At 55.5% G+C, this 110859-nt stretch carries 119 protein-coding genes, 2 tRNA genes and 13 pseudogenes (2 of these 134 cut by a window edge); 59 read left to right on the plus strand and 75 right to left on the minus strand.

Annotated elements, in window-relative coordinates; translation table 11 throughout:
• From xylB to FDY98_RS06325, 3 genes and pseudogenes are all read left to right on the plus strand, one after another.
• Positions 1-246, plus strand: the final stretch of a protein-coding gene (xylB, locus tag FDY98_RS06315; RefSeq protein WP_027959772.1) for a xylulokinase. 1242 nt of this gene lie to the left of the window's left edge; the window shows 246 of its 1488 coding nt (coding positions 1243-1488); its start codon lies off the left edge, out of view; it ends in the stop codon at positions 244-246.
• Between the two features lie 20 nt (positions 247-266).
• Positions 267-1219 (plus strand): annotated as a pseudogene (tal, locus tag FDY98_RS06320) (transaldolase).
• Between the two features lie 90 nt (positions 1220-1309).
• Positions 1310-2151, plus strand: a pseudogene (locus FDY98_RS06325) (fructosamine kinase family protein).
• 53 nt (positions 2152-2204) lie between these two features.
• Here FDY98_RS06325 and cynS read toward each other — a convergent pair.
• Both cynS and FDY98_RS06335 read right to left on the minus strand, forming a co-directional pair.
• Positions 2205-2645 carry a cyanase gene (cynS, locus tag FDY98_RS06330; RefSeq protein ID WP_027959771.1) on the minus strand — a complete coding sequence of 147 codons (441 nt, stop codon included), beginning with the start codon at positions 2643-2645 and terminating at the stop codon, positions 2205-2207.
• 44 nt (positions 2646-2689) lie between these two features.
• Positions 2690-3503 (minus strand): annotated as a pseudogene (locus FDY98_RS06335) (formate/nitrite transporter family protein).
• 612 nt (positions 3504-4115) lie between these two features.
• On the opposite strand from FDY98_RS06335, the pseudogene FDY98_RS27240 reads away from it, so the two are divergent.
• From FDY98_RS27240 to FDY98_RS06360, 6 genes and pseudogenes are all read left to right on the plus strand, one after another.
• Positions 4116-4406: pseudogene (locus tag FDY98_RS27240) on the plus strand (Fis family transcriptional regulator); the annotation flags it as partial.
• Between the two features lie 203 nt (positions 4407-4609).
• Positions 4610-5734, plus strand: a complete 1125-nt coding sequence (locus FDY98_RS27245) for a sigma-54 interaction domain-containing protein (protein ID WP_340146792.1) — start codon at positions 4610-4612, stop codon at positions 5732-5734.
• Between the two features lie 275 nt (positions 5735-6009).
• Positions 6010-7472: pseudogene (locus tag FDY98_RS06345) on the plus strand (TolC family outer membrane protein).
• Positions 7473-7549: 77 nt separating this feature from the next.
• A complete protein-coding gene (locus FDY98_RS06350; protein WP_027959769.1) occupies positions 7550-8821 on the plus strand; it encodes an efflux RND transporter periplasmic adaptor subunit in 1272 nt (423 codons plus the stop codon).
• Complete coding sequence (locus FDY98_RS06355; RefSeq protein WP_027959768.1) at positions 8821-12009, plus strand: efflux RND transporter permease subunit; 3189 nt, start codon at positions 8821-8823, stop codon at positions 12007-12009. Before FDY98_RS06350 ends, FDY98_RS06355 begins: the two co-directional genes overlap by 1 nt.
• 186 nt (positions 12010-12195) lie before the next feature.
• Positions 12196-12882, plus strand: coding sequence for a hypothetical protein (locus FDY98_RS06360; RefSeq protein ID WP_027959767.1), 687 nt, complete (start codon positions 12196-12198; stop codon positions 12880-12882).
• Positions 12883-12937: 55 nt separating this feature from the next.
• On the opposite strand, the gene FDY98_RS06365 is transcribed toward FDY98_RS06360, so the two are convergent.
• A complete protein-coding gene (locus tag FDY98_RS06365; RefSeq protein ID WP_027959766.1) occupies positions 12938-13867 on the minus strand; it encodes an alpha/beta fold hydrolase in 930 nt (309 codons plus the stop codon).
• 76 nt (positions 13868-13943) lie between these two features.
• On the minus strand, positions 13944-14555 hold the full coding sequence (locus tag FDY98_RS06370; RefSeq protein WP_027959765.1) for a TetR family transcriptional regulator: 612 nt from the start codon (positions 14553-14555) through the stop codon (positions 13944-13946).
• 205 nt (positions 14556-14760) lie between these two features.
• Between FDY98_RS06370 and FDY98_RS06375 the strand changes: the two genes are divergently transcribed.
• Positions 14761-15792, plus strand: a complete 1032-nt coding sequence (locus tag FDY98_RS06375; RefSeq protein WP_009287287.1) for a succinylglutamate desuccinylase/aspartoacylase family protein — start codon at positions 14761-14763, stop codon at positions 15790-15792.
• A 208-nt stretch (positions 15793-16000) separates the two neighbouring features.
• Positions 16001-17454, plus strand: a pseudogene (locus FDY98_RS06380) (catalase).
• A 46-nt stretch (positions 17455-17500) separates the two neighbouring features.
• On the opposite strand, the gene dusA reads toward FDY98_RS06380, so the two are convergent.
• Entirely contained in the window at positions 17501-18574 is a 1074-nt protein-coding gene (dusA, locus tag FDY98_RS06385) for a tRNA dihydrouridine(20/20a) synthase DusA (protein WP_027959764.1), read from the minus strand.
• A 219-nt stretch (positions 18575-18793) separates the two neighbouring features.
• Here dusA and FDY98_RS06390 point away from each other — a divergent pair, with 219 nt between their 5' ends.
• The gene (locus FDY98_RS06390) at positions 18794-19729 is read left to right on the plus strand and encodes a tyrosine-type recombinase/integrase (RefSeq protein ID WP_051430555.1); all 936 of its coding nucleotides are present in this window, start codon (positions 18794-18796) and stop codon (positions 19727-19729) included.
• A 51-nt stretch (positions 19730-19780) separates the two neighbouring features.
• Here the strand turns inward: FDY98_RS06390 and FDY98_RS06395 are convergent, their stop codons facing one another.
• From FDY98_RS06395 to FDY98_RS06455, 16 genes are all read right to left on the minus strand, one after another.
• A complete protein-coding gene (locus FDY98_RS06395) occupies positions 19781-19996 on the minus strand; it encodes a hypothetical protein (protein ID WP_027959763.1) in 216 nt (71 codons plus the stop codon).
• 1 nt (position 19997) lies between these two features.
• Positions 19998-20711, minus strand: coding sequence for an antA/AntB antirepressor family protein (locus FDY98_RS06400; protein WP_051430554.1), 714 nt, complete (start codon positions 20709-20711; stop codon positions 19998-20000).
• Positions 20704-20829, minus strand: coding sequence for a hypothetical protein (locus tag FDY98_RS27250; RefSeq protein WP_269318617.1), 126 nt, complete (start codon positions 20827-20829; stop codon positions 20704-20706). Before FDY98_RS27250 ends, FDY98_RS06400 begins: the two co-directional genes overlap by 8 nt.
• Positions 20822-21079 (minus strand): pyocin activator PrtN family protein, encoded by a 258-nt coding sequence (locus FDY98_RS06405; RefSeq protein ID WP_027959762.1) that lies wholly within the window; start codon positions 21077-21079, stop codon positions 20822-20824. The genes FDY98_RS27250 and FDY98_RS06405 overlap by 8 nt, the downstream gene beginning before the upstream one ends.
• Complete coding sequence (locus FDY98_RS06410; protein ID WP_027959761.1) at positions 21076-21369, minus strand: hypothetical protein; 294 nt, start codon at positions 21367-21369, stop codon at positions 21076-21078. Before FDY98_RS06410 ends, FDY98_RS06405 begins: the two co-directional genes overlap by 4 nt.
• Positions 21359-21574, minus strand: coding sequence for a TraR/DksA family transcriptional regulator (locus FDY98_RS06415; protein ID WP_027959760.1), 216 nt, complete (start codon positions 21572-21574; stop codon positions 21359-21361). The genes FDY98_RS06410 and FDY98_RS06415 overlap by 11 nt, the downstream gene beginning before the upstream one ends.
• Positions 21575-21576: 2 nt before the next feature.
• A complete protein-coding gene (locus FDY98_RS06420) occupies positions 21577-21972 on the minus strand; it encodes a DUF7673 family protein (protein WP_027959759.1) in 396 nt (131 codons plus the stop codon).
• Positions 21973-21983: 11 nt separating this feature from the next.
• Positions 21984-22205, minus strand: coding sequence for a hypothetical protein (locus FDY98_RS26045; protein ID WP_196518172.1), 222 nt, complete (start codon positions 22203-22205; stop codon positions 21984-21986).
• Positions 22199-23959, minus strand: coding sequence for a toprim domain-containing protein (locus FDY98_RS06425; RefSeq protein WP_196518173.1), 1761 nt, complete (start codon positions 23957-23959; stop codon positions 22199-22201). Before FDY98_RS06425 ends, FDY98_RS26045 begins: the two co-directional genes overlap by 7 nt.
• A complete protein-coding gene (locus FDY98_RS26050) occupies positions 23905-24648 on the minus strand; it encodes a toprim domain-containing protein (RefSeq protein ID WP_196518175.1) in 744 nt (247 codons plus the stop codon). The genes FDY98_RS06425 and FDY98_RS26050 overlap by 55 nt, the downstream gene beginning before the upstream one ends.
• Before the next feature lie 149 nt (positions 24649-24797).
• Complete coding sequence (locus FDY98_RS06430; RefSeq protein WP_051430553.1) at positions 24798-25094, minus strand: ogr/Delta-like zinc finger family protein; 297 nt, start codon at positions 25092-25094, stop codon at positions 24798-24800.
• Entirely contained in the window at positions 25094-25279 is a 186-nt protein-coding gene (locus FDY98_RS06435; protein ID WP_027959757.1) for a hypothetical protein, read from the minus strand. Before FDY98_RS06435 ends, FDY98_RS06430 begins: the two co-directional genes overlap by 1 nt.
• 36 nt (positions 25280-25315) lie before the next feature.
• A complete protein-coding gene (locus FDY98_RS06440; protein WP_027959756.1) occupies positions 25316-25522 on the minus strand; it encodes a ribbon-helix-helix protein, CopG family in 207 nt (68 codons plus the stop codon).
• 35 nt (positions 25523-25557) lie between these two features.
• The gene (locus FDY98_RS06445; RefSeq protein WP_051430552.1) at positions 25558-26103 is read right to left on the minus strand and encodes a BRO-N domain-containing protein; all 546 of its coding nucleotides are present in this window, start codon (positions 26101-26103) and stop codon (positions 25558-25560) included.
• Positions 26104-26113: 10 nt separating this feature from the next.
• Entirely contained in the window at positions 26114-26320 is a 207-nt protein-coding gene (locus FDY98_RS06450; protein ID WP_027959755.1) for a hypothetical protein, read from the minus strand.
• Between the two features lie 57 nt (positions 26321-26377).
• Positions 26378-26704 (minus strand): hypothetical protein, encoded by a 327-nt coding sequence (locus tag FDY98_RS06455; protein ID WP_027959754.1) that lies wholly within the window; start codon positions 26702-26704, stop codon positions 26378-26380.
• A 229-nt stretch (positions 26705-26933) separates the two neighbouring features.
• Here FDY98_RS06455 and FDY98_RS06460 point away from each other — a divergent pair, with 229 nt between their 5' ends.
• The 4 genes from FDY98_RS06460 to FDY98_RS06475 are packed head-to-tail and all read left to right on the plus strand — an operon-like array spanning position 26934 to position 29192.
• Entirely contained in the window at positions 26934-27461 is a 528-nt protein-coding gene (locus tag FDY98_RS06460; protein ID WP_155705718.1) for a S24 family peptidase, read from the plus strand.
• 33 nt (positions 27462-27494) lie between these two features.
• Positions 27495-28136: a hypothetical protein gene (locus FDY98_RS06465; protein ID WP_155705719.1), complete on the plus strand. Its 642-nt coding sequence runs from the start codon at positions 27495-27497 to the stop codon at positions 28134-28136.
• Entirely contained in the window at positions 28133-28333 is a 201-nt protein-coding gene (locus tag FDY98_RS06470) for a hypothetical protein (RefSeq protein WP_155705720.1), read from the plus strand. Before FDY98_RS06465 ends, FDY98_RS06470 begins: the two co-directional genes overlap by 4 nt.
• Before the next feature lies 1 nt (position 28334).
• Complete coding sequence (locus FDY98_RS06475) at positions 28335-29192, plus strand: hypothetical protein (RefSeq protein ID WP_035538558.1); 858 nt, start codon at positions 28335-28337, stop codon at positions 29190-29192.
• Here the strand turns inward: FDY98_RS06475 and FDY98_RS27255 are convergent.
• Complete coding sequence (locus FDY98_RS27255) at positions 29182-29373, minus strand: DUF4113 domain-containing protein (protein ID WP_340146862.1); 192 nt, start codon at positions 29371-29373, stop codon at positions 29182-29184. The two genes, FDY98_RS06475 and FDY98_RS27255, sit on opposite strands and share 11 nt — an antisense overlap.
• Positions 29289-30548, minus strand: coding sequence for a Y-family DNA polymerase (locus FDY98_RS06480; protein WP_340146793.1), 1260 nt, complete (start codon positions 30546-30548; stop codon positions 29289-29291). The genes FDY98_RS27255 and FDY98_RS06480 overlap by 85 nt, the downstream gene beginning before the upstream one ends.
• Positions 30549-30694: 146 nt before the next feature.
• Between FDY98_RS06480 and FDY98_RS29360 the strand changes: the two genes are divergently transcribed.
• Positions 30695-31072, plus strand: a complete 378-nt coding sequence (locus tag FDY98_RS29360; protein WP_442907946.1) for a S24 family peptidase — start codon at positions 30695-30697, stop codon at positions 31070-31072.
• Between the two features lie 108 nt (positions 31073-31180).
• Here the strand turns inward: FDY98_RS29360 and FDY98_RS06485 are convergent, their stop codons facing one another.
• Entirely contained in the window at positions 31181-31600 is a 420-nt protein-coding gene (locus FDY98_RS06485) for a type II toxin-antitoxin system HicB family antitoxin (protein ID WP_027959750.1), read from the minus strand.
• 37 nt (positions 31601-31637) lie between these two features.
• The gene (locus tag FDY98_RS06490; RefSeq protein ID WP_081742621.1) at positions 31638-31820 is read right to left on the minus strand and encodes a type II toxin-antitoxin system HicA family toxin; all 183 of its coding nucleotides are present in this window, start codon (positions 31818-31820) and stop codon (positions 31638-31640) included.
• Positions 31821-32681: 861 nt separating this feature from the next.
• On the opposite strand from FDY98_RS06490, the gene FDY98_RS06495 reads away from it, so the two are divergent.
• On the plus strand, positions 32682-33026 hold the full coding sequence (locus FDY98_RS06495; protein ID WP_155705721.1) for a hypothetical protein: 345 nt from the start codon (positions 32682-32684) through the stop codon (positions 33024-33026).
• Entirely contained in the window at positions 33005-33676 is a 672-nt protein-coding gene (locus FDY98_RS06500) for a hypothetical protein (RefSeq protein ID WP_155705722.1), read from the plus strand. The genes FDY98_RS06495 and FDY98_RS06500 overlap by 22 nt, the downstream gene beginning before the upstream one ends.
• 64 nt (positions 33677-33740) lie before the next feature.
• On the opposite strand, the gene FDY98_RS06505 is transcribed toward FDY98_RS06500, so the two are convergent.
• Both FDY98_RS06505 and FDY98_RS06510 read right to left on the minus strand, forming a co-directional pair.
• A complete protein-coding gene (locus FDY98_RS06505) occupies positions 33741-34685 on the minus strand; it encodes a contractile injection system protein, VgrG/Pvc8 family (RefSeq protein WP_196518177.1) in 945 nt (314 codons plus the stop codon).
• Positions 34682-35125: a phage tail protein gene (locus FDY98_RS06510; protein ID WP_027959746.1), complete on the minus strand. Its 444-nt coding sequence runs from the start codon at positions 35123-35125 to the stop codon at positions 34682-34684. Before FDY98_RS06510 ends, FDY98_RS06505 begins: the two co-directional genes overlap by 4 nt.
• Between FDY98_RS06510 and FDY98_RS06515 the strand changes: the two genes are divergently transcribed.
• Positions 35124-35609: a hypothetical protein gene (locus FDY98_RS06515; RefSeq protein ID WP_155705723.1), complete on the plus strand. Its 486-nt coding sequence runs from the start codon at positions 35124-35126 to the stop codon at positions 35607-35609. The genes FDY98_RS06510 and FDY98_RS06515 overlap by 2 nt on opposite strands.
• Here FDY98_RS06515 and FDY98_RS06520 read toward each other — a convergent pair.
• The 5 genes from FDY98_RS06520 to FDY98_RS06540 are packed head-to-tail and all read right to left on the minus strand — an operon-like array spanning position 35606 to position 40558.
• Entirely contained in the window at positions 35606-38335 is a 2730-nt protein-coding gene (locus FDY98_RS06520) for a phage tail tape measure protein (RefSeq protein ID WP_051430551.1), read from the minus strand. The two genes, FDY98_RS06515 and FDY98_RS06520, sit on opposite strands and share 4 nt — an antisense overlap.
• Positions 38325-38462 carry a GpE family phage tail protein gene (locus FDY98_RS06525; RefSeq protein WP_081742620.1) on the minus strand — a complete coding sequence of 46 codons (138 nt, stop codon included), beginning with the start codon at positions 38460-38462 and terminating at the stop codon, positions 38325-38327. Before FDY98_RS06525 ends, FDY98_RS06520 begins: the two co-directional genes overlap by 11 nt.
• 26 nt (positions 38463-38488) lie before the next feature.
• Positions 38489-38794: a phage tail assembly protein gene (locus tag FDY98_RS06530; protein WP_051430550.1), complete on the minus strand. Its 306-nt coding sequence runs from the start codon at positions 38792-38794 to the stop codon at positions 38489-38491.
• Between the two features lie 45 nt (positions 38795-38839).
• Positions 38840-39352 carry a phage major tail tube protein gene (locus FDY98_RS06535; RefSeq protein ID WP_027959743.1) on the minus strand — a complete coding sequence of 171 codons (513 nt, stop codon included), beginning with the start codon at positions 39350-39352 and terminating at the stop codon, positions 38840-38842.
• A gap of 21 nt (positions 39353-39373) precedes the next feature.
• Complete coding sequence (locus FDY98_RS06540) at positions 39374-40558, minus strand: phage tail sheath protein (protein ID WP_027959742.1); 1185 nt, start codon at positions 40556-40558, stop codon at positions 39374-39376.
• 206 nt (positions 40559-40764) lie between these two features.
• Between FDY98_RS06540 and FDY98_RS06545 the strand changes: the two genes are divergently transcribed.
• Together FDY98_RS06545 and FDY98_RS06550 are read left to right on the plus strand one after the other, a co-directional pair.
• Positions 40765-41043 (plus strand): type II toxin-antitoxin system RelE/ParE family toxin, encoded by a 279-nt coding sequence (locus tag FDY98_RS06545; protein ID WP_027959741.1) that lies wholly within the window; start codon positions 40765-40767, stop codon positions 41041-41043.
• Positions 41044-41211: 168 nt separating this feature from the next.
• A complete protein-coding gene (locus FDY98_RS06550; protein ID WP_196518179.1) occupies positions 41212-41502 on the plus strand; it encodes a HigA family addiction module antitoxin in 291 nt (96 codons plus the stop codon).
• Between the two features lie 270 nt (positions 41503-41772).
• Here the strand turns inward: FDY98_RS06550 and FDY98_RS06555 are convergent, their stop codons facing one another.
• The 11 genes from FDY98_RS06555 to FDY98_RS06605 form a co-directional block, all read right to left on the minus strand.
• Entirely contained in the window at positions 41773-42114 is a 342-nt protein-coding gene (locus tag FDY98_RS06555; protein WP_081798507.1) for a DUF4376 domain-containing protein, read from the minus strand.
• Entirely contained in the window at positions 42045-42422 is a 378-nt protein-coding gene (locus FDY98_RS06560; RefSeq protein ID WP_155705724.1) for a hypothetical protein, read from the minus strand. The genes FDY98_RS06555 and FDY98_RS06560 overlap by 70 nt, the downstream gene beginning before the upstream one ends.
• A gap of 64 nt (positions 42423-42486) precedes the next feature.
• Positions 42487-43773: a gp53-like domain-containing protein gene (locus FDY98_RS06565; RefSeq protein WP_196518181.1), complete on the minus strand. Its 1287-nt coding sequence runs from the start codon at positions 43771-43773 to the stop codon at positions 42487-42489.
• A complete protein-coding gene (locus tag FDY98_RS06570; protein WP_196518183.1) occupies positions 43709-44476 on the minus strand; it encodes a phage tail-collar fiber domain-containing protein in 768 nt (255 codons plus the stop codon). The genes FDY98_RS06565 and FDY98_RS06570 overlap by 65 nt, the downstream gene beginning before the upstream one ends.
• On the minus strand, positions 44469-45101 hold the full coding sequence (locus FDY98_RS06575) for a phage tail protein I (protein WP_035538552.1): 633 nt from the start codon (positions 45099-45101) through the stop codon (positions 44469-44471). The genes FDY98_RS06570 and FDY98_RS06575 overlap by 8 nt, the downstream gene beginning before the upstream one ends.
• The gene (locus FDY98_RS06580; RefSeq protein WP_027959738.1) at positions 45088-46023 is read right to left on the minus strand and encodes a baseplate J/gp47 family protein; all 936 of its coding nucleotides are present in this window, start codon (positions 46021-46023) and stop codon (positions 45088-45090) included. Before FDY98_RS06580 ends, FDY98_RS06575 begins: the two co-directional genes overlap by 14 nt.
• Positions 46020-46370: a GPW/gp25 family protein gene (locus FDY98_RS06585; protein WP_027959737.1), complete on the minus strand. Its 351-nt coding sequence runs from the start codon at positions 46368-46370 to the stop codon at positions 46020-46022. The genes FDY98_RS06580 and FDY98_RS06585 overlap by 4 nt, the downstream gene beginning before the upstream one ends.
• Entirely contained in the window at positions 46370-46921 is a 552-nt protein-coding gene (locus FDY98_RS06590; protein WP_051430548.1) for a phage baseplate assembly protein V, read from the minus strand. The genes FDY98_RS06585 and FDY98_RS06590 overlap by 1 nt, the downstream gene beginning before the upstream one ends.
• Positions 46922-47026: 105 nt before the next feature.
• Positions 47027-47653: an ORF6C domain-containing protein gene (locus FDY98_RS06595; RefSeq protein ID WP_155705977.1), complete on the minus strand. Its 627-nt coding sequence runs from the start codon at positions 47651-47653 to the stop codon at positions 47027-47029.
• Positions 47653-47877: a BRO-N domain-containing protein gene (locus FDY98_RS06600; protein ID WP_155705727.1), complete on the minus strand. Its 225-nt coding sequence runs from the start codon at positions 47875-47877 to the stop codon at positions 47653-47655. Before FDY98_RS06600 ends, FDY98_RS06595 begins: the two co-directional genes overlap by 1 nt.
• Positions 47878-47949: 72 nt before the next feature.
• On the minus strand, positions 47950-48162 hold the full coding sequence (locus FDY98_RS06605) for a hypothetical protein (protein ID WP_027959735.1): 213 nt from the start codon (positions 48160-48162) through the stop codon (positions 47950-47952).
• 78 nt (positions 48163-48240) lie between these two features.
• On the opposite strand from FDY98_RS06605, the gene FDY98_RS06610 reads away from it, so the two are divergent.
• Positions 48241-48561 carry an Arc family DNA-binding protein gene (locus FDY98_RS06610; protein ID WP_035538550.1) on the plus strand — a complete coding sequence of 107 codons (321 nt, stop codon included), beginning with the start codon at positions 48241-48243 and terminating at the stop codon, positions 48559-48561.
• An 80-nt stretch (positions 48562-48641) separates the two neighbouring features.
• Here the strand turns inward: FDY98_RS06610 and FDY98_RS06615 are convergent, their stop codons facing one another.
• From FDY98_RS06615 to FDY98_RS06670, 13 genes and pseudogenes are all read right to left on the minus strand, one after another.
• The gene (locus tag FDY98_RS06615) at positions 48642-48977 is read right to left on the minus strand and encodes a type II toxin-antitoxin system HicB family antitoxin (RefSeq protein WP_027959734.1); all 336 of its coding nucleotides are present in this window, start codon (positions 48975-48977) and stop codon (positions 48642-48644) included.
• Positions 48974-49132, minus strand: coding sequence for a type II toxin-antitoxin system HicA family toxin (locus FDY98_RS26055; RefSeq protein ID WP_196518185.1), 159 nt, complete (start codon positions 49130-49132; stop codon positions 48974-48976). The genes FDY98_RS06615 and FDY98_RS26055 overlap by 4 nt, the downstream gene beginning before the upstream one ends.
• 136 nt (positions 49133-49268) lie before the next feature.
• Positions 49269-49733, minus strand: coding sequence for a phage virion morphogenesis protein (locus FDY98_RS06625; protein ID WP_027959733.1), 465 nt, complete (start codon positions 49731-49733; stop codon positions 49269-49271).
• Positions 49723-50217 carry a phage tail protein gene (locus FDY98_RS06630; RefSeq protein ID WP_051430546.1) on the minus strand — a complete coding sequence of 165 codons (495 nt, stop codon included), beginning with the start codon at positions 50215-50217 and terminating at the stop codon, positions 49723-49725. Before FDY98_RS06630 ends, FDY98_RS06625 begins: the two co-directional genes overlap by 11 nt.
• Positions 50180-50425 carry an Rz1-like lysis system protein LysC gene (gene lysC / locus FDY98_RS29365; protein ID WP_442905396.1) on the minus strand — a complete coding sequence of 82 codons (246 nt, stop codon included), beginning with the start codon at positions 50423-50425 and terminating at the stop codon, positions 50180-50182. The genes FDY98_RS06630 and lysC overlap by 38 nt, the downstream gene beginning before the upstream one ends.
• Entirely contained in the window at positions 50325-50747 is a 423-nt protein-coding gene (gene lysB, locus FDY98_RS06635) for an Rz-like lysis system protein LysB (protein ID WP_035538548.1), read from the minus strand. Before lysB ends, lysC begins: the two co-directional genes overlap by 101 nt.
• A complete protein-coding gene (locus tag FDY98_RS06640) occupies positions 50744-51229 on the minus strand; it encodes a lysozyme (RefSeq protein ID WP_027959731.1) in 486 nt (161 codons plus the stop codon). The genes lysB and FDY98_RS06640 overlap by 4 nt, the downstream gene beginning before the upstream one ends.
• Positions 51219-51422, minus strand: a complete 204-nt coding sequence (locus tag FDY98_RS06645; RefSeq protein WP_035538546.1) for a hypothetical protein — start codon at positions 51420-51422, stop codon at positions 51219-51221. Before FDY98_RS06645 ends, FDY98_RS06640 begins: the two co-directional genes overlap by 11 nt.
• Before the next feature lie 23 nt (positions 51423-51445).
• Positions 51446-51655, minus strand: coding sequence for a tail protein X (locus FDY98_RS06650; protein ID WP_027959730.1), 210 nt, complete (start codon positions 51653-51655; stop codon positions 51446-51448).
• Positions 51652-52125, minus strand: a complete 474-nt coding sequence (locus FDY98_RS06655; RefSeq protein WP_035538543.1) for a head completion/stabilization protein — start codon at positions 52123-52125, stop codon at positions 51652-51654. The genes FDY98_RS06650 and FDY98_RS06655 overlap by 4 nt, the downstream gene beginning before the upstream one ends.
• 108 nt (positions 52126-52233) lie before the next feature.
• A complete protein-coding gene (gene gpM, locus FDY98_RS06660; protein WP_027959728.1) occupies positions 52234-52914 on the minus strand; it encodes a phage terminase small subunit in 681 nt (226 codons plus the stop codon).
• Positions 52911-53971 (minus strand): annotated as a pseudogene (locus FDY98_RS06665) (phage major capsid protein, P2 family). The gene gpM and the pseudogene FDY98_RS06665 overlap by 4 nt, the downstream one beginning before the upstream one ends.
• Positions 53972-53986: 15 nt before the next feature.
• On the minus strand, positions 53987-54805 hold the full coding sequence (locus tag FDY98_RS06670) for a GPO family capsid scaffolding protein (protein WP_027959726.1): 819 nt from the start codon (positions 54803-54805) through the stop codon (positions 53987-53989).
• Between the two features lie 147 nt (positions 54806-54952).
• On the opposite strand from FDY98_RS06670, the gene FDY98_RS06675 reads away from it, so the two are divergent.
• The 3 genes from FDY98_RS06675 to FDY98_RS06685 all read left to right on the plus strand — a co-directional run bounded on the left by FDY98_RS06675 (position 54953) and on the right by FDY98_RS06685 (position 58660).
• Entirely contained in the window at positions 54953-56731 is a 1779-nt protein-coding gene (locus tag FDY98_RS06675; protein WP_027959725.1) for a terminase large subunit domain-containing protein, read from the plus strand.
• Positions 56728-57771, plus strand: a complete 1044-nt coding sequence (locus FDY98_RS06680) for a phage portal protein (protein ID WP_035538539.1) — start codon at positions 56728-56730, stop codon at positions 57769-57771. Before FDY98_RS06675 ends, FDY98_RS06680 begins: the two co-directional genes overlap by 4 nt.
• Positions 57772-57898: 127 nt before the next feature.
• Positions 57899-58660: a DNA adenine methylase gene (locus FDY98_RS06685; RefSeq protein ID WP_027959723.1), complete on the plus strand. Its 762-nt coding sequence runs from the start codon at positions 57899-57901 to the stop codon at positions 58658-58660.
• A gap of 48 nt (positions 58661-58708) precedes the next feature.
• On the opposite strand, the gene FDY98_RS06690 is transcribed toward FDY98_RS06685, so the two are convergent.
• Together FDY98_RS06690 and FDY98_RS06695 are read right to left on the minus strand one after the other, a co-directional pair.
• Positions 58709-58933 (minus strand): DUF2188 domain-containing protein, encoded by a 225-nt coding sequence (locus FDY98_RS06690; protein ID WP_027959722.1) that lies wholly within the window; start codon positions 58931-58933, stop codon positions 58709-58711.
• 1017 nt (positions 58934-59950) lie between these two features.
• On the minus strand, positions 59951-60757 hold the full coding sequence (locus FDY98_RS06695; protein WP_027959721.1) for a sulfite exporter TauE/SafE family protein: 807 nt from the start codon (positions 60755-60757) through the stop codon (positions 59951-59953).
• 221 nt (positions 60758-60978) lie between these two features.
• On the opposite strand from FDY98_RS06695, the gene FDY98_RS06700 reads away from it, so the two are divergent.
• Positions 60979-61575, plus strand: coding sequence for a hypothetical protein (locus FDY98_RS06700; RefSeq protein ID WP_027959720.1), 597 nt, complete (start codon positions 60979-60981; stop codon positions 61573-61575).
• Between the two features lie 5 nt (positions 61576-61580).
• On the opposite strand, the gene FDY98_RS06705 is transcribed toward FDY98_RS06700, so the two are convergent.
• The gene (locus FDY98_RS06705; RefSeq protein WP_027959719.1) at positions 61581-62105 is read right to left on the minus strand and encodes a helix-turn-helix domain-containing protein; all 525 of its coding nucleotides are present in this window, start codon (positions 62103-62105) and stop codon (positions 61581-61583) included.
• A 309-nt stretch (positions 62106-62414) separates the two neighbouring features.
• Here FDY98_RS06705 and gltX point away from each other — a divergent pair, with 309 nt between their 5' ends.
• The 3 genes from gltX to FDY98_RS06720 all read left to right on the plus strand — a co-directional run bounded on the left by gltX (position 62415) and on the right by FDY98_RS06720 (position 64234).
• Entirely contained in the window at positions 62415-63899 is a 1485-nt protein-coding gene (gene gltX / locus FDY98_RS06710) for a glutamate--tRNA ligase (RefSeq protein ID WP_027959718.1), read from the plus strand.
• 134 nt (positions 63900-64033) lie between these two features.
• Positions 64034-64109, plus strand: a tRNA-Ala gene (locus FDY98_RS06715).
• A 49-nt stretch (positions 64110-64158) separates the two neighbouring features.
• Positions 64159-64234 (plus strand) — tRNA-Glu (locus FDY98_RS06720).
• A gap of 616 nt (positions 64235-64850) precedes the next feature.
• Here the strand turns inward: FDY98_RS06720 and gltA are convergent.
• Positions 64851-66137 carry a citrate synthase gene (gltA, locus tag FDY98_RS06725; protein WP_027959717.1) on the minus strand — a complete coding sequence of 429 codons (1287 nt, stop codon included), beginning with the start codon at positions 66135-66137 and terminating at the stop codon, positions 64851-64853.
• Between the two features lie 501 nt (positions 66138-66638).
• On the opposite strand from gltA, the gene sdhC reads away from it, so the two are divergent.
• From sdhC to sucD, 9 genes and pseudogenes are all read left to right on the plus strand, one after another.
• Positions 66639-67016: a succinate dehydrogenase, cytochrome b556 subunit gene (sdhC, locus tag FDY98_RS06730; RefSeq protein WP_196518187.1), complete on the plus strand. Its 378-nt coding sequence runs from the start codon at positions 66639-66641 to the stop codon at positions 67014-67016.
• A complete protein-coding gene (gene sdhD / locus FDY98_RS06735) occupies positions 67010-67357 on the plus strand; it encodes a succinate dehydrogenase, hydrophobic membrane anchor protein (RefSeq protein ID WP_022520469.1) in 348 nt (115 codons plus the stop codon). Before sdhC ends, sdhD begins: the two co-directional genes overlap by 7 nt.
• A 4-nt stretch (positions 67358-67361) precedes the next feature.
• Positions 67362-69134 (plus strand): succinate dehydrogenase flavoprotein subunit, encoded by a 1773-nt coding sequence (gene sdhA / locus FDY98_RS06740; protein WP_022520468.1) that lies wholly within the window; start codon positions 67362-67364, stop codon positions 69132-69134.
• A gap of 27 nt (positions 69135-69161) precedes the next feature.
• Positions 69162-69872 (plus strand): succinate dehydrogenase iron-sulfur subunit, encoded by a 711-nt coding sequence (locus FDY98_RS06745; protein ID WP_009287296.1) that lies wholly within the window; start codon positions 69162-69164, stop codon positions 69870-69872.
• Positions 69873-70260: 388 nt separating this feature from the next.
• A pseudogene (locus FDY98_RS06750) lies at positions 70261-73096 on the plus strand (2-oxoglutarate dehydrogenase E1 component).
• Between the two features lie 38 nt (positions 73097-73134).
• Complete coding sequence (gene odhB, locus FDY98_RS06755) at positions 73135-74709, plus strand: 2-oxoglutarate dehydrogenase complex dihydrolipoyllysine-residue succinyltransferase (protein WP_027959715.1); 1575 nt, start codon at positions 73135-73137, stop codon at positions 74707-74709.
• 126 nt (positions 74710-74835) lie between these two features.
• Entirely contained in the window at positions 74836-76275 is a 1440-nt protein-coding gene (gene lpdA, locus FDY98_RS06760) for a dihydrolipoyl dehydrogenase (protein ID WP_022520465.1), read from the plus strand.
• 146 nt (positions 76276-76421) lie between these two features.
• A complete protein-coding gene (gene sucC / locus FDY98_RS06765) occupies positions 76422-77588 on the plus strand; it encodes an ADP-forming succinate--CoA ligase subunit beta (RefSeq protein ID WP_009287299.1) in 1167 nt (388 codons plus the stop codon).
• Positions 77588-78456, plus strand: a pseudogene (gene sucD, locus FDY98_RS06770) (succinate--CoA ligase subunit alpha). Before sucC ends, sucD begins: the two are co-directional and overlap by 1 nt.
• A 90-nt stretch (positions 78457-78546) precedes the next feature.
• Here sucD and FDY98_RS27265 read toward each other — a convergent pair.
• The 5 genes from FDY98_RS27265 to FDY98_RS27285 form a co-directional block, all read right to left on the minus strand.
• Entirely contained in the window at positions 78547-78681 is a 135-nt protein-coding gene (locus FDY98_RS27265) for a hypothetical protein (RefSeq protein ID WP_340146795.1), read from the minus strand.
• Entirely contained in the window at positions 78678-78845 is a 168-nt protein-coding gene (locus FDY98_RS27270) for a hypothetical protein (protein WP_340146796.1), read from the minus strand. Before FDY98_RS27270 ends, FDY98_RS27265 begins: the two co-directional genes overlap by 4 nt.
• Before the next feature lie 327 nt (positions 78846-79172).
• Positions 79173-79568, minus strand: coding sequence for a hypothetical protein (locus tag FDY98_RS27275; protein WP_340146797.1), 396 nt, complete (start codon positions 79566-79568; stop codon positions 79173-79175).
• Positions 79569-79646: 78 nt separating this feature from the next.
• Positions 79647-80057 (minus strand): glycosyltransferase, encoded by a 411-nt coding sequence (locus FDY98_RS27280; RefSeq protein ID WP_340146798.1) that lies wholly within the window; start codon positions 80055-80057, stop codon positions 79647-79649.
• A 128-nt stretch (positions 80058-80185) separates the two neighbouring features.
• Positions 80186-80596: a glycosyltransferase gene (locus FDY98_RS27285; protein WP_340146799.1), complete on the minus strand. Its 411-nt coding sequence runs from the start codon at positions 80594-80596 to the stop codon at positions 80186-80188.
• A 52-nt stretch (positions 80597-80648) separates the two neighbouring features.
• Here FDY98_RS27285 and FDY98_RS06785 point away from each other — a divergent pair, with 52 nt between their 5' ends.
• The 9 genes and pseudogenes from FDY98_RS06785 (at position 80649) to rfbC (ending at position 87660) form a co-directional block, all read left to right on the plus strand.
• Positions 80649-81101: a PHB depolymerase family esterase gene (locus tag FDY98_RS06785; protein ID WP_155705728.1), complete on the plus strand. Its 453-nt coding sequence runs from the start codon at positions 80649-80651 to the stop codon at positions 81099-81101.
• 429 nt (positions 81102-81530) lie between these two features.
• The gene (locus FDY98_RS27290) at positions 81531-81854 is read left to right on the plus strand and encodes a hypothetical protein (protein ID WP_340146801.1); all 324 of its coding nucleotides are present in this window, start codon (positions 81531-81533) and stop codon (positions 81852-81854) included.
• A gap of 74 nt (positions 81855-81928) precedes the next feature.
• Positions 81929-82108: a hypothetical protein gene (locus FDY98_RS27295; protein ID WP_340146802.1), complete on the plus strand. Its 180-nt coding sequence runs from the start codon at positions 81929-81931 to the stop codon at positions 82106-82108.
• A 326-nt stretch (positions 82109-82434) separates the two neighbouring features.
• Positions 82435-82745 (plus strand): annotated as a pseudogene (locus FDY98_RS27300) (methyl-accepting chemotaxis protein); the annotation flags it as partial.
• A 116-nt stretch (positions 82746-82861) separates the two neighbouring features.
• On the plus strand, positions 82862-83056 hold the full coding sequence (locus FDY98_RS27305; protein ID WP_340146908.1) for a hypothetical protein: 195 nt from the start codon (positions 82862-82864) through the stop codon (positions 83054-83056).
• 1060 nt (positions 83057-84116) lie between these two features.
• Positions 84117-84962 carry an NAD-dependent epimerase/dehydratase family protein gene (locus FDY98_RS06795; RefSeq protein ID WP_196518190.1) on the plus strand — a complete coding sequence of 282 codons (846 nt, stop codon included), beginning with the start codon at positions 84117-84119 and terminating at the stop codon, positions 84960-84962.
• Positions 84963-84977: 15 nt separating this feature from the next.
• A complete protein-coding gene (gene rfbF, locus FDY98_RS06800) occupies positions 84978-85754 on the plus strand; it encodes a glucose-1-phosphate cytidylyltransferase (protein WP_009287302.1) in 777 nt (258 codons plus the stop codon).
• 7 nt (positions 85755-85761) lie between these two features.
• Positions 85762-87108, plus strand: coding sequence for an NAD(P)H-dependent oxidoreductase (locus tag FDY98_RS06805; protein ID WP_027959710.1), 1347 nt, complete (start codon positions 85762-85764; stop codon positions 87106-87108).
• A 3-nt stretch (positions 87109-87111) separates the two neighbouring features.
• The gene (gene rfbC / locus FDY98_RS06810) at positions 87112-87660 is read left to right on the plus strand and encodes a dTDP-4-dehydrorhamnose 3,5-epimerase (RefSeq protein WP_027959709.1); all 549 of its coding nucleotides are present in this window, start codon (positions 87112-87114) and stop codon (positions 87658-87660) included.
• 102 nt (positions 87661-87762) lie between these two features.
• On the opposite strand, the gene FDY98_RS06815 is transcribed toward rfbC, so the two are convergent.
• Complete coding sequence (locus FDY98_RS06815; protein ID WP_027959708.1) at positions 87763-89703, minus strand: exoribonuclease II; 1941 nt, start codon at positions 89701-89703, stop codon at positions 87763-87765.
• A 173-nt stretch (positions 89704-89876) separates the two neighbouring features.
• On the opposite strand from FDY98_RS06815, the gene FDY98_RS06820 reads away from it, so the two are divergent.
• Positions 89877-90674, plus strand: a complete 798-nt coding sequence (locus tag FDY98_RS06820; protein WP_027959707.1) for a Cof-type HAD-IIB family hydrolase — start codon at positions 89877-89879, stop codon at positions 90672-90674.
• 211 nt (positions 90675-90885) lie between these two features.
• Here the strand turns inward: FDY98_RS06820 and FDY98_RS06825 are convergent, their stop codons facing one another.
• The gene (locus FDY98_RS06825) at positions 90886-91026 is read right to left on the minus strand and encodes a hypothetical protein (protein ID WP_155705729.1); all 141 of its coding nucleotides are present in this window, start codon (positions 91024-91026) and stop codon (positions 90886-90888) included.
• A gap of 64 nt (positions 91027-91090) precedes the next feature.
• The gene (locus FDY98_RS06830; protein WP_027959705.1) at positions 91091-91876 is read right to left on the minus strand and encodes a hypothetical protein; all 786 of its coding nucleotides are present in this window, start codon (positions 91874-91876) and stop codon (positions 91091-91093) included.
• Between the two features lie 280 nt (positions 91877-92156).
• On the opposite strand from FDY98_RS06830, the gene FDY98_RS06835 reads away from it, so the two are divergent.
• The 6 genes from FDY98_RS06835 (at position 92157) to FDY98_RS06860 (ending at position 98955) form a co-directional block, all read left to right on the plus strand.
• The gene (locus tag FDY98_RS06835) at positions 92157-92882 is read left to right on the plus strand and encodes a response regulator (RefSeq protein WP_027959704.1); all 726 of its coding nucleotides are present in this window, start codon (positions 92157-92159) and stop codon (positions 92880-92882) included.
• Positions 92879-94390, plus strand: coding sequence for an ATP-binding protein (locus tag FDY98_RS06840; RefSeq protein WP_027959703.1), 1512 nt, complete (start codon positions 92879-92881; stop codon positions 94388-94390). The genes FDY98_RS06835 and FDY98_RS06840 overlap by 4 nt, the downstream gene beginning before the upstream one ends.
• Positions 94391-94501: 111 nt before the next feature.
• The gene (locus FDY98_RS06845) at positions 94502-95761 is read left to right on the plus strand and encodes an ABC transporter substrate-binding protein (protein ID WP_027959702.1); all 1260 of its coding nucleotides are present in this window, start codon (positions 94502-94504) and stop codon (positions 95759-95761) included.
• A gap of 93 nt (positions 95762-95854) precedes the next feature.
• Positions 95855-96781, plus strand: coding sequence for a carbohydrate ABC transporter permease (locus FDY98_RS06850; RefSeq protein WP_027959701.1), 927 nt, complete (start codon positions 95855-95857; stop codon positions 96779-96781).
• Positions 96774-97652, plus strand: a complete 879-nt coding sequence (locus FDY98_RS06855; RefSeq protein WP_009287309.1) for a carbohydrate ABC transporter permease — start codon at positions 96774-96776, stop codon at positions 97650-97652. Before FDY98_RS06850 ends, FDY98_RS06855 begins: the two co-directional genes overlap by 8 nt.
• A 181-nt stretch (positions 97653-97833) precedes the next feature.
• Positions 97834-98955, plus strand: coding sequence for an ABC transporter ATP-binding protein (locus FDY98_RS06860; protein WP_022520449.1), 1122 nt, complete (start codon positions 97834-97836; stop codon positions 98953-98955).
• A 96-nt stretch (positions 98956-99051) separates the two neighbouring features.
• Here FDY98_RS06860 and FDY98_RS06865 read toward each other — a convergent pair.
• From FDY98_RS06865 to FDY98_RS06885, 5 genes and pseudogenes are all read right to left on the minus strand, one after another.
• A pseudogene (locus FDY98_RS06865) lies at positions 99052-100691 on the minus strand (BCCT family transporter).
• 108 nt (positions 100692-100799) lie between these two features.
• Complete coding sequence (locus tag FDY98_RS06870; RefSeq protein WP_027959699.1) at positions 100800-101837, minus strand: YcjF family protein; 1038 nt, start codon at positions 101835-101837, stop codon at positions 100800-100802.
• Positions 101834-103236, minus strand: a pseudogene (locus FDY98_RS06875) (YcjX family protein). Before FDY98_RS06875 ends, FDY98_RS06870 begins: the two are co-directional and overlap by 4 nt.
• A 186-nt stretch (positions 103237-103422) precedes the next feature.
• Positions 103423-103602: a hypothetical protein gene (locus FDY98_RS06880; protein WP_027959697.1), complete on the minus strand. Its 180-nt coding sequence runs from the start codon at positions 103600-103602 to the stop codon at positions 103423-103425.
• Positions 103603-103663: 61 nt separating this feature from the next.
• The gene (locus FDY98_RS06885) at positions 103664-104533 is read right to left on the minus strand and encodes a D-hexose-6-phosphate mutarotase (protein WP_027959696.1); all 870 of its coding nucleotides are present in this window, start codon (positions 104531-104533) and stop codon (positions 103664-103666) included.
• 138 nt (positions 104534-104671) lie between these two features.
• Between FDY98_RS06885 and FDY98_RS06890 the strand changes: the two genes are divergently transcribed.
• The 4 genes and pseudogenes from FDY98_RS06890 (at position 104672) to FDY98_RS06905 (ending at position 109509) form a co-directional block, all read left to right on the plus strand.
• Positions 104672-104914 (plus strand): GlsB/YeaQ/YmgE family stress response membrane protein, encoded by a 243-nt coding sequence (locus tag FDY98_RS06890; RefSeq protein ID WP_008958536.1) that lies wholly within the window; start codon positions 104672-104674, stop codon positions 104912-104914.
• Positions 104915-105079: 165 nt separating this feature from the next.
• Positions 105080-107557: a DUF1266 domain-containing protein gene (locus FDY98_RS06895; RefSeq protein WP_009287314.1), complete on the plus strand. Its 2478-nt coding sequence runs from the start codon at positions 105080-105082 to the stop codon at positions 107555-107557.
• 95 nt (positions 107558-107652) lie between these two features.
• Positions 107653-108285: a C40 family peptidase gene (locus tag FDY98_RS06900; protein ID WP_009287315.1), complete on the plus strand. Its 633-nt coding sequence runs from the start codon at positions 107653-107655 to the stop codon at positions 108283-108285.
• A 27-nt stretch (positions 108286-108312) separates the two neighbouring features.
• A pseudogene (locus FDY98_RS06905) lies at positions 108313-109509 on the plus strand (MFS transporter).
• A gap of 195 nt (positions 109510-109704) precedes the next feature.
• On the opposite strand, the gene FDY98_RS06910 reads toward FDY98_RS06905, so the two are convergent.
• Together FDY98_RS06910 and FDY98_RS06915 are read right to left on the minus strand one after the other, a co-directional pair.
• Positions 109705-110328, minus strand: a complete 624-nt coding sequence (locus tag FDY98_RS06910) for an ABC transporter ATP-binding protein (protein ID WP_027959694.1) — start codon at positions 110326-110328, stop codon at positions 109705-109707.
• Positions 110321-110859 carry the 3' portion of an ATP-binding cassette domain-containing protein gene (locus tag FDY98_RS06915; protein ID WP_027959693.1) on the minus strand. 286 nt of this gene lie beyond the right edge of the window, so only the last 539 of its 825 coding nucleotides appear in the window; the start codon falls outside the window, past its right edge — the gene reads right to left on this strand; it ends in the stop codon at positions 110321-110323. The genes FDY98_RS06910 and FDY98_RS06915 overlap by 8 nt, the downstream gene beginning before the upstream one ends.

Genomic DNA, 110859 nt, shown 5'->3' on the forward strand with positions numbered 1-110859 from the left:
GCGGACATTACCGGTACCCAGGTGATTTGTCCTGAGATTACCGATGCGGCCGCGCTTGGCGCCGCAATACAGGCGGCCTGGTGCGACCAGCGTTCAGAGGGCGTAACCCTGGAAACGTTGTGTGAAAGATTAGTCCACTTGGATGCGCAGTCACTTGCTGACCCCCATCCTGAGCGAGTGGCCGCGTACCAACCGATTTATATGCGCTACTGCGCAGCACTTGAACAACGCCATGGCGGCGCTTAAACGCATACCAAGGAGATTTTATGACCAGCCAGCTGCAACAGTTAAAGCAACATTCGCTTGTCGTCGCCGACACCGGTGATCTTGAGGCTATTCGCCGCTATCAGCCGCAGGATGCCACCACTAACCCGTCACTGCTGCTCAAGGCGTTTAGTCTGCCCGGTTATCAAGCGCTGATCGACGAAGAGCTGAGCAATGTAAAAGCCTCGGTTGGCAGCCGTGAAGAGCAGGTCAAGCATGCCGTTGACCGCTTGGCGGTGGCCATGGGCAGTGAAATTTCCGCCGTTGTACCGGGGCGTGTTTCCACCGAAGTGGCGGCCCGTTTGTCGTTTGATACCCAGGCCAGCATTGCCAAGGCCCACGAGTTAATCGAGCTGTACGATGCCCGTGGCGTGTCACGTGACCGCGTGCTGATCAAGCTGGCGTCTACCTGGGAAGGCATTCGCGCCGCCGAGGTGCTCGAACGCGAAGGTATTCAGTGCAACCTGACGCTGCTGTTCAGCGATGCCCAGGCCCAGGCCTGTTTCGATGCCGGGTGTTTCTGATTTCACCCTTCGTAGGCCGCGTGACCGATTGGTACAAAAAAGAGACCGGCAACGACTACACGTCGGAAAACGACCCGGGCGTTAAGTTTGTTCAAGGCGTTTGCCAGCGTGCCAACCAGGGCGGCTACGACACCGTGGTAATGGGCGCAAGCTTCCGTAATACCGGGCAGGTACTTGCATTGGCAGGCTGCCCACGGCTGACCATTTCGCCTGCATTACTGGAAGAGCTGGATGCCACCGAAGGCAGCGTTGCTGCGCAAATCCAAGCGAGTGAGGGCAGTGGCAAGCCTACCGAGCCATTGAACGAAGCCGCTTTCCGCTGGGGCCACAATCAAGATGCCATGGCCAACGACAAGCTGGCCGATGGCATCCGCCGCTTCCACGACGACCAGCTTGAGTTAGAGAGCCTGATCGATAAGCGGTTAGGCTGAAATATAAGCTAGCCCATAGCTTAAGCGCGTCGGGGTTAGGGGCCCCTAACCCCGACGCCGTTATACATTCGGGTACAGGGAGAAAGCCTTATGGATGCCACCCTGAGCCAACTGTTGGAATCTATCGAATTAACCCCCGCTGGCGATTTGCAGTCGCTCAGTGGGGGTGACATTGCTGCTGTATACCGCCTGGAGACCGTCAGGGGCAGGTGGTGATTAAACACGACGATACGGCGCGGCTGCGTGGCGAAGCCGAAGGGCTGCGTGCGTTGCGTGGCGCCTGTTCATCGCTGGTAGTGCCAGAGGTGTTAGGTTTGGCAGAAGGCTGGCTGATCATGGAGTCATTGGACACCGTGCCCGCTGGGCAGAAGAGCGAAGCAGCGCTTGGTGAAGGGCTGCGCGGTTTGCACAGCGTGATTGGCGATGCCCACGGCTGGCATCAGGATAACGCTTGTGGGCGCACACCCCAGCCGAATGCCCCGCTCAGCGACGGTCGAGCTTTCCAGCGCGAGCGCCGCTTGCTCCCTCTGTGTGAGGCGTGCCACCAGCGTGGGCTATTGGACAGCGAGCTGCGTGGCCGTATCGAACGCTTGGCCCACGATTTGGAGCGCTGGCTGCCCGATGCGCCGCCCAGCTTGCTGCACGGTGATTTGTGGTCAGGGAATGTACTCTTCACTACAAAAGGGCCGGCGATCATCGATCCGGCAGTGTATCGCCACTACCCGGCAGTGGACGTGGCGATGCTGACGCTATTTGGCTCGCCGGGAGAGGCATTTTTTGACGCCTACTGGAACGGCGACGCCCCGACCAGCTGGCCGAGGCGTGAAGCTCTGTTTCAGCTTTACCCACTGTTGAATCACCTGGTGCTGTTCGGTGCCGGCTATCGTTCTGCGGTTGAACGCTGCGTGGCGAGGCTTGAGTCCTTCGCCTGACTTACCAGGGCTTATGTTTTTACCAGGACCTATGTGTTACCAGGATTTAGGTTTTACCAAGATTTATAGGGCAAAAACTTACCATTCAAGGTTAATAGTACCCGGTCGCCTTTGGGATCTTCGATTTTGTCGACCTCCATGGTGAAATCGATGGCGCTCATAATGCCGTCGCCAAATTTCTCCTGCACCACGTCTTTTAGGGTCTCACCGTACACACCAACGACTTCATAGAGGCGGTAGATAAATGGATCCTGGGGGATCGCTTCATCCCAGGCTTTAGTGGGAAAGGCCACTAAGGCTTCTGCCGCATCGCTCTCCACGCCAAGGGTGTCACACAGCTTAGCGGCAACCTCTTGGCTGGCGCTGTTCATGCCGTAACAGGCGGAAGCCACCCATACCGGCGACATGCCGACCGCTTTGCCAATATCTTCCCAGCTCATTTTTTTACGCGCTTTGGCGGCGAGCAGGGTGTGACGCATTTCGAGTTTATCCATTAGGGTTTCTCCTATAAAGGGGGCTTTGGCCTATTAGGCTGTGATCAAGACAGCACCTTTTTGGGCTGAGTACGGACGTGGGTGGTATAGAGAACCAAGCCAACCAGGGTTAGGCCGCCTACCAGGTTACCCAGTACCGTGGGGATTTCGTTCCACATAATGTATTGATACAGCGTGAAGTCAGCGCCCAGCATGAGGCCAATTGGGAACAGAAACATGTTGACCACTGAGTGCTCAAAACCAAGGTAGAAGAAGACAATAATCGGCATCCACATGGCCATGATTTTGCCGGAAACCGTTGTGGAGATGGCGGCACCTACCACGCCCATGGATACCATCCAGTTGCAGAACATGCCTCTCAGAAAAAGCACAATCCAACCGGCAAGCCCCGCCTCCTGATAACCCACCGTGCGGCTTTCACCAACGGCCATCATCGTTTGGCCGACAGCGTTGATCTCCTCTGTGCCGCCCATGGTGAAATTCAGGTAGCCGAAGGTGGCGATAAATAGGGCGCCCCCAAGGTTGCCAAGCCCTACCAGAGCCCAGCAGCTTCAGCATGCGCGGCAGTGTCACTCCGGGTCTTTTGTCGAGCCATGCAATTGGCACCAGCATAAAAACCCCGGTGAGCAGGTCATAGCCCATCAGGTAGAGCATCACAAAGCCCACGGGGAAGAGTAGTGCCCCAATCAAAAAGTGGCCTGTTTGCGTCGCGATGGTGATGGCAAAAATAACCGCCAACGCCAGAGTCGCTCCTGCCATAAAGGCGCGGATAAGCGTATCCCGGGTGCCCATATAGACTTTTGACTCACCCTGATCCACCAACTTGGTGACAAATTCACTGGGCATTAGATAAGACATAAATATGTCTCCTGTGTCATTTCGGTTAATTAACGCCTAACCCAAGAGTTTTAGTGTTTCCTGATAGGAGCAATAAAACCGATGGCTGCGCCGTCCTGGTGCAAAAGAGATTAAGCGTGTGGCGCTATCGCACTATCCACCCATCCAGTGCTATTTGTGTGCCAACTCGCGCATATGATTTCTAATATTTTGTTTTGAATGGATTAATTTATTTTTTAGAGGATGTTTTTGGAGCGTTTAAGGTGTTACGAAATATCGTAAACTACGATATTTCGTTGTTTTAGTGACGAAATGTCGTAACTGGCGCGGTAATTGAATGGTGATGGGACAACTCATTTGAGACCGACACTAATGGATGAGCCTGAACGTCATCACGCTTTTGCGTTGATGGGTGGCTTTTCGCCTCTGGCGATGATTTTGGTCGATCCGTTTGCCGACCAACTGCTCGCTGCGAATTATGCCGCTTGCGCGCTGCTCAATATTGATGAAGCAATGCCTTTGGAGGCACCGTTTAGCCATCGCTTGGGTGCTTCGCTGCCACTATGGGTGAGCTTCACCGATGAAGCGCTAACACACAAAGCGGCCTGGTCGGATGACCTAGTGATGTTAGATATGCTGCGCCAGCCGTATCGAGTTGAGGTTTATGCTCGGCGTATCGACGACTCTTCACAGCTGTTACTGACGCTGATAGACCGCAATAAAGCTGAGCAGCGGCGAGCAAAAGCGGAATTAGGCCGCCAGCACCGCCAGGGTGAGGTGGGTTGGCAGCGGGTCGAGCAGGTATTCGAGCGGATTGAAAAGCAGAACCAACTGATTCTTGGCGCAGCGGGCGAGGGGATTTACGGGCTGGATGCCGAAGGCAAAACAACCTTCGTTAATCCTGCCGCCGAACGAATTCTGGGTTGGAGTACCGAGGATATGGTGGGCCACGACGCTCACCTGATGTTCCACCACACCCACGCCGATGGCAGTCACTTCCCGGTGCAGCAGTGCCCTATTCACGCCTCGTTTAGCGATGGTCAGGTGCATCATGTCGATAACGAGGTTTCTGGCACAAAAATGGTGAGGCAATTCCCGTTGAGTACACGAGTACACCGATTTTTGAAATGGGGCGTTTGGTCGGCGCGGTGGTGCTGTTTCGTGATATTCGTGAGCGCAAGCGCGCTGAGCAGCAGTTGCGTGATGCCCTTGCTGAGGTGGAGTCACTCAAGCAGCGCCTCGAACTGGAAAATGAGTACCTCCAGGAAGAGATAAAAGCGGAGCTAAACCATCGCGATATTGTCGGCAATAGTCCGGCAGTGGCCAAGCTGATTCAGCAGATTGAGCTGGTTGCGCCCACCAGCGCCAACGTGTTGATTAGCGGCGAGTCGGGCACCGGTAAAGAGCTGATTGCCCGCGCCATCCATGCGGGGAGTACACGCAGTGATCGACCGCTGATCCGCGTGAACTGTGCGGCTATTCCCCGCGATCTGTTTGAGAGCGAGTTTTTTGGCCATGTAAAAGGGGCCTTTACCGGCGCGGTGCAGGATCGCCCAGGGCGTTTTGAGCTTGCCCACGGCGGCACGTTATTTTTGGATGAAGTCGGTGAAATCCCCCTGGAGCTGCAGAGTAAGCTGTTGCGGGTGCTACAGGATCAGCAGTTTGAGCGCGTAGGCGATAACCGTACCCGCGAAGTGGATGTGCGGGTGATTGCCGCCACCAATCGCGAACTGCGCGACATGATCGATGCGGGCCACTTTCGTGAAGATCTCTATTTTCGACTCAATGTGTTTCCTATTGATTCGGTACCGCTGCGCAAGCGGATTGAGGATGTGCCGCTACTGGCGCGGCACTTTTTACAGCGTGCCTGCCTGAAATTTAATAAGCCGGGAGTGCGCATTCCCCCCGCCCAGTTGGAGATTCTGCAGCGCTACCCATGGCCAGGCAACATTCGTGAACTGGAAAACATCATCGAGCGCCAAGTCATCGTGACCCAGGATCGACGCTTAATGTTTGATGACCTGCTATCGGGAGAGCCGTCGCGCTCGATGGGGCGTGCTCAACCAATGCCGACGTTGCGCCACACCGGCGGAGAGCAAAGTAAAGCAACGCTGCTGACTGAGCAGGCGCTGAGCCAACGTCGGCGGGCGAGCACGATTGCCGCTCTGGAACAGGCGAGAGGTAAAATTTCTGGGACCGGGGCGCGGCAGAACTGCTTGGTATTAAACCCACTACGCTGGCCTCGCGGCTAACTAAATGGGGTATCGATGCGCGGGAATTTCGTAAAAGAGCGCCGCATTAATCGCCAAACCACCATGCTTTGGACTAAGGTAAGTTGGATGCGACTTGACAACAGGCTGCACACATATTTATAGATTGTTCAAGGCTAGCATACATACATGAATGTAACTATAATGCTCATCTTTCTGAATGGCTTAACGTGCGAGTGGCTTAATTTTCTGCAGGACAAGCAGGTTGAGAGACTAAGCGCGTTTACCATCTGACGCTGATACCTAGAGGCAATCCCATGCGACTGGCACACTGGGCAGTCAATGCCCCTTTACGACCCCTACTGTTAGCGGTATTTACTGCTTCTTTTGTATTGCCTGCTCAAGCCGCCGACCTCATCACGATTACCCGTGATGCGTTGGATAATAACGCTGAGCTTGCTTCGGCGCGCTCGGAGTATTTGGGTGTTGAAGCAGGCAGAGACGTTGCCCGCGGTGGGTTACTCCCCCAAATTAACGCCTCGGGCACCGTGGCGCATAACGAGCAATATGAAAGTCAGGGTTCATCCCGAGCGGGAACAGGGGCTGGAACGGGTAATGTGAGCGCTGGTGATGACCGTTACAACACCGTAGCGCTCACCCTCGAAGCCACCCAAGCGCTTTATGATGAGGTCACGCGCCGCCAAGTCACTCAGGCCGAGCGGCAGATTGACCAGCAGGTATACCTGCTGGCAGCTACCGAACAGCAGCTATTAATTGACGTGGCCAGCGCCTATTTTGATATTTTGCGGGCTTATGAAGTCCTCGAAGCGCGTTTTGCCCAAGAGCGAGCCATTGGCCGTCAGCTTGAACAGGCAGGCGAACAGTTTGAGGTCGGTTTGATTGCGATTACCGAAGTCGAAGAGGCCCGGGCTACCTTTGACCAGTCCCGTGCTGATCGCATTGCCGCAGAGAGTAATCTGCAGGTGGCATTTGAGGCACTAGAGCAGCTGACCGGCCAGCGCTACGCCAGTATTGAAGCGTTGGGCGACAGTATGCCAATCGCCCTCCCGGAACCCAGCAACCGCGACTACTGGGTAGAGCAAGCCATTGAGCGCAATCCTCAGGTATTGGCGCAACAGGCGGGGATTGAGGTATCACGCAGCGGTGTGGAAATTGCCCGTGCGGGTCGTTTGCCCACCCTTTCAGCCTTTGGCAACTATCAGTATGGCGACAGTGATATTGATAACACCACTGGAAATGACTCCTCTAGCCAAGTAGGCATACGCGCTAATTTACCCGTCTACACCGGCGGCAGTACCAGCGCCAGCATCCGCCAGGGGACTTATCAACTTGAAAGCAGCCAGTATGATTTCGAGTCCCAGCGTCGTTCGTCAATTCAACAGGTTCGCTCTCTGTACACTCAAGTCAGCAACGATGTGGAAACTGTCGAGGCCCGCGAGCAGGCCATTGTATCCAACCAAAGTGCGCTGGAAGCGACGCGCGCCGGTTACGAAGTCGGCACCCGTAACATCGTGGACGTTTGAACGCTGAGCAGAATTTGTATAACGCCATCGCCAACTACGCCGAGGCTCGCTACGACTATGTCGTTAACCTGCTCTCACTGCGTCAGCAGGCCGGGCGCCTGGATGTAGACGCCATTGAAGAAGTCAATGCGTGGTTAACCGGCGATGAGGTGAATTTCACCTTGCCCGAAAGCGGTGGCAACGACCGCTATGAGTCCGCGCTCAACATCGGTGCACCGCCCCAACCTGGCACGTAATGGCTTGTCGGTTGGAAGTGATTCAGGTGCGCATGTGCTATCGGTCACCTTAAAAAAGATATATGGGAATGCAACGTATGAAGAAGATGATTCACTCACGCCGAGCGAGTCTGGTGACGCTAGTAGCTGCGCTGGCACTTTCAGCCTGCGGTCAAGAACAAGCCGAGGCGCCTCAACAGGGTGCCCAGCAAGAAGCTCCACCTCATAAGGTCGAAGTGGCCGAAATGGTGCGTCAAGATATACCGTTGGATAAGTCGTACCCCTCACTGCTACGCAGTGATGATGAAGTCACTTTGGTGGCCCGAGTCAATGGGTTTCTGGAGGAACGCCACTTTGAACCCGGCCAGTTGGTGGAGGAGGGGGATCGTCTTTACACCATCGAGCCCGATCTTTACCAGGCCACGGTCAATCAGCGTGAAGCCGATTTACAGAGCGCTCGTGCCGAGCTTGCCCGCGCCCAGCGTGATGCCCAGCGTTTCGAGCAGTTATTAAGCCAAAACTCAGTGAGTCGCCAGCAGTATGATCAGGCGTTGGCCGACCAACGAGTAGCTCAGGCGAGCGTCGCCCAAGCAGAAGCCGCTTTGACCAGTGCCAACCTGGATTTAGGCTATTCCCAGGTGACGGCTCCTGTCTCAGGCATGATCGGTTTGAGCCAAGTTAACGTGGGCAATTTGGTGACTTCGGGTACGGAGCTGGCTACGATCACCCCGCTGGATCCGCTGGAAGTTCGTTTCCAACTGCCTCAGCGGGATGCCTTTGAGCTGCGTCGTCAGTTGAGTGACGGCGGTGATACGTCGGATATTCGTGCGCGGTTGAGCATTCCTGGCGTGAGTGGCGGCAGCGATTCCGAATTAGAAGGGCATTTGGACTTCCTGGGCTCACGAGTCGATAGCGGCACCAGTACCGTGCAGGCATCCGCAACCTTCGAAAACCCTGAGGCGACCGTACTGCCCGGCCAATTTGTACGTGTACGCATCGAGGGCCTGAAGCGTTTTGATGTGATGGCAGTCCCGGAAATTGCCGTTACCCAAGGGCTAATGGGCCCGCAAGTGTTTGTCCTGGATGACGAGGACAAAGCCCGCGAAAGGACTGTTTCATTGGGCGAAGTGGCTGGCCCATGGCAGTTGATTCGTGAGGGGCTTGAGCCGGGGGAGCGTGTAGTGGTCGGCGACCCCGCTGGTTTAGAGCCGGGTATGGTGATTGATCCTCAGCCGTTTGCTGGTAACGCTGAGGACATCGTTGAAGATGTGGAGCAAGAAGAGGCCCAACAGCAGTCTGAAGCGGCAGAGACAATGGAAGAGGGGGCAGGTGATGACCAGCCCGCTGAAGGAGAAGAGGGTGCGCAATAATGAACTTCTCTAACTTCTTCATCAGCCGCCCGATATTTGCCACGGTATTGGCGATTATCGTGACGTTGGTGGGCGTGATGTCCATGCGTATTCTACCGATTGAGCAGTACCCCAGCGTGGTGCCGCCGACGGTATCGGTGCAAGCGCAGTTCCCTGGGGCGGACGCTGAAACCGTTGCGCAAACGGTGGCGGCTCCCATCGCCGAAGCCATTAACGGCGTTGAGAACATGCTTTATATGACCTCCAACAGCGCCGATAACGGCCTCATGAGCTTAAGCGTGGCGTTTGACATCGGCACCGACGGCGACATTAACACCATCAACGTCAACAACCGGGTTCAGGGAGCGCTTTCGCAGTTACCTGAGGCCGTGCAGTCACAAGGTGTCACCGTTGAGCTGCGCTCTGACTCGATTTTGATGTTTATCGCGTTGACCTCGCCTGATGGCGACTACGACAACATCTATATGCAGAACTACGCGACCCTTAACGTGCTTGATGAACTGCGCCAGGTGCCGGGTGTGGGTAATGCCGAGGTGTTGGGCGGCGGCGAGTTTGCCATGCGTATCTGGATGGATCCGGATAAGTTGGCCCAGTACGACCTGACGCCCAGTGAAGTGGCCAGCGCGATTAGGGCACAAAATACTGAAGTGCCTGCGGGCAATTTGGCATCGACGCCGCAAAGTGAGCCGCGTGCGTACACCTATACGATTACCGCTGGCGGCCGCCTTAATAATGTCGACGACTTCCGTAATATTTACCTACGCACCAATAACGACGGCTCTTCGCTACACTTGGAAGACGTCGCGCGTATTGAACTTGGGGCATCTTTTTACGGGGTTGATGCGCGTTTGAACGGCTCAACCATGACGCCGATTATTATTAACCAGCAGCCCGGTGCTAACGCGCTGGAAACTGCGCAGGGTGTGCGGGATACCATGGAGGAACTGGCCGGTCGCTTCCCGCCCGGGCTTGAGTATGTTGCCCCTTATGATACCACCCTGTTTATTGATGCCTCCGTGGAAACGGTGCTCCACACCTTTATTGAAGCCTTTCTGATCGTTATCGTCATTCTGTTTATTTTCCTGCAGAACTGGCGTTTCACCGTGATTGCCATGTCGGTGGTGCCGGTTGCGGTCGTAGGTACCTTCGCAGGCTTCTACATGTTTGGTTTTTCAATCAACTTGCTGACGCTATTTGCCTTGGTGCTATCGATAGGGATAGTGGTCGACGATGCCATTCTTGTAGTGGAAAACGTCGAGCGCGTGCTGAGTGAAGAGGACGATATCAGTGTACGCGACGCGACTATTCGGGCGATGAAAGAAGTCGGCGGGCCGGTGATTGCGACCTCGTTGATCATGGCAGCCGTGTTTGTACCCGTGGCTTTCCTGGGCGGCTTTACCGGGCAGATTTACCAGCAGTTTGCAATTACCGTGGCGATCTCGGTGGCCATTTCGGCGTTAATGGCGCTGACCTTTACCCCTGCTCTGTCAGCGATTTTTATCAAGCACAAAATCGCCGGTGCCGGGCAGTCCAAATTCAAACGCGCCCTAAATACACCGCTACGCCTGTTTGACCGACTGTTTGCGGGGATCACCGCTGCCTATATGTGGGTCGTAAAAGGCTTGGTACGGTTTTGGGTGTTAGCATTAGCGCTCACGGTAGCGACAGGGGTTGGTTCCTACTGGCTCTACGCCAATACGCCTTCAACGCTGGTGCCGGAAACCGACCAGGGGGTTGTGCTGGTCAGCGTGTCGCTTCCTGACGCCGCGTCGCTGGATCGCACCCAGCGCTATATGTCAAAACTCAGTGCAGCGATTGAAGATATTCCCGGTGTGGAATACTCCTCCGCGGTGGCGGGCTATGACATTTTGTCGAGTTCCGTGAATACCGCTCGGGGGGTAATGTTTATCAATCTAAGCCCTTGGTCTGAGCGTGATTTGACTGCCACAGAACTTGTAGGGCGCATTATGGGGTTGGGCGCAAGTATTGATGGTGGTTCCGCGATGGCCTTTAACTTGCCACCTATCATGGGGCTTTCGACCACCGGTGGGTTTACCGGCTACTTGCAGTCCTTTGATGGTGCATCGGCACGTGAGCTGTATGAAGCATCGCTGCAAATCATGCAGAAAGCTAACCAGCATCCTGCCTTGAACCGGGTATTTACAACGTTCAACGTTAATGTCCCGTCTTATCGTGCCAACATTGATCAGCAAAAAGCATTAAGTTACGGCGTGGCGCTGGAGAACATTAACTCGGCTCTGGGTAATACCTTTGGTAACGGCTTTGTGAACTACTTCAGCTATCAAAACCGTAATTTTCAGGTCTATCTACAAAACGAAGATGAATTCCGGAAGACGCCGGAAGACGTCAGCAGCGTTTACGTGCGTGGCGGAAATGGCGAACGTATTCCGCTCTCTGAATTTGTCGAGCTTGAGCGCCAAACCGGTCCGTCGGTAGTGTCCCGTTTCGGCGTTTATGCCGGTGCAATGTTCCAGGGTGAGCCAGCTGCTGGTTATAGCTCAGCTCAGGCGATCGAAGCAATGAACGAAGTCGTGGAGGAAGCGCTGGGCAGCAACTGGGGCATGGGCTGGACGGGGACCGCATACCAAGAGTCCAATATGGGCAGCGCCGCGACGCTAGCGATTGTCTTCGGCCTATTGATGGTCTTCCTGATCCTGGCGGCTCAGTATGAGAGTTGGTCTTTACCGCTAGCGGTATTGACTGCAACGCCTTTTGCTTTCCTGGGGGGTATTGGGGGTATCGCGTTGCGCGGGCTGGACACCAGTGTGTATGTGCAGATCGGCATGTTGGTGGTGGTCGGGCTTGCGGCGAAGAATGCCATCCTGATTGTTGAATTCGCCGAACTGCAGCGTAAGGAGCAGGGAAAATCAATCCGTGAAGCGGCGATTACAGCAGCAGAGCTGCGCTTTCGCCCCATCGTGATGACCTCCCTGGCATTTATCTTTGGTACCTTACCGCTCGCATTGGCGACCGGTGCCAGCGATGTGAGCAGTCATCACATTGGTACCACGGTCGCCATGGGTATGTTCTCAGTTGCCACTTTGGGCAGCCTGTTTATTCCCAGCTTCTACGCCATGATTGCAACCGTTTCTGATTGGCTAGGTCGCAAGATGAAAGGGAATAGGCATGATAGCTCACAGTCGGCACTTGAGCATGACAAAGCCTAGTCCTTAGCGATTAACCACCATCAAGAACAGGCGGGTGCTATCTTCGGATGGCACCCGCTTTTTATTGCGGTCACGATAATCAAGCTAGCTGACTAAGATCAAGGTAGAGGTGGCGCCCAAAAGCTAATCTGGACTAAGCTGGAAGTAACAATACATCACCGGCTAAGTACCGGGGGAGGCGCCATCATGAACGATCTACTGCACGCTGCTACGCAGTTTCCGACCATCGTCTTTACGTTGCTACTCGGGTTGTTGGCTCTTTACTGGCTGTTAGTGATTATCCGTTTAGCCCCTCTGGAGCTGTTTGAACGCGATAGCCTCAAAGAAGACCATCTCGCCAGCACGCTGGTTTCTCTAGGCTTCGCTGGGGTTCCCGCGACGCTGGCCTTGACGGTGATTCTGACCATTGCAGCAGTGCTTACATTGGCGATCGAACTACTGGTATTGCGGTGGCTACCGCTTGGCTTGATACGTATACCGGTAGGGGTGCTGGTGCTATGGGCTACGCTGGTGGTTGCTTCGCCTTTGGCGGCGATGCTCTGCCAGGCCTTGCACCGTGGGCTGCACCGTTATCGCCCCTTCACGCGCCGCTGTTTACTGGGGCAAACGGTGGTGGTGACTGAGCGCGAAGGTACTGGTGGGCAGGCGTTCGCAGTCATTGATAATGAGCCCAATAGCAGGGTCAAACTGCTGAGCAAGCACGATGCCCTACCTGTACAGGGGGAGCGCCGAGTGCTGGTGAAGTACTTACCTGAAGAGGGCGCCTATCGCAGCGTCTCTGAGAAGGCGTATCTCGAAACGCGAGTTCGTTTGAATAGACTGCGGCTAAACCAGAAAAATCGCCACTCAACCCATTACTCCACCTCCCACTAATACGACGTTCTATCTGAAGGGCGTCACCGGGAAGCCTAAATGCTAGGCATCCCGGTTATTTCCAACGCCGCCACTGCTGTGTCAGCCACTGCACTGCACGCTGCCAGACAGTGGCGTTTTGCGTCTTATCAACGGAGGTAGGACGAGGTGCGGGGCGGTTTAAAAAGTCGTGAATGGGGTCTACCTGTGCTGGTTTATCCAGCATGGGCGCATGACCACAGTCAGGCACTGTAAGCGTCACAAGCTTAGGCTGTGCTTCGGTCATCCGCGGTAGTGTTTCCGGGTCTAAAAGTGTGGACTCCTCACCGCGTATCACCATCGTCGGGCAGCGAATGTTCGCCCAGTCTGCCCACATGTCGCGCGGCGTATCGTGTACAAACTGCTCGCCGATGCGCGGATCAAAGTGATACGTCCAACTACCATCCGGTAACCGACGGGCACTGTTGAGCGCTAGTTCGCGCCATGCGGATTCACCGGTAATACCGAAACTAGCGTAGTGCTGATTGAGCTCTTGTTGGAGTTCGCTGAAGTTAGAGAAGCGGTGGGTAACGCCGAAATAGCTGGAGAGACCAATAAGACCCTGCGTGTTCAGCTCGGGGCCCACATCGTTAAGAATCAGCCGGGAAATACGCCCACTGTGTTGTGGGTCAGCGGCGATCAACATACCTAGCAGGCCACCCATCGAGGTGCCCAGCCAATCGATGTAATCGAGTTCAAAGTGGTCAAGCAGTGCGATTGCTACTGTCACGTAATGGCTATAAAGGTAGTCGTGAGCAGGGAAAAGCGACCAGCTTGATAAGCCGCGGCCCGGGGTGTCTGGGGCGATAATCCGCCATTCACTGCCGAGTTCCCGCGCCAGCGCGCTAAAGTCGCCACCGTGACGAGCAAAGCCATGCCAGGCGATCAAAGTGCGGGGGGCAGTAGGGTTCCAAATGCGTACGGCGACTTCTAATTCGCGTATGCGAACAAACTCCAAGGCATCCATAGGGTACTCACACGGCTAGAACAGTGGGGCCAGTATAAGCATACTTGCTGCATTGCAGCGAGAGTGGGTGCAATGTTTAACGCTGCATCATGCGAATAGAGGTATCAATCAGCTCGCCACCGCGTTCCCGAATCGAAAAAGCTCCGGGGTTACGTAGCCAGTCGTGGAACAGGCCTCCCAGCATGGACTGCATCAAGCGCGTTGCAATTTCGGGGCTAAGGTCTTCGCGCAACAATTGTTGCTGCTCAGCGAGCACAAAGACATCCAGCATCTCTTCAAAACACTCGTTGCCGATCTGCTCCTGCATGTCGAGCGGGTTAATATCGCTGAAGAACTCGCAGCGATGCAGCAGGATGGAGAGTATTCGCTGATAAGAAGGTTGCTCAAGGCGCACTAAACCCGCATGGCAGGCTAGTCGTATAGACTCCAATGGTGATAATTCGGCGTCGGCTTTGTCGACCTCATCCATCAGCGATTGGAAGGGCATACGCACCTGTTCAACCAGCGCCATGAACAGGTCGCCTTTGTTTTTAAAGTGCCAATAAACGGCGCCGCGAGTAAGGCCTGCATGGCGAGCAATTTGCTCTAAGGAGGTGCGCGCCACGCCCTTGGCAAAAAATACCTCTTCAGCAGCTTCAAGCAGTGCTTCTCGTGTAGCAGCCGCTTCTGCTTTGGTCTTTCTTGCCATGGAAATGCAACCTCATTATCGACACAGTATGGTCATATTTTAACCTAAGAGGGAGAACATTTACATTCAAAACTGTATGGTTAAATGAGCCATCTCATAACGTGGGTTAACAAATTCGTCGTTTCACGACTGAAAGCGTATAAACAGGCAATGAAACAGGCCCTAATGTCGTGAGCAAAACGAATTAAAAAACAGGACAGAAAGCATGGCGCGAGCTCCTTTTCAGCTGGGCGAACATACCATTATGCCCGGCCAACGCTTACAAGTTGATGTGCCGGTGGCGCGCTTATATACCCATACGCCCCTGCATATTCCTGTCGAAGTCGTTCATGGCCGTAAGGATGGACCAGTGCTGTTGGTATGTGGTGGCATTCACGGCGATGAAATCAACGGCGTGGAGATTGTCCGCCGGGTACTGCGCGCGAAAGCGATTAGTAGTATCCGCGGTACCTTGATCGCTGTGCCGGTTGTAAACGTACTTGGTTTCTTGCAGCAAACCCGCTATTTGCCTGATCGGCGTGATCTAAATCGCTGTTTTCCAGGCAGCGAGTCGGGGTCACTTGGCGGCCGTATTGCAAATCTGTTTCGCGAACAAATCGTCGATCACGCTACCCATATTATTGACCTACATACCGGTGCAATCCACCGCACTAATCTGCCGCAAATTCGTGCCCAGCTCCGTCCTGGAAGCGAAACCGAGCGTATGGCCGATGCTTTCGGTGCGCCCGTAGTGCTAAATGCGGAACTGCGTGAAGGTAGCCTGCGCCACTACGCTCAGAACCGCGGGATTCCAGTGCTGACCTATGAAGCCGGCGAGGCGCTGCGTTTTGACGAGTGGGCGATTGCCCCAGGGGTCCGCGGTGTGCTGCGAGTCATGCGCCGACTAGGCATGCTGACCGGCGAACAACGCCGCCGCACGCCAGCACCTGCGGAGCTTGCCAAAGGGTCAAGCTGGGCTCGGGCACCTATCGACGGCATTTTGCGCCCCAAGGTGCGCCTAGGCGCCCGCGTTGCGAAAGGCGAGGTGCTGGGCAAAGTCGCTGACCCTTTTGGCAATGATGAAGGCGAAGTGCGCGCCGCTGCCGACGGTATTGTGATTGGCATGAGTCGCTTGCCGCTGGCCAATGAAGGAGAGGCGCTATTCCATATTGCCCGTTTTGATGAAATTGATGAGGCAGAAACGGCTATTGAGAGCTTTAACTCAAGCTTGGTGCCGCCACCTGATTCGTTTTATTAATCGTAGTTCATAACTCAACGCTATCGCTTCAATAGTTAAGGATTAGCTACTATAAATGGCAAGTCAGTAGCCATTTGACTATACCTAAGGACGGGCTTTGTTAGCGGCTACTCAAAATGATAACACCCAAAACAAATAGCTAAGCTTTCATCGGACTCGAACGAGTGGCGATCAAACGCCACGTCTACCGTGACATGGAGGAAAAGCGATGACGAGCGATAAACCTAATCACACCACGACAGATGCGGGTATACCGGTCACCAGTGACGAACACTCGCTTACCATAGGACCCAACGGCCCGATTCTGCTCAACGATCACTACTTGATTGAGCAGATGGCAAACTTTAACCGTGAACGTATTCCCGAGCGTCAGCCTCACGCCAAAGGTGGCGGCGGTTTTGGGCGCTTTGAAGTGACTCATGATGTCAGCAAGTACACCAAGGCAGCCGTGTTCCAGCCGGGCACGACCACTGAAACACTGATGCGTTTCTCAACCGTGGCCGGCGAACGGGGTAGCCCGGACACATGGCGTGACCCGCGCGGGTTCTCGATCAAGTTCTACACCACAGAAGGCAACTTCGACATGGTGGGGAATAATACGCCGGTGTTCTTTATTCGCGACCCGATGAAGTTTCAGCACTTTATCCGCTCGCAAAAGCGCCGCGCAGATACCAATCTTCGTGACCATGATATGCAGTGGGATTTCTGGACGCTGTCGCCTGAATCGGCTCACCAAGTGGCTTGGCTGATGGGGGATCGGGGTATCCCGAAAACCTGGCGTCATATGAACGGCTACTCCAGCCATACTTATATGTGGATCAACGCAGAGGGTGAGCGGTTTTGGGTCAAGTACCATTTTAAAACCGACCAGGGAATCGATTTCCTCACCCAGGAAGAAGCGGACAAAATGGCTGGCGCAGACGCTGACTACCATACCCGCGACCTCTATCAAGCCCTTAAAAATGGCGATCACCCCAGCTGGACGCTGAAAGTGCAGATCATGCCGTTTGAAGAGGCGAAGACCTACCGTTATAACCCTTCGATCTGACCAAAGTGTGGCCCCATGCGGACTACCCGATGATTGAAGTGGGTAAACTCATCTTGGATCGTAATCCCACGGATTATCACACCGAGATCGAGCAAGCGGCATTTGAGCCCAATAATATGGTACCAGGTACCGGTTTAAGCCCTGATAAAATGCTGCTGGCGCGTGGGTTCTCCTACGCCGATGCCCACCGCGCGCGGCTTGGCGTGAACTATAAGCAGATCCCGGTGAATTCGCCGAAGTCGCCGGTGCACAGCTACACTAAAGATGGCGCGATGCGGGTGCAAAATGTCACCGACCCGGTTTATGCACCCAACTCGAAAGGCGGCCCCTCTGCCGATGCTGAGCGCTACCCTATGGATAACACCTGGGAAGTGAGTGGTGACTTTGTGCGCACCGCCTACACCCTGCGCCGCGATGACGACGATTGGGGGCAGGCCCATACCCTGGTGCGTGAAGTGATGGATGACGCCCAGCGTGACCGTTTGGTGTCGAACGTTGTTGGTCATCTATCGGATGGTGTTACGGAGCCGGTGCTTCAGCGTGCGTTTGAGTATTGGCGCAATATTGACCAGGAAGTCGGCGACCGCATCGCTAAAGGCGTGAAAGGCGGCTAACGCGTGACTTTTTAAGCACACGGCGCGCCGTCCACACCTTCAACGCTTAAGCGGGAAGGGGGGCAGAAAGGGCGGCGGGCTGTGTGTCTTGAGCCTCTGGCTCACGCACTAAACTTAACGCTTCATCAAATAGGCGCAATCCTGCGCCTTCTTTATGGGCGTGTTCTGACAAATGACGCCGGAAGCGCCTGCCGCCGGGGCAACCCTGGAATAAACCCAGCAGGTGGCGGGTAATATGATTCAGCTTCGCGCCTTCATCCAAGCGCTGCTGAATATACGGCCGGAAAGCGTTCGCAGCATCCAAACGGCTCTCTGCCGGGCCTTGCTCACCAAACAACTGTTCATCGACACCAGCGAGCAGCCACGGGTTTTGATACGCCTCACGCCCCACCATCACGCTATCCACATGGGTAAGCTGCGCTTGGCACTCCGCCAGCGTTTTAATCCCGCCGTTAATGCCAATATGCAATTCAGGGCGGCTCTGCTTTAGACGATGAACACGGGGGTAGTTAAGCGGCGGCACATCGCGGTTCTGTTTAGGCGACAAACCCTGCAGCCACGCCTTACGGGCGTGAACGGTAAACACCTCGCAGCCTGCGTCAGCAACGATAGCGATAAACTGCTCAAGATCAGCGTCCTCATCCTGGTCATCAATACCAATACGGCACTTCACCGTGACCGGAATAGACACCGCAGCCTGCATTGCCCGCACTGCCTCTGCCACCTTTTCGGGGTAGCCCATCAAGCACGCGCCAATCAGGTTGTTCTGCACGCGGTCACTCGGGCAGCCGACGTTCAGGTTCACCTCGTCATAGCCCCAGGCTTCGGCAATCGCTGCGCACTCAGCCAGCTCACCGGCGTCGCTGCCGCCTAACTGCAGTGCAAGCGGATGCTCCACCTCGTTATAGCCCAAAAAGCGCTCACGGGGCGTCCCGTGCAAAATCGCACCGGTAGTGACCATCTCGGTATACAGCAGCGCACGCTTGGTTAAGGTGCGTGCTAGCGCTCTGTAATCGCGGGTTGTCCAATCCATCATGGGCGCGACGGAGAAAGTTCTATCCAGCTCCGGGCGGACAATGCCTGGTTTCATGCGGTTTTGCGCGGTTGTGTTATCATTCATAGCTGTTCATATTTACAGTGGTTGAGCCACGTTTTTAGCTAATTGGTGTCACAAATTTGGCACTTCGTGGCACTTTCATTTGTCACTTTTCGAGGCAGTGATGGCGACGATCGTGAAGCGTCCAAAAAGGGACGGCAGTTTCTCATATCTAGCGCGTATTCGCATTGCGCGTACTGGTCAACCTGACTACTCAGAGTCTAAAACATTCCTAAAAAGGCGATGGCTGCCGAATGGGCCAAACGTAGGGAGCTGGAGTTGGCCACACCGGGTGGGGTGCTTACTGCGAAATGGAAGGGCGTTACTTTACACGATGCGATTGAGCGCTACCTGCATGAATTTGCCGATGGAGCAGGTCGTAGTAAGAGAGCCACCATTGAGCAGCTCCGGCGCTTTCCGATCGCTCGCGTCAAAATTACTGAGCTCAGCAGTGAGCAGCTAATTGATCATGTGCAGATGCGTCGGCGTAGTGGCGTGAAAGCGTCTACGGCATCGCTCGATATGACCTGGTTAGGCATTATCTTAAAAACAGCCGTGGCTGCCTGGCGTATGCCTGTCAATTTGAATGAATTTGAATCGGCAAAGTTGCTTCTGAATAGCAAAGGGCTAACTAGCCGGCCTGCATCGCGGGATAGGCGGCCAACAGCCGACGAAATTGAGCGGTTACGGGCTTACTTTGTTCGCTCTCAAAAGATCCGGCCGAATGCGCTTATTCCCATGGAAGACATTATGGATTTTGCGATCGCCTCAGCGCGCCGGCAGGAAGAGATTACCCGGCTCACTTGGGATGATTTGGATACAGAGGCGATGACCTGCTGGGTGCGTGATGCCAAGCACCCACGGCAGAAGTGGGGCAACCATAAGCGCTTTAAGCTCACGCATGAAGCGATGGCCATCGTCCAGCGGCAGCCACGTAAAAAAGATGAGCCACGCATCTTCCCCTATTACGCGAGATCCATTGGCACCCGCTGGCGTGCAGCGACGGAGTCAAAAGGCGTTGAGGATCTGCGCTTTCACGATCTCCGTCATGAGGCTACGTCGCGGCTGTTTGAGGCGGGTTATGAAATCGTGGAGGTGCAGCAGTTCACGCTCCACGAGAGTTGGGATGTGTTGAAACGATACACGCATCTGAGGCCGGAAACACTGCAGCTGCGTTAGTCTTATACCGTTATTTTATGTCAGAGAAGGCCGCCCGAAAGGGCGGCGTGATTAATCGGGGCAGCCATTACGCTCACACTTTCTAACACGGGTATGACAATCCTCCAGTTTGCCTTCTAGTTCCTTGATTCGTTTCACCAGAACATCCTCCCGCGGCAAAGCGCGGCTTTCTAGTGCGCGTATGAAGGCAGCAAGCCGTTCAATTTCGATGCTGGAGAGCGCGCGCTTGCTGGCTGCAGTAAGGGTTCGCTCAATAATACTGTCCACGTTAGTTCTCCAAATTATGTGTGGAGGTAGCGCTACCTTTATGGGCACTGGCAAGCTTACCAACTTCATCCTGCTTCACCAGCGGTTGAGTGGGTATTCCAATCACGTTATTAATCTGACGTAGCTGGCAATGCAGGGTATAGCGCTCATGTGGTCCTTGCGCTTGATCTAACTGGCGAGCACATGAACGGCTTTGTTCCTGCAAAATCAACAGGTAGCGAAACTTGGGTGTATCGCCAATCTCTGCTCGCACCTCTTCCAGCGGGCGCACGCTATTGGCCTGTTGCTGTAATAACTCAATCGCTTGACGTTCGCGCTGGATAAAGTAGTGGCGCACACGACGGCCCATGGCGTTGTTTTCGATCATGGCCAGTTCTTTGGCCATACCTATTGTGAGATGGTAATCGACTCGATTGTGTCCACCACGTGGGTCTCTATTTTTTGCTCCCCCGTTTTGGGGAGCAAAGTTTGTAGGTGTTTGGTTCTCCAAATTGGAGGGATCAAAATCGGAATTCACTTTGCTCGCCGGATTTGGCGAGCAAAAAATTTGTACAGTGACGTAATCTTCAGCCTCAATGAATCCGTACTGCTCGATGCGGCCTCTTATCCAGTTCGAAAAGTCGCGTCCCACTTCCAAAAATTCATGCAGGTCGCGGGCGTTGCAGAGTAATTGCTTGCTTTCAGATTGAAAAACAGGGATCAAATGACTATTCATGATTATCTCCATGAGTGGTGGGCGAGTAGGCCGAGGGCGATAGAGTGGTGAGCGCGTAAATATCGAAGTAGGAGTCGGGCGCGCCGGCTACATGGAAGCCGGCGCATGTCTCACTCATTCACCATCTTCCACTGCTCCCTCGCCTCGGCACGTCTGGCATCGATGTATTGCGCCAGGTCGATCGCGCTGACCAGCCAAGGGCTTTTCTGGGAATCCCCTGCACGATAGGCGGGTACCGGTAAAGCCTGGGCGCCGGCGCGGAAGGCGGCGGTGCGGGGGCTAATGCCGAAGAAGCGCGGGGCGACTTCCTCAAGTGGAAGCTCTGTGCGGCCGTTGAATTCGGCGAGCAGTCCAAAGTATGTGTTCATTGCTGTCTCTCTGGGCGCTGCTTCCACTTCAGGAAGCGTTGGCGAATGCGGCGGAAAGTGGCCGCGGCGGTTGGGTTATGGTCTAACTCGACCCGGCTTTGGATCAGGCAGGCGGCGCAGAGCCAGTCCCGAGCGTCTTGTTCGTTGTGAGTGCCGTCGGGCAGAGTGCTTGCGTCGATCCCAAATTTGGCGCGCCGGCGGCGGTCTAGGTAGAGCTGAAATGCTCGATCCTGGCAGAGCATGGCGGCTTGCCTGGCGAGCTTGCCGCCCTTGGCCTGTTTAGCGCACATGCCGCCTCCGTTGTTCACGAATCCCTTGGCACTCAATGCACGTAGTGGCCCATGGGGCGGCGTTGCGGCGTGCCTGGGGAATCTCCTGGCCACAGTCTTCGCACTCCGGGTTTGGATTGGGAATGTACAGCGAAAGCCGGCTACTCAAGGCGGCCTCCATGCGGCGTTCCATGAGTTCGGTGGCGATGTCGGCGTTGTCTGCCATGGTTACTGTGCCTCTTGTTCAATAGCGGCATAGCGCTGCATCAGGCGACCACCGTTGCATACATAGGTGTGGGGCTCATCGGAGGCGCGGATGCTCCACTCAATTAGCGTTAGCGCAGCCTCCTGTAGTTCGCGATCAATCAAGCGCAGGCGGGTGGGGTCGAGTGGCCAGGCGGCTCCGTTGTAAACGGAGAGCAGCACGCGGCGGCAATGTTGGCTCTGGCCAGACGCCCCATCGGCGACCTTTATAAGACGTAGCAACGCTTCCGGGCCTTCTTCGTCGAGCTGTGCGCGCTTATGGTCGGCTTCGACTTCGGCGGCGATCATTGCCTCCTGAGCTTCACGGTTGCGTTCGCGTAGGCGCTGGGTCACCAGTGGCATTGAGTGGTTGGTCGTCATCACAGGCTCCTTCATGCTTGAAACACCCAGCACTTCACGCTTCCGCCGTTAAGGCGTACACGGGAGTTCACGGTGCGGTTGGAATCGATAAATTTGCGGGTCTTGCTGCTTTTCAGGTAACGCTTCAGCTCGCGCATCTCCGGGGTGCGCAGCTTGTATTCGGCGCAGGTGCGCTCGAAGTCTTTAAGATTGATGGCGATCAGGTCGCTGCCCTTGCCGTAGTGGTTCAGCATCGGTCGTCGCGCAGGCCCTCGATGTAGTCGAAGGCTTCCCAGAATTCAGCGACCAGCGGGTGGTCGGCGTTGATGGATTGCTGGCGTTCGCGGGCCATTTGCTTCACGTGGCCCAGGGCGATATCCAGGGTTTGCTGGTCGAAGAGATCCAAGCCTTCCGGCCCCAGGCACTCCACCAGGGCCATCAGTTGGCCGTGGCACTTGGCGATCCGCAGCACCTTGATATCCGGGTCATCGGCTAACTGGTCGGCGTAGTGGCGGGCGCGTTGGGTGATCAACGCCAGCAGCGCGGCCTCACGTTGGGCCACTGCCAGGGCGAATTGACTAACGTGTTCGATCTCGGTGCGTTCCAGCGCCTCGGCGAGTGCCTTGGTCTGTTTGTTCTGGCCTTCCCGGGTAAAGTGCAGGTGGCAGATACGGGTTTGGATAGCCTCGCCTGCCTGCACCGGGGCGTTCTGGCTGATCACGATGCTGCCGCGGAAGGGCGGCTCGTAGGTGTCGTTGCCGCTGTTCTTTACGCCACGGGCGCGGATCGAGCGGCCGTTGAAGGCGGTTTTGAGTTCATCCCAATCGAACTGCTTCTGTTTGGCGCCGCCTTCCTGCTCGCGGTCGGATTCGATCAATACCACCGGCAGGTTGCTCACCTGGGCGAAGTTGCGCGAGCGTGCCGGCATGGTGGCCTTGCTGGGGTCGAATCCTTCATAGTCGCGCCGGCCGCACAGCTTCCACAGAAACTCGATCAGCGTGGATTTACCCGCGCCGGCTTCGCCTACAATCTCCAGAAACGGGAAGCTGCCCATCTCCGCACGGATCTGCTCGGCCAGCAGGCTGCCCAGCCAGTAGCCCAGGGCGATGACGCCGCGGGTACCGAAGGCGCCCAGCAGCTGCTGTGTCCATTCGGTGTTGAACGCCTTGCGATCGGGGTTGATGTGCAGCGCGACGGATTGGCTGAGGGTTTTCAACTGGCGGCGGGGGCCTAGCTCAAAGAAGTCCTCGCTGTTGATCGGCACTACCTTGCCACCGGCCACGGCAATATCGCCGAACACATAGGCGCCGTGCTCCTTGCTGTAGCCAATGAAGTCGATGGTCTCGACGGTTTTGATGTTGCCGATCTGATCCTGCAGCAGGCTATCCAACTGCTGGCTAGTACCTGTCCATACCGCACCTGGCGCAACGCCCAGCAGGCGCTTTTTGTACTCCGAGGCGGATGCCAATTGGCCACCGCTAAAGGTGTTCTTGATCGGCGGGCGGCCGTCGGGAAACTCCACGCGGTAGTAGTACCAACTTTCATCAGTCACCGCGTTGGCCTGGTAGTAGAGCGCTGTGGGGTAACAGGAGCAGATCCGCTTTACGCTGCCGGATTGCTCCAGGGCAGCGTCGCGCAGGGCGGGGTCGATCTGCCGCTGGTCTTCACCGTCCAGCCCATCGGCGCGCAGGGCGCGGTCGAAGGCGTCCATATCCAGCTTCCACCACCACAGCTGGCGTTTAAACTCGAACCAGAACTCCCGCTGCTCGCGACGCTTGTAGATCAACAGCGCCTTGGCCATGGCCGTGGGGGCCAACAGCAGGTCGCCGTGGTAGCGGTAGGTTTCCAGGTGTTTCTCGGTGAGCTCGTTGCGCTGGTGGGCATCGTTCCAATCGTGGTCGGCGCTGGGGATCTGCGCGGCGTCGCAATCCCAGCCTGCAGCACGGGAGCGCCTTACATGCTTGTGAATGGCGTTGTGGCCAGCACGGTTGTTATCCAGCGCCCACACCAGGGTGGGGCGGCTGGTACCGACTTGGTGGGCGGCATCCGAAAGGGTTTTAAGGCTTCATCCGGGTAGTTGCCGCAGCTCATGGCAGAAACAGCGGCGATGCCGTGATGGTAGAGGGCGATGGCATCAAAGATGCCCTCTACAATCCACACCTCGCCAGCGGCGACCAGATCCGCCGCGGTGAGCGCAGGCGGGCACCACCACTGGCCTTTATAGCGGCCAACGAAATTGGCCTTCTGCTTGCCGAAGCGCTCCGGGTTATCTAGCAAGCGCTCCCAGTAAGCGCCGCCGGGCAGGGCGAAACGCACGGTGGCAGTACCGCCGATCTCCGGCTTCCAGTAGCTCTCCTGGGTGTACCAGCCCTGAATGCGGGCAGGCTCAAAGCCGCGGCCGTCGCGCAGGTAGCCATCCGCCACCGGCGTTGTTGAAGTGGGCTTTTCACCTGCCTTGGTGCTGTAGCGCTCGCTCCAGGAACGGAACAGATCCGGGAACAGCGCTTTCACGTGGATCTGTGCGCCACAGTTGTTTTCCCGCCCGCACTTCAGCATCCACGGCGCATCGGCGTTGATGTACGCCTCGCGCTTACCGCACTCCGGGCAGCGCACCCGTTGCAGGTAGGGGCCGCGCTCGATCGCCTCAAAATCGCTGATTAAGCGCGCAACAATGTCCTGGCGCAGCGATGAATTCACGCTCGCCTCCTTATTTAACAATGTGAAGGAGCTGGGTCGGGTTTTAGCTCACGACGCCTGCTGGGCCGTTATTGCTCCCTTTAGGCGGGGCACAAAACCTAGACCAGTAGCGGAGCTGGGGTCGTGGTGGAAGTGGGAGATGGGCTGCCTTATTCATCAGCTGATTCCTCGTAGTGTTCGTCGTTTGCGGCCAATCGATTAAGGTCAATTTTCATTAGTTGGAGTAAGCGAGGGGCGAAGGGCAGATCCACATTTGGATTCGGCATATCGCTGGGGGTTAAGGTGTTCAGCAACTGAAAACCCACCTTGCCTCGAAAGTTGCACTCGACGTTGCGGCACTCCATCACTCCTTCGCGGTACACCAGTGTTAGTGCCTCACTATTGCGGGTACGCATGTTGTGGCTGCAATGGGGGCAGGGCATACGGTGCTTGGAAGCGGTCGACATCAATGGTTTCTCCCTACGGGGTAAAGGGCGCGGCCACGGCCGGTGAGCCCTTGGGAACCTCGACGAATGCGGCGACGCAACAGCCACTCAGCCGCTTGTGCGCGTGTCTCTAAGCCTTGCTGTTTGCGAACGGCGTCAAGCACGGCGATGGTTTGCTGGTCGAGATCCATCGGTTGTTCCGGCATGGTTACCTCGGATGCGCGGTGGATATGTTCCTGGCCTCACATAGCCCGTTGGGCGATGCTCTCGGTAAGGCCAGCGAGATCGATGCCTAGCACGTCACTGGCTTCCTTCATCAGCATCTGGCGCATGATTTCGGCCTTGGGCACGCCGTTGTAATCGGCATGGGCCTGGATGATGGCAAGCTCATAGTCATCTAGGTAAACGGTGGCTTTATGGGAGCGAACTCGCTTTGGATCCTGGTACATGTTGGAGTCCTTATGCAGCAGGTAGACGAAATGGGTTACAGAAGCGGCATTTGGCTAGGTTTTAGACTGACAGCGCTAAAGTCGGACAGTGGCTTACCCACCATGCGATATAGGTCGCGCAGCTCATCCAGCAATATGTGTTGGTGGAAGGCATTGCGACAGCGCATCAACTCGCGGGTTACGGTGATAATTTGCCGGGAAAAGCCTAGTCGCTCTTTAACAGGCACTTGGCCAAAGAAGCCTTGCTTGCGCAGCGTGGGCAGAACTTCACCGCATACCCAGTTGGCAAATTCCACTGCCTGGGGCTTGTTAGAACGGAATAGCACCCTATACACAGCGGCTTCAGAGAGAAATAACACCTCGCCTGAGCCCCTTTGCCCCTTGAGATATAAGGGGCAAATCCACTCTTCAGGCACTCCTCTAAGGCTCCCTCGCTTGTTACTCCAGGTAATTTCCAAGGCGTCGAACACATCCTTGGCGCAAAACCACGCTTCGCCTTTTTCATCGGTGGCGGTGCGTACCTCAGCCTGCTGGAACAGAAACGGCGTGGCGAGCGGCTGCATATCGGTAGAGATGTTCATGGGTCGCTCCTTATTCGGCATTCAGCGTGTCTTGGTCGTACTCGGCGATGCCGCGCAGCATGAGCATCCGGCCGGTGGCCGACATCGTGCGCATTTCCAGCTCCTGAATGCGCTTCAGTTCCTCCCGCTCGCTTTTCGTGAGGTGAATCATGACGGGGCAGTTACACCCCTTGGGGGCATAAATTGGCTTTGGGGTAATGGTGTTAGTGGTGGCCATGGGTTAGGCTTCCTTAATAGAGTGAAAGACTTTGAACGAGACCTTGATCAAGGGGGCTTAGCGCTCGTAAAGGCGCACCAGCTTGCGCTGCAGGAAGTGTTCATCCATGTAGGTGCGCAGCTCGCAAAGCGCGTCTTCCACCTGCTCGATAGGGGCGTTTTGGGCCAGCATCGTGGCAGCGAGTTGGCCCACGGCTTGGGCGGTGGTGCGCTCTTCTAGCGCTTCTATATCCGCCAGCGGATTAGGCGTGTTAGTGCCGCGGTTCAGTGCGGTTTCGATATTGCGGCGAGTGTGTTCAGAGCAGCGGTCAAGCTCGACCTCGACCCCGCGGAACAGCGTGGTCTGAGTGGTAGGCATAACAATGGTGGCGAAAATGGTGACCATGGCATTGGTTCCCTTAGCTATCTGTAGTGATGTGAAAGACATGAATAGAATGGTTCAGAAAAATGAACCTGTCAATAAGGATGGTTCATAAATATGGTCATTGGTGAGCGCTTAAAAGAAGAACGTGAGCGACTTGGACTGAGCCAGACGGCTCTGGCCCTGATTGGTGGTGTCGGAAAACGACCCAGATCAAATACGAAAAGGCGCTAGTAACCCTGATTCTTCCTATTTGTCGGCGGTTTCTGATGAAGGCGTTGATATTTTTTATGTGCTCAAAGGCCACCGTTCAGGAACAGCAACGGCCCAACCTCTTGGGGTTCCGTTAAGTGAACCATCGCAGAATCTCTCGCCGGTGAAGATGTACGACATCGAAGCGGCAGCGGGCGCTGGCCGTAGCTTTGAAGGCGAGCCGGTAAAAACCACGCTGTATTTTTCCAGGGATGAACTGGCCGAGCAGGGGCTAGATCCTGCCCAGGTGGTGGGCATCAAAGTTCGCGGCGATTCGATGGATGACACCTTGGCCGATGGGGATTGGGTGCTAGTGGATCGCAGTAATCGTGACCCTAAACAGGAAGGTGTGTTTTTGCTGTTGGTGAGTGGGGAACGGCGGATTAAACGAGTGCAGCGCCTGGCGGGCGGCGCGCTGTACTTGATCAGCGACAACGAGCACTACCAGCCGGAAATGATCAAGCCGCAGGATATGCATGATGTGGAGATTCTGGGGCGGTGTGAGATTCGGATTGGGCGGGTGGTTTGATATTTTATTTCAAATAAATAAAAGGGTATAGGTATGGGGAATGTTGTTTCTTTTCATAAAGGTATTGATAGGCTAACAGCCGAAAATCTTATTCGCATTGATAAGCCGGTGGATGAAGGTATTAGGGCTTTGACACAACCTTGCTACCTTAGATGGTCAGACGGAACTGAAAGCCAAGCTTACCTAAAAATATTCGGCTCTAACCTAGGTACTTGTATTATTAATGAGATAACTGGGTTTTTGATAGGTAAAGCTTGTAATTTACCACTTCCTAACAAATTAGGTATGCTGCAACTTCCTGAAGATTTTGTAAAAGCTAATCAGTGTTGTGAATGGGCTATAGCAGTAAGCGAAGTGCCTGGTAAAACACTTAAAATGATTTATAAAGATGTAGGAGTAGATAGCTTTGCTCCTATCTTTGACCATCTTTTTGAATGGTCAAGAATTGAAGATGTCTTGGCATTTGATGACTGGATTGCTAACGGAGATAGGAATATTGGCAATGTGGTAATAGCTGGGTCAAGTTCTTATTATCTAATTGACCATAGTGATGCATTAGTTAAGTCTAATTGGAGTATAGGCGACCTAGATCCAAGTAGACAAGTTGATAGTGTTTTGGCAGAAGGTTATAGATATAATTCACGTGCATGTAGTGATAAGAAACGAAGCTTGTGATTGCTGCTTCCACACATTCTAAAGTATATTCTGATATTGCTAATGGTATTGAAGAAGTTTGGCAGGACTGTTTGCGCCTTATGTTTGGTGATGATTCTGATAAGGTTTTTAATGCGCTTAAAAACTTCATTCAGGAAAGGGCAAATGATGGAGCTGCACGAATACAAGAAAATCCAACGCTTTTAAAGGCGAGCTAAAATGATTAATTTAGAGTCGTTAATTAGTTCAAATTCTTCTAAAGATAGTGTTAATGGTGACTGGTATGTCATCCAGTGGAGCCCTGAGCCTCGAAATGGTGAGCGCTTTAATTTGGGCGTGGCTGTAAGTCATAGCGGTGGAGATGTTGATTTTAAAGTTCTCGATTTTTTTAATAGATTTGAATGTGTTTATGGTAAAAGTAGTGAAGCTGTGTTTCATGCACAATTAGCAGTAGAAGTTATTGAGCATTATCTTGACGAAAGGCGAGAGGATAACTTAGTAGTTATTAATCAAAACCCTCATTTCTTCATTGATAAAAGAGGTGTTGTAAGAGGGGAGGATGTGCATGTTTTAGTAAATCAACTTTTTGATGAAATGGTGCCAATGGGAAGGCCAGAGGAAAAGCTGTTAAGAGCTACCAGTGTAAGCAGAACAAGGGCTGTAAATGAGGTTAGAAGAATTTTAAGGTCAAGAATGGGTAGTCTTAAGAACTTTATGCCTTCGAATCCATATGTTACTCCAGAAGGTAGTAGTAGAATATACTTACCAGTGAGAACAAAAAATTCAACAGCTACCGTTGCAAGTGCCAGGGTGTCAGGTGAACATACTGCTAGGCTGAATATTTATGAAGCTCAAAAAGATATATCTTTATCAAAGGGTTTTATAAACAAGAAAAATAATTATATGCATATACTTTTGCCAGATAATAATCTTAGTGATAAAATTTTAAATAGTATTGAAAATCAAATAGATAACGTTTCATACATGTTAAAAAAGGAAGATATTTCTTTGGTTACACATAATGATGAAGAGGAGCTTGCTGTTTACATTCAAGAAGCATACCAAGCTACGGGTTAGTATGTTGCTTTTTAGATGTTTTATTGGCCCATTTACAATTTGGGAGTGGGGTTCTTTTATTCTTGTTTGCCGCTCCCTCATCCGTATACGCCACCATCAACTCATCCCAATTCGTCGTATAGCGCGGGCTTCGGTTCGCGCAGCGTAGGTGCCAGGGGGCGTTCTTTTCTGGCAGCCCCAGGCGTACCGTTCCTTTTCCATCTTCTCGTTTAGCGCGTCCATGGTGGCCATTAGCTTTTGGCTGCGCTGGCGTTCTTCTTCCGTTTGCGGTGTGTCCATTAGGCTGAGCTGTTGGCGGTTCTCGTCGGTCAGGTCGATCAGCATCACACCCGCTTTCTTATAGCCATACTTAGGGCGGTAGATCTTGCGTAGTGCTTCCTGGGCGGCGTGGAGTATGTCGCGGGTGTCCTGGCTTGGGCGTTCCATTTCTACCGCCAGGCTGGGGGAGTATTGGGGCAGGTCGGGCCTGAAACGGTCGGTTTTGAGAAACACCAGCACGGCGCGGGCGAGGCTCTTTTGCTCACGTAGCTTTTCGGCGCCGCGTTGGGCGTGTTGGCGAACAGCGCCTTGTAGGTCGCAGAGCTGTGAGGTGGGGCGGCCAAACGATCGGCTGGTCATGATGCGCTGGCGGGGTTCGTTAAAGTCGTTCATTTCCAGGCAGCTAATGCCGCGCAGCTCCAGCACCGTGCGCTCCATGTTGACCGAGAACTTACGCCGCAGGCGTTTGGCGTCTGCTTCGCGGAGATCCCAGGCGGTGTTGATGCCCAGGATCTGCAGGCGCTCGTTTAACCGGCGGCCAACGCCCCACACATCGCTGACCTCGATCTGCTTTAGCAGGTGTTTGGCTTCGTCGCTTTCCGCGTGAAGGATGCAAACGCCGGGGTAGCCGGGGTGTTTCTTGGCAATGCGGTTGGCCAGCTTGGCAAGGGTGTGTGTTGCGGCGACGCCTACACAGACGGGGATGCCGGTGCCGCGGCGAATCATCCGATGCAGTGATTTGGCGCGCTCTAACAGCGCTTCAGGCTCGAAGCCATCCATACGCACGAACATTTCATCAATGGAGTAGGGCTCTACCCCAGCGGTTTCACGCTCCAGGATGCCTTGCACCCGGTGGGACATATCGCCGTAAAGTTCATAGTTGGAGGAGTGCAACACGATCTCGCCGCGTTCGACTAGGTGACGCACCTGGTGGGCGGGGGTGCCCATCTCGATACCCAGCGCTTTCAGCTCTTCCGATCGGGCGATAATGCAGCCGTCGTTGTTGGACATAATGCCCACCGGGCGGCCGTTCAGCTTGTGGTTGAACACCCGCTCGCAGCTGACGTAGAAATTGTTGCAGTCCACCAAGCCAATCATGTTGTCACCATAACTCTTGTTAAATACTGTTTGTTTACACAGTATTTGCGGTAGGAAAAGCGACAGGCAAACGCTAATGTACGTCGCTTAATGTGGAGCAAGCACAGGGCCACAGCATGCGAGTAAATTAATTAGGGCCAGTGGTAATGGGCGTGGAGCACCCAGCGATAGCAGAATTAGATAAGCGAAAATTTCCACCTAGCTGTTTTCTGGTGGAAATAAGCGAGGACGCACGCCCCGGCGGGCTATGGACGGAGGGCGATGTGCTGGTGGTGGATGAGGCGCGTTCGTTTGGCCACGGGGATCTGGTGGTGGCTGAGGTGGAAGGGGAATTCCGATTGTTTAAATCCCACCGCGTGGGTAGCCGTTGCCGGTTGTTGCCCACCGCTGGTGGTCAGGGGTGTTTATTACCACTAAGCAGTATCGGGGGGTGGTGGTGCAAGCCAGGTGTTGGGCGGTGTAGGTTATTTCTTACAAACAGATGGCAAAATGCTTACATCATTTATTCTGCATGTTTGGCATAATGGTTAAGTCGCCTTGTAGCACGCGGGGCGGGAATCGCCTCGCCAGAATCATGCGGCAATAAAAACCCCCGGCTATTTGGAGTGGCCGGGGGTTTTGTTTTTCCTTAGTTATGCGCCTTTGCGTGCCCTGGCCAGTTCGGCCATGGCGACGCGGGAAAGAAAGCCCGAGCGGGTTTTATCGCCGGGATGGCTGGCGACAAAGTCATCAATCTGCTTAACCAGTAGATCAGGCAGAGTAACGTTGATTTTGTGGCTTTTTCCCAGGTAGGGGGTCAGGTCAATATCCACCACCGCCCAGATCCAGCCAGCGTAATCAGGATTGTCCATGTGGTGCTCAATGGACGTTGCTTCGGGAATGGGGTCGCCATACTCCACGGCTACTTCCAGCCATCCTTCGATCGCTTCCTTGGCGTTAATCATCGCCTCTTCAAACGTATCGCCTGCTGAGTAGCAGCCGGGCAAATCAGGTACCGCCACGCCATAGGCGTGTTGTTCGTCGCCACGTTCAATTGCAATGGGAAACAACATACGTTGATCTCCTGTAAGGGGGCAGCAGTGACCAGCCTCATAAGAGGCCGGCGCTTTTTCTGATTGCTCTTACCAATCCCGTTTTCAAATCCTTTTTGGGATGTGGCACGGTGACCGTGCCGGGCTTGGTAGGGTGCCTGAAGTGGTGGTGGCTGCCGTTGACCCTGACCAGCTCCCAACCGTCTTTCTTCAGTTCTTTTATCAGTGCTCTGCTATCCACCTCCTGCCCCTGTGCTGTTAACTATGGGGTTACTATAACCCTGAAACGAAAAATGGTCAATTTCTATAACCCTGATAACCCCGTTTGGTGAACGGGTGGGGGGCTTAGATGTTGTTCCAGCTTATGGCGTTGTAAGAGATCTCTTACAAATCTTGTCGACGATGGCTTACATAAACGGATCAATTTATCTGCCATGCTGCCAATGACGCTTGGATGCGCGAGCTGGAAGGAATCAGCTTTTCTGTAAGGAGACGGATGCCAAAAGCCCTCGGCCAACGGATGGCCGGGGTTGTCTGGTGTTGCTTGTTAAGGGCCCATCCCGATAATTCCCACCGACACATCTGCGTTAATATTCACTGCGTCTCCATCCTAATACTGCAGGTGTAACCCCGCTCCGTGAAATTGTGGGTGACTTCGTCAATGATCCAGGGCGTGGCGTTGATCTCTGGCTTGTAGCCTTGGGCTGTGACCGGGGTTTCGGGGGAGATGTCAGCCCTGCCCAGTGCCAGCGTTAGCTCAAATTCTGCCTGGCCGCGCTGAATGCGTTGCCATTCACTGCGAGCGGCGCCCAGGGCGTTGACTTCTGTGGCGTAGGAGGAAGGGGGGTACCGTTTGTTTAAATCCCACCGCGTGGGTAGCCGGTGCCGTTTAACACGGACGAAAACTTGAGAAGATAGGTTTGTCGCTTGGAAGCATGCGGGACGGAATCCGCCTCGACAGAAGGATGCGGCAACGAGATATGCCCCGGCCATGGATGGCTGAAGGGTTTCGTACCTTCACACTCAAATTTGTTTTGCATTCTATGCATGTGCTAAGTTCATTTGACTGTATCTGGACTGTGCACCTTGGCCAGGGGGTGGAATGAGCAAAATTTCAGAAATTAACTCTTACCAACGAGCTAGTGAAGTCTTGAACCTTGTAGGTGCTGATGAACCTATCGCGGTTAACGCAAATAATTTTGTTTCTTTAATAGGTGATTATCACTTAACTGATTCTGAGCCTCCTCTTCAGTGCTGTTGCGAAAAGAAACTGAAAAAACTTTGTGGCCAAAATCACAGAAATGGATATGTAGTTGAGCTAAAAGGCAACGCGAAATCTTTGCTAGGGAGTACTTGCGTTAATGACTTCGATCCAGAAGGTGAGCTGAAGAAATCAGTAAGTCATTATGATAACAAAAAAGGTATTTGGAAAGGGTTAGTTATATAAACCATTGCTTTTATGACAAACAAAAAATTTTAAATTCTCTAAGTAAGGAGAGTGATCGGTTAGGTGAAGTCAATGAATTTATTTCCAGTTTGATGAGGTCATTACCCTCCCGCGTTCTATCTACATTACAAGGCATGGCTAAAACAGAAAGAATAGCGGTAACAGTAGATGTTAGAAAAGTCGTTGAAGGTAAGAACAAAGAAACAGGTGAAATCGAAAGAGATGTGGATGTCTTTACTCATACTGTTGGGCATGCCTACGGTGTGAGCCTTTTTAGTCATGATTATAGATTTAAGTTAATGTCAGACCTGAGGCGAAAAATCGATCTATTAAATGATTTGGAATACTTCAAGCATGATACTGGGCCAAGAGTGGTTTCTAGAATTCATAAAGAGCTGTTAGAGATAGAAGTAATCTGTGATCAGGCTAGGGCTTTTTGTTCGGAGCAAGTTGTTTTTGAAAATTCAGACAGAAAATATTTTATTTATCTAACCTCAGATCGAAAAGAGCGAATCAATTTATACCGGATGTGGTACTTGGGGAAATTCAGTGAGCCAATATCAATATCAAAGGCAGAACGGGAAATATCGCTAAGCGACTCTGAGATAATTAACAAGTTTGGAGCAACAAATTTGATTATAGACGCTTAATAGATTCAGTTTTTCACCTCACACCTTACCTGCGTCCCGAAACCACCATCATTCAGCGAATGAGTCACCTCCGCCACCAGCCAGGCCGTGGCGTCAATTTGCGGCTTGTAACCGCTAAGCGTGAGCGGCGATTCCGGCAGAATATCCGCCCTCCCAGAGCCAGCGTTAGCTCAAATTCTGCCATGCCTCGTTGGATGCGTTGCCACTCGGCGCGTGCGGCGGCCAGGGCGTCGTCTTCCGTGGCGTAGGTGGGCCGCAGCTGTTTGGCATTTTCTTCGGTACCGGCCAGCACGGTTTTGCGCTCTGCGCCCCGCGTGTCGTTCCAGTAGGCTTTTACGCCGCTATAGGCGTCGCGATCTGTCACGCTGTAGCGGTGCTGGTCACCGTCGCGGCGGGTGAGGGTAATGGTGGGCATGGCTTGGCCGCTGGCGGTGAGCCCTTCGCCTGCAACGGTAAACAGCAGACGTCCAGCTTTAATGGCGGCAATGGCGTCGTATCGTTCGCCCAGGCGGGTGAGAAAGTTTAGATCCGACTCGTCGGTTTGGTCGATATGACCAATGCGAATGCCGTTGAGCTTGGTGGCCACCACTGGCTCTAATTTATTGCGGCTGGAGATAGTGGTGACGATCTCGCCCAGCGTCAGGTCGTGCCAGCTTTGGGTGCGCTTACCGGGTAGTTGGCCGCGCATATCCGCCGAGCGGGCGCGGATGGTGAGCTGGTCGGGCGTGCCGCTGTGCTGCACTTCATCTACCGTAAAGCGGCCCTTGTCGATCAACCCTTCATCCAGCCAGCCAAAGGCCACTTGCAGCTCGGCGCCGCGTGGGGGAATGGCGAGCTGGCCATCATGATCGGCCAGGGTGATATCCAATTGGTCGGCTTCCGGGCCGCGCTGCTCGCGTAGGGTCAAACTGATCAGCCGGCCGTTGATGCGCGGGGTGATGTCGGTGCCATCCAGCGTGATGCGATAGCTTACTTTTGGATATCTGGGGCGTGAGTAGCGGGTATTCATACGTAGCCCCCGGCCAGGCGCGCCACAGCGGGTACAACTAAGCGGCCAATCAGGTCTGTGCGTTCATCATCCACATGCTCAAGCGTGAGGTTGAACTCGATTTTCTCAGCAGCGCCGTCACGGAAAAAGTGGGTGCTGGTTTCTTCCACGCGGGTAACGACCCATAAGCCGTACTGGCGGCCGGTGCCTTCGACCAGCGGCCAGGCGTTGCCCTGGTTCGCCATCTCGCGGATCTCATCCAGGCTAAAGCGCCCGCCGGTGAAGGTGGGGAGCAGGGTGCCGCTAAGGGTGATGGTATCCGTCCCTGGGCCTGCGAACTGGTAGGCGGGCCGCTGTCCCACGCGAGATTGGCTGGGGTGTCGCCACTCGCTAATGCGTTTTAACTCTTGGTAAGGCACGCTACGGGTTTCAAACACGAACATGCCAAGGGCCATTAGCATGAAAAACATCCTCAATCGTTTTCTCAAGTGGCGAGAGGCGAATAGTAAAAAATCGTTTCCTAAAACAGAGTTAGCCTCAAGGTTCATGGGCCAGTTCATTATTGGATTGGGAATATTTGGAACGTGTGTCAGCTTTCTTGCTCAGCATTTTTCCCCAACTAATGAAGTGTTTATGGAAATGGTTAAAAGCTTTGACGCTTCTACATATGTGGCTATTGCTATGGTGATGATTGGCTATATCAAGATTCGTCATTCAAAGAGCCAATCATTAGCTTTGGCCGCGTTGTTTTGCCTGTTAATGGCGGTTTCTTCACAACTAGTTGCCCTAATGCCTACGGATATAACGTTTGATCCTGATAATTTTGCTCGTCAGACGGCGATTTATGGGCCTATTGCTCTGATGTTTATCTCTTTGTATGGCATTACATTCAATTTAGCGGTGATGGTATTTAAGTCGGTCGAGAGTGAGCCTATTCAGGTTTAATCGAGGTCTCGCAGGGACGAACGCTGCCGCGCCAGGGCATCGCGCTGGGCGTTGGCCAGGGCGCGTTGCACTTCCTGCGCCACGTACTGGGCGAGCTGCTGTTCGTTCATGCCGGGGGCTGGGGTGACGTTAATATTAATATCGCCCATGGTGAAACCGCCTGCCTGGGCATTGGGCGCGCTCAGCGGTGGCCGGGTATCAAACTGAATGGGCGTTGGTTGCTCAATGCTGGGCATCGCCGCTACTGGTAGGGTAGCGGCGCCCAGAGCCAGCCCGGCACCGGCGCGGGTGACGCGGCGGGCGATCTCTTGAATACGCTTGGCGGGTTCGTCTCGCTGGGCTTCCAGCCCTCTATTCAGGCCGTCTACCGTATCGCCGCCCAGTTGGGTAAACACGCGGGAGGGGCTGTTGATATCCAGTACGTTGGCGAACCAACTACGCACGCTGCCCGCCATATTCACTACACGGTCGCGCAGTTCGCCTAGCTTGCTACTAAGGCCGCTGATTAACCCATCCACCGTGAAGCCGCCTAGCTGGGCAAACACCCGTGAGGGGCTGTTGATCCCCAGCACGTTAGCGAACCAGTTACGCACGCTCCCCGCCATGCCCGTTATGCTATCGCGCAATTCGCCAAGCTTACCGGTTAGTCCGCCGATCATGCCGTCCACAATGGCGCTGCCAAGGGAGCTGAACTGCTCGGGGATCTGAACGCCCAGGGCGCTTAAAGCGTTAGTGATGCCCTGGTAAAGCAGGCCCAGCGGCGACAAGTTCATGAGCAGCTGCGCCACGCCGCTAGTACCGTTATTGAACACGTCTTCGACCTGCTGCCACAGCCCCTGGAAAAAGGCTTTGATCGGTTCCCAGTAGCGATAGATCAGGTAAGCAGCGGCGGCGATCGCGGCGATGGCGATACCAATCGGGTTGGCGAGCAGGAACATCGACACAGTACGTAACACGCCGCCCAGCCACAGGAATGCTTTGCCTGCCATAAGGATCTGCGGGCCTACTAACGCCATGCCGTAGCGCACCATGGCAATGGGGCCGAGGATGGAGGCGAGCATCATCGTTAGCGCGCCGCCCGCGGTGACCAGCACGGCCAGAATGGCGACCACTTTGGCGATGGTACCGGCGAGACGTGGGTTCTCATTGATCCAGCGGCCTCCGCTGCGGGTAATGGCAGTCACGTTCTGGATAAGATCGCGCAGTGGGCCGTTGTTGGTCTCGGTGAGGGAGATGCCCACTTCATCCCAGGCGCTGCTGAGCGATTTGAGGTCGCCGCCGATGTTATCCGCCATGGTTTTCGCCACGCGGGCGTTCTCACCGGCGGCGTTGGTAAGAATCTCTACAAACTGCTCAATGCCCGCGCTGCCTTGCTGGGCGATCAACTCCGCCATGCCTGCGCCCGGCTCTTCGCCGAAGATGTCCTTCAGGTAGGCGGCGCGGTCGGCGTTGCCCATAGCCTCAGTGGCTCTGGCCACATCGGTAAGGATGCGGGGGATATCGCGCAGGTTGCCTTGGGCATCTTTGGCGTTCACGCCCAGGGTTTCCAGCGCTCCGGCGGCTGCCCCGGTGGGGGCGGCCAGGCGGGTGACCATGGCGCGCAGGGTGGTGCCTGCCTGGCTGCCTTGAATACCCACGTTGCCTAGCAGCCCAGCCATAGCGGCGGACTGTTCCAGCGACATGTTCATGGCCCGCGCCTGGGGGGCGACGTACTTCATAGATTCGCCGAGCATTTCCAGATCGACGTTGGCCCGGGTGGTGGTGGCGGTGAGCACATCGCCCACGCGACCCATCTCGGCGGGGTCTAGCCCGAAGCCGGAGAGAATGTTGGAAGAGATATCCGCCGTGCGGGCCAGGTCGGTGCGGTTGGCCAGTGCTAGGTTGAGCATATCCGGCATGGCGGCCTGAATGGCCTCCGGATCGAAGCCTGCCATGGCGAGGTAGCCCTGGGCATCGGCGGATTGACCAGCACTGAATGCGGTGGTGGCTCCCAGTTCCCGTGCCTGGTGGCGGAGAGCCTGGAAGCGTTCATCGTCGGCCTCCAGGCGGGTCAGCGCCTGCACCCGAGACATGGATTCCCCATAGGCAACGCCAGGGGCCAGCAGCCGTGCCCCGGCGTACAGTGCGGCACCACCACTGGCTGCCATGCCCGCGCCGGTACCGGCCATGTTGCTGCGCATGCTCATGGCGCCGTCGTATCGGCCCCTTGCCTGGGCGGCATTGCGCTGCTGTTCTGCTAGCCGTTTTAATCGGTGCCGCTGCTCATCCACAGCGGTGTTGGCCTGCTGTATCTCGCTGGCTAGTCGTCGTTGATCGCGGGAGAGGTGTTCGGTGCTGACGCCGTTATTTTTCAGCGAGGTGCGCAGCCGCTGTAGCTGCTGGCGTTCTTCGTCGTAGCGCTGGGTCAGCTGGCGGGCCTGGGCAATGGCCTTTTGACGCTCGACGGCCAGGGCAGCGGTGTCGCCCTGGTTGGATTGCATCTGTTGAGAGAGGCGGCGGATGCGTTCCTGCTGTTCGCGCAGGGCGCTGGTGGTGTCGGTGGATTGCCGGGACAGGGTACGAAAGGAGCTGACGTCTTTCTGGGTGGCCTGCAGTTGCTTTAAGCGCTCGCGGTTTTCGCGTATGGCTTGAGACGCGACCTGGGAGGCGCGATCAATCGCCCGTAGCGGTCGGGTGGCCCGGTCGACGGCGTTGAGTATTACCTCAAGCTTTAGATTACGCGCCACGCTTGCTCCTGTTTTCCGTGGGTGTGCTGCGCTTTCGCGCCCGTTCGCGCCACTCCATTAGCTCCCGCAGGCTGAAGTCGGCGCAGTCTTCCGGCGACCAGTGGAAGACGATGGCGAGATCCGCCATCGCATCTTCTACTTGGCCAGGTAGGTTTATTCGGTTTCGCCCTTGGCCCGCTTCGTCAGCAAAAAACTGGCGATTTCACCGCCGCACTGCACCAGGTCGGCCGGATCCATCTGGCGTACTTCGGTCGCGGTGAGCGAAGGGTTGGAGAGGCGTGGGATCAGGGTGATCAGTGCATCGGTTTGCATCTGCAGCACATCGGCCAGTGAGATGCCGCGCAGCTCGCCGGATTTGGGCTTGCGCAGGGTGATGCTGTCGATGGCTTGCTCGCCGCGCTTGATGGGTTCGTCCAGCTTGATGGGATCGGTCACGATGGCAGTGTTGGCTTTGGTCATGGTGGTGTTCCTAGTGCGTGAGTGAGGTGTGGGGAAAGGAGCGGTTTAAATACCCAGCCGCTTACGGCGACCGGCTAGGCGGTCAACGCCGTTGACCTTGAACACGCCGTTCACCAGGTCGATCTCGATTTTCTCGGTACCGTCGATGGTGAGCTTGTAGTAGCTAAGCGTGCTGGTGACTTGATGCTCGGTGTTCTCGCCGGTTTGGGCATCGCCCATATCGATCTCGGTGTGGCGGCCGCGCATGACGACCTCGACGGCGGAGGCGTCTTCGATATCGTCGCGCTCGTAGCTGCCGGTCATGCGTAGCATGTCGGCATCGATGCGGGCGGTGCCGAAGTTGTCGAACAGGCTTTCGACCAGGCCGCCCACCGTCCACTGAACGGTGAGCAGGCCGTCTTGGCCCATATCGATACCCACGGCGCCGTCCATGCCGCCACCGCGCCACTCTTCGATCTTGCGGGTGAGGGTGGGCAAGGTGATCGACTGGACGATGCCCTGCCAGCTTTCGCCGTTGCTGAACAGGTTCAGGTCTTTGAGCTTTTTCGGGAGTGCCATGGGGTTCTCTCGCTATTCAATTCAGGCGGTAGCCGCGACGCGCTCGGCGAAGTCAGCCAGGTACGAATCGGTAATGCGTTGCTGGAAGCCGAGATCCTCCAGCGGCGGCACCGGTGTGTAGTCGTAGTCGATGCGCAGCTTGCCGGCCTTGAGGGAGGTCTGGGTGTTGAGCTCTTCATTCAGCCAGGCGCTGCCATCCACAATCAGCCCCAGGGTTTTCAGTTCGCGGAACTTGGCGTTCAGGCCTTCGATGATGTCGCGAGCCAGTGAGGTGTGCAGGGGCAGATCCACCGCCCACAGGTGCGCTTCCGCCACGGTGTCGGCGAGGATCTGGGCGGTGCGGGTGTAGTTCTCGAATGGGAAGAGGCTTTGCGGCCCGGCGCAGGTGCGCGAGCCCCAAAAGCGGTAGCCGCTTTGGTTGACTAAGGTGGTGACATCGGCAGCGTTGAGCAGCCCGGCATCGGTGGCGGGGTTTTGTAGATCCCAGAACACGTCTTTATTGATGCCGGTAACGCCGTTGACCACCACGTTACTCAGGGTTTTGTGCCAGCCGACGGTTTGATCCAGCTTGGCGCGCAGGCCCAGGGCGATAGCCACGGGGCTGATATCCACCGTGTCAGCGTCGTCGGTATCGAACGCTTGCCACTGAGGCCAGATGACCATCAGCTCGCGTGCACCGAATTCATCGCGGTAGGCGAGCACATCGGTAATGGTGTCGCAGCCGTGAGCATATACGTAGCCGAAGGCCCGAAGCTGCTCCAGCACTGAAACCATGGCGGTGGCCACCGGTTGGGTATCAAGGTAGGGCACGCCAATAATGCGTGGCGTGACGCTCAGCTTCTGATTGGCGGTGAGCAGCGCTTGCAGCCCGGTGCGCTGACCTAGCTCAGTGGTGGTGCCAATCACGTTGGCGGTGGTTTCTTCTTTTGTTTCGCCTTCCTCCACCCGCACCACGACGATGATGGGCTTGGCCTGCTGGCTGATGGCGGTGAGGGTGTCTTTCAGCGTGCCTAGGGTGCCCGCTTTGCCAATAGCGGTATCGACATTGGTGACCAGGGCGGGCTGGTTAAGGGGGAAGGTGGTGGCATCCGCATCGGAAGCGGTGCAGACCACGCCAATCACCGCCGTGGAGACGGTGCGAATGGTGCGCGTGCCGTCGTTGACTTCCGCAACGCGTACGCCGTGGTGGTGTTGATCGAGTGCCATGGTGGCTCCTGCGCAGGTTCACTGTATAAAGTTGTGAATTCACGCAGGTATCGTGCGGGGGCTTGGGGGAGGGTGGTAGCGGTTCTGGGTGTGAGTGGGGCGGTTTACACCTTGTACTCGATTTTTTTCAAAAACCGAGATTGTGCCGCGTAGCGTTACGCGCTACAATCAATGTAGTTTCACCATATGGGAGGCACTGCAATGCGATGATAAAGAAAATAAAACATAAGGGGCTGAAGCGACTTTTTGAAAAAGATCAGCCACAAGGAGTGCAACCGAATCATGTAGAGGATTTAAAAGATATACTTGCTGCATTGGATGCAGCCACCAAACCAAGCGATATGAATTTACCAGGTATGGATTTTCATGAGCTGAAAGGTGATAAAAAGGGCTTCTTTTCGGTGCATGTAAATGGTAATTGGGTAGTCATATTTATGTTTGATGGGGAAGATGCACACCTCGTTGACTATTTAGACTATCACTGATGGCGGCGTCTCTTGATAACCGAAGCGGTTCGGTTATCAAGGGTCACCGAGTAAGTTAGCTAGCTTTGATTGCTAGCTATATGAAACAAAGGCTTATCGTATTGGATAGCCTTTCAATCATACAAAGTGTGTTAACTAACATGCGTTGTGTATGGAGATAATCAAACTATGGCTATGATGAACCCGCCGCACCCAGGCCGCTTATTGCGCAACCGGGTCGTGCCAGCGTTGGGACTGAATGTCACTGAGTTTTCTAAGAAGCTAGGTATGTCACGTACAGCGGTATCCCGTGTGCTACATGAACATGCCAGCATTTCCCCTGATCTTGCGGTTCGGCTTGAGCATGGCGGTATTGGTAATGCTCGTCACTGGATGACGATGCAGGCTAATTACGATCTATGGCAAGCAGAAAGCAAGCAACAAAATCATATTGAAAAAATTGCTGCTGCGTGTAATTAATATCTTATTAATTAAAAGTTTAATAAGGTATTGATTAAGGAATAAAAAGCCTCACGTACCGCTACGTGAGGTTTTTTAGTTATTGCCACCTAATAGTAAAAAAACACGGTAATAAAGGCACAAGCCTATTTTATGCCCCTTATAAATAGTAGGTTAACAAAATAGGAGGCCTATTACCGTGACAATTCTATTCATCCTAATCGAGCTGTGTCATGTTTATTCACCATCAGCCCGACCGCTATGCCGCCCTTAAGGGCACCAATCCAACGACTACCAAAATACTTCTTTTAACTTTTCGTGCTCTCCAGCTTCAAGAGCGGCGTCAAGCCGGTCTTTCAACTGCCAACTTTTCTGATAAATCCCCTCAATATGCCCCAATGCTGCCAGCGTGAGCGCCTCGACTTCCGTGGCGGTTAGCTCGCGGTTGACGTTTTTCAAGCCCCGAAACGTAAGCGTTGCCTCTGGCTGGCCAGCGGCTATGAGGCGCTGTGCTTTGGCTTGCAGTCCCAGTAGATTGACCTGATCTTGCGGGCGAGTTTGTACTACATCGGTTTCGCCGTTGAAATCGTACTCCAGACCAGATGCAAAAGCTTCATCGCGGGCAGCGTCCAGCTCGCGGAGCTTGTGGGCGGTGAGTTCGTCGAGGGGTTCTGGGGGGGGCTAGCTAACACAGGATAGCCGCTTTCATCGGCGATGATCCGTAAGCCGCCTGCTTGTCCTGCCAATAGTTCGCTGTGTTCCTCTGCTGTGATTTCGACAACGTCATTAGGTAGCCTGCACCCTGGGTTGGGCACGTTGATCATGGGTGGATCAATTGATTCATCGCGCACTTTAATCACCGGCGCTACATCTTTGCCCAGGTAGTCAGGGTCGGGCACTTCGATCAGTGGCCATTCGAAGTCGGGGTCTATCATTCTCATGGTGGGGGCGCCGTGGACTGCGTCGCTATAGAATCCTTTTTTTTCAGCACTGTAATAAATCATCTTAATACCCTACTGCAATATAATTGATAGAAAGTTCACCTGACGTGATCCCATCAAGACGCGTTACCCTGCAATCAAACCCCGATGCATCCCGATCACCCACGATAACAACAACAGGGCCTGTGCCAATGTGGTTAGCCGTTACGCAAGCGCACGTTGAATTAAATGACATTGGGAAATTGACCCGTTGAGCCTTGCCCGACGCCGTTATGCTTGCGAACCCCCACTGAAAGCGGTTTTGACCTAAAATATCTTGCCCGCCTTGCGATCCGCCCGAACGATTAAATTGATTTGACCGGGCTACCGATGAGTCAACACTTAGCGTGCGGTTGCTAGATAGATTTCCTCCGCCGCTGAGGCCATCGCCTGCCGTGATCGTGCGGTCGGGCTGAACGGCGCTGTTGGCTCGGCTTAGGCTGGTGATAGTGGCCTTATCCAGCGATAGCGTGCGATTAGCGCTTAAGTTGCCGCCACCGCTGAGGCCAGTACCGGTATTAATGACACGGGATGTGCGCACCACTGAGCTATCGACACTGAGCGTTCTATTAGCTGATAAATTTCCTCCGCCGCTGAGGCCATCACCTGTCGTGATCGTGCGGGCTGGCTGAACGGCGCTGTCAGCTCGGCTTAGGCTGGCGATAGTGGCGTTATCCAGCGATAGCGTGCGGTTGGCGCTTAAGTTGCCGCCCCCGCTGAGGCCAGTGCCGGTATTAATGGCACGGGAGGTGCGCACCACTGAGCTATCGACGCTGAGTGTTCTATTGGCGGATAAACTTCCTCCGCCGCTGAGGCCATCGCCTGCCGTGATTGTTCGGGCTGGCTGAACGGCGCTGTCAGCTCGGCTTAGGCTGGTAATAGTGGCCTTATCTAGCGATAGCGTGCGGTTGGCACTTAAGTTGCCGCCTCCGCTGAGGCCATCACCTGCTGTGATCGTTCGGGCTGGCTGAACAGCGCTGTCAGCTCGGCTTAGGCTGGTGATAGTGGCCTTATCCAGCGATAGTGTGCGGTTGGCGCTTAAGTTGCCGCCCCCGCTGAGGCCAGTGCCGGTATTAATGGCACGGGAGGTGCGCACCACTGAGCTATCGACGCTGAGTGTTCTATTGGCTGATAAATTTCCTCCGCCGCTGAGGCCATCACCTGTCGTGATCGTGCGGGCTGGCTGAACGGCGCTGTCAGCTCGGCTTAGGCTGGTGATAGTGGCGTTATCCAGCGATAGCGTGCGGTTAGCGCTTAAGTTGCCGCCCCCTGAGGCCAGCACCGGTATTGATCTGACGGCTCTGCTGGACAAAACGGTCATCGTTCTGAGTGTTGGTGCGAAACGAGTTGCCACTGGTTCCTGTTGCACGGGTTGCCATCGTACCCAGGCCCAAATTACTCCGGGCGGTGCTTGAATTGGTTAGGTCGCTCAGATTCTGCCCGCGACGTGCATATCTCTCGTCGTGGTCGTCGCTCGAACGGTGCTTAGTTTGGGCCTGCACCACCGCAGTGATCGCGGTGTCGAGCTTTTTGACAAGAACCTCCACCCAGGAGCGAGAGGCCGTAACGATACTTGGATCGATCTTCAGCTCGATATGGTCAATATGCGAGGTGATTAGGCGCATCCGTACCGTCTGATCGCGCGTCGAGCCTTGCGGCAACTGTGGCTTGTAGGAGGGTGGGCAGTTCGCGACGGCCACGAAGTGACCGTCCTCATCCTCGGCGCCCAGCTCTCGGATCCACCAGCCACCGATTTCAGGCGGAATGATCATTTCGACGATCAACATGCCTGGATTGTCGGGATCCTGATAGAGATGATTTATGGGCGCACGGTATACCTCGTTAACCAAGCCGGTGGCGTGCGAGTCCGGCGTCGGCAGCTCGCCGCCGCCGTCTCCCAACAGCATATGGGTGATTCGCCAAGTACTGTTTTGCGCTACCGCGTTGTTGCGGCGGTTGATACCCATTTGAGTAAGAAAGCCACCAAATTGGGTGTTGGCATCCACGTCAGCCATGAATAGAAACCTCCATAATGTCATGGTCAGAAGAATGAATGGCGTGCCGGTTGGGCATGGCCACATCGATGTCGGAGGGTTGCCACGGCCACACATCGAGCAGGTCACCATCGTGGGTGATCACGCCGCCGAATAGCGCAAGATCGGTGCTTATTTCCACCGACAGCCCCGCTAGCGGCCTCGTCAGTGGTCGGGCGTCGTCTATCAGCCGCTCAAGCTCCCAATACGTCTGTTCATCGATGCCGCGATCTTCGACGCCGATACGCAGCGCGAACGTGCCGCGCGGCCCCGGCGGTTCTTCCTGCCACCACTCCACCACACCGATCACATAGCCGAACGGTTCTACTACCCGCTTGAGTGCGCCCAGCGTCCCCTTATGCGCATGGATGTAGAACGAATCAGCAATCACTTGGCGTTTTGTCCGTTCACTCCATGCCGCGTCCCAGCGGTCAATTGAGCAGCTCCAGGCAAGATGGGGCAGCAGGCGTGCAGGGCAACGCCACGGGTCGATCAAATCGCGCAGCGGGATTGGCACGCGCTGTATCTCGGCCAGCGCCTCAGCTGCGGCACGCTCCAAAAACGTTGCATTGGGCGGCAGCAGGGGGCGCCGATCATCCGTTGGCATAGCCACCTCCCAATGCGATCTTTACGCCTGTGCAGCGGGCGGCCTGGGTGGGCAAGGTCAGCACGTGCTCGGCGGGCTGGGTCAGCTCGACGTGCATTACGCCGGGTGCATGTATCGCGGCTTTGATCGCATCGCGGTAAACGGAAACGCCTAGCGGCCGCCCCAGGCGGTGATGCATTTGCACGAACTCGCCGATGCGGCGGCGGGCTTCGTCCAGTGTCAGCTCGGCGGTGGGGCCGGCATCGTCATAGAGGTGCAGCACAGCATCAATCTCATATTCAATGATCTCAGCCGACTGCACCGACAGCCGGTCGCCGATGATGCGGGGGCCGTCGTCGTCGAGCAGGCGCGTTTCGACGACACCGAGCAGCTCGGCGCTAGCCACGCCGTCTCCTTCATGGCTTAGTACCACCACCAGCGCTTCAGCAGGCGCGGGGCTTAGGGCGCGCACGTCGCGCACTCGGCCATCCGCGCTACGCGCTGCATGCTCGTAGCCCATGCGGGTACCCGATGACAGGCCTTCCCAAGCCGCCTGCGCGCGAATACGTAAAGCAGCATCGCTTTCCAGCGTCGGTGGCACAGGCGGCGTTGCCGTAGGGTCGCCGGGGTCAATTACCAAACGCCCGGTACTCATCAGCGCCGCCACGTTATCCAAATCTGCACCCATGGCGTAGGGCAGCATCACCGCGCGGGCCGCTTCGTTAATGCGTTGGCGTAGCAGCAGCTCCCGGTAGGCATTTTCTTGCAGCAGCTTGACTGTTGGCTCGGATTCCAGCGCCAATAGCTCGGTGATGGCTTCCCGCTCTTCTTCAGGGTAGAGAGCGACCAGCCGCGCTTTGCGCTCGGCCAGCAGGGTTTCATAGTCCAGCGGCTCAATGATGTTGGGCGCGGGTAGCTGGGAGAGATCAATCGCGTTGTTCATACATTCCCCCTGAGTGATACGGCCATGTTGACGCTTTCGCCGTTATCCACCCGGCGAGCGGTGATGATGAGATCGAAGCGGCCGGGGCGTTGGGTGGAGACTTGCCGGGTGACTTGCTGCACGCGTATACGCGGTTCCCACTTCATTAAGGCCACCACCGTGGCGGCGTAGGCGCGCAGCGCCGTGGGGCCGTTAAGGGGCTGGTCGATCAATTCAGGCAGCAGCGAGCCGTAGTCACGACGCATGATGCGAGAGCCAATCGGGGTGGTGAGAATGTCGTTTACCGATTGCTGGATATGAGCCAGCGAATCCAATCGGCGGCCGGTGTGTGCGTTCATGCCTGCCATTAGATCGGCCCCTGGGTGTTGGCGGGGCCGGACTTAATGCCGCCGTGGGCATGGTCATGGCCGATGTTCTTGCCGTTGTGGCTGAGCCCGCCGCCTTGCTGGCTATAGCTGCCTTCCCGGTTGAGTTCGCCGGTGTGTTGGATGTTGCCCTGCCAGGTGGTGCCACCGGGGGCGGTGATCTCGATGGCTCCAGGCAGGCGAATGCGCAGCACGCTGTTGGCGTGGTCGTACTCGAATAGCCCTTGATCGGGGAACAGCCTTCGCCACAGTGCGGCGGAATCTGCAGGCGCTGGGTGCGCATCGGAGAAAAGCCCAGTAAGCACCACGCCAGCGACGGGGTCGCCACCGGGTGAAAAGATAATGACCTGCTCGCCCTGAGTAGGCGGGTTCCAGTCTCGCGTGGTACCTGCGCGGCCTTCGACCCACGGCAGCCAATCGGTGAGCAGTTCCCCGGTTTTGACGCGCACGCGGGCAGCGAGGTGATCCACCTCGGCGATGGTGCCGAGGCGGATCAGATTGTGTAGCAGGCGGAGAAGTTCGGGAATGTTCATAGCCGCTATCCTGCGGCGGCAGTAGAGGAAGGCGAAGCGGCGGCGGGTGTGAGTGGGGCTATTTACACTGGAAAGAATTGCGCCCAGCCGAGCTGGGCGCGAAATCTATGGTGAAAGCTGGAATTCAAGTCTGGGTTGATAACGTTGAGCAATCGCTGCTCCATCTACCACATGACCATAGAGCCGCTTGCCTGCTGGTGAGCCAAGGTAGGTAAGTGCGTCATATAAATGATAGTGGCGGTAAAGGTCACGGATCTGCAGCATGTGGCCGCATAGCGACTGTAGGTTGAGTTGGTCATCCTTATCTAGCGTAGTGGGCAAGATGAGAGGGGTATCCACCGGGATGCATGGTGGGGCCGGTAGCCATTCGCCTTCCAGGACATACGCGGCAATGAACTGGCGAGCGGAATCCAGTTGGCTGGCGGGAATGTCTTCGCCGCGGCTGACACCAAAGGCTTTACGCACTTGCGACCATAGGTGTGAACGAGCACGTTGTCGAATGCCTTTGGGGTAGTGGCGCAAACGGCCATCGACAACCGCCGCTAAACAGTGGAACCCATCGGTGCCAATCGTCTGGCCAATCAAGCTACCCATCTTGCCTTCGGTATCGTGGTAGTGGCCGTGCTTGCGGATGGCGGGTAGGACGTCACCAGCTAGCCACATCTGGAATGGCAGTGCCTTTGGTTTATCAGAACGCCCCAGAAAGAAATACAGACCCTGCTCGGAAAGCATCAGAAGTTTCTGGGTGCCTCCGGGGTGTGAATCGGATTCACCCCCTTCCATTCAGAAGGTACGCGGTTAATCAGCTTGGCTGGGTTGCTCGATTTTGTATATTCCAGCGATACGATGATGTCTTTGACCACGAACCACGGTTGGTCATCAATCAGTAGGGTACGCACTTCGCGGGTTTCAAACCGGAAGGGCAGAATTTCGGCGGTTGCAGTGCTATCATTCATGTACAGTTCCTTTCATAGAGGTTGGGGGCTGTGTTTCCTGAAGCCCTTGGCGTTGCAGCGCCGAGGGCTTTATTATTTTAACTGCTCTGCCATACCCATTTGTAACCGCTCAGGCATCAAATCTGCCCTTTTTTGATCGTCTTTGTATGATTGCTGCATTTCCTTTCTAATCAGATCATTTACTAGCCATGTGCGGCTTAGCCGGGTAGTTTTAGCTTTAGTGTCTAACCAAGCTTTCAGCTCTGGCTCAAGACGAAGGTTGAATTGGGGTGATTGTTTGGCCATCACGTCTCCTATTGGTAAGTAAAGCTAAATGCTTTATTTGTAATTGAAGCAAAAAGCTTTATTGATGGCAAGAGCAAAATGCTTCATTTTTGCTTTATGGAAAATGACATCGAAGTTCAAGCTAATCTCAAAATCCCTAAGTCGCTGAAAGAAATGCTTAAAGCGGCTGCGAAAGAAAATCACCGCTCTATGACGGCGGAAGTAGTGGCACGCCTGGAAAAAAGTTTTAAGGATGAGGAGGCAGATGCGACGGTTGATGAGTTCCCGCCTGAGCAGATGCTGAAAATCTTTGATATTTTCAGGGAAGAGCTTGTAGATAGGATCCAGCGTGGAGAAACTGGCAAAGGCATCCCCAAACTTTCTCGCAAGCTATCCAGCAGTAATAAAAAGGATGAATGATTCCCCGAGCCCTGCCAATTGGCGGGGCTTTTTATACTTGGGGGAGTTGGTTTAGCACACCGTTAGCGGAGCGCTCACGCTCACACAGAAAGTTCGTGCTCGATAGCGTTGGCCACAAACTGATTAAGGCTTTGTCCTTTGGCCGTGGCGGCGTCGGCGGCGTGTTTGTGCAGGTCTTCCGGTAGGCGCACCTGGAACTTGCCAGAGTAGGACTTGGTGGGTTTAATGCCGCGCCTCTGGCATTCCTCCAGAAAAATACGCAGCGAGATTTTGCCTTCGTCGCGTAGTTTGGCAACGCTGTCGGCGTAGAAGTCGGCTCCGCCGCTTAACCCAATGAATTTGCCACGGAACATTTCAATGTCGGGGTCGTACTGGATGACGGCGCGATAGCCGTCAATGATCATGATGTTATTCATGGCGTCTCTCCGTTCTCTTCTAACCATTTGCGTATGCTGGCCACTGCGCCTTTATCGGTATCCGTTGATGGGTGTGGGCGATGAAAAACACGCACTTCATCAAACAATATAACAGCAATACGCGACCCTTCCCGCTCCTGGATCTCTGCCCCCATCGCCTTGAATAGCGATTTGATATCACTCCAGGCAATGGTGCCGGGGGCGGCTAAAAATAACAGCCAGTGTCTTGGCGTGTTTTCGTTTCATATTAAAATGATACTGAATTGTAGTACCGCATACAGGGAACGCAACCTAGCGATTGGGAAGCGTTAGGTGATCGATAAGACTATCGCGGATATGCTCGCGGTCGGCGGCAGTGAAGCCAAGTAGCTCCCGCTGGGCGTACTCGACGCGGGGGCCGTCGCGGCTGACGCGATCTTTTAGGCCTCGTTGGTGGGTGGTGGCGATGCGGGCGACGTTGCCGAAGAAACCTACCACGGCGGTGTCGCCCTGTGTGGTGGCCTTGAGCCACTTGGCGGTTGAGAGTTTGCTGAACATGACCCGGCGGCGAATGCTGCCCTGTTTGGCCCGAAAAGATTGCGGCTTACGCGGGGCAAAGGGTGTGCCATCCGGGTTGGTTTGGGCGCGGATGCGTTCGCGCTGTCGGCGGCGAAGATCCCGCGCTACGTTACGGGCCAATGCTCGGCGCTGTTTTACATCCAGCTTGGCTAGCAGCGGGCCGACCCACTCCTCTAACGCTTCCATATTATCCGCCATGCGTGCCTTCCCATTCGGCGACCAGGGTGTAGTCGGCGTCTGCCTCGCTATCACGAATCAACAGTTGCCAGCGTGTGGCGGGGCAGCCGGTGGCCTCGAAGCGAGGCAGGGCGTGATCTACTTTGATCTCACCTTTGTCGCAATCCATCTTGGCCAGTACCCGTTCGGTCAACTTCACCCGCAGGGCGACATCCACGGATTTGTGGCTGAGGATCTCGGCTTCGAAGCTGATGGCTTCCGTTGGATCGGCATCCGGCTGGTATACGGTCAGCCATTTCAGCAGTGGCACGATGATGGTGTCGAGATCCGCGCTGAAGTCGGTGAGCACCAGTTGGGCGGTGAACTGGTATTCGTGGGTGAGGTTGGGGCCCCGGCGAAATTCGATGCTGCCTTCCTCAACAAAGGTGAGCAGCCGTTCGGGATCGTTGGCCAGCGCCGGTACCGCGTTAATCAGGTGGGCGCGTAGCAGGTGGAGTTTTTTCATCGACGTTCTCGTGGCAGGCAATAATGGCATCGACCTCGGCGGCGCACTGTGCCCAGGCGGCTTCGGTGCGTTCCAGCTGCAGGTCTAGCTCGCCATTGGTGAGCGGGTTACTGGCGAGGAGCGTGCAGGGGCTCGGCGTCGCGCACTGATTGGTGATAAGCATCGGCGCCGGTGACGGCGGGGCGTTGGCGCATCCGACTAACAGCATCAGGCAGGCGAGTGGTAGCCCAAGCGCGAAGCGTTTCATTTTCACGGTGTAGCTCCTCAATGGTGGCAAGGCGGTCGGATGCGGTGCGGGCCAGCGACGCCTGCTGCTGTGCCAGGGCGCGGCGCTGATTGGCCTGGCGGCGGGCGTTGTCCCACAGGGCGTTGATGACCACCTTGTTTTGCGCTTCGCGCTGTAAAGATGCGGCCAACTGCTGTTCGGCAAGATCGGCACGGGCCTCTGCGGCGTTAGTGCGCTGCCAGAGCGCCCAGGTGACCAGTAGCACCAAGCCCAGAATGGCGAGGGCGGCGAGTAGGCGGGTCATGGTGTTGGTTCCTGTTCCAGCCCGGCCAGGCACAGCTCGCGTTCGGTGGTGCGGCGGCTGACCAGGCCGTTGAGTCTTCGCCCGCCGGCATACACCCAGCGGGAGAGCTCGTGGCAGGCACCACGCAGGTCGCCCTGATTCAGTTTGCGCAGCAGGGTAGAGCGGGCGAAGTTGCCTGCCCCCACGTTGTATACGAAGGAGGCGAGCGCAGCGCGGGTGGGTTCTGGCAGTTCGACCTGAGCACGGCGATCCACCACCGCGAAGGCTTCGCCCAGATCATGCTGCAGTAGGGCGGTACATTCAGCTTGGCTGAGGGTTTGCCCCAGACGGGCGGTTTCCGTGTGGCCGTAGCAGATGGTGGGAATACCCACGGGGTCGCGGTAGGCAGTAGGCTCGTACCCTTCATAAAACGACACCACAGCGGTGGCGATACTGATGGCACCGGCGGCCAGGCTGATGCCGAGTTTGGTTTTAAGACCCACGGCGTTTCTCCCAGTAGTCGCGCAGGCGGGTGAGGTAGCGGGGAACCAGGAGCCCGATCTGCAGCGCGAGATAAAGCAGCGTTAGCACCGTGACCCAGTCGGCGGGTGTCATGCCGCCGACATGCAGCAGCGAGACGACGGCCGGGGGCGCGGCCTTGGCGCTTTCGGTGGTGATTTCAAAGTGATGGCTCATTCGGGCCTCGGCGGTTTAAAACGTTAATCCCACAGGTTCACCGTGGGGGCGCGTTGGGTGGCCTGGGGAATTGCGGGCATCGTGACGGGCGTGCCGTGGGGTAGCACCGGCCCTAGATCCGCCAGCCACGGGTTGGCAGCCAGCACCTGTTCGGTGACGCCACGGGTGGTGCCATAGAAGCGGTAGCAAATGGCATCCAGGGTGTCGTGCTGTTCGGCATGTACCAGGGTCATATCAGCTCGACCGTGCTGTGTGGCCGGCCTTCGATCTCGCTGATCGCCCAGGCGGCATCGCGGCGGTAACCATCGGCGGGGTCTTGCAGACGTTCGCCGCGCTCCCGGCCGCTGTTGGTGGCGTCGTAATCCGCGTAGCGTTCCAGCAGGTTGGCGTGGGCAGTGGAGTAAACAGCGCGCAGGTAGAGCACGTTGAAGACTTCCGGCGTTTGCCAAACGGGAATGGGTAGCTCTTCCATGGTGGGGTAGCCCGCGTCGACCTTGGCCTGCTGCCAGTGCCGCAGTACACGGTTCACCGTGGCCATTGCGGCCTTCAGTGTGGTTTCGATGCGGGCGTTGGTAATGGTGCTATCCAGCCGGTGGGTTTCCCGGAAGTCACTGGGCTGGATAGCTGGCCAGAAACCGTTGTTTTCAATGGTGGTGGCTTCGGTTTCGTTACTTGTGGTGCCTGCCGAGATAAAGCTGCTCATCGGTTTACCTCAATTCAATAAAAGGGGGTGGGCGGCGTTCGAGCGTGAGCATTAGCGCTTGGCTCTTACGTCGCGCCCCCTGACGTCGGCGGTCGACTCGGTTGGCCGCTAGCCAGTAGGCTTCGTAGCAGTGTTCTGTCTCAGCTCGCGTTCCAGGCGTTCGAGGTCTTTCTTCACGCCTATGCGGTCGTTGAGCTCAAGCGCACGGGCGAGGCTGGTGTGAGCTTCAGGTAATTGGCCTGCTGCACGAAGCGCATACCCCAGGGCCTTGAACAGCTTGGCGCGGATCTGGTCGTGCATATCGGCGCCTTGGGTGAGCTGCTCTACCTCAATGAGGTGGGCGAGCAATGTAAGGAAATCAGCTTCTTCTAGATCCAGTTGCTTGAGTGCCTGCTCGGCTACTTCCTCGGCGATGATAGCGGCGGTACCGCGCTCGAACTGATCCGGCGGGGTGAGGCCGTGCTTAAGGGCATAGCGGGCGATCGCAATGGCGCCGCCCAGGTCACCGGCATCTATTCGCCAGAGCATGACGCGCATCAGTACGTCGTCTTGAGCGCCTTGGCCGGCTTCCAATACGCCGGCAACGTACTCGGAGTAGTTGGGCAGGATCTCGCGCTTGATCTCAATCTTGCGTTCGATGGATTGGGTGGCTTTTAGCCGGCGATAGTCTTCGAACAGAGCGGCTTGCATAAGCTCGAAGGCTTCGCCTTGCATGGGCTGGGTGCCCGCATCAGCGGCCGCTTGGGCGGCGCTGACGCGTTCATAGTGGCGGCGGGCTGGGCTGGTCATGACTTCTCCTTGAGGCCGTTTCGAGCGGCTTCAGAGAGTTCGATGTTTTCCACCAGGCAGCCCGCGCCAAACTCTTCCACCACATAGGCGTCATTGGAGGATTCGTAGTTCTCTACGCGGTTGCGCTTGGGGTTTTCGGTGACGAAGCGGCGGCGGGCACCGTTCTGCCAGTAGATCGAGAGGTTATCCAGGGTGGTGACCATGAGCGCGTTATCGGGGAAGAAGGGCAAGTCCATGCCTTGCAGGCCACCGATGCGCTTCTGGCTTATGACCAGGTCGGCCGCCAGTTGCTCTGTGGGGGTAGCTGGTTAAGCAGCGGGAAGTATTTATCCGACATCAGGTTGCGGCCGAGGATGACCACCAACCCTGGGAGCTTGCGGAACCAGGGGGCGATCAAGCTGTTCACGACGTCATAGACCAGCGCATCCAGCGTGGAGTAGTCGCCCACGATGCCAGGTTCGTTTTCGTTGGCCGTTGGATCGATCAGTACCTTGCCGTTGTTTTTGCCGTCCTTCATCACCCGCGCCGGGGCCTGGGTGCGGTAGTGCTGAAGCCAGCCGATGTTGACATCTTCCAGGTAGGGATTGGCCACCGGATCGGTTTGGGGAGCGGCGGAGGTGCCGTTGAAGCCGATCATCATGCGATCAAGCGCCTGCTGGCGAACGATTACATCACGCACCATTGCCTGGAAGTTGGGAAACTTGGCCCAGGCATCCAACTTGGCGTAGCCCAGGTGGGTGTCGAATTCGGTCATTCGGCACTCGTAGCCCTGGGCGTCCAGCGTGGTGAGGTCGCGGGTTTTGCGATCCTGGTTGTTGACGTTGGTGCGGGCGGCGATGGGGCCAGTAACACCCAGGGCGAGTTTTTCGCCTTTTAGTTCATCGACGCCGACCATGTTAATGCGCGAGAGGAAGTCGCTGGACTCCTGAATGCGTTTCTCCAGCCGCTGCTGGATGGTGGGGTCGACGGCAAATTTCTGGGTGGCATCCGGGACGCCGTTGAGCTTTGCCACCTGAGCGGCGAAGTTGTTGAAGTGCGTGCGGGTTTCGTTGCGCATGGGTGTGGGCGTCTCTTAGCAGTCGGTTTCGATGGTGCCGTCGTTGCCGGTGGCAGGCGTGCGCGACGGGTGGCTGGGGGTGTTGTCTAGCTGGGTGTAGAGCGCATCGAACTCTTCTTTCAGCGTGTCGTGGGCGCTTTTGAGCTCATTGAAGGCGGCCTGGGTGGGGCGCTTTTTAAGCGCTTCGCTGAGTGCCTGGTGTTTTTCCACGAACAGGCCAAGGGTCTCTTCCAGATCGGCGCGGAAGGCAGCGAAGCCGGCTTCTGTTTTGGCGTCCTGCTTTTTGAACAGCGCCTTGACGCGCTCGGCCAGTGACGGGCCTTTCTCTTCCTGTTCCTCCTCCTCGCTGAATGAGAGCTCGGTTTCGATAGCTTCGGAGAAGAGGTTTTCCGGACGCTGCTTGCGGGCGGCCAGCGGGGAGTTCTTGCCTTCCGACGCGCTGAACTTGAGCATGGAAGTGCCCAGCGACGCGGGGGAGTCGGTGACGGCCAAGCCGACCAGATACGCCTCACCGGAATCGGCAAAGTCGAGGTCGATCTCCATGGAGGTGTAGATCTTCTGGCGTTTTTCGACCATGGCCTTGAGCTCATCGGTCGGGTCGATCTCGGCGTATAGGCCGAGCTTGCCGTCGTCGTCCGCTTCGGTTTTGAGCGCGGTCACGTCGCCGTAGGCTTTGAAGGGGCCTTCCGGTAGCAGACCTTTGATGTGTTCCATATTGACCCGGCAGCCGTATTTGGCGGGGTCGAAGTTGGCGGCCATTTGGGTGAGCCATTCGGCGCTGATGGTACGGCCATCGGTGGTTGCGCCTTCTTTTGCAATGCGGTGCCAGGGCATGGGCGGGCCTCTGTGTGTGGGTTGGGCGTTTGGCTGCGGTCAGGTTCCCCGCACACGCGGCTTGGCTCAATGAGGGCTGAGTGTAAGTAGCGTTACTTACACCGGGCGGGGCAATCGTGGCTGCTCCAGCGCGGGTACGCTGGCGGCATGACGCCTCAAGCCAACATCGACGACGATCACTACCGCCTCTCTGCCCGCCATCTGTTTTGGATGGGGTGGCGGATTGCGCGCATTGCCGAGTTCCTGGATATCTCCAGGGCAACCATTGATTCGTGGAAAAAGCGCGATGCCTGGGACGACGCCACGCCGACCCAGCGGGTAGAGGGAGCCCTGGAAGCGCGCCTGGTACAGCTGATTTGGAAGGAACAGAAAGAAGGTAAGGATTTTAAGGAGATCGACCTGCTGGGCCGCCAGATCGAGCGGTTAGCGCGGGTGCATAAATACCAGGGCAGCGGGAAGGAGAGCGACCTTAATCCCAATATTGAGCTTCGCAACGCAGGGCCGAAGAAGAAGCCTGCCCGTAACGATGTGGGTGATGAAGGGGTCATTCAGATTGTCGAGGCATTCGAGGCCTCGCTGTTTGATTACCAGCGGGGCTGGTACCGAGCAGGGCAGCATGAGCGGATTCGTAACCTGCTCAAGTCAAGGCAGATCGGTGCCACTTGGTACTTCGCCCGCGAGGCGATCGCTGATGCCATGGAGACCGGCAAAAACAAGATATTCATGAGCGCGAGTAAGGCCCAGGCGCACATCTTCCGGCACTACATCGTGCAGTTCGTGAAGGAAGTCACCGGGGTGGAGCTGAAAGGCGACCCCATCATTCTCGCTAATGGTGCGGAGCTGCACTTCCTGGGCACCAACGCCAAAACGGCCCAGGGCTACCACGGCGATACCTACTTAGACGAATACTTCTGGATTCATGGCTTCGAGACGTTCCGCAAGGTGACGTCGGGCATGGCGATGCATAAGAAGTGGAAACAGACCTACTTCAGCACGCCCTCGTCCGTTGCTCATGAGGCGTACCCGTTCTGGACGGGTGACCGGTTCAACAAACGCCAGAAGAAAGCCGACCGGGTGAAGATTGATGTCAGCCACGCGGCCTTGAAGAACGGGGCACGCGGGCCGGATGGCCAATGGCGGCAGATTGTGACCATTGAGGATGCGATCGCTGGCGGCTGTGACCTGTTCGACATCGATCAGCTGCGCCTGGAATACAGCGACGATGAGTTTGCGAACCTGCTGATGTGCGAGTTTGTGGACGATACGCAAAGTGCCTTCCCACTGGCGATGATGCAGCGCTGCATGGTGGATAGCTGGGATGCCTGGCGAGATCTGAAACCCTTCGCACCGCGGCCCTATGGCGAGCATCCAGTGTGGATTGGCTACGATCCGGCCGGTGATGGTGAAGATGGTGATGGGGCGGGTCTGGTAGTGGTGGCACCGCCGAAAACGGCCGATAGCAAGCACCGGATTCTGGAACGCCACCGCTTGAAGGGCCGCGACTATGAGGCCCAATCAGAGTTTATTCGCAGCGTGACGCGCCGCTATAACGTGACCTTTATCGGCATCGATACCTCGGGCCTGGGTGAAGCCGTGGCCCAGCTGGTGGCGAAGTTCTTCCCCACAGTGACCCGCTACCGCTATACCCCAGAAATGAAGTCGCGCCTGGTGATGCAGGCGCAGCAGATCATCAATAAAGGGCGTCTTGAATTCGATGCTGGGTGGGTGGATCTCGCCCAGTCGTTTATGGCAATTCGCCGGGAACTGACCGCCTCCGGCCGCCAGATGACTTACACCGCTGGGCGCAATAACCAGACCGGCCACGCTGACTTGGCGTGGGCGACCATGCATGCCTTACACAATGAGCCACTTGATGGCCCGGTCGATCACGGCACGGGCCGTTCCCTAATGGAGATGTACGGATGAGCGAAGCGGCAGAAAAGCCGCGGGTACGCGTGCCCGCTTACGTTGTGAATAAAGCGGGCGAGACTTCAGCCCCTGCCAAGGCGGAGGCGTTCAGCTTTGGCGAGCCGACGCCGGTGATCGATGGCTATGATTTTTTCTATACCGGCTGCTGGATGCTGGGCAATGAGTGGTACGAGCCACCGGTGGATTTTCCGGCGCTGGCCCAGACCTATCGAGCCACGGCGCACCATGGCTCGGCTATTCAGGTGAAGCGTAATATCCTGGTGCGTTCCTTCATTCCCCATCCGCTGCTCAGCCGCCAGGCGTTTAGTGCGCTGGCCACCGATTACCTGGTGTTTGGCAACTGCTACCTGGAGAAGATCTATGGCCGATTGCACAGGCTGTTGGCACTGAAACCAGCGCGGGCGAAGTATGTTCGCCGCGGGGCAGATCTTAGCCGCTACTTCTGGGTGCCCAACTGGTCGGATCGCAGCGAGTTCGACGAGTGCAGCATCATCCACCTGCTGGAACCGGACATTAACCAGGAGGTGTACGGCGTGCCGGATTACCTGGGCGCGCTGCAGTCGATCTACCTGAACGAGAACGCCACGCTGTTCCGTCGCAAGTATTACCTGAATGGCTCCCACGCGGGCTTTGTGATGTACGTCTCCGATGCCGCCCACAACCAGGAGGACATCGACGCCATGCGTACGGCGCTAAAAGAGTCGAAGGGCGTGGGCAACTTCCGCAACCTGTTCCTGTACAGCCCCAACGGCAAGAAAGACGGCATCCAGATCATCCCGATCAGCGAGGTGGCCGCCAAGGATGACTTCGCCGCGATTAAAAACATCACCCGCGACGATCAGCTCGCTGGCCACCGCATCCCCCCACAACTTATGGGCATCATCCCCAACAACACCGGCGGCTTCGGCGACGTAGAAAAAGCCGCCAAGGTGTTTGTCACCAACGAGCTGGAACCGGTGCAGGCGGTGTTCAGTGAGATCAACGATGTGTTGGGGGAAGAGGTGATTCGGTTTAAGGAGTATTCGCTAGACCCCTAAAAAAAGCGCCTGGCATGACCAGGCGTACATCGCTCGTTTCCTCCATGAAACCAGTGGGAGCGTCCCGGCCCCGCAAGCGATACCAACTACTTTATATCAACACTGTATATTTTAACAGGTTTCATGGATGACGAATCGACCGATATTGCCCTGGATGGGCGGCAAGCGACGCTTGGCCAAACAGATCTTACCGCTATTCAAACCGCACACTGCCTACGTGGAACCTTTCTGCGGTGGGGCTGCGCTCTTCTTTATGAAAGCACCCAGCAAAGTGGAAGTGATCAACGACGCGCACGGGGAGTTGGTGAACCTCTACCGCATCGTGAAGCACCACCCTGATGAGCTGGTAAAGCAGTTCCGTTGGGGACTGATCAGCCGGGAAGAATACCTCACGCAAAGAGAGATCGACCCACGCCACCTAACCGATATCCAGCGGGCGGCACGTTTCTTCTACCTTCAAAAGCTAGCCTTTGGCGGCAAAGTGAGCGGCCAGACGTTTGGCACCTCTGCGGTTTCCCCACCACGAATGAACCTGTTGCGCATCGAGGAAGATCTCAGCGCCGCACACCTGCGCTTGGCTCGCACAGTGGTTGAGCATCTGGATTGGGCGGAGTGCATCAAACGCTACGGTCGGGCAGGGACGCTGTTCTATCTCGACCCACCTTACTGGGGAACCGCCGGCTACGGCTGTGACTTCCCACTTGAGGAGTACTACCGTATGGGGGAGCTAGCCCGAGAAGGGAAGGGGCAGTTCGTGATCAGCGTCAACGACACACCTGAAATGCGTGATGCTTTCCAAGGCCTGACCATTAAAACTACTGAAATTCGGTACACGGTCGGGCAGCAGGCCACAGAGCCACGGGAGGAACTCATCATTACCAATCGTTAAGCCAGCATGGCTCCAGCAAAGGCCGCCCAAACGAGGGCGGCCTTTGCATTAACCTTTGGAACTGCGAGGATCAGAGCTGCGTGGGTAGGTGCGCTCCTCCTGAAATTCTCCGTCCTCTTTATGGATTTTTACTGACCCTTCTTTGCCATCCATATAGCCTTTCATGTGCTCCATAGCATCAGCTTTCGTGTCAGACCTTTTTATGGCACGGTCGCTACCTTCCTTCTGTAACTTCCAGTCGTCGCCATCTTTTGTGAGGTGATAGTTATCCACTGTTCCTCCTTCATTTTTATTAAGTCTTACACTTAGTCACCCTAGACCAAAAAAACCAGCCTTGCCCACCCACGGCGCGCCGTCGACTCCCCGCCCCGCCTGCGCGCTAAACCTGTGTGTTTTTATGCACCCATGCACTAGCTACCAAGCCGTGCAGGTGCTGGGCTTTATGGCCCTTTTACAGGGAGGCTTTTTCATGCGGAATCTTGCGAATTTAATGGAGTCACCCCAGACAAGGAGGCCACGGGGGTAACTTCTCAGAAAGCATGGGGTTCTCGGAAAAAGGTAATCTGGGTAATTTGGCTGTTTTTAGTCTATAAGCTTTTGTTTTTATTTGTTTTTAAGGTTACCTCTAAAAGGTAATAAAAGGTGATCTAAAAGGTAATCTTTGAGTAAGTTGCTGAAAATATGAGGTTTTATAAAAGCAAGAATTTACCTATTTAAAAGGTAATGTGGTTACCTATTGATCACCTTTTTATTACCTTTTGAACGACTGTTTTAATTTGATGTATTTCAGTATGTTAGTGTATATTTTCGAGATTGGTTACCTTTATTACCTTTTCCGAGACCCCCAAACATTCTGGCGCCCCCTTACGCATGATGCGCACGCACACGCGTCACTCACGTACCTGTAAGCAAAAGGGAAACAGCGCAAAAGCGCTATTTTGTTGGCACAAATTTGGTACTTGTTCTTAACGAGAGGCTTAAAGGCGGGGTTTCGATCTAATCCATCATGGGCGCTACGGAGAAAGTTCTATCCAGCTCCGGGCGGAAAATGCCAGACTTCATGCGGGTTTGCGCGGTTGTGGTATCATTCATAGCTGTTCATATTTACAGTAGTTAAGCGGCGTTTTACATGGTTCGTTGGTACATATTTGGTACTTGAGCCGCTTTTGATTTGGTACATCTGAGAGGCAAGTATGGCAACGATTCGCAAGCGCCGTAAAAAGGACGGCAGTTTCTCATATACTGCCCATTTTAGCATTCCGAGAAAGGACCTTACGCTAAAGCCTGGGTTTAAGCAGTAAACACCGCATACACCATCTGCAGTGCCAGCCCCATCAGCATAAACGCGAATACTCGTTTGAGAAGTTTGACGGGCAGCCTATGCGCTAATTTTGCTCCGATGGGAGCCGTTAGGATACTGAAGGGCGCCATGAGCAGTAGCGCGGGCAGGTAAACGTAGCCGAGCGCTGCACTGGGCAGCCCTTGGGTAGACCATCCGTTGATTATGTAGCCAAGCGCCCCGGCAACCGCGATCGGCAGCCCTACGGCTGCTGAGGTGCCTATTGCGCGGGGTAGCTTGACGTTACACCAGGTGAGGAAGGGCACTGTTAGTGAGCCACCGCCAATGGCAACGAGCGCGGAAATGCCACCGATGCCCAGGCCCACACCGCTTACGCCGAGAGGGCCGGGTAAGCCGCGGCTCGGTTTGGGCTTGATGTTTGCCAGCATCTGGAGCGACATTAGCACCATAAAGCAGGCGAAAAAGATGGCAAGGCCGCGGGTGGGCAGCAGCGCAGCGATAAAGGTCGCCAAAAAGGTGCCGACTAATATGCCTGGGGTAATAAAGCGCACGATGTCCCAGCGAACGGCTCCGTGCCGGTGGTGGGAAAGCAGGCTAGCGGTAGAGGCGGGAATGATAGCCGCCATGGCGGTGCCTAAAGCCAAGTGGGCAAGGTGCTCGTGGGGCACGCCTTGGAGTACGAAAAGCGACGTCAGAATTGGCACCATAATGCCGCCGCCACCAATCCCCAATAAGCCCGCCATCAAGCCCACAAAACCGCCCAGTGCTATATAGGCCAACCACCAAATGATGTCCAAAGCCGCTGCTCCTAAAAGTGTCTTGTTAGCATGATAAGCATATTGTACCTGAAGCGGTGCCTGTCGCGGGGCCAATACAAGTATTCCACTGTGGTAGCGGCTATGCAGTGGTAAGCTGCTAGGAGTCTGTCAGACTGAATGCTGATCTACTGCAAATTCGTGTGCTTTTCGCGACGATCGGTCAAGCCTGACAGGCTCCGGGGCAATATTTTGGAGTGCGTATGCGCAATGTATTAAGCAGTGTTGGTGTGTTGATGATATCCGTTGCGCTACTGGCAGGCTGTGGCGAAACAGACGAGCCGAGTGAGTCGGTATCAACTGCAGAACAAACATCAGCCCCTGAGCCCACAGCTGCTGAGATAGACGTGGCTGTGGCAGAAGAGGTGGCGCCTCTTGTCGTCGAGATAATGGCGCATGTATCGCTGCGCAGTGATCGGCGTTTAATGGTGGAAGGTGAGAGCAACTTGCCCGATGAAACGCTGGTACAGATTATTGTCGAACGCGAGATCAGCAGCGTGCGTTGGCGTGAGCGGACGCGTATAGAGAATGGCGTGTTCGCAGCGGGACCATTTGGCCCTGGCAGTGGCTTACCCGATGGTGGCTATATAGTACAGGTTGAGGTTTCCGAAGGCAGTGTGCAGCCGGAAGCCGTTCAAGCGCGTATTGGCCACGAGGGCCAGCACCTGGCGGGAGAGCTGGTAAATCAATCCCGCCATGGGCTGGGCCAAGTGGCCACCTACTCACGACGCTTCTTGGTGGGGAGTGAGCCAAGGCAAACGCGTGACCAGGTGGAGGTGCTAGAGAGTCCGGGGAGGTAGACGCTTTAGGCAGGATGCCAATGGGCTAGCAGTACTGCATGAATCGATGTGTCGCTTGGGGCTTTGGCGAAGTGCTCAATGACGAAACGATCGTCGCGTTGCACTACATAGTGGCCCGCTTTGTGAAACACATGGGTCGGCCCGAGTAGCAGAAGGTCACCAGCATTAACGGGTGAAAAATCTGTACCTGGGCCGGGTGTTGCCATTACGCACGGTGCTTTCCAGTCGATGTTCAGCGGGAGGTGACTGGGCACTTTAATGGTCGTTGCCTGTACTTGTTCCCAGGGGAGGGGACCAGTATGGGTCAACGTTAATAGCTCGGGGGCGCTATCACCTTCCAATAGAGTTGCCAGGGAGCAGTCGAGTGCATCAGCGAGCGCCACAAGGCGTTCGTGACCGATCTGTTTGATCGCCCCAGATTCCCAATAAGAAATGGTGACATCTGACACGCCAACTTTGCGTGCGAGGGCAGCTTTGTTGAGCTTGGCCCTAAGCCGCAGTTGCTTGATACGTGAGCCTAGCGATTCCATTTCGTCTTCCTGATGATGAGCTAACAAGCTCGTTGAATGTCTTCCACTATAAATTTCTCTAATATAGCTAATATAGATAGTGGTGCTATGAACATACTTTATTGGTCTGTCTCAAGCTTGGGGTATGCACCCAAGATGTTGCTGCAGTGCCATACTAAGCGATTGTGCTTTAGCGCGCATTAGTGGACAAATAACGTTGAGTTAATTTCTCTGACGCTTTCTTGCGCTAGTCGTTCCCTGCGCGACGCTGTTGGTTGCGCCTAAGGTGCGTATAATATCGCCATGCATTTTTGCCAATAGGACGTTTTCATGACCGTACGTACTCGCATCGCACCTTCTCCCACAGGAGACCCCCACGTTGGTACGGCCTACATCGCGCTTTTTAACCTATGTTTTGCGCGTCAGCACGGTGGCCAATTCATTCTGCGTATTGAAGACACTGATCGGGTGCGCTCTACGCCTGAGTCGGAGCAGATGATTCTCGATTCACTGCGCTGGCTGGGTCTTGAATGGGATGAAGGCCCGGATGTTGGCGGCCCCCACGGCCCTTATCGGCAAAGCGAGCGTGGCGATATATATGCTCAATACGCCCAGCAGTTGTTGGATGCCGGGCATGCATTTAAGTGTTACCGCACCAGTGAAGAGCTTGATGAACTGCGTGAAACCCGCAAGGCTGCGGGCTTGCACCTGGCATTGAAGCCTGCTGATTTAGCATTGGATAGCCAGGAGCAAGCACGCCGTGAACAGGAAGGCTGGCCTTATGTAGTGCGTATGAATGTCCCCGCCGAAGGCGTTTGTGTGGTCAACGACATGCTGCGCGGAACGATTGAAGTGGAGTGGGCGCAGGTGGATGCGCAAATTCTGCTTAAATCAGACGGCATGCCCACTTATCACCTCGCCAATGTGGTCGACGATCATCTAATGGCGATTACCCATGTGTTGCGTGGAGAAGAGTGGATTAACTCCGCACCAAAGCACCAACTGCTGTATGAGTATTTTGGTTGGCAAATGCCGCAACTTTGTCACATGCCGCTGCTGCGCAACCCCGATAAATCCAAACTCTCTAAGCGCAAAAACCCGACCTCCATCAATTATTATCGTCGGATGGGCTTTTTACCCCAGGCCGTTACCAACTACTTGGGGCGGATGGGGTGGTCGATGCCCGATGAGCGCGAGAAATTCAGTCTACAAGAGATGATGGCGGAGTTTGACGTTCAGCGTGTCTCGTTAGGTGGCCCTGTATTTGATCTGGAGAAACTGACCTGGTTAAACGGTGTGTATATCCGTGAAGACCTGGATGATGATGCACTGTTGAGCGCGCTGCGCGACTGGGCCTTCAATGAAGCCTACGTTAAGCAGATACTGCCACAGGTGCGACCTCGGGTAGAGACGCTCTCCCAGGTAATGCCGTTGGCAGGGCACTTCTTCTCAGGCCTTCCGGTGCTAACAAAAGCGTCGTTTGATAGTGTGAAGCTTGAGGAAGAGGAACTGGTCAAACTGCTTCAGTTCCTTGTCTGGCGGTTCGAGGGTGTTTCGGCTTGGCATAAAGAGGCGCTGTTGAACGAGGTGAAAACGCTGGCTGAGCACTTTGACTTGAAAATGAAAGCCTTTCTGGCACCGGTGTTTATTGCCATTACCGGCAGCACGTCCAGCACCTCGGTTATGGATGCCATGGCGATTCTGGGTTCAGACGTTACCCGGGCACGCCTGCGTAGTGCGATAGAGGTATTGGGCGGCGTCTCGAAAAAGCAGGCAAAGCGCTTTGAAAAAGAATTTCGTGAGATCGCTTTGTGAAATAGTTTAGTAAAATCAGCGAACCGCGCTTGAGATAGCGTTAGCGCCAATTTCTTACCCTTAAGGAATTGGCGTTTTTGCTGTTGACGAAGGCCAGCGGAATCAGTATTATACGCTCCGTCTTCGCGACATGTGGGGCCTTAGCTCAGCTGGGAGAGCGCAACACTGGCAGTGTTGAGGTCAGCGGTTCGATCCCGCTAGGCTCCACCAATTAGTAGTACTTGTTATCAGTACGCTTTCGCGAAGCGGCTCGATATACGTCCCATTCGTCTAGTGGTCTAGGACACCGCCCTTTCACGGCGGTAACAGGGGTTCGAACCCCCTATGGGACGCCACTAATTCAGTATCCCTCCTAATCGTTTATTTCTCTGGCAATGAGTCTTCTCATTTGCTGGCTTTTTGTATTCCTGCCGTTCACAAAAGAGCTACAAATCGACAATTTTTGGACGATTTTGTGCTTGACTTGTCCACTTTTGCGATTCTAGTTTTAAGGTTGTGCACAACCCCTTGTTGTTGACGTAAAAAATCTTTAACAGAACTTAAATCGTTAAAAAACAGCAACTTATGTTAGGTTAAAAAATAACCAATTTAAGGCTGGCCCACTGCCCATGGCGATTTCGGGACGTTTTGAAGTGGTTGTGAACAGGGTTATCCACAGATAGTGTGGAAAACCTTGAGCAGGATCCAGAAGCAAAAAAGTCAAGCGATAATAGAGTCGAATTAGGCGTTTTTGAAGTCCTTCAATGTTGCATCCGGCTATCGCAGCGGCCTAGGCTCAGAAGGGGCGAGGGGGCTCTAAGGGGAGAGCTTGCTCAAGGCACCTGGTAGGTTAGTGAATGGTCGCGAGCGCATGTGGTGGTGCGTTGGGTCTATGCACCAGAGCGTTAATCAGCCCATACGCAAAAGGCCACCCGAAGGTGGCCTTTGATCGTACTGTCAAGCGGGGGTGGTTTATTTTTTCGGATAGTCACGCTGGTCGTGGCCAATATAGAGCTGGCGCGGACGACCGATTTTGTAGCTTTCGCTGAGCATTTCGTGCCAATGCGAGATCCAACCAATAGTGCGCGATACCGCGAAGATCACGGTGAACATATTGGTGGGGATACCCATGGCTTTCAAAATAATGCCTGAGTAGAAATCAACGTTCGGGTACAGCTTCCGCTCGATGAAGTACTCGTCTTCCAGGGCAATCTGCTCAAGACGCTTGGCGATTTTAAGCTGAGGGTCGTCGGCCATGCCGAGCTCTGCAAGTACTTCGTCGCAGGTCTCTTTCATTACCTTGGCGCGCGGGTCAAAGTTGCGATACACGCGGTGACCAAAGCCCATCAGCTTGAACGGGTCGTCCTTATCCTTGGCTTTATCAACAAAGCGCTGGATGTTCTCTTCGGAGTCTTCACCGATTTCGTCGAGCATCGCCAGCACGGCTTCGTTGGCGCCGCCGTGAGCGGGGCCCCAAAGTGCCGCGATACCTGCGCTAATACAAGCGAACGGGTTGGCGCCCGTGGAGCCTGCCAAGCGTACAGTCGAGGTAGAGGCGTTCTGCTCGTGATCCGCATGCAGCATGAAGATGCGATCCATGGCTTTCGCGTATACCGGGTTGATTTTGTACTCTTCGCAAGGATTGCTGAACATCATGTAGAGGAAGTTCTCTGCATAGGTCAGGTCGTTGCGTGGGTAGTTAAAGGGCTGACCCACATTATACTTATGGGACATTGCCGCCAGGGTAGGCATCTTGGCGATCAGGCGGATCGCGCTGATCACGCGATCTTCCTCTTGAGTGATGTCCATGTGGTCGTGGTAGAAGGCCGCTAAGCCGCCCACTACACCGCACAAAATAGACATCGGGTGGGCATCGCGGCGGAACCCTTTAAAGAAGTTGTTGATCTGATCGTGAACCATGGTGTGGTTACGAATGCGCGATTCAAAATCTGCGTACTGCTCGTCGCTGGGTAGTTCACCAAACAGCAGTGTGTAGCACACTTCTACGAAATTGGACTCTTTGGCCAGTTGATCAATCGGGTAGCCGCGGTGTAGCAGCACGCCCTTGCCGCCATCAATATAAGTGATGGCAGACTGGCAGGAAGAGGTGGCCATAAAGCCGGGGTCGTAGGTGAACAGGCCTTCAGCGCCTAAACCGCGTACGTCGATGACGTCGGGGCCAAGTGTGCCGGAATACATGGGTAGCTCGATCGGTTTATCCAGACCGTCTACCGTCAATGTCGCTTTCCTGTCAGCCATGCTGGCCTCCTTTCGAATTCGGGTTGGGACGTAAAGTCATTGCTGCGCATACCGCGCCGGCGAAAAGGCTTGCCCACTATAGAAGTGTGCGACATTTTGTCAATTAGCCTAAGCGCTAGCTGCAGGTTGTACAAATATTGTTGCTTTGAATAGTTTTTGTATGCGATGAAAAAGCCTACATTATGGCGAAGCGTCAGAAGATTGACGATAGGCTAACATGATATGTTAACAGGCTTATCAAATTGCTAATCTACTGTCACTATAACCATGCTGCAGCGCAAAATCGACTCAGGATGCGGACAATTTTCTTGCACCATAGTCGAGTTAGGGCTGAGTTCGGTTTGTAAGCGAGGGCGAAGGTTCTTATAATCCACGGCGCGCGACCGGCAGGTAGGTGGTCGTGCCCGACTTGGCAACGGCCGAGCCCCTTCCAGCAACCACCGCCCGCTCGGGCCATGCCCGACCTGTCGCAGAGCGGGCCAAGAGAGTGTGTACAAAGCCGTGAATAGCAAACGACCCGTAAACCTAGACCTTACTACGATACATTTCCCACTGCCGGCGCTGACGTCGATCACACACCGCATCACGGGTGTCATCCTGTTCGTTGGCCTGATTTTCGCTTTTTGGGCGCTGGGCAAGTCCTTGTCATCTCCTGCGGGTTTCGACGCCGTTAGCGATGCACTGGCCAATAATTTTTTGGCTAAGTTGATTGCTTGGGGGTTGTTATCCGCACTGGCATTCCACTTTGTAGCAGGTATCAAGCACCTGCTGATGGATGCCGATATTGGGGTAACCCTTGAGGGTGGCGTTAAAAAAGCGCAGATCACCGTCGTGGTCAGCGCTGTTCTGATTATTCTGGCAGGAGTTTGGGTATGGTAACTAACATTACAAGTTTTGGCCGTAGTGGGCTTTCTGACTGGCTGATGCAGCGCGTTTCTGCTGTTATTTTGGCCCTCTACACGGTCTTTATCGTTGCCTTTCTGCTGTTTAATCCGAACCTCGATTACTACACGTGGAGCGGTCTGTTCAGCCAGACGTGGATGCGGATTTTCTCGCTACTGGCGTTCGTCGCCTTAGCCGCACACGCCTGGATTGGTCTGTGGACCGTCACCACCGACTATCTCAAGTCCACTCGCCTGCGCGTGGGTGTCCAAGCTGTCATCATCTTGGGCATTTTCGTGTACTTGGTGTGGGGCATTCAAATTCTGTGGGGAGCTTGATTACATGTCTAATCTGCGTAGCCTGACGTTTGACGCCATTATTATTGGTGGCGGTGGCTCTGGCCTGCGAGCCGCTCTGGAGCTGGCGAAGTCCGGCAAAAAGACGGCCGTGTTATCGAAAGTTTTCCCGACCCGCTCTCACACCGTTTCTGCCCAGGGTGGTATTACCTGCGCGATTGCGTCCGATGACCCGAATGATGACTGGCGCTGGCATATGTACGACACCGTTAAAGGCGGCGATTATATCGCTGACCAGGACGCGGCGGAGTATATGTGTTCTGAAGGCCCGAAAGCGGTATTCGAGCTCGAGCATATGGGCTTGCCGTTCTCGCGTTTAGATAACGGTCGCATTTATCAGCGCCCGTTTGGCGGTCAGTCGAAGAACTTCGGTGAAGGTGGCCAGGCGGCTCGTACCTGTGCCGCTGCTGACCGTACCGGCCACGCGCTGTTGCACACCCTTTACCAGAATAATTTGAAGAACAATACCGTGTTCCTCAATGAGTGGTATGCGGTGGATTTAGTCAAAAATGCCAGCGGTGATGTGGTCGGCTGTATCGCCATGTGTATCGAGACGGGCGAAGTGGTTCACATTAAGTCCAAGGCCACAGTATTAGCTACTGGTGGTGCAGGCCGTATTTATGCTTCCACAACCAATGCGTTGATTAACACCGGTGACGGTATTGGCATGGCGCTGCGTGCGGGCTTCCCGATGCAAGACATGGAAATGTGGCAGTTCCACCCGACCGGTATTTACGGTGCGGGCACGCTGGTCACAGAAGGCTGCCGCGGTGAGGGTGGCTACCTGATCAACAAAGACGGCGAACGCTTTATGGAGCGTTATGCGCCGAATGCCAAAGATTTGGCGGGCCGTGACGTTGTCGCCCGTTCGATGGTCATGGAAATTCTGGAAGGTCGTGGCTGTGGCGAGAAGGGCGATCACGTCTTCTTGAAGCTTGATCACCTGGGTGAAGAAGTACTTGGTAAGCGCCTACCCGGTATCGTTGAGCTCTCCAAGACGTTTGCTCACATCGATCCGGCAAAAGACCCGATCCCGGTCGTACCGACCTGCCATTACATGATGGGCGGTATTCCGACCAATATTCATGGTCAGGCGATTACCATGGACGAAAGCGGTAACGATCATATCGTTAACGGCCTGTTTGCCTGTGGTGAAGCAGCGTGTGTTTCTGTTCACGGTGCTAACCGCTTGGGCGGTAACTCGCTACTTGATCTAGTGGTCTTCGGTCGTGCTGCAGGCATGTTTATTGAAGGCGCGCTGAACGAAGGCATTGAGTACCTGGACGCTTCCGAGTCTGACATTGAGTCGGCCATGAAGCGGATCACGCGCTGGAATGAGTCTGAGGGTGGTGAAAGCATTCCTGAGCTGAAAGCTGAGCTTCAGGAAATCATGCAGACCTCCTTCGGCGTATTCCGCGAAGAGAAAAACATGCTGGAAGGCGTCGACAAGCTAGCGCTGCTGCGCGAGCGCATCGCCAATGCCTACTTGCCTGACAAGTCCAATGCCTTCAACACTGCCCGTGTAGAAGCACTGGAACTTGATAACTTGATGGAAGTGGCTGAAGCGACGGCGATCGCTGCCCTAGAGCGTAAAGAGAGCCGCGGCGCCCACTCGCGTTACGACTATCCAGACCGTGATGACGTCAACTGGCTGAAGCACTCGCTCTTCTTCCCAGCGACGAAAGAGCTGAAAAAACGCGACGTTAACTTCAAGCCGAAAACCGTTGATACGTTCGAGCCTAAGGTTCGTACCTACTAAACGCCGCATAGACGAGAGGGAGTCACTATGTCCAATCTTCAGGTATCCGTATACCGCTACAATCCGGAAACCGACTCCGCACCTTACATGCAGGAGTTTCAGGTCGATACTAAAGGCCGCGATGTGATGGTGCTGGATGTTCTTCATATGATGAAGGAACAAGACAGCGGTTTGGCGTTTCGTCGCAGCTGCCGTGAAGGCGTCTGCGGTTCAGACGGCATGAACATGAACGGCAAAAACGGCTTGGCATGTATCACGCCGCTGTCAGACGTTGTCAAAAACAACAAGCTGACCCTGCGCCCGCTGCCGGGCCTGCCGGTTATTCGCGATATGGTCGTGGATATGGGGCTGTTCTATAAGCAGTACGAGCGTATTCAGCCGTACCTGCAGAACGATACGCCTGCACCGGCCATTGAGCGTCTGCAGTCGCCAGAAGAGCGCGACAAGCTAGATGGCTTGTATGAGTGTATTCTATGTGCATGCTGTTCAACGTCTTGCCCGTCGTTCTGGTGGAACCCCGAGAAGTTTGTCGGCCCGGCCGGTTTGCTGCAGTCTTACCGCTTCCTGGCCGATTCACGTGACACGGCTACCAGCGAACGGTTGAGCAACCTGGAAGATCCGTTCTCGGTGTTCCGTTGCCGTGGCATCATGAACTGTGTAGCGGTGTGCCCAAAAGGGCTCAACCCTACCCGGGCAATTGGTAAAATTCGCGAAATGTTACTCGCTGATGCTACCTAAGCCTATGACATCTTAGTAAAAAAGCGCCTGCCACTTAAGTTGGGTGATAATGCCACTTAAATCATGGCGCTTCGCTTGTTATCATAGGGTTTGTCAGGCGGTGCGGCGTCACGTCGCACCGCTGATCAGACAAGTTTGAAAGCCGGTGCCTGGGGTACCGGCTTTCGAGCATGAACTGAAGACGAAACATCGTATGACCGCTAGAAACACAGTATGACCGCTAGATGCGACATAAAGTGTGAGATGAAGAATAGCTAGACGAACAGGGTTTCCGGCCGTTGGCCGGCGCCGCCGGCAAATGTCCCGCCCCGCCGGCAGGGCAATAGCGATGTCGCCGCATGTTTGCGACGATACCGATACCACCCCATCAGTGCAGGGTGACCGAGAGATGCAACAAGGCATAATGGAGTTGATGTGGCGTTCCTCTCACGTTAGTGGCGGCAATGTTCACTACGTGGAAGCGCTTTACGAGCAGTACCTCGCCGATCCTGAGTCTGTCCCTGACGAATGGCGCAGCTATTTTGATGAGTTGCCGCGCCCCGAGGGCAGTGCCTCCCACGATGTTCCACTTAGCCCCGTGCGTGATCAGTTCTACCAGTTGGGGCGCGAAAGTCGCCCGGGCCGGGTAGTCGCCGCTGCCGATAGCGGTGAAAACAAAAAGCAGGTAAAAGTCCTGCAACTGATCAACGCTTACCGCTTCCGTGGCCATCAAAAGGCCAATATCGACCCGCTAGGGCTGCGTAATCCCACCCCCGTCCCCGATCTCGATCTGTCCTTTCATCAGCTTTCAAAAGCTGATCTGGATACCGAGTTCCAAACCGGTTCTTTCTTTTTAGGTATCGACAAAGCGCCACTGCGTGACATCGTAGATGCGTTGGAGCGTACTTACTGCCGCTCCATCGGCTGCGAGATCATGCATATCGTCGATACGGAAGAGAAACGCTGGCTACAACGGCGTTTTGAGTCGGTACGCAGTGCGCCTGATTTCAGTGCCGACGTGCGCAAGCACGTTGCTGGAGCGTTTGACGGCCGCCGAAGGTTTGGAGAATTACCTGGCATCCAAGTATCCAGGTACCAAGCGTTTCGGTCTTGAAGGCGGCGAATCGTTTGTGCCGATGATGGACGAGCTTATCCAGCGTGCTGGCGGTTATGGCACCAAGGAAGTGGTCATCGGTATGGCGCACCGTGGTCGACTCAATCTGCTAGTCAATATTCTGGGTAAAAACCCAGCTGACTTGATTGATGAGTTCGACGGCAAGAAAGTCATCGAGCGTGGCTCAGGTGATGTGAAGTACCACCAGGGTTTCAGTTCGAACGTCATGTCCCCGGGCGGCGAAGTCCATTTGGCGATGTCGTTTAACCCGTCGCACCTGGAAATTGTCGCGCCTGTCGTAGAGGGTTCGGTGCGTGCCCGCCAAGATCGCCGTAACGACGAAGAGGGCAGTAAAGTACTGCCGATCAACGTCCACGGTGATGCGGCGTTTGCCGGTCAAGGCGTGGTGATGGAGACATTCCAGATGTCTCAGACCCGTGCTTATAAAACCGGTGGCACCGTCCATATTGTGATTAACAACCAAGTGGGCTTCACCACCTCGCATCCGCTGGATGCACGCTCTACCGAATACTGCACTGATATTGCCAAGATGGTTCAAGCGCCTATTTTTCATGTCAATGGCGATGACCCGGACGCAGTGCTGCACGCCACCCAAGTCGCTCTCGACTATCGCCAGCAGTTCAAAAAAGATGTGGTGATCGATCTCGTTTGCTACCGTCGCCGTGGCCACAACGAAGCTGACGAGCCGTCAGGCACGCAGCCGATGATGTATTCCAAGATCAAAGATCACCCTTCTGCGCGCTCGCTGTACGCCAAGCGCTTGGTTGATCAGGGCGTGCTCTCTGAAGAGTCCGCTAAAGCGATGATCGAAACCTATCGTGATGACCTCGTGGCAGGCAACCACGTTGCCAATGCACTGGTGCAAGAGCCCAACGCTTCTCTGTTCGTTGACTGGGCGCCTTACCTGGGTCACGAATGGTCTGGTGATGCCGACACGACGTTTGATATGAAGCGTCTGCAGCAGTTAGCGGCTCGCATGTGTGAAGTGCCGGACGGCGTCGAAGTGCAGCGTCAGGTGGCCAAGATTTATGAAGACCGGCGTAAAATGCAGGCTGGTGGTTTGGCACTTAACTGGGGTTTTGCGGAAACACTAGCCTACGCCACGCTGCTAGAGCAGGGGCATCCGATCCGGATTACCGGGCAAGACGTTGGGCGCGGTACTTTCTCCCACCGTCATGCGGTGGTGCATAATCAGAAAGATGGCACTACCTATGTTCCGCTGCAGAATATGGCCGATGGTCAGCCGCGTTTCACCATTCATGACTCCTTCCTTTCGGAAGAAGCGGTGTTGGCATTTGAGTACGGCTACTCAACCACTGCGCCGAATGACTTGGTGATCTGGGAAGCTCAGTTTGGTGACTTCTTTAACGGCGCCCAGGTGGTCGTGGATCAGTTCATCTCGTCGGGTGAAACGAAGTGGGGCCGGGTGTGTGGTTTAACCATGCTGTTGCCACACGGCTACGAAGGCCAGGGCCCGGAGCACTCTTCGGCGCGTTTGGAGCGCTTCCTGCAAATGTGTGCTGAGCACAATATGCAGGTCTGCGTACCCACCACGCCCGCACAGATTTATCATCTACTGCGTCGTCAGGTGATTCGTCCGCTGCGCAAACCGCTGGTGGTGATGACACCTAAATCGCTGCTGCGTCATAAAGAAGCGATTTCGAGCCTTGAAGATCTCGCTCACGGTAAGTTCCACATGGTACTCGCCGACCAGGCAGATCTGGCGCCGAAGAAGGTCACACGCGTTGTGCTATGTGCTGGCAAGGTCTACTACGACTTAGCCGCTTGGCGCGCTGAGAATGAGCGTCATGACACGGCAGTTGTGCGTATTGAGCAGCTATACCCCTTCCCGAAAGAAGAGCTTCTGGAAGCGCTGCAAGACTATACCAACGTAGAAGATATTGTGTGGTGCCAGGAAGAGCCGCTTAATCAGGGCGCTTGGTACTCCAGCCAGCACAATATGCGTGCAGTGGCCGACATGCTGAAAGATGGCCTTGGTCGCGAGTTGAAATTTGCAGGACGTCCTGCCTCTGCTGCTCCAGCAGCTGGCTATATGTCCGTCCACACTGAACAGCAGCGCCAGCTGGTGGAAGACGCTTTTAATTTATAAGCGACCACCGGATTTAGAGAACATATAAGGGAAACGACATGGCTACTGAGATCAAAGCGCCAACCTTTCCGGAATCCGTTGCCGAAGGCACAGTGGCGGCGTGGCATAAAAAGCCGGGTGACAGCGTTGAGCGTGACGAGCTGATTGTTGAGATCGAAACCGACAAAGTGGTGCTGGAAGTCGTCGCACCGGAAGCGGGTACCCTGACGGACGTAATGGCCGAAGAGGGCGATACCGTTCAGTCAGAGCAGGTGCTAGGCAAAATCGGTGAAGGCAGCGCGTCTGGCAGCCAAAAAGAAGAGAAATCTTCTGGCGATGACAGCGCTGAAAAATCCGAAGAGAAATCTGAAGGTAAGAAAGAAGAGAAAAAAGCCAGCGGTGGCGGCAAGCAACACGACGTAAAAGCCCCCAGCTTCCCTGAGTCGATCCAGGAAGGCACCGTGGCGACCTGGCACAAAAAGGTCGGTGAAGCGGTCAAGCGCGATGACGTGCTGGCCGACATCGAAACCGATAAGGTTGTGCTGGAAGTGGTCGCTCCGGCCGATGGCGCCCTGGCTGAAATTAAAGCCGAAGAGGGTAGCCAGGTTGAATCTGAAGCGATTCTTGCGACCTTCACCGAAGGGGCCGGTGGCGACAGTGGAAGCGAAAGCGGTGGCGATTCAGCGTCCGCTAAAGCAGACAGCAGCGATGGCGATGGCGCCGACGAGAAAGTCGGTGACAAAATCCTCGCTCCGGCCGCACGTAAAATGGTTGCCGAGCATGACCTGGACGTTGCCAAGATTGAAGGCACCGGCAAAGGTGGCCGCATCTTGAAAGAAGACGTTCAGAAAGCGGTCAAAGACGGTTCTGCCAAGAAAGCAGCAAAATCGTCTGCACCAGCGAAAGCTGCCGCTGCACCAGCTGCCGAGGGTGAGCGCATCGAGAAGCGCGTACCGATGAGCCGTCTGCGTCAGACCATCGCCAAGCGCCTGGTTCAGGCGCAGCAAACCGCGGCGATGCTGACTACCTACAACGAAGTGGACATGACCGAGATCATGGCCCTCCGTGCGCAGTACAAAGAGACGTTCTTAAAAGCTCACGACATTAAGTTGGGCTTTATGGGCTTCTTTGTAAAAGCGGCTTCAGAAGCGCTCAAGCGGTTCCCGGACGTTAACGCCTCTATCGACGGCACCGACATCGTTTATCACGGTTATCAGGATATCGGCGTTGCGGTATCCACTGACCGTGGTTTGGTTGTACCGGTACTGCGTGACACCGACAGCATGAAAATCGCTGACGTCGAGCGCAAGATTGTCGACTTCGGCAAGCGTGGTCGTGACGGTAAGCTGGGCATGGACGACATGATCGGCGGCACCTTTACCATCACCAACGGCGGTACCTTTGGCTCGTTGATGTCGACTCCGATCATCAACCCGCCGCAAACTGCCATTCTGGGCATGCACAAAATCCAGGATCGTCCGATGGCCATCAACGGCAAGGTCGAGATTCGCCCGATGATGTATCTGGCGCTCTCTTATGACCACCGTATGATCGACGGCAAAGACGCCGTTCAATTCTTGGTCACCTTGAAAGAATTGCTGGAAGACCCGGCACGTCTACTGCTGGATATCTAAAAAAGCATAAGCGTCATATTGATTTAGTACGCTTCTGCTTAACCAGGATATATCTGCAATCGTACACAGCCTTCCGCCCGGTTCGAGTTAAAGCGGGCGGAAGGCCAGCAAGCTAGAGGAGCCAACATGGCTGATAAGTTTGATGTGATCGTTATTGGTGCCGGCCCTGGCGGTTACGTCGCCGCCATTCGTGCCGCACAGATGGGCCTAAAAACGGCCTGTGTCGAAAAATGGGTTAACAAGGAAGGTAAAACAGTTCACGGCGGCACTTGCCTAAACGTGGGCTGTATTCCCTCGAAGGCCTTGCTGGAAACCTCGCACAAGTTTGTTGAGGCCCGTGACCATTACGCCGAGATTGGTATTGAAATCAGCGATGTGTCAACGAACATTGCCAAGATGCTTGAGTTCAAGGATCAGGTCATCGCCAAGAACGTCGGCGGTATTAGCGCGTTGTTCAAAGCCAATGGTGTTACCGCCCTTGAAGGCACCGGCAAAGTAGTCGCGTCTAAGCAGGTCGAAGTTACTGGTCATGATGGTGAAAAAGCCACCTATGACGCTGACAACATTGTTATCGCAGCGGGCTCTGTGCCGGTTGAGATTCCACCGACCCCGATGACCGAAGGCTTGATCGTTGACTCTAGTGGTGCACTTGAATTTACCGAGGCACCTAAGCGTCTGGGTGTGATTGGGGCTGGCGTCATCGGTCTCGAACTGGGCAGTGTGTGGAGTCGCCTGGGCAGTGAAGTCACTATGCTTGAAGCCATGGACACCTTCCTGCCGATGGTGGATACCGCCATCGCCAAGGAGACCCAGAAGCTACTCAAGAAGCAGGGCCTGGATATCAAACTCGGCGCTCGTGTGACCGGTTCGGAAGTCAAAGGCGAAGAAGTCGTTGTGAAGTACAGCGATGCCAACGGCGAACAAGAGATGACCTTTGACAAGCTCATCGTTTGTGTTGGCCGTCGCCCCTACACCAAAGGCGTAATTGACGAAGGCGTTAGCGTTGAGTTGGATGAGCGTGGCTTTATCTTTGTCGATGACCAGTGCCGTACCAACGTCCCGGGCATTTATGCTATCGGCGACTGTGTACGCGGCCCGATGCTGGCGCATAAAGCCTCTGAAGAAGGCGTTATGGTGGCCGATATTATCGCTGGCCATAAGGCTGAGATGAATTATGACGCTATTCCTAGCGTGATCTATACCGCACCAGAAGTGGCTTGGGTCGGTATTAACGAGCAGGAAGCCAAGGCTGCTGGAATTGAGATTAAAACGGGTTCTTTCCCGTTTGCAGCTAACGGTAGGGCGCTCGCCAACAACGCTTCAGATGGCATGGCTAAGATCATCGCTGATGCGGAAACTGACCGCATTCTCGGTATGCACATTGTGGGTCAACACGCTGGCGAATTGATTGCCCAGGGTGTGATTGCCATGGAGTTCGGCTCCAGCGCTGAGGATTTGGCATTGACGTGTTATGCGCACCCAACGACTGCTGAAGCAATTCATGAAGCAGCGCTTGCGGTAGATGGTCACGCGATTCATATGGCCAATCGCAAGAAGCGTAAGTAATTTAGTTAAACAACGAAGCGCCACCTTTTAAGGGTGGCGCAAACTTTCGGCTTTGTCTTAATCTACAAAGATCGAAAGAACGGGGATGGCCAGTTTTTTAGAAACTGATCATCGTTCGAGTCACATGCAACCAATGGCATGAATCGATGAATCTTCACGAGTATCAAGGTAAACAGCTGTTTGCCGACTATGGTCTACCAGTGTCTAAAGGCTTTGCAGTCGACACGCCCGAAGAAGCGGAAGAGGCTTGCAAAAAAATCGGTGGTGACATGTGGGTGGTTAAAGCCCAGGTTCACGCCGGTGGCCGTGGTAAAGCGGGTGGCGTTAAGCTGATTAAAGACCCGGCTGAAGCCAAAACATTTGCAGAGCAGTGGCTGGGTAAAAACCTGGTAACCTTCCAGACTGACGAAAAAGGTCAGCCTGTTGCCAAGATTTTGGTTGAGACCTGCACTGACATCGCCGATGAGCTGTATCTCGGTGCCGTGGTTGACCGTACTACCCGTCGTGTGGTCTTCATGGCCTCCACCGAAGGTGGTGTCGAGATCGAGACGGTTGCAGAAGAGACGCCGGAAAAGATTCTCAAAGCCGAAATCGATCCGCTGGTCGGCGCGCAGCCGTACCAAGCGCGTGAGCTAGCCTTTGAGCTGGGCCTGAAGGGCGACCAGATCAAGCAGTTCACCAAGATTTTCCTGGGTCTGTCTCAGTTGTTCCACGACAAAGACCTGGCGCTGTTGGAAATTAACCCGCTGGTCGTCACTGAAGAAGGCAATCTGCACTGCCTCGACGCCAAACTGGGTCTGGATAGCAACGCTCTATACCGTCACCCTGACCTGCAGGCCATGCGTGACCCTTCGCAAGAAGATCAGCGTGAAGCCGATGCGGCGAAGTGGGAACTTAACTATGTCGCGCTTGATGGCAACATCGGCTGCATGGTTAACGGCGCAGGTTTGGCCATGGGCACCATGGACATCGTCAACCTGAGCGGCGGCAAGCCCGCTAACTTCTTGGACGTTGGTGGCGGCGCCACCAAGGAGCGCGTGGCAGAAGCGTTCAAAATCATCCTCTCTGACGACAATGTTAAAGCCGTACTGGTTAACATTTTCGGCGGTATCGTTCGTTGTGACATGATTGCTGAAGGCATTATCGGTGCCGTTGAGCAAGTGGGTGTCAACGTACCGGTTGTCGTACGTCTGGAAGGTAACAACGCCGAGCTGGGTGCTGAAAAACTAGCATCTAGCGGTTTGAACATCATCGCGGCTACCAGTCTGACCGACGCGGCTCAGCAGGTCGTTAAAGCGGCGGAGGGCAAGTAATGAGCATCCTGATCGATAAGAACACCAAGGTCATCTGCCAGGGCTTTACCGGTGGCCAAGGCACGTTCCACTCCGAGCAGGCGATTGCCTACGGTACGCAAATGGTCGGTGGTGTTACGCCGGGTAAAGGCGGCCAGGAGCACCTCGGTCTGCCCGTTTTCAACACGTGAAAGAAGCGGTAGCGAAACCGGCGCGGAAGCCAGCGTTATTTACGTACCGGCGCCGTTCTGTAAAGACTCGATTCTTGAAGCGGCGAATGCCGGTATCAAGCTGATTGTGTGCATCACTGAAGGCATCGCCACGCTAGACATGCTCGAAGCCAAAGTGAAGTGCGACGAACTGGGTGTACGTCTGATCGGCCCCAACTGCCCAGGTGTTATCACCCCAGGCGAATGCAAAATCGGCATCATGCCGGGTCACATTCACCAGCCGGGCCGTGTCGGTATCGTATCGCGCTCTGGTACCTGACCTATGAAGCCGTTAAGCAGACCACTGATCACGGTTTTGGTCAGTCTACCTGTGTGGGCATCGGCGGCGACCCGATTCCGGGCTCTAACTTCATCGACATCCTTGAGATGTTCGAGAAAGACCCGAAAACCGAAGCTATCGTCATGATCGCGAAATCGGTGGCACGGCTGAAGAAGAAGCGGCGGCTTACATCAAAGCCAACGTTTCCAAGCCCGTGGTTTCCTACATTGCCGGTGTTACTGCACCTCCTGGCAAGCGTATGGGCCACGCGGGCGCGATCATCTCTGGCGGTAAAGGCACCGCTGACGAGAAGTTTGCTGCTCTAGAAGACGCTGGTGTTAAAACCGTGCGCTCTTTGGCTGAAATCGGTGATGCGCTGAAAGAAGTGACTGGCTGGTAAGCCATTGACGTTTAGCTGCACGTTATAAGGGCGCCCCTCGGGGCGCCCTTATTCATTTCTGCACATTTAATGTTGTTCTGGCTAATGTTGCTATGGCGTCGGTGAGCGACGCAGCATGCGATAGCTATACAGTACAAAGAGCGGCGCGCCTGCCGCCAAATATAAATGGTAGCTGACCAACCGCCACACCAGTACCGCTGCTGCGGCCTGCTCGCGCTCCATCAACGTAACAACAGGCTTCCTACGCCCACCTCCGCAGCACCCGCGCCGCCGGGCAGAAAACTAAATTGGCTGGCTGCCATCGCCAGCATCTGGGTCAAGAATGTCCACATCCAGTCCGCATGGCCACCTACTCCCAGTACTGCCAAATAGAGCAAGCTGTAGCGCATGAGCAGTGCGCCGTCGTCAGCGCTAGCATGGTGATCAATATACTGCGCGGGAGCTTAAGGGTGACCTTTAACGCATGCCGACAGCGCAAGAGGCGCCGTACGAGCCAGCGTCGCTGATATCGGCTTGGCCATGGCGTGTTCACGCCGGGTGAACGCAATAGGCTGGGTAGATAACGCATTACGACAATCACCAGCGCTGCCATGAACGCTAATCCTACCAGTGCCCACTGCACGAGCGACTGATGTGGCCATTGGGTGTCGCTTAGCATTGAAAAGAGCACCAGGCCGCTCAGCATGGCCAGGAAGAACAGTAAATCGCAGCCTTGATCAATCAGGAACACCGCCGCGCCCTTGGCAGGCGGGAAACCGCGCCGCGCAAGCAACAAAACAGGGTTGCTGGGCCACCGCTGCCGCCTGGGTGGCGCACAGGGCAAACTTGGACGCCAGCTCGATACCAGCGCGCCGCGCTGGCCGAGCCTGCCCGCACGGCCACCCAGCATCAAAACGTAGCCTTGCTGCATTCAGGTTCCAGCACAGAAAGGCCATCACCAGCATCAATAACAGCAGCCCAAGTGGGAAGTGTTTGACGCGCTGCAGTGCTTCAGCGCCACCCAACCAAGCAGTGAGCACTAGCGGTGCAATCAGCGCTAAGGCAATCATCACACCATGGATGGGTCGCCACTTCAGTAGCTGACGGCGACTAGTGGTGTTGGTGGAGTGCATACGGTTGGCTACCGTGGCAAAGCTGCTGATAGTGCTCCAGCAGGGAATGCATGACACCATCCCAGTTGAAATGGCGCTCTACATGGCGGCGCGCATAGCGCCCACTGGCGGCGACATCATTACTGAACAGTGCACACACGCCTCCGCCATGGCAACGGGGTCGAGCGGTTTGCATAAAATACCCGCCCCCAGCGGCACGTTTTCTGCCAGCGCCCCTGCGTTCGCTGCTATTACTGGAATGCCGCTTGCCATCGCTTCCTGAGCAATTAAGCCGAAGGTTTCTCGGGTGCCCGCATGTAACAGCGCATCGCTACTGGCTAGCGCCTTCGCGACCTCGTGGGCGCCACAACAGCGATCAACGATGGTGACATTACTGGGTACGTGATGTGGCATGCCGGGCCCCATCAGCAGCAAATGGTAATCGCTGCCTAGCTGACGCATCGTCGTAAGCAGCACATCAATATTTTTCTCGGGAATTGCGGCCCACAAAGATCAGCAGCTTTTTGTCGCTGGGTATACCCATGGTTTGGCGAAACGCAGAGTCACACTGCTGGGGATTGAATTGCGCCAATCGACGCCCAATGGCTGAACGCGAACGTTATTGACGCCCCAGTCATTCAGTCGATTCGCCATGCGTTACAGGGTGCCAGCACGCTATCAAACTGGCTATAAAGCGTCGTGACATAGTGGGTTAAGCGTTTCTCAACGTAGCGCCCAAAGCGATCACCCATCAGGCGCGGAAGATCAGAGTGATAAAAGCCCACCACAGGCACGCCGAGGCGTTGCCCCGCATCGAGCGCCGCCCAGGCCGTTACATAGGGGTCGCCAGCCTCTATCAGATCGGGCTTCAGATCAATCAGTGCATCACGCCACGGAGAACCGCGTAGCGGAAAGCGGTAACTTGCCAAAGGAAGGTGTAACGCCGGTAGCGTGTGGTGGTCGCCAAGACTATCCGCTCCGCCCCCGGCACCAGCAGGCTGGTGCGCAGCTGTGGAATACGCGAGAAAAACACGGTGTTTGGCCTGCAAATAGGTACGACACCGCCGCTGGCGGGGGCATGAAACATCGTCACATCGCAATGTGCAAGCTAACCTCCAACCCCAAAGAGTGTCATCGTTTCACCATAAAGGAGAAATAAGTCAGTTCAGAGACAACGGAGCCCGTTTGTGTCTATGTGGCAGGGCTCTCGGCAGGCGCCACCATGGCGACCACTTGGCGATGATCTACCCCGATATCTTTGCGGCGGTAGGCGTGCACTCTGGGCTGCTCCACGGCGTGGTCAAGAGTTTCCCCGATGCCTTGGGGGTCATGCAGGGAGGCACAGGGCCCTCGCTGGCGGTAACAAAGCAAAAGGAGCCGGGTGGGCGTCGGATGTGCCAGCGATTATGTTTCATGGCGAACCGCGACACCACCGTGCTCCCCCGCAACGCGGATCGCGTGGCCGCCCAGTACAGCACATCGCGTCAAGCAGGAGCGACGGTAGTGCAAGGCAACGTTCCAAGGCCGCGGCTACACCTGTACCACCCACCGTGATGCTTCGGGTAAGCCATGCTTAGAGCAGTGGCGTATCCATGGGGGCATGGCTTGGTCAGGAGGTAGCAAAAAGGGCAGCTATACCGACCCTCAAGGCCCTGACGCTGACCGGGAAATGCTGCGGTTCTTCTGTCAGCATCGGCAGATAGTGTCATAGAACTGGCCGATATCTGCTCAGGTTATGTCTAGTCTGTCATTAAGTTAGCGCAGGTGAGACGCGCTGGTATAGTAGATACTCTTTGATTATGTATAAAAGTTGACAATAGTTTGCAAAGGTTGAGTTACAGTTTTCATTCTTGTTGCCTAAAATCCTAGCTCTTTCACTTGTTAGGATTTGGCAATGCTTTCACGGTTCAAGATCGGTACACGGCTCGCACTGGCTTTTGGCTTGGTCTCGCTATTTCTTTGGGCACTTTAATAGCGGGAATTATGGGCATCACCTTCACCAAGGATACTGCCCAAAAAAACCTTGGACACGGACGTAGCACTCGCAAGCAATGCCGCAGAAATTCAGCGGCTGGCATTGCAAGCGCGGCGTTTGAAAAAGATATCTTCATCAATATCGACAGTAGTGATCGGGTAGCGGCTTACCAGCAAAGTTGGACGGCGACCATCGAAGCAATACAGGCCGCCTTCCAGGCGGGTAGCCAAATTGCCGATAAGGATAGCCTCGATGCTTTGTACCAACAGGCAGGAAGAGCCCTCCAGGGGTATGAAGAGGGTTTTTTGTCAGTCTATCGCCAATTGAACTAGGCAGTATTACCGAAACCTCTCAAGCCAATCTGGCTTTCGGTGAGCATAAAGAGAGTATCTACCAGCTTGAGGAGTTGGCTGATGAAATTAGCCTAGTGGCTGCTGAAGGGGTCAAGACGGCTAACGAGGCGATAAATGCCGAGTATCGTTTGGCTATTTGGCAGCTTTGTATTTTCGCGGGGGTGGCGTTGTTGATGGCGCTGGCAATTGCTATTACGCGTAGCATTGTATTGCCTTTGCGGGAGAGCGGTTGAGGTTGCTAGGCGCGTTGCGGAAGGAGATTTGCGACACGATATCGTACCACAGGACGTGATGAAACGGCTCAGTTATTAACCTCCATGGCCGAAATGAGTAAAGAGCTCACTACCTTGGTCGCATCACTACGTGACTCTAGCGAGAATGTCTTGAACGGAGCCAATGAAATTGCCCAAGGTGGGCAGGAGCTCGCCGCTCGTACTGAGCAGCAAGCAGCTGCCTTGCAGGAGACGGCTTCAGTATGGAGGAGATGACGGCAACGGTTCGCCAGAATAGTGATTCAACCAAAGAGGCTGATACGCTGGCCCATAATGCTTCGCAACAGATGCAAAGCAGTGGTGAAGAAGTTTCCCGAAGTGTGGAATTAATGCGCGAAGTGACAGCCGCATCGCTAAGCATGGATAAGATCGTTGAGGCCATCGATACGATTGCTTTCAAAACCAATATCCTGGCTTTAAACGCCTCCGTTGAGCGGCGCGTGCTGGTGATAAAGGCCGTGGATTTGCAGTGGTCGCTACAGAAGTTCGTGCGCTAGCAAGCCGCAGTGCCGCTTCAGCAGGTGAGATTCGTAGTATGCTCGACGATACGCGTAGCAAAATAAAGCTATGTTCTGACCAAGCGGAGCGAGGCGCTGCGACCATAGGTGAGACGGAAGCGGTGATCCAGCGCCTCGCTATGCTGATGGTCGAGGTCTCTCTGCCACTCGGGAGCAAAGCAGTGGTATTGAGCAGATCAATACTGCTATTACTGAAATGGATTCTACCACTCAGCAAAACAGCACCTTGGTTCAGCAGTCGACTAATGCAGCATTTTCCCTGGAAGATCAGGCTGGGCGACTTCGCGAGCTGGTAGCTGCCTTTCAAATAGATGAAGCTGTTGTGAAAAAAGCAACAGAGTACAAGCCTGCAATGGCCTTATCCTCGGCTGCAAGACAAGCAGAGTTCTAATAATCTGATAACAACAGTGGCGCCTCAAAGGCGCTGCTGCTTTTTAATGGGCTAATAAAGTTTTTCACTAGGTTGTGCCATCAGGAAGTGGTCCTCTTCGCGCAGCGAACTGACAAGCGTATAACACTCTAATTCTTCGGTCTGGGTACGCTCTTTTTTGTCATCAATCACTCCTCTGCCGTAGTCAATGGGAACAAACACCACTGGCATCAACGCCGAGGCTTTATCATAGGCTGGGTGAGCTGCTAGTAAGACTGATTGATGGCAGATTTTATAAAAAGTATATAGAGAAATAAAAAGCAATGTTTGAAAAAAGCACTCTTTTTTTTGCTTTATTACATGAAAAAAAAGTACTGCAGACTAGATTTTTAACCCGCCTCTATTCTTGACAGTAAAAGCGGTGTCACTTATCTTTAAAATGTAATCTTTGGTAATTTTATGTTTTTATTGTAATGTGTATGGGTGTGTGGCTTTTCATGAGGGCTACCGGAAGAAATTTAATTATAAAGATCATAGTACATTGATTTTTAATACATTAAAAATCTAGTGCAGGAGTGTAGTGTTGTTAGTTTACATGTGATTTTTACTTATATAAGCAGTAGTATATTGTCCGGCTTAAGTGTTTCTGATTGGGAAGTGGCAATTTTTTTATTGCTTTAAGGTATCCTTGTGTTACCTGCTATACACTTTTTAGTCCAGAAATATGCAATGCAACAAGTAGGCATGAATAAAAACATCGGAATTAAATAAGCTTGAAAATAAGAGCGTAGGGAAACTCGTTTAATTGACGATAATGGCGAGGTGGTATTTTGAAAATCTTGGTCATAGGGAACATGGGCTATGTTGGCTCCGTTGTGGTGCGGGAGCTAGCCTTACGTCACCCATCCGCCACTCTTCATGGGTATGACACTGCCTACTTCGCACACTGTTTGACGAATGCCGAACTTCTTCCTGAGTGCTATCTCGACCAGCAGTTTATGGGGGATGTGCGAGATATTCCGGCTGATTTTTTTGAGGTTATACGGCTGTAGTTCAACTGGCGGCGATTTCCAATGACCCCATGGGAGACCGTTTCGCCGCAGTGACAGCTGAGGTCAATCAGCAGGCGACGGTGAGATTGCCAAGGCAGCGGCTCAGGGGGGTAGAAAACTTCGTTTTTGCCTCAAGTTGCAGCATTTATGGCATCGCTTTAGGGGCTCCGCGCAGTGAGTTGGATCCCGTGGCTCCCGTTACCGCCTATGCCTGCTCGAAAATAGCAGCTGAAGAAGCGTTAGCCGGCATTGGGGGCGACATGGTGATTACCAGTTTACGCTTTGCGACTGCTTGCGGAATGTCAGAGCGTTTACGGCTGGATCTGGTGCTCAATGATTTCGTTGCCTGTGCCCTAAGTCAGCAGCATATTACCGTGCTTAGCGATGGGTCTCCCTGGCGGCCCTTGATCGACGTCTCCGATATGGCCATAGCTGTCGATTGGGCAGTACAGCGCAAACCTGAAAGCGGCGGACGCATACTCAATATCAATACCGGATCGAACGAACGCAATCATCAAGTGCGAGACTTAGCCACTGCAGTGGCCAAAGCCGTTCCCGGCACCACGCTGAGTATCAATACCCAAGCCCCGGCGGACAGTCGCTCCTACCAAGTGGATTTCAGCCTGTTTGCCAAGTTGGCACCTGAGCACCAACCACAAATGACGCTAATAGATTCGATCATGGGATTGATCAATGGGCTCAAAAGCATGGAGTTTTCCGATACCCAGTTCCGAGCCTCGCGCTATATGCGTCTGCATGCGCTGCAGGCACATATCACTGCGCGCCGTCTATCTGAAAACCTGCGCTGGCAAATGTGTGATGCAGTCACCCCGAGTGCTTTGTCTGCTGCTACCCACATTAACCTTGAGGCCTGAAACGGAGGCTAGACTATGAAAGTCGCAATTTTCGCGGGAGGGTTCGGAACGCGCTTAAGTGAAGAAACAGCCATTCGCCCCAAGCCCATGGTGGAAGTGGGTGGTCGGCCGATCCTTTGGCATATCATGAAGATGTACGCCCATCATGGCTTAAAGGAGTTTATCGTCCTGGGTGGCTATAAGGTGGAGTACATCCGTGACTATTTCCTCAATTATCGCGGCAATCGAACCGATTACACCATCGATCTGAAGACAGGTAACGTCGACTGGCTTCAGAGCGTTAATGATGATTGGAAAATCACTGTGCTGGATACAGGCGCCGATGCCATGACCGGAGGGCGTCTCAAGAAGGCAATGTCTCTCCTGGCAGATGAGCCTTTCTGTTTGACCTATGGCGATGGGTTGAGTGATCTGAATATCAATGCCTTGATCGACTCACATCTGGCCTCGAAAAATTGGTGCACCCTGACGGCAGTAACGCAGCCGGGCCGCTACGGTGCCCTGCGTTTGAAAGAGGGCAACAGCCAGGTAGAGGGCTTTCGTGAAAAGGGCGAAATAGATGGAGGGCTGATCAATGGCGGCTTCTTCGTCTGTAATCCGGAAGTGTTCGAGACGATCGACGATAGCCAGACCGTATGGGAAAACGAGCCCATGAACCGGATGATCGAGCTGGGGAAATTGGGCTACTTCCATCATAACGGGTACTGGCAAAGCATGGATACGCTGAGAGACAGAATGGTACTCGAGACCGCCTGGGCAGAAGGCGCCCCCTGGAAGCTCTGGAAGGAATGAACCATCAATGATTATTGTTGATACGGCGCTTGCCCAACGAGAGGCGCAGGGTAATCCCATTCGAGTGGGGATGGTCGGGGCGGGGTTCCAAGCGGGCGGTATCGGTCTGCAGATTATGACCGCTACGCCCGGGATGCGCCTTTGTGCGATTGCCAATCGTCATTTGGATGCAGCGATCAAAGTCTTCCAGCAAACCGGGATTGAGCCAGTCGCCTGCGAGACTCAGCAGGAACTTGAAGCGGCGATTGCGGCTGGGCGACCGGCAGTCACCGAGGATGCCGTGGCACTGGCACGCGCAGAGGGATTGGATGCAATTATTGAAGTCACTGGCTCGTTGGAGTTCGCGGCGAATGCCGTCCTGGCGGCGCTGGAAAGTGGCAAAGACGTCATTCAAATGAACGCGGAACTCGACGGTACGATCGGCCCCATCTTGAAAGTGAAAGCCGATGCGGCAGGGGCTGTCTACAGCTTTGCCGATGGCGACCAGCCTGGCGTACAGATGAATCTCTATCGGTTCGTCGCCGGGCTAGGCATTAAGCCGGTACTGTGTGGCAACATTAAAGGCTTGCATGACCCATATCGCAACCCGGCTACCCAGGAAGGTTTTGCCAAACGCTGGGGGCAAAAGCCGGCAATGGTGGCCTCTTTTGCTGATGGCACCAAGATATCGTTCGAACAGGCGATCGTCGCCAACGGCACCGGTATGCAAGTGGCGCAGCGCGGCATGCTTGGCCCTGATTTCTCCGATGGTGTGGCCGGTGGGCCCTTAATACCCATCGAACAGACGGTATCGGCATTTGAGCCCTACCTGAACCCGAAGGGGCCGGGGCTGGTGGATTACGTTGTTGGGGCGCGGCCGGGGCCGGGCGTGTTTGTGCTAGGGACGACCGACAGTCCCCGTCAGCGCCACTATCTCGAACTCTACAAGCTGGGCGAGGGGCCGTATTACTGCTTCACGACGCCTTACCATCTGTGCCATTTCGAAGTGCCCACGTCCGTTGCCCGCGCCGTGCTGTTCCGTGATCCGGTGTTATCCCCCATAGAGGGCCCCAGGGTGGGCGTCATCGCCATAGCCAAGAAAGCTTTGCAGGAGGGCGAAACAATAGAAGAACTCGGTGGCTTCGAAGTCTATGGAGTGGCGGAAAATATCGAGGTAATACGCAGGGATCGGCTATTACCTATCGGGCTAGCGCTGGGCTGCCAGGTGGTGGGGCATGTGGAAAAGGATGCGGCGCTGACCTTTGATGATGTGCGTATACCACCAGGGCGGTTGATCGACCGTCTTTATGCCGAACAGGAAGCCATGTTTGCCCTGGAATTGACGTCTGGTGTCGCTGCTACTTTCACGGAGTAAGACATGCATTTTCATCAAACGAACCTCAAGGATGCCCGCCTGATAGAGCTTGAACCGCATGGTGATGAGCGAGGTTTTTTTGCCCGTACCATGTGCCATGCGGAGTTTGAGCGCCATGGCCTGCTGAGTGACTTTGTGCAGCAGAATACCTCCTTTTCTGCTCAGCGAGGCACCTTAAGGGGGTTGCATTATCAGCGGCAGCCCCATGCCGAAGCCAAACTGGTGCGCTGCATTCGAGGCGCGATTGTCGATGTCATCGTGGATATCCGTAAAGACTCGGAAACCTACTTGCACCATCAGTTATTTGAATTAACCGACGCAAACCGGCGCCAGCTGTATGTACCGCCAGGCTTTGCGCACTCCTTTCAGACGCTGACCGACGATGTTGAAGTCAGCTATCTGGTCTCGGCTGCCTATCATCCCGAGGCTGAAAGTGGTTTGCGCTATAACGATGAACGTCTCGCGATTGAGTGGCCGATGCCACCCACGGTGGTGTCTGAAAAAGACGCTAGCTGGCCCTTAATCAGTGAGCGAAACGAAGAGCTTTTTTGACCACTTGCCAATAGCTAGTAGCGAATCCAGATATCAAACACACTAAAAAAGGGGCAGCGTGAACGCTGCCCCTTTGAGTAATGTCTAGCTATTGCCTACCCGTCAATTGGCAGGCTTTGCCACTAGCGAGCGAGTCTCTTCGCGTGCTTCAGTGAGCACTATGCGCAGCGGATCGCCAAGCTTGTAACGCTCTTCGCCCTCGATCTGGATACGGCCCTCTTTATCGTCAATGACCACTTTGCTGCGGTCACTGTGCATCAAGGGGGCGGGCACAAACGCAGTTGCGCCATTTTCCACCAGACGAACGCGCATGCCGCCACGGTTGATGGCCATGATTTCGGCCTCAAACGTATCCTGGTTCTGTGCAGCGGGCGTTAGGTAACGCACGTAGAGCCAGTCTTTCACGTCGCGCTCGGCCATACGGTTCAGGCGGCGGCGTTCCGTCAGTTGCTCGGTGAGCTGCTGGGTCGCTTCGGCGGGGGCCTGTTCGCCTTTCAACACGCGTTTGATCAGGCGGTGGTTGACCATATCGCCATACTTACGAATCGGCGAGGTCCAGGTAGCGTAGGCGGCTAGGCCCAGGCCAAAGTGTGGGCCGGGCTGGGCCGACATGCTGGTAAAACCCTGGAAGCGGCGCAGGCGCGCATCCAGCCAGGCGTCATCGCGGCTTTCCAGCACACGCTTAAGCTCAGTGTAGCGGGCAAGCTCTGTCAGCGCTTCGCGTTCGACCACGATCTCCTGACCTGCCAAGAATTCCTGGGCGGCTTCGGCTTTCTCGGGCTCGAACGCGCGATGCACGTTAAAGATACCGTGGCCGATGTGCTGGGCCAGGAAATCCGCGCAGCAGGCGTTAGTCACAATCATCGACTCTTCGATCATGCGGTTGGCAATGCGGCGCTCTTCGGTGCGCACCGCCAATACGTTACCGGCGGGATCGAGATCAAACACGTAGTCGGGACGGTCTTTAAACACCAGCGCGTGTTCATTGCGCCAAGCGGTACGCGCTTCGGTCAAATCACGCAGCGCAGTAAGCTGCTCGGCGATCTCATCCGCGGGTGCCCAGTCGCCTTGACCTTCGATCCAGTCGGAGACGTTGTCGTAAACGAGCTTGGCGTGAGATTTAACGTTCGCCGCAAAAAAGCGGTAATCGCCCATGCTGCCGTCAGCATTAATATCCAGCGTACAGGCCAGCGCGGGGCGCTCCTTGCCTTCCCACAACGAGCAGAGATCATCTGCTAGCTGCTCTGGCAGCATAGTGACGTTTTGGCCAGGCAGGTAAACGGTAAAGGCGCGAGTGCGGGCTTCTAAATCAGCCGCATGGCCCTCTTCCACATAAGCGGTGGGGTCGGCAATCGCTACGCTCAACCGCCAGCCGCCTTCCGCACGAGTAGCCACGTGCAGCGCATCATCCATATCGCGGGTCTTCTCACCATCGATGGTGAAGAAGGGCGTGGGCGTTAAATCTTCGCGAGTCAGGCCTTCATCGATCAGCGGCCAGTCGGTGCCCGCATCGGGGCACTCTTGCTCCAGCGCATGGCGTGCAAGTGTGACGCGCCATGGCACTGCCGGATCATCGCTTTTGGCGACCAGCTCATCAATCTGGGCAAAGAAAGCGCGGTCATCGGCTTTTAGTGGATGGCGTACCAAGCGGGCAACGACCCAATCGCCGTCAGCAATGGAGTCTTCGTCAAGGCTGTTCTTAATCCGCGCCTTGATAACGTTTTTAATCGACGGATGGTCGGGGGCGACAGATAGGCGACCTTCGCGCTTCTGCACCCGGGCGACAAACCGATCAAGACCCGCTTCAATCAGCTTTTCCGGCTCAATGGACTTTTTGTCACCGTTCTCGTGAATCACGCCTTCCACGCGATCACCGTGAATCACCTGCTTCATGGCGGGCGGCGGCACGAAATAGGATTCACCGTCGTCGGTTTCGAGAAACCCGAAACCTTTGTCGGTGGCTTTGATCACCCCTTCAGCACGGGGGGTGGTTTGACGAATCTGTTGCTTGAGCTGGGCAAGCATGGCGTTGTTCTGAAGCATGAGCTCAATCAGTTGGCGAGAGTTAGGCTGCCACTATACGGATTCCCGCAGGCTGCGCCAATTGTCGCTATGCGATGTTGGCCCTGATGTTGGCTTTGGTAATGGCGAGTCAAAGGCTTACATGCGCTCAAGGGAATCGGTTAAGCTGAATATTCATACTCACGGAGCGCGCTATGACACCTCGCCTGATTGTTTCTGACCTGGATGGCACCCTATTAGGAAGCGACCACACCCTGCACGCAAGCACCGTAGAGGTGCTAAGAGCATTGGTGAAGCAAGGTCATCATGTCGCACTCGCCTCTGGCCGCCACTACCACGATATGAAGGTGTTTCGTGATCAGTTGGATATTCCGGCGCACTTGATTAGCACCAATGGTGCTTATATACATGATCCCAACGATGCTTTGTTGGCGGCTAATCACCTTGAGCCTGAATATGCAAAGACGCTAATCGGTCTTCCGCGCCCTCCTCAAGTACGGCTTAATCTTTATCGCGAAAGCGGCTGGCATATTGATTCAGAGGCCCCGCACTTATTATCTCTTCATGCCTCTACAGGGTTTGGCTATGAAGTCGTGTCCCCCGCGCAAATGGACACTAACGGTGTAGGCAAAGTGCTCTATCTAGGCGACCCAAAGGCGCTAAAGCAGTTAGAAGCACAGGCGCAAGAGGCCCACGGCGACGGGCTGCATATTACCTATTCCACCATTGATTCTCTGGAAATCATGGCCGGTGGGGTCAACAAAGGCGTGGCGCTGTCATCACTGCTGGAACGGTTGGGCTTAACGCCCGTCGATTGCCTAGCGTTTGGCGATAATCTTAACGATACCGAAATGCTCGATTTAGCAGGGGAGGCCCAGGTAATGGCCAATGCCCACCCTGCGCTATTTGATCGTGTCACCGGCGCTGAACGTATCGGTCACCATGGCGAAGCCGCCGTTGCCCAATGGCTGAAAAAGCGCTTTGGGCTGTAGGGTTACGTATTAATTAGTGGCTCTTAATTTCGTCACTTGCAGCTGAGGTCAATCTGAAGCAACTCAACAGCTTGGCCTAAAATTTGGCGAGCTGCCTGTTTGGGCAGAACAGCGGCTGGAGCAAGCAACGCCTGCGCAGTTGGATGAGTGGTCTGGAGCGATCTTGACCGCCAACTCCCTTGATGAGCTGTTCAAAAACTGACGTTACGCTTTATTTATTCGCTGGTGGTTTCAGCCAATCAAACATTTTCATTATAAAGCTACGTTCAGTGGGTTTTTCATCGTTTTTGCCAATAAAAGCCTCAAGCAGACTTTGATTAAGCTGTTGAGGAAGAGCGTTGGCATCGGCCATGAGCGCTTCGCGTGAAATATCTTCCTCAGCGCTAGAATTGCTTCGCATTTACTATTATCTCTTTTCAACTAACCGTTGAGTTAGCAAAGCGTTTACCAAGATTGGCAAAGTCTTCGCTCGACATCAGTATGTCAAAAATATCTTCAGGTGCCCCTTTGCCTTCGGCGCGGTGGGTCATAAAGTTGAAATCCATCTCGATCAGGTGCTCAAGGCGTGGGGCATAGAAGTCGGGATATTGTGCCTGCATGATGGGAGGCAGGTCGTTGTAATTGCCAAGCACTTCTTTGAAGAAGTCGGTCATCTTGCCTGTTTGGCTGTACTCCAGCTTGCCACGGGCTACGACGGCCTGTTTCCATACTTGCCGCTGATCATAATCTTCTTGCCAGGCTGCGCGCTGTTCATTGGCCGTAAACGTGCCACTATCGTCATAAATAATCAGTACTAATTGATCTTGAGACAAGCCGCTAAAAGGATTGCTACCTCTGCCATTAACAAAGGAGGTGGCCTGCTTTGCTCGCTCCAAGAGTTCTGGATCATCGGTGTTGGGAACTTCGGCATCATATCGAGCTCGGTTGTTATGGTAGCCTTGGCCGGTAATTTGGCTTAGCAGTGCATCGGCTTTTTGGCCTAACGCTTTACGATCCAGGCTAGCATCACGCTCTTCGGCACGCAGGGCGCTATCGCTTAACTGCTGAGCCAACGTGGAAAGTTGGCTTGATGGCTTCGATGAACCAGAAGTAGGCGTTGTGCTGCCGCCTTGTTCAGTTCCCTTGGTTGATACACTCTGAGTGCGGCTACCCGATGTAGATTGAGAGGTCACCGGAGTAGATGGCCCGATACCGATTGTCATTGCAATACCTCCTTGTGGCTTTGCTTAATCGCTATCAATATGTGGCCGATGATAGTGACGAAAGCGCTGGTTATTGCTCTATATCTACATTATTAATCGGCTAAGCAAACAAAAGCATTAAGTAAATATTGTATTTTTTTGTTAGCATTCTTATTAATACACAGAAATAGCGTAGCCACAGGTGATTTCATCATTAGTCGAAGGGGGCTTGAGATGCACAGTTTCCTCGACCATCATCAAGGCCCAATAACGACAACAGTGTAGGGCTGAACCCGCTGCGATGACGACAACCCCTGCTACTTTGATTGTGGTCGACGATGACCCGGAGATTTGTGAACTGCTCGCTGACTACCTGGGGCGCCATGGCTATCGGGTATTCACAGCGGACGGTGCGCAGGCGTTGCATTCTCTGCGTGCAGAACACGCCCCCGACTTGCTGATTGTCGATTTAATGCTCCCCGGTGACGACGGCTTTACCATCTGCCGTGACGTCCGAAAGCACAGCGATGTGCCGATAATCATGCTTACCGCCAGTGCCGATGAGACCGACCGCATTCTGGGTCTGGAGCTGGGTGCTGATGACTACTTGGGCAAGCCGTTTAATCCCCGCGAATTGCTGGCGCGCGTCAAAGCGGTACTGCGACGCACCCGCAGTGCTCCACCAGGGTTGCCTGCGGGGCAGGCGCGCTGGGTCAGTTTTGGTAATTGGCAACTCGACCGCATGACCCGCGAGTTGATTGACCTGCAGGGCGAGCGCGCCGCGCTTTCAGGGGCTGATTTTCAGCTATTGCAGGTGTTTTTAGAGCATCCGGCGAAGGTGCTCACTCGGGATGATCTCTACGCGCTTACCCGGGGGCGGGACGCGCCGCCGCTTGATCGCTCCATTGATGTCCACGTTTGCCGCCTGCGCCAACGGCTGGGTGAAGATGCCCAGCACTCGCAGTTGATTCGAACGGTGCGCGGGGCAGGCTATGTGTTAACCGCCCAGGTAGATGCATTAACGTGAGACGCGTGGAGTGGACAATCATTCGTCGACGCTTATCCCGACGAGCTGCCCGCTGGCTGCCGGCGTCGCTGCGCGGGCGCTTCGTGATCATCATGATCGCCGGAGTGCTGGTCGCCCAAGGGGCCAGCTACGCGATCTGGACTTCCCAGGTGCGCTCCAGCCACTTGGCACAGCTTGATGAGCTGTCCACCAATATGGCGTTTAGCATCGCCTCCACCATGAAGTTTTTCCGCTCACTGCCCGTTGACTACCGCCATATTGTGCTCGATCAGCTGCGTAATATGGGTGGCACACGCTTTTTTGTTAGCGTCAACGAACGCAGGCTGGCCATCGACGATATCGGCTCCGGGCCGGAAAAACAGGTGGTGGTGAATAATGTGCGCTCGGTGCTTACCCAGCAGCTCAATATCGACGACGTGATTGTCGAGTTCTCCCGCCCGGAAAACCTGCGTGTGCTCAATAACGAAGTACTGCTTTACGACCTACCGCCCCGCTGGGGGCAGCACAGCCTGCTGATGGAGCCACTCTCGCCGCCGATTTTAGTGGTCCAACTGGAGCTTGCCCCAGGCACCTGGCTCTATGTTGCCACGCTGCTGGGCGTACCCGATATTTTCAGCGGCTATCGCTGGCTTTCTGAAGAGCGTTTGCTGGTCGGGTTACTGGTGCTGCTGAGTGTGCTGGCGCTTTCGCTATTGGGTATTACCAGCGTGACCCGGCCACTGGCGCGGCTTTCACGGGCAGCGAATCAGTTGGGCGATGATTTGGATATGCCGCCACTACGGGAGAGTGGCCCCAAAGAAGTGGCCGCCACCGCCGCGGCGTTCAATCGTATGCAGCGGCGTATTCGCGAGCAGATTGAGGAGCGCGAACGGCTGTTTTCGGCGATTTCCCATGATTTGAAGACCCCCTTAACCCGCATGCGCCTGCGCGCCGAGATGCTTGATGACGACTATCAGCGCGAGCGCTTTTGCGCCTCATTGGATGAGTTGGATAGCTTGGTTAAAGGTGCCTTGGCCTCGGTAAAAGGCTTAGACCTGCATGAAGAGCCCGAGCCCGTTGATCTAACACACCTGCTCAAAGAGCTGGCCGAAGAGCTTAGCCTTCAGGGGGGGAAGGTCACTATTGAGATTAAAAGTGGTTCTCTTATCGCGCCGCTGATTGTCAAACCGGTAGCGCTTAAACGCTGCCTGGCAAATCTGCTTGAGAACGCGGTGTTCTATGGCAAGCAGGCCGATGTGCAGCTAATAGATCACGGTAACGCGGTCACCATGCGTATTCGTGACCACGGCCCAGGTATACCCGAAGAGCAATTGGGGCGGGTGTTTTCGCCCTTTGTGCGCCTGGAGCCCTCACGCAGTCGACACACGGGTGGTAGCGGCCTCGGGTTGGGCATTGCCCGGCATATTGCCCGTGCCCATGGCGGCGACATCACGCTCGCCAACCATGCTGATGGTGGGCTGGTGGTGACTCTCTCGCTACCCCGCCAGGAAACTATTACAGGTTTGTAATAAAACCCCAACACTATGCAGTACTCGGTAACTCCCGTTGACGCTTGCCTTGGCGTAACCTCTTGGATGTCGAACGTCCGAGAGGACAATAACAATATAAGGAGTTACTCCATGTCGACGCTTAAGAAGACGACCCTCGCGCTTGCTCTGGCAGGTGCCACGCTAGCCACCACCGCTCAAGCGAATGAAGTTGAAGTGCTGCACTGGTGGACTTCCGGTGGTGAAGCTCGCGCTGCCAACGTGCTTAAAGAGTTAATGGAAGCTGAAGGCTACGGTTGGCAGGACTTTGCAGTGGCAGGCGGCGGCGGTGAAACCGCCATGACGGTGCTTAAATCTCGTGCCATGTCGGGCAACCCACCCTCTGCAGCCCAAATCAAAGGCCCCGAAATTCAGGAGTGGGGTGAGCTTGGCTTGCTCGGTGACCTGAACGGCGTTGCCGATGCGGAAGGCTGGGATGAGCTGCTGCCGGAAGTCGTGGCCGATATCATGCGTCACGACGGCCAATACGTGGCGGTACCCGTCAACGTACACCGGGTAAATTGGTTGTGGGCCAACCCCGAAGTGCTGGAAGCGGCAGGGGTAGAGATGCCCACCACGCTGGATGAACTATTCGAGGCAGGTGAGGCTATCCGCGAAGCGGGCTTCGTACCGCTGGCTCATGGCGGCCAATCCTGGCAGGACGCTACGGTCTTCGAAAGCGTACTGTTAGGTGGTCAGGGTAGCGAGTTTTATCAGCAGGCATTGGTAGAACTAGACCCTGAAGCCCTGGGCGGCGAACAAATGATCGATGCCCTTGAGGACTTCAAGCGTACCCGCGAGCTGATGGATGAAGGCATGCCCGGGCGTGACTGGAATGTTGCCACGGCAATGGTGATTGAAGGAGTGGCAGGGTTTCAGCTGATGGGCGATTGGGCCAAAGGGGAGTTCACTGCGGCTGGACTGACCGCCGGGGAAGATTACCTCTGTGCCGCAGCGCCGGGCACCGAAGATGCGTTCACCTTCAATATCGATAGCCTGGCCATGTTCCGGGTCACTGACGACGATGAGCGCGAAGCGCAGCAAGCGTTAGCCCGCCTAGTGCTTGAGCCTACTTTCCAGGAAGCGTTTAACCTTGCCAAAGGCTCGATTCCTGCGCGGCCAGATCTGGACATGAGCGAATTCGATAGCTGTGCCCAGCAGTCGTTGGCTGATTTCCAGCGCACCGCTGAAGAGGGTGGCCTAGTGCCCAGTATGGCCCACGGCATGGCCGTACGCGCGGATATTCAGGGCGCCATTTTTGACGTGGTTACCAACTACTTCAACGACGCCGATATGCCTGCTGAAGAAGCGGCAGAACGTATGGTGAGCGCTGCCGAAGCGGCCTCTTTCTAGGCTTTTCTAGCGTTAGCGTTCTTCAGGCGCCGCTGCAACGGCGGCGCCTTCGTTGCTTGGCAAGGATACTTCTCCATGAGAGATTCCCTCCCCATGAAAAATACCTCTGCGACGCCTTTAGGGGCTGGCGCTAAGCGGTCGACGCCATCCGGCGGTTTGCAGGCGTGGCTGCCTCGTCTGGTGCTGGCACCGTCGGTGGCCATTTCGTTGTTCTTTGTTTACGGCTTCATGCTGTGGACGTTCGTGCTCTCGCTAACCAGCTCGCGCATGCTGCCCAGCTATGACTTTGTCGGCTTTGGTCAATATGCACGCTTAATGGCCAATGAGCGCTGGTGGGTCGCCTCGACCAACCTGATGATTTTTGGCGTGCTGTTCGTGGTGATTTGCCTGGCGATTGGCTCGCTGCTGGCGATACTACTCGATCAAAAAATTCGCCAAGAGGGCGCACTGCGCACGATCTATCTTTACCCCATGGCGCTGTCATTTATTGTTACCGGGGTAGTGTGGAAGTGGCTACTCAACCCGCAGCTGGGCATTCAAGCGATGGTTCAAGGCTGGGGCTTTGAGTCGTTTCGCTTTGACTGGATTGTCGATCCTGATATGGCGATTTATACCCTGGTGATTGCCGCCGTATGGCAGGCGTCAGGCTTTGTGATGGCGCTGTTTTTAGCCGGCTTGCGGGGTATTGATGACAGCATTATCAAAGCAGCTCAGTTGGACGGCGCTAGTCTGCCGCGGATTTATCTGCGCGTGGTAATGCCCTGCCTACGCCCGGTCGTGTTTAGCGCAGTGATGATTTTGGCCCATATCGCGATCAAGAGTTTTGATCTGGTCGTCGCGCTCACCGGCGGTGGGCCTGGCTATGCCACCGATTTACCCGCCACCTTTATGTACGCCCACGCTTTTACCCGGGCGCAGATAGGTTTGGGCTCTGCCAGCGCCATGCTGATGTTGGGCGGCGTGCTGGCGATTTTGATTCCTTATCTCTACTCCGAACTAAGGAGCCGCAAGCATGGCTAATGTGATTCGTCGTCAGACGCCCGCTGCGCGGCTGGGTCGTGGCCTGCTCTATGGCGTGCTGATACTCGCCGCGCTGTTCTATATTCTACCGCTGGTGGTCATGCTGATGACCTCGGTGAAGCCGCTGAGCGAAATCAGCGCCGGGTCGCTGCTCTCGTTTCCGCAAAATCCCACTTTCGCGCCGTGGACAAAAGCCTGGGGTGAAGCCTGTACCGGCATGCGCTGCGATGGCGTTGGCGGCTACTTCTGGAACTCCTTTGCGATTGTGATTCCAGCGGTGCTGATCTCAACCACTATCGGAGCCCTTAACGGCTATGCGCTGACCAAATGGCGCTTCAAAGGCTCTGAATTAGTCTTCGCGCTAATGCTGTTTGGCTGTTTTATTCCTTTCCAGGTGGTGCTGTTGCCCATGGCGCAAACCCTCGGCTGGCTGGGGATCTCCAGCTCCCGCGCCGGGTTGATCCTGGTTCACGTGGTCTTTGGCATCGCTTTCACCACGCTGTTTTTCCGCAACTTCTACGTGGGTATCCCCAACGAGCTGGTATCGGCGGCGAAGTTGGATGGCGCGGGCTTTTTCCGCATCTTCTGGCGCATTCTACTGCCGGTTTCGGCTCCGATTATTGTCGTCTCAGTGATTTGGCAGTTCACCCAAATCTGGAACGACTTCCTGTTTGGCGTGGCGTTTTCAGCCCACAACACCCAGCCCGTTACCGTGGCGCTAAACAACCTGGTGAATACCTCCACCGGCGTTCGCGAGTACAACGTGGATATGGCGGCGGCGATGATTGCCGCGCTGCCCACTCTGGTGGTGTACGTGCTGGCGGGAAAATACTTCGTACGCGGGCTGACAGCCGGTTCCGTTAAAGGCTAATAACAACTAGGTGAGTGGCAACCATTTCTAGAAGGTCAGAAGCAGCCCGTAGCGGGGGTCTTTCGCCAGGGATGGCGAAAGTAGCGCCCAGGGATGGGTTCACAGCGCCCCCGCGGAGGGCTGCTTCTGACCAACCCAGATGAATGGAGTTTGTCAGTCGCTTTAGAATAGGATTTTCATTATGGCAGCTTTAGAAATCCACAACGTGCGTAAAGAGTTTGGCAGCGAGCGGGTGCTCAAAGACGTTAGTATCTCCATCGATTCCGGCGAGTTTTTGATTCTGGTTGGGCCGTCAGGCTGCGGTAAGTCCACGCTGATGAACGCCATTGCCGGGCTTGAGCCAGTGACGTCCGGCAATATTTATATCGATGGTGAAGACGTAACCTGGCGCACCCCCGCGGATCGGGATATCGCCATGGTATTTCAGTCCTACGCGCTTTACCCCAGCATGACTGTACGCCAGAACATCAGCTTCGGGCTGGAGATGCGCAAGGTGCCCAAAGCCGAGCGGGAAGCCGCGGTGGAGCGGGTAGCCGATCTACTGCAAATTACCCACCTGCTGGAACGCAAGCCTGCACAGCTCTCCGGCGGGCAGCGTCAGCGTGTAGCCATGGGACGTGCGTTGGCTCGGGAGCCAAAGGTGTACCTGTTTGACGAACCGCTCTCTAATCTGGATGCCAAACTGCGCGTGGATATGCGCACCGAGATCAAAAAGCTCCACCAGCGCCTGGGCACCACCATTGTTTACGTCACCCACGACCAGGTCGAAGCCATGACCCTGGCCGACTGCATTGCGGTGATGCGCGACGGCCATATTCTGCAGCTCGGCTCGCCGGATGAGGTCTACAACAACCCGGTGGATATGTTTGTGGCTGGCTTTATGGGCTCGCCGTCGATGAACTTCATTCGCGCCACACTGGAGGACGATAACGGTGGGTATCAACTGAGGATTGCCACGCCAGGTGAGGATGAGCTGGTGCTACCCTGGCCGGAGGAGCGCATCGCCCCAGATATGGCCGAACGGCTTAACCAGCCGGTCATTCTTGGCCTACGCCCAGAGCACTTCAGCGAAGAGGATGAGCGGTTAACGTCCCAAGCCGAAGGAACGCTGCTGAGCGCCAGTGTGGCGGTGGTAGAACCTACCGGGGCGGATATTTTGCTGCGCTTACCGCTTGGCGAACAGGAAGTTACCGCCCGTGTTGGGCCTAAATGCGCAGTGGTTGCAGGGGAGCGCTTATCACTACGTGTTGATATGGGCAGAGCGATTCTATTTGATGCCGAGACCGAGCAGCGTATTGCGTAAGCGATTTGACTTGAACCTGTTGTGAAATAGTGGGCCCCCTGCTGGTTTCAGCAGGGGGCCTCTTTTGTAGTTACCTAAAGGTTTCAACTGCAGGTATTACTTACGAATAAGCCGTAGCTCGCCATTGAGCGCCTTGATGATCGAGTAGCACATCAGCAGCATCACAATCGAGAACGGAATAGCGGTGGCGGTAACACCGGCCTGAAGGGCGGTCAGGCCACCACCGATAAGCAGCACAATCGCGATGAGACCCTCGACGACCGCCCAGAACATACGCTGTGGCCGCGGAGCATCGATTTTACCACCGGCGGTGATGGTATCGATGACCAGGGAGCCGGAATCCGAGGAGGTGACAAAGAAGATCAGCGCCAGCACGATGCCCAGGGTCGACATCAGCCCCGTCAAGGGTAGTTCGTTCAGCATGCCGAACAGCGAAAGCTCGGGTCTGTAGTTGTCGATGACATACTCTTTAACCAGGCTGCCCGCCGGGTCAGCATAGAGCTGTTCAAGGGCGGTTGAGCCAAAGACGCCCATCCAGACAAAGATAAACAGACTGGGAACCAGCAAAACGCAGAGGATAAATTCACGCACCGTGCGGCCCCGGGATACCCGAGCGATAAACATCCCCACAAAAGGTGCCCAGCTAATCCACCAAGCCCAGTAGAAAATCGTCCAGGACTGGCGGTAGGCATCATCCTCACGACCAAAGGGCGCGGACAGAGGAATAAACTCAGTGACATAGGTGGTAAGTCCCGACCAGAAACCCGCCATGGCCAGCAGAGTAGGGCCAGCGAAAAGCACAAAAAAGAAGAACAGAACGGCCAGGATCATGTTGATCTCTGAGAGCTTCTTCAAGCCGCCCTCAAGACCGCGCCAAACCGACACCAGCGCCACCGCCGTCACCAGAATGATGACGATGACCTGGGTTAAGGTGCTTACTTCCAGGCCGAAGACAAAGTTCATCCCCGCATTAGCCTGCTGTGCCCCAAGCCCAAGTGAGGTGGCCAGCCCGAAGAGAGTGGAAAACACCGCCAGGATATCGATCACATGGCCCCACCAGCCCCAGACACGCTCACCGAGAATGGGAAAGAACGCCGAGCGAATAGAGAATGGCAGGCCCTTGTTATAGGTAAACAGGCCCAGCGCTAGCGCCATCACCACATACACCGCCCAGCCATGGATACCCCAGTGTAGATAGGTACCCGCTAGGCCCATGGCGCTGGCATCATCAATAGCCGCTGAGTTCAGTTCGCCATCGGCGCCGAAGGGCGATGCGATGCCCAGAGGCAGCGAGACATTGGCGTGATAAACCGGTTCGAGTACGCCGAAAACAGCAGGCCGATGCCGATTCCCGCGGTGAACAGCATGGCGAACCAGGAGAGATAGCTGTGATCCGGTCGCGCATCGGCCCCGCCCAGCCTGACTGAGCCATAAGGCAGAACCACCAGCGCTAAGCAGAACAGAATAAAGAAGTCGACCAGAATCATGAAATACCAGTCCAACGTTCCCGTCGAGAAGGCAACAATGGACTGAAAAGTGCTCCCCGCTCGCTCTGGAAACAGCAGGGTGAGGACGATGAAGATAGCGGAAGCAAGCGCGGATACCACAAAAACGCGGTTGTGGATGTCGAAACCGATGGGGCCAAGCTGCCCCTTGATATTGTCCTGGCCGACGACATAGTCGGTCTGCATGTCGCTCGTTGCCGAAGGCGACTCAGGATCATTGGGATGGTTCATACACTACGTCTCCTCTGTGGAAGATGCCATGTCAAACCCCCATCATGAGGATAAACAGCGTTGAATCCCATCTTGTGGCCGAAAACAGGCTTGTTGTCGATTACTTGATTAGCGGCTCTGCGGCACCTTTTCTTTATCGAGCCGTTTGATTTGTCGCCACAGGTCTTGGCGTAGATCGGCGATCTTGGGCTGCTCATCGGCAGTGAAGGGCACCGGGCGACAGAGCCGCTGGGCGCGTAACCCAAGGCGCGCGCTAAGCAGCCCGGTGGCGAGGCCTTGACCCGCACGGGCGGAAAGGCGGCTGGCTAAATCCAGCGAGAGCATATCCATACTGGCGTCGGTGGCCAGTTCGCTGGCACCGGCAAAAGCCATGTTGTGCAGCACGTTACGAAACAGCCGCAGGCGGCTGGCGTAGCCCAGCTCAAGCCCATAAAGGCGGCAGAGTCGATCCACCATCGCCAGGCTGCGCCAAGCCACCAGCGCCATATCCACCAGCGTTAGGGGGCTGATGGCGACCATGATGGCGGTTTCGCCGGACATACGCGTAATCAGGCGCTGGGCCTCGCGATCACGCGGCGCTAGCAGGTGGTAACGCAACAGCGTCTGGATCTCCTCACCACTATGGTGGGGTTGGCAAGCGCGCTGAAAGGCTAGCCAGTGCGGGTCATCGTCGGCGAGTTTGAGCTGACGTCTTAGCTGCTCGGCCATCGCCCGGGCCTGCTTGGGTGAGCGTAGCGGCAGCTCGGCCAGATCGCCGCGCAGTTTGTCGTGGCGCTTGAGACGGCGCAAACGGCCCACCTCTTTGAGCAGGGAGAGGCCGCCCAAGCCAATCAGGCTGATTCCGAACAGTTGCCAGGCCATGGCGAGCCACTGCGACTGAGCCATCGCATCGGGTATCCCGGTGACCAGCTCTGCCGTGCCTAGTCCGGCACCACCCACCAGGGCAAATAGCAGCCCCCAGCGGCGTTTACGCGGCGCACCTAAACTGGCGGCAGGCAGCGCTTTATCTTCTGGCAAGGGCGCCAATGGATGATGCTCGCTGGCGCCAGCAAAGGCTTCGCGCTGACGTAGGACTGTCTCTGCATCAGCGGCCTTTTCGGGCTGGTCATCCAGCGTGAAGTGGCGGCGTGGCTGTGGGGTGGTCATGTCAGTTTATCTCCAATCAGCCAGTCGATGGCGGCGTCCATGCGAATATGATCCAACGCTTCTGAGCTGGTTGGCATCGGGCGAAAGCCGGGGAAGTCGAAGCCCTGCTGCTGCCAGAAATCGGCAGCGGGCAGCCGGGCGGGCACATCGCCGGGGTAAACCAGCACTTCTTCACCCTCTAGTGTGGTGCCTCGCAGTGCAGGTGAACGCTTACCCTCATGGATCACCTCACGGGCTTCAGTGGCACGAATAGCTGCCAGCGAGAGCGCTTTAACCGGCACGTTGGCAAAGCGAAGGTCTTTGAGAGGCTCTGCCAGCAGGGCCTCCAACAGCTGTACCAAGTGGCCGTGTTGATCGGGAGTGACGTGATCGGCTTTGGTGGCGGCAATCGCCAGGCGGTCAATTTTAGGTGCGAACAGGCGCGTAAGTAGGCTGCGTTGGCCATAATCGAAGCTGTGCATTAACTGGCGTAGCGCGCTGGAAAGGTCTTCAAAGCGTTCTGGCCCGGCATTGAGCGCGCCAAGCACGTCCACCAGTACAATCTGGCGGTCAAAGCGGCGGAAGTGATCGCGATAAAAGGGCTTGACCACTTGCTGCTGGTAGTAGCGAAAGCGCGCCGCCAGGGTAGCGTAAAGGCTATTGGCAGGCAGTGCCTCCAGCGTTTCTCTAGAGGTGTTGAGTTGAGAGGCGTCGAGCTGCGGTAGCGGAAAAAACTGCAGCACCGGCGCACCTTCCAGTTCGCCGGGCAGTAAAAAACGCCCTGGCTGCAGGTCGGAAAAACCGGCCTTTTTGGCGCGGCGAAGGCCTTGAGCGTACTCCTCGGCAAGAGCAGCAAGCTGGGCTTCATCCGCTTCGCCAGCGGGGTCGAGCTGTTCTACTGCGGCAAGCCATTCGCTAAACAGGCTGCGGCGCTGTTCGCCCTCGTGTAACGCCTGTGCCTGGCTCCAGCTATAAAAGTCGTGCTGTAACAGCGGCAAATCAAGGAGCCACTCGCCAGGGTAGTCGAATAGATCCAGGGTAAGGTGGGCGATTTCTGGTGTTAGCCAGCCGCTGCGGGCAGGGCGGTAGCGCAGCTGTAAGCGTAACTCGCTGATGCCGCGGGTGGGCTCCGGCCAGCGCGGCGGCGTATCGCGTAGTGCAGCCATGCCGGGGTCGTAGGGAAACCGTGGCACGCCTAAGTCGGGCTGGTTAAGCCGCTGGGCACCCAGCAAGCGGCCTTCCCGGGCAGCGGGTAGCAAATCGAGCTGCGCCTCAACGCCCGCATGACGCAGTTGATTGACCAACGACGTCAAAAACGCGGTTTTCCCCGCTTGGGAAAGGCCGGTGACCGCCAAGCGCAGCTGGCGATCTCGCCCACGCTCTAAAAATTGCTCAGTTCGCGACTTAACGGCTGGCGCATCCTTCGATCCCTTTGTAGGAGCCTGTCTGACTTAACACTGATCTACTGCGAATCCCAGTATTTTGGCCAACTTTATTCGATCGATTTCGTTAAAAGCACGCTATTCGCCTCAATCGATCGATAAATTTGGCTCAAAATCCGCGCTTCTCGCGACGATCGGCCAAGCCAGGCAGGCTCTCTTAGCCTTTACTGGCTAAACATTAATACCAGTTGCGAAAGCATCGGTAGGGTGGCGATCAAAAAGCCAACCCCCGCCAGGGTGTAGCCTGGCCAGCGCCGGGTCAAGGTTAGGCCCACTAAGCACACCACCATACCGATTAAATTAAACGCCAGCGTGGCGGCTTCTAGCCATTGTTGCGGATCCATTGGATCTCCCTAGCTCTAATGCCATTGAGCACATGATAGCAAAGCATTGATGAACCGAAGATTAACTGCGGCTGAGGGTGGTGCCTAACAGGTGCTGGGCGCCAGGCACTAGCCAGACTGGGTCTAGGCGTGTATTGGCGGCTTCAACGCAGATAAAATGTCGTGCTACGTCGACGGGAGTGTCGCGGGGAAGGTCGTTGTTGGGGTGCCACACTACCGTGGAGTCGCTGGACTGCTTGCCGATGCGCAGGCTGCGCTCACCATCGTTGAGCAGCACGGCTTCATTGGTGTGATAAATGCGGTCAACGGCGCCTTGAACGGCCAACGTGCCTTGCTGTTCGCTCTCCGCAAAGTCGCGCAGTTTGTCGAGATAGCGTGCGCCGGAAAGGCCTTCCAGACGACACTGGTGGGTATCGGCAACGGCTAAATAGGTATGCAGCGCACCGCTGGTTTTAATCGGCGTTTCGCCGATGTTTTCGCTAATCAGCTCAACGTTCAAGCGCTGGGCGTTGGCTTGTACCACCAGGCGCGCGGTAAGCAGTGTATGTAGGGGCTGTGCTGGAGAGAGGTGGAGCTCAATTCCCTCGGCGTGCTCATCAACAGCGTCTAGACGCCACTCAGCATGGCGTGCAAGGCCATGGAAAGGGCCGTTGTGGTTGGGGCTCTCATCGGAATAGCGCTCGTCGGCAAACCACGGCCAGCAGAGCGGAATACCACCCCGGATAGCGCCTGGCAGCGCCTGGGGCGTAGGCGTCAGCCATAACCAGCCGGTATCACCAGCAGGGCAGAAGTGCAGCACTTGAGCGCCCTGGAGACTAACCACCAACTCGCCCCAAGGCATATTGAAAAGCACCACGTCGCGGCCTTCCCACTGTGTCGTTTGCTGTCCTTGAGTGCTTTTAATCAGTTGATTGAGCGAGTCGGGGATCATGAATTTTCCTTTAAGAGTTGCCAAGCATCGATACCGAATAGGCGCCGAACACTAACGCTGTGTGCTATGGTAGAACAAGCGTGACTCTAAGGTAAAACGCGTAACTGCAACCCGTAATCGAGATAGTAAGGAGACTATATGGGCTTTATTGCATGGTTAATCATTGGTGGCCTGGCTGGTTGGATTGCTGGCAACATCATGCGCGGCGGCGGTTTTGGCATCCTGGGTAACATCGGTGTCGGTATCGTTGGTGCGGTTATAGGTGGTTTTTTGTTTAGCCTTCTGGGCCTCTCGTCCGGTGGCTTTATCGGTTCGCTAGTCACCGCGATCGTGGGTGCCGTGGTGCTTCTTTGGGTAATCAGTAAGGTTAAAAAAGCGTAGCGATTGAGTTGCTACCTGTATGTCACCGCCCGGCCTTTTGCCGGGCGGTGTCGTTTTATGCATACCGAGGCCTAAGGCTATCGGTGTTCGCACCACTTTCCGTTACACTAGGCAGCTTTACTTCCGGCTATTTGCTGGTGTTATTGTGCTTTTTCGAGGTGCCTCTTGATCGACGTGTTAAATGCCTGGTGGGCCCAACAGCTGGTGCTGTGTGATTGGGCGTTTACTCCTCATCCGCTGGCGGTCGATGCAGGAGCGGCAGAGCAGCGCCTGCTACAACTGGGCATTACCAATCGAGGCGAGCTGGCCGAACAGCTCTTCCACGGGCTGGGGGCTCCCGCAGGTAGCGCTGACCGTTTGCTAGGCGCTTTGGAATGGGCCGCGTTGGCGGGAGCGGCTGGCTGGTTAGAGGCTGACCAAGCCCGTCATTGGGCGCACCACCTAACCCGCCGCATCACCAGTGATTACAGCGACCTACGTGCCTGGCTAGCAGACCTGCGCCGTGCGTTAGGTGCGCGGGGCTGGGAAGTGGGGGCCGATGACCGTTTTATTGACGCTTGCCAAGCGCTGGCCAAGCTTGAAACCGATGGCGAAGGGGTTACCTGGGATACGCTTGAAAATGCCCTGGCTGAACTGCCGGCTCCCGCTTCGCTATGGCCCCAGCAGCCCGAAGCGCAGAGCTGGCGGCTATGCGCGCTGTTCCGGCCGGTTATTGTCTATCCCGCCAGCCAAACCGACTGGCCCGAGGCCACCGAATGGCTGGCCCACGTGTGGGATGTCCATGACCGTGACGCGCTAATAGGCGTGATGCTTTGGCTAGGCGCTCAAGGCGAGCGCCAGCGCTGGGATATCGAAGCACGCGAATTGCTCAGTATGGACAACGCCCAACGCATGGAGTGGCAGCGTAGCGTTGTGGAAGATTCGCCCTATGCGCCGGTGCTGAATAAGTTCGTCACTCAAGGCGAGCCCCTGGAGTGGGCGGCTTGGGATTGGCTACGGATTGTGGAACTTGCCTGGGCTGGCGCCTGCTGTGGCTTGCTGAGCCAGGAAGAGGCTGATGACTTAGCGGGGCACGCCGCTGATTTACTCAGTCGGCGCTACCACGACTGGTATGCCGTGCTGAATGCGTACGGGCGCGGGCAGAGTCTGTTTGATGGCATTGACCGGCGGGGTAAAACACCCAGCGAGCGGCATCAGTTGTTGCTGCACAGCGCCCATAGCCCTTGGAATAGCCCCTGGAAATGCTCCCCAGGGGAGCTATTGGATGAGCCTACACGCAAGGCATCTCAAGCGCGCATTCGGCAGTGGCGCAATACGCCCCATCACTGGTTGTTGGCGCTGGCCAGCGTACGCGAACCGGATGCCATGCTGCGCCAGATAGCCCCCTCCGCGGCGCTGCCGGAAGAGCAGCGTGCCGATGCGGCGCTCTATTTGCAGGAGTCACTTGGCTTACATGCCGATGAAGGCGCTCATGCACTGGCGCGCTACTGGTTACCCGCTCAGGCGCACCATCTTAATCAGTTGGCGGCCGACGCCGTGCATGGCGTTTTGCCCCCCTCGCAAAGCTGGTTTGGTCAGCCGACCCCGGAAGAGCTTAAGCAGCGCAACGCGGTTAAAGGGGTAAGCCGCCATGCGGCGACGATCCATATGGCCGAAAAATTCGCCTTCTATCTGCATATGTCCCTCGACAGCGGCTTATTCGATCGCGCGCCGTTAATGGAGTATGCCAGCGCACTGCGAAGCTGCCTGTGCCGTTTTTACCCCAATGCCAAGCGGCTGTTGGAAGCCTGGTTCGCTTGGGAGAGCTGTCTGCCCGAGCCTGAGCACGCCTCGCTGGTAAATGAAATTATTTGGCACATTGAAGATCCCGGTAGTCTGTTTCACTGGCTGGATTGGCGTCATGACGCCTGGCGTGAACCGGGTAGCCGCCCCACCTTGAGTCACTTCACCGCTATGTCGCTGGTGGGCCCGTTGAACAGTGCCGTATGGAGTGAGCCCCAGCCTGAGAGTGCCCGTGAGTGCGCCGAGATTCGCGAGTGGGTGGAGAGCCACTACCACTTGAGCAACGCAGGCGATATGCAGGAGTTTTTGACCTACATGCTCGAATCGGGGGATCGTCAGGAGTATCAGATTAACTACGCGCCCTATACCCTCAATACTGAGCGCTTAAGCGCTGAAATCGCCATTCTTGAATCCGGCGACTGTGCTGAAGATGAACGCCACCACCTGCTTCGCTTACGTCGTGTGCGCGACAACGAAGATGGCTGTAATGAGGTGGATATGGCGGCCTGGGATATTGCCCAGCTGGTCGATTTGGCCATTGCCGCGCGGCAGTTAAACTGGCTGGATAGTGCTGCTTTCGCTAAGGTGTTGGATCGTGCTTACCAACTGGCGGCAGATCACTATGCCGGATGGCAGGAGTACGCCATGGGGATGTACGCAGGCTTCTCGTTTTTTATGGGCGAAACCCCAGAGCGAGAAAGCTTTTTAGCTGGTTTTCGTCAGGCGCTGGTGGCCTGGATATGCGGCGCGCCGGTTTTGGCTGGCCCATGGGTGAGCTTGGATTTTCCGGGCAATAAACCACGCCATTTTGCGCCACTGCATATTGATACCTTACCGGGCGATCAGCGCACATTACATTGATGCTCGCCAAACATATGATAATTAGCTTATAGTCGTGCTTAGAAAAAATGAGTTTTGTCATACCGCCCTCTTATTAATGTCACGAGGTTAATCGCATGGTTGCGTCGCCACGCCCCGCTGTGACCGCTGTCCGTGTCGTAAGTGTCTGTTTTTTAGTTACATTGTTCGCTGGCTGTGCAGGTTCAGCGCGACAAAACAATATTCAGGCCCCCGAGAATTACTTTTCAATGACGTTGCCGGGAATGGGGGCGAACCCGCAAATGTCCCCGGTTGATCCCATCGATGCGCATTTGCGCAGCTTGCAAGTACCGCCGCCAACAGTGGTTCGCGAGGCGCTGATGGCGCAACACCAGCGCTGGGCAGGAACGCCTTACCGAATTGGCGGCACCTCAGAAAGAGGCATCGACTGTTCGGCCTTGGTTCGCAATGTTTACCGTGACACCTTTAATTTAGAGCTTCCGCGCTCCACCCGTGGTCAAGTACACGAGGGACGCCCGATCGACCGCCAAGAGCTGCAGGCGGGCGATCTGGTGTTCTTCCGACCGCCGGGTCGTTATAACCATGTGGGTATCTACGTGGGCGATGGGTATTTTCTCCACGCCTCGACCTCAAAAGGGGTCATTATCTCCAGCCTGAATAATAGTTACTGGCAGCGCTACTACTGGCAGTCACGTCGCGCGCTGGAGCCAACGCATCTGGCCCAGCTGGGTGGCAGCGTTTTCCAGTAGCCAGATCGAACACGTTTTAGGAACGGCATGATTGAAGCCAAATCGCGCGCCTGGTGGCGCGCCACCTTGGCGCTTTGCCTCGGCTCATTTCTTGTTTTTATCAATTTATACGCACCACAGCCGCTGCTGCCGGGGTTAAAGGAGACCTACCAGGTCTCGACCTTAGGTGTCAGCCTGCTCATGTCGGTGTCAACTCTCTCCTTAGCCATTGCGCTGTTGGTCTTTGGGCCACTCTCGGATGCCATTGGTCGCGAAGGCATAATGCGCATTACTCTGCTGCTTGCAGGCGGCTGTTCTATTGCCTTGGCATTCGCCCCCACCTTTGAAAGCTTGCTGTTTTTGCGCCTGGTGCAGGGCTTTGTGCTGGGCGGGCTGCCAGCGGTGGCGATCGCCTGGATGGGCGATGAGTTTGAGAAGCCTGCGCTGTTAAGCGCTGTAGGACTCTATATTGGCGCTAATTCACTTGGCGGAATCAGTGGGCGTATCGTCGGTGGCGGCGCCGCTGAAATTGGCGGCCCCACGGCGGCATTTCTAGCGGTCGGCATTATGACGCTAATTGGCTGTGGAGTGTTTTGGCGCCTGTTGCCCAATAGCCGCGCCTTTACTCCCCAGCGCTTTGAGCTGCGCAAAGCGGCAAGCGATTTAGTCAATCATTTGCGTAACCCGGTGCTACTCGCTGCTTATTGCCTGGGGGGTATCAACTTCCTGATTTTTATCAATCAATACAGCTATATCACCTTTCGTTGGCGGCAGCGCCGTATCAATTAGCCGCCAGTGGTCTGGGCTGATTTTTTTGACCTATCTCGGCGGCCCTTCGGTTCGATGATTTCCGGGCGCCTGGCTGGGCGGTTTTCTCCCGCAGCGTGCATGATGGTGGGGGTGGTGATTTTAATGCTGGGCACGGCGATTACCTTAGCGGATTCGCTGCTGCTGATTATCGTCGGTTTAACCGTTAATGCCTTTGGCTTTTTCCTGGCCCATTCGTTGGCCTCCAGCTGGGTAGGGCGCTATGCCCAGGGCGCGCGGGGCAGCGCTTCGGCGCTCTACCTGGTGTTTTACTATGTGGGAGCCAGTTTGGGCGGCTTCTGGCTGGAGCCGTTCTGGCGCTGGGCCGGGTGGTCTGGCGTGAGCGTCGGTTCGTGGCTACTGCTGAGTATCACGCTGCTAATTGCTTTCGGCCTATGGCGCTTTGAGCGTCGCCAGCCTAAGCCGGTCGTGAGCTAAAGCTGCCTCTCACAAGTGGCTCCGTCAGGCTGGGAATTGATTGTGGGAGGGCGCTTCAGCGCGCGAAAGGTGCCGAAGGCACCCCTTAGTCTGATGAGGCTGGAAGCTCGAACGGTCGCGAGCTAAAGCTACCTCCCACAGGTGTTGCTATCAGGCTGGTAGAGGTAACTTCATACTGAGTGGCGAGGAGCCATTTTATTCAGTTGACCATGGCTTCAGCTGCCCTTCGCTTAAGTGCAAGCGCTGTGGGCAAAGTCGTTCCAGTAGGGCGGTGTCGTGGCTAATCACCAGCACGCCCAGCTGGCGTTGTTCCGCCTCCCGTTTTAATGCCTGCCAAAGCTCAACCTGGGTAATGGGGTCGAGCATGGTGGATATCTCATCGGCGACGAGAAAGCGTACTCCCGGCGCGAGCGCGCGCAACACGCATACCCGCTGTAATTCTCCCCCTGATAACGATTGAGGGAAGCGCGACAGCCATTTTGCTTGTACGCCAAACGCTTGGCACTGTGCGTCAGAAGGCGTCCAGGCTTCGCGCAGTATCTTACCTACCCGCCAGCGTGGATTCACCGCTAGCTCCGGCGATTGCGGTAGCCACTGCACGGGCTGCACACCGCTTTTGGGTAGCGCCTCGCCATCCAGGGTGACATCACCTTCCAGGGGCGCTAAGTAGCCCGCCAGCAGTTGGCCTAGCGTCGATTTACCCGCCCCCGAGTCGCCGCTTAACCCTAGCCACTGACCCGCGCACAGCGTTAGCGAAATGTTCTGAAGTAGCGGTACCTTGGGGGCAAAGTGAAAACTCAGCTGGCGTGCTTTAAGCAACGTGCGCCTCCTGTTCACGCCGGCTTATGGCAGTCGTTGCAAAAGCGTTGTCCGGCAGCGCCAGCCACAATGCCTGTGAATAAGCGTTGAGAAGCGTAGATCCGATGCCTTGAAAGGCGCAGGCGGGCGCAGTTTCGACCAGCTTGCCGCCACGCATAATGGTGACGCGGTCGGCGATTGGCAGCGCATGGCGCAGGTCGTGGGTAATCAGAATCACGCTTTTGCCCTGGTTGGCCAGTTCGCGCAGCGCATCCAGCACCCGCTGACGCTGGTGAGGGTCAAGGCCTACGCTGGGTTCATCGGCAATCACCAGTTTGGCTTGGCTGACATGGGCCATGGACGTCAACACGCGCCGGGCCATGCCGCCGGATAGCTCGTGAGCATAGGCCTGCTGTGCGCGGGCATCTAGCTGATAGTGATCAAGGGCTTGTTGGGAGGCGTGCCAAGCATGTGCTGATGGCTGGCCTGCCCGCTGGGCCGCCCAGGTCACCTGGCGCTGAGTACGCACCAGCGGATCTAAGGCGCTTAGTG

Origin of the sequence: Halomonas sp. PA16-9 (assembly GCF_009728585.1) — a bacterium.
Classification (GTDB): domain Bacteria; phylum Pseudomonadota; class Gammaproteobacteria; order Pseudomonadales; family Halomonadaceae; genus Vreelandella; species Vreelandella titanicae.

Coding starts and splice junctions, on each gene's coding strand:
- FDY98_RS06485 (WP_027959750.1), bottom strand. CDS start 31,600: ATGTTGTTTCCCATTGCAATTGAACGTGGCGACGAACAACACGCCTAT.
- FDY98_RS06870 (WP_027959699.1), bottom strand. CDS start 101,837: ATGACCACCCCACAGCCACGCCGCCACTTCACGCTGGATGACCAGCCC.
- FDY98_RS27305 (WP_340146908.1), top strand. CDS start 82,862: ATGGATTCTACCACTCAGCAAAACAGCACCTTGGTTCAGCAGTCGACT.
- FDY98_RS06525 (WP_081742620.1), bottom strand. CDS start 38,462: ATGGCGGATCTCGCCATCGTCTTCCACTGGTCGCCGGAAGACTGCGCC.
- lysB (WP_035538548.1), bottom strand. CDS start 50,747: ATGACCCGCCTACTCGCCGCCCTCGCCATTCTGGGCTTGGTGCTACTG.
- FDY98_RS06370 (WP_027959765.1), bottom strand. CDS start 14,555: ATGGCAAGAAAGACCAAAGCAGAAGCGGCTGCTACACGAGAAGCACTG.
- gltX (WP_027959718.1), top strand. CDS start 62,415: ATGACCGTACGTACTCGCATCGCACCTTCTCCCACAGGAGACCCCCAC.
- rfbF (WP_009287302.1), top strand. CDS start 84,978: ATGAAAGTCGCAATTTTCGCGGGAGGGTTCGGAACGCGCTTAAGTGAA.
- FDY98_RS06745 (WP_009287296.1), top strand. CDS start 69,162: ATGTCCAATCTTCAGGTATCCGTATACCGCTACAATCCGGAAACCGAC.
- FDY98_RS06360 (WP_027959767.1), top strand. CDS start 12,196: ATGAACGATCTACTGCACGCTGCTACGCAGTTTCCGACCATCGTCTTT.
- sdhA (WP_022520468.1), top strand. CDS start 67,362: ATGTCTAATCTGCGTAGCCTGACGTTTGACGCCATTATTATTGGTGGC.
- FDY98_RS06900 (WP_009287315.1), top strand. CDS start 107,653: ATGGTTGCGTCGCCACGCCCCGCTGTGACCGCTGTCCGTGTCGTAAGT.
- FDY98_RS06540 (WP_027959742.1), bottom strand. CDS start 40,558: ATGGCACTCGATCAACACCACCACGGCGTACGCGTTGCGGAAGTCAAC.
- FDY98_RS27245 (WP_340146792.1), top strand. CDS start 4,610: ATGGGGCGTTTGGTCGGCGCGGTGGTGCTGTTTCGTGATATTCGTGAG.
- FDY98_RS06440 (WP_027959756.1), bottom strand. CDS start 25,522: ATGTACCAGGATCCAAAGCGAGTTCGCTCCCATAAAGCCACCGTTTAC.
- FDY98_RS06890 (WP_008958536.1), top strand. CDS start 104,672: ATGGGCTTTATTGCATGGTTAATCATTGGTGGCCTGGCTGGTTGGATT.
- FDY98_RS06410 (WP_027959761.1), bottom strand. CDS start 21,369: ATGTGCGCTAAACAGGCCAAGGGCGGCAAGCTCGCCAGGCAAGCCGCC.
- FDY98_RS06645 (WP_035538546.1), bottom strand. CDS start 51,422: ATGAGCCATCACTTTGAAATCACCACCGAAAGCGCCAAGGCCGCGCCC.
- FDY98_RS29360 (WP_442907946.1), top strand. CDS start 30,695: ATGGGCGTGGAGCACCCAGCGATAGCAGAATTAGATAAGCGAAAATTT.
- cynS (WP_027959771.1), bottom strand. CDS start 2,645: ATGGATAAACTCGAAATGCGTCACACCCTGCTCGCCGCCAAAGCGCGT.
- FDY98_RS27275 (WP_340146797.1), bottom strand. CDS start 79,568: ATGCACTCCACCAACACCACTAGTCGCCGTCAGCTACTGAAGTGGCGA.
- sdhD (WP_022520469.1), top strand. CDS start 67,010: ATGGTAACTAACATTACAAGTTTTGGCCGTAGTGGGCTTTCTGACTGG.
- FDY98_RS06705 (WP_027959719.1), bottom strand. CDS start 62,105: ATGGAATCGCTAGGCTCACGTATCAAGCAACTGCGGCTTAGGGCCAAG.
- FDY98_RS06355 (WP_027959768.1), top strand. CDS start 8,821: ATGAACTTCTCTAACTTCTTCATCAGCCGCCCGATATTTGCCACGGTA.
- FDY98_RS27250 (WP_269318617.1), bottom strand. CDS start 20,829: ATGAGTGAGACATGCGCCGGCTTCCATGTAGCCGGCGCGCCCGACTCC.
- FDY98_RS06590 (WP_051430548.1), bottom strand. CDS start 46,921: ATGAACATTCCCGAACTTCTCCGCCTGCTACACAATCTGATCCGCCTC.
- FDY98_RS06535 (WP_027959743.1), bottom strand. CDS start 39,352: ATGGCACTCCCGAAAAAGCTCAAAGACCTGAACCTGTTCAGCAACGGC.
- FDY98_RS06580 (WP_027959738.1), bottom strand. CDS start 46,023: ATGAACAACGCGATTGATCTCTCCCAGCTACCCGCGCCCAACATCATT.
- FDY98_RS06495 (WP_155705721.1), top strand. CDS start 32,682: ATGAGCAAAATTTCAGAAATTAACTCTTACCAACGAGCTAGTGAAGTC.
- FDY98_RS06475 (WP_035538558.1), top strand. CDS start 28,335: ATGATTAATTTAGAGTCGTTAATTAGTTCAAATTCTTCTAAAGATAGT.
- FDY98_RS06830 (WP_027959705.1), bottom strand. CDS start 91,876: ATGACAATCGGTATCGGGCCATCTACTCCGGTGACCTCTCAATCTACA.
- FDY98_RS06450 (WP_027959755.1), bottom strand. CDS start 26,320: ATGGCCACCACTAACACCATTACCCCAAAGCCAATTTATGCCCCCAAG.
- gpM (WP_027959728.1), bottom strand. CDS start 52,914: ATGACCAGCCCAGCCCGCCGCCACTATGAACGCGTCAGCGCCGCCCAA.
- FDY98_RS06845 (WP_027959702.1), top strand. CDS start 94,502: ATGTCGACGCTTAAGAAGACGACCCTCGCGCTTGCTCTGGCAGGTGCC.
- FDY98_RS06560 (WP_155705724.1), bottom strand. CDS start 42,422: ATGAGAATGATAGACCCCGACTTCGAATGGCCACTGATCGAAGTGCCC.
- FDY98_RS06650 (WP_027959730.1), bottom strand. CDS start 51,655: ATGACCCTGGTACATGCCGAACAGCACGACACCCTGGATGCCATTTGC.
- FDY98_RS06430 (WP_051430553.1), bottom strand. CDS start 25,094: ATGTCGACCGCTTCCAAGCACCGTATGCCCTGCCCCCATTGCAGCCAC.
- FDY98_RS06670 (WP_027959726.1), bottom strand. CDS start 54,805: ATGCCCTGGCACCGCATTGCAAAAGAAGGCGCAACCACCGATGGCCGT.
- FDY98_RS06825 (WP_155705729.1), bottom strand. CDS start 91,026: ATGGCCGATGCCAACGCTCTTCCTCAACAGCTTAATCAAAGTCTGCTT.
- FDY98_RS06605 (WP_027959735.1), bottom strand. CDS start 48,162: ATGGCCAAACAATCACCCCAATTCAACCTTCGTCTTGAGCCAGAGCTG.
- FDY98_RS06570 (WP_196518183.1), bottom strand. CDS start 44,476: ATGGCTGACGTGGATGCCAACACCCAATTTGGTGGCTTTCTTACTCAA.
- FDY98_RS27270 (WP_340146796.1), bottom strand. CDS start 78,845: ATGCGCTACAGCTTGCTCTATTTGGCAGTACTGGGAGTAGGTGGCCAT.
- lysC (WP_442905396.1), bottom strand. CDS start 50,425: ATGCTGTTAGTCGGATGCGCCAACGCCCCGCCGTCACCGGCGCCGATG.
- FDY98_RS06700 (WP_027959720.1), top strand. CDS start 60,979: ATGCGCAATGTATTAAGCAGTGTTGGTGTGTTGATGATATCCGTTGCG.
- FDY98_RS06545 (WP_027959741.1), top strand. CDS start 40,765: ATGATAAAGAAAATAAAACATAAGGGGCTGAAGCGACTTTTTGAAAAA.
- FDY98_RS06805 (WP_027959710.1), top strand. CDS start 85,762: ATGATTATTGTTGATACGGCGCTTGCCCAACGAGAGGCGCAGGGTAAT.
- FDY98_RS06595 (WP_155705977.1), bottom strand. CDS start 47,653: ATGCTTTCCGAGCAGGGTCTGTATTTCTTTCTGGGGCGTTCTGATAAA.
- dusA (WP_027959764.1), bottom strand. CDS start 18,574: ATGAATGATAACACAACCGCGCAAAACCGCATGAAACCAGGCATTGTC.
- sucC (WP_009287299.1), top strand. CDS start 76,422: ATGAATCTTCACGAGTATCAAGGTAAACAGCTGTTTGCCGACTATGGT.
- FDY98_RS06815 (WP_027959708.1), bottom strand. CDS start 89,703: ATGCTTCAGAACAACGCCATGCTTGCCCAGCTCAAGCAACAGATTCGT.
- FDY98_RS06375 (WP_009287287.1), top strand. CDS start 14,761: ATGGCGCGAGCTCCTTTTCAGCTGGGCGAACATACCATTATGCCCGGC.
- FDY98_RS06390 (WP_051430555.1), top strand. CDS start 18,794: ATGGCTGCCGAATGGGCCAAACGTAGGGAGCTGGAGTTGGCCACACCG.
- FDY98_RS06795 (WP_196518190.1), top strand. CDS start 84,117: ATGGGAGACCGTTTCGCCGCAGTGACAGCTGAGGTCAATCAGCAGGCG.
- odhB (WP_027959715.1), top strand. CDS start 73,135: ATGGCTACTGAGATCAAAGCGCCAACCTTTCCGGAATCCGTTGCCGAA.
- FDY98_RS06850 (WP_027959701.1), top strand. CDS start 95,855: ATGAAAAATACCTCTGCGACGCCTTTAGGGGCTGGCGCTAAGCGGTCG.
- FDY98_RS06675 (WP_027959725.1), top strand. CDS start 54,953: ATGACGCCTCAAGCCAACATCGACGACGATCACTACCGCCTCTCTGCC.
- FDY98_RS06835 (WP_027959704.1), top strand. CDS start 92,157: ATGACGACAACCCCTGCTACTTTGATTGTGGTCGACGATGACCCGGAG.
- FDY98_RS06550 (WP_196518179.1), top strand. CDS start 41,212: ATGGCTATGATGAACCCGCCGCACCCAGGCCGCTTATTGCGCAACCGG.
- FDY98_RS06685 (WP_027959723.1), top strand. CDS start 57,899: ATGACGAATCGACCGATATTGCCCTGGATGGGCGGCAAGCGACGCTTG.
- FDY98_RS06625 (WP_027959733.1), bottom strand. CDS start 49,733: ATGGCGGATAATATGGAAGCGTTAGAGGAGTGGGTCGGCCCGCTGCTA.
- FDY98_RS26055 (WP_196518185.1), bottom strand. CDS start 49,132: ATGGGGGCAGAGATCCAGGAGCGGGAAGGGTCGCGTATTGCTGTTATA.
- FDY98_RS06515 (WP_155705723.1), top strand. CDS start 35,124: ATGAAAAACATCCTCAATCGTTTTCTCAAGTGGCGAGAGGCGAATAGT.
- FDY98_RS06860 (WP_022520449.1), top strand. CDS start 97,834: ATGGCAGCTTTAGAAATCCACAACGTGCGTAAAGAGTTTGGCAGCGAG.
- FDY98_RS06435 (WP_027959757.1), bottom strand. CDS start 25,279: ATGCCGGAACAACCGATGGATCTCGACCAGCAAACCATCGCCGTGCTT.
- FDY98_RS06655 (WP_035538543.1), bottom strand. CDS start 52,125: ATGAGCAGCTTTATCTCGGCAGGCACCACAAGTAACGAAACCGAAGCC.
- FDY98_RS06405 (WP_027959762.1), bottom strand. CDS start 21,079: ATGAACACATACTTTGGACTGCTCGCCGAATTCAACGGCCGCACAGAG.
- FDY98_RS06420 (WP_027959759.1), bottom strand. CDS start 21,972: ATGACGACCAACCACTCAATGCCACTGGTGACCCAGCGCCTACGCGAA.
- FDY98_RS06480 (WP_340146793.1), bottom strand. CDS start 30,548: ATGATTGGCTTGGTGGACTGCAACAATTTCTACGTCAGCTGCGAGCGG.
- FDY98_RS06820 (WP_027959707.1), top strand. CDS start 89,877: ATGACACCTCGCCTGATTGTTTCTGACCTGGATGGCACCCTATTAGGA.
- FDY98_RS26045 (WP_196518172.1), bottom strand. CDS start 22,205: ATGCTGAACCACTACGGCAAGGGCAGCGACCTGATCGCCATCAATCTT.
- rfbC (WP_027959709.1), top strand. CDS start 87,112: ATGCATTTTCATCAAACGAACCTCAAGGATGCCCGCCTGATAGAGCTT.
- FDY98_RS06610 (WP_035538550.1), top strand. CDS start 48,241: ATGCTTCATTTTTGCTTTATGGAAAATGACATCGAAGTTCAAGCTAAT.
- FDY98_RS06455 (WP_027959754.1), bottom strand. CDS start 26,704: ATGGTCACCATTTTCGCCACCATTGTTATGCCTACCACTCAGACCACG.
- FDY98_RS06350 (WP_027959769.1), top strand. CDS start 7,550: ATGAAGAAGATGATTCACTCACGCCGAGCGAGTCTGGTGACGCTAGTA.
- FDY98_RS06600 (WP_155705727.1), bottom strand. CDS start 47,877: ATGAATGATAGCACTGCAACCGCCGAAATTCTGCCCTTCCGGTTTGAA.
- FDY98_RS06365 (WP_027959766.1), bottom strand. CDS start 13,867: ATGGATGCCTTGGAGTTTGTTCGCATACGCGAATTAGAAGTCGCCGTA.
- FDY98_RS06630 (WP_051430546.1), bottom strand. CDS start 50,217: ATGAAAAAACTCCACCTGCTACGCGCCCACCTGATTAACGCGGTACCG.
- gltA (WP_027959717.1), bottom strand. CDS start 66,137: ATGGCTGACAGGAAAGCGACATTGACGGTAGACGGTCTGGATAAACCG.
- lpdA (WP_022520465.1), top strand. CDS start 74,836: ATGGCTGATAAGTTTGATGTGATCGTTATTGGTGCCGGCCCTGGCGGT.
- FDY98_RS06510 (WP_027959746.1), bottom strand. CDS start 35,125: ATGCTAATGGCCCTTGGCATGTTCGTGTTTGAAACCCGTAGCGTGCCT.
- FDY98_RS06465 (WP_155705719.1), top strand. CDS start 27,495: ATGGGGAATGTTGTTTCTTTTCATAAAGGTATTGATAGGCTAACAGCC.
- FDY98_RS06575 (WP_035538552.1), bottom strand. CDS start 45,101: ATGCCAACGGATGATCGGCGCCCCCTGCTGCCGCCCAATGCAACGTTT.
- FDY98_RS06855 (WP_009287309.1), top strand. CDS start 96,774: ATGGCTAATGTGATTCGTCGTCAGACGCCCGCTGCGCGGCTGGGTCGT.
- FDY98_RS06400 (WP_051430554.1), bottom strand. CDS start 20,711: ATGAATAGTCATTTGATCCCTGTTTTTCAATCTGAAAGCAAGCAATTA.
- FDY98_RS06445 (WP_051430552.1), bottom strand. CDS start 26,103: ATGAACATCTCTACCGATATGCAGCCGCTCGCCACGCCGTTTCTGTTC.
- FDY98_RS06530 (WP_051430550.1), bottom strand. CDS start 38,794: ATGACCAAAGCCAACACTGCCATCGTGACCGATCCCATCAAGCTGGAC.
- FDY98_RS06415 (WP_027959760.1), bottom strand. CDS start 21,574: ATGGCAGACAACGCCGACATCGCCACCGAACTCATGGAACGCCGCATG.
- FDY98_RS27290 (WP_340146801.1), top strand. CDS start 81,531: ATGGGCATCACCTTCACCAAGGATACTGCCCAAAAAAACCTTGGACAC.
- FDY98_RS06505 (WP_196518177.1), bottom strand. CDS start 34,685: ATGAATACCCGCTACTCACGCCCCAGATATCCAAAAGTAAGCTATCGC.
- FDY98_RS06880 (WP_027959697.1), bottom strand. CDS start 103,602: ATGGATCCGCAACAATGGCTAGAAGCCGCCACGCTGGCGTTTAATTTA.
- FDY98_RS06885 (WP_027959696.1), bottom strand. CDS start 104,533: ATGATCCCCGACTCGCTCAATCAACTGATTAAAAGCACTCAAGGACAG.
- FDY98_RS06680 (WP_035538539.1), top strand. CDS start 56,728: ATGAGCGAAGCGGCAGAAAAGCCGCGGGTACGCGTGCCCGCTTACGTT.
- FDY98_RS06585 (WP_027959737.1), bottom strand. CDS start 46,370: ATGGCAGGCATGAACGCACACACCGGCCGCCGATTGGATTCGCTGGCT.
- FDY98_RS06615 (WP_027959734.1), bottom strand. CDS start 48,977: ATGAATAACATCATGATCATTGACGGCTATCGCGCCGTCATCCAGTAC.